The organism is Bradyrhizobium sp. BRP20 (assembly GCF_020194215.1).
GTDB lineage: Bacteria > Pseudomonadota > Alphaproteobacteria > Rhizobiales > Xanthobacteraceae > Bradyrhizobium > Bradyrhizobium yuanmingense.
In genome coordinates this window covers 331,986-441,201 of sequence record NZ_JADYVY010000004.1, presented here as the reverse complement: position 1 = coordinate 441,201, position 109,216 = coordinate 331,986, and the positions used below count along the sequence as shown (strand labels likewise).

General features: G+C 64.3%; 120 protein-coding genes, 2 tRNA genes and 2 pseudogenes (2 of these 124 only partly in view). 33 read left to right on the top strand and 91 right to left on the bottom strand.

Annotation, left to right across the window (positions count from 1 at the left end):
* Positions 1–135: the final stretch of an ABC transporter substrate-binding protein gene (locus tag I6F33_RS13575; RefSeq protein WP_225142853.1), read on the top strand. 1,077 nt of this gene lie to the left of the window's left edge; only the last 135 of its 1,212 coding nucleotides appear in the window; its start codon lies off the left edge, out of view; it ends in the stop codon at positions 133–135.
* A 63-nt stretch (positions 136–198) separates the two neighbouring features.
* On the opposite strand, the gene I6F33_RS13570 is transcribed toward I6F33_RS13575, so the two are convergent.
* Entirely contained in the window at positions 199–1,041 is an 843-nt protein-coding gene (locus I6F33_RS13570; RefSeq protein ID WP_225142851.1) for a hypothetical protein, read from the bottom strand.
* Positions 1,042–1,257: 216 nt separating this feature from the next.
* Between I6F33_RS13570 and I6F33_RS13565 the strand changes: the two genes are divergently transcribed.
* From I6F33_RS13565 to I6F33_RS13550, 4 genes and pseudogenes are all read left to right on the top strand, one after another.
* Positions 1,258–2,145: an IclR family transcriptional regulator gene (locus I6F33_RS13565; protein ID WP_036029094.1), complete on the top strand. Its 888-nt coding sequence runs from the start codon at positions 1,258–1,260 to the stop codon at positions 2,143–2,145.
* A gap of 1 nt (position 2,146) precedes the next feature.
* Positions 2,147–3,343 (top strand): CaiB/BaiF CoA-transferase family protein, encoded by a 1,197-nt coding sequence (locus I6F33_RS13560; protein ID WP_225142849.1) that lies wholly within the window; start codon positions 2,147–2,149, stop codon positions 3,341–3,343.
* 52 nt (positions 3,344–3,395) lie between these two features.
* On the top strand, positions 3,396–4,382 hold the full coding sequence (locus tag I6F33_RS13555; RefSeq protein ID WP_225142847.1) for a tripartite tricarboxylate transporter substrate binding protein: 987 nt from the start codon (positions 3,396–3,398) through the stop codon (positions 4,380–4,382).
* A 21-nt stretch (positions 4,383–4,403) separates the two neighbouring features.
* Positions 4,404–5,533 (top strand): annotated as a pseudogene (locus I6F33_RS13550) (ABC transporter substrate-binding protein).
* 17 nt (positions 5,534–5,550) lie between these two features.
* On the opposite strand, the gene I6F33_RS13545 reads toward I6F33_RS13550, so the two are convergent.
* Both I6F33_RS13545 and I6F33_RS13540 read right to left on the bottom strand, forming a co-directional pair.
* On the bottom strand, positions 5,551–5,817 hold the full coding sequence (locus tag I6F33_RS13545; protein WP_081493004.1) for a hypothetical protein: 267 nt from the start codon (positions 5,815–5,817) through the stop codon (positions 5,551–5,553).
* A gap of 129 nt (positions 5,818–5,946) precedes the next feature.
* A complete protein-coding gene (locus I6F33_RS13540; RefSeq protein ID WP_036013491.1) occupies positions 5,947–6,444 on the bottom strand; it encodes a ferritin-like domain-containing protein in 498 nt (165 codons plus the stop codon).
* A 260-nt stretch (positions 6,445–6,704) separates the two neighbouring features.
* Here I6F33_RS13540 and I6F33_RS13535 point away from each other — a divergent pair, with 260 nt between their 5' ends.
* The 3 genes from I6F33_RS13535 (at position 6,705) to I6F33_RS13525 (ending at position 9,177) form a co-directional block, all read left to right on the top strand.
* Positions 6,705–7,271, top strand: coding sequence for an NADH-quinone oxidoreductase subunit B family protein (locus I6F33_RS13535; RefSeq protein ID WP_225124950.1), 567 nt, complete (start codon positions 6,705–6,707; stop codon positions 7,269–7,271).
* Between the two features lie 29 nt (positions 7,272–7,300).
* Positions 7,301–8,149 carry an MBL fold metallo-hydrolase gene (locus tag I6F33_RS13530; RefSeq protein ID WP_057029681.1) on the top strand — a complete coding sequence of 283 codons (849 nt, stop codon included), beginning with the start codon at positions 7,301–7,303 and terminating at the stop codon, positions 8,147–8,149.
* 140 nt (positions 8,150–8,289) lie between these two features.
* On the top strand, positions 8,290–9,177 hold the full coding sequence (locus I6F33_RS13525; protein WP_036013489.1) for a manganese catalase family protein: 888 nt from the start codon (positions 8,290–8,292) through the stop codon (positions 9,175–9,177).
* Positions 9,178–9,285: 108 nt separating this feature from the next.
* On the opposite strand, the gene I6F33_RS13520 is transcribed toward I6F33_RS13525, so the two are convergent.
* Positions 9,286–9,777: an SRPBCC family protein gene (locus tag I6F33_RS13520; protein WP_036013486.1), complete on the bottom strand. Its 492-nt coding sequence runs from the start codon at positions 9,775–9,777 to the stop codon at positions 9,286–9,288.
* Between the two features lie 2 nt (positions 9,778–9,779).
* Positions 9,780–10,166: a helix-turn-helix transcriptional regulator gene (locus I6F33_RS13515; protein ID WP_225142844.1), complete on the bottom strand. Its 387-nt coding sequence runs from the start codon at positions 10,164–10,166 to the stop codon at positions 9,780–9,782.
* A gap of 279 nt (positions 10,167–10,445) precedes the next feature.
* Between I6F33_RS13515 and I6F33_RS13510 the strand changes: the two genes are divergently transcribed.
* Complete coding sequence (locus I6F33_RS13510; RefSeq protein ID WP_225142894.1) at positions 10,446–11,501, top strand: serine hydrolase; 1,056 nt, start codon at positions 10,446–10,448, stop codon at positions 11,499–11,501.
* A gap of 9 nt (positions 11,502–11,510) precedes the next feature.
* Here I6F33_RS13510 and I6F33_RS13505 read toward each other — a convergent pair whose 3' ends face one another.
* Positions 11,511–12,215, bottom strand: coding sequence for an SDR family oxidoreductase (locus I6F33_RS13505; RefSeq protein ID WP_225142842.1), 705 nt, complete (start codon positions 12,213–12,215; stop codon positions 11,511–11,513).
* Between the two features lie 116 nt (positions 12,216–12,331).
* On the opposite strand from I6F33_RS13505, the gene I6F33_RS13500 reads away from it, so the two are divergent.
* Complete coding sequence (locus tag I6F33_RS13500) at positions 12,332–13,174, top strand: GNAT family N-acetyltransferase (protein ID WP_225142840.1); 843 nt, start codon at positions 12,332–12,334, stop codon at positions 13,172–13,174.
* 1 nt (position 13,175) lies between these two features.
* Here I6F33_RS13500 and I6F33_RS13495 read toward each other — a convergent pair whose 3' ends face one another.
* Positions 13,176–13,625, bottom strand: a complete 450-nt coding sequence (locus I6F33_RS13495) for a hypothetical protein (protein ID WP_225142838.1) — start codon at positions 13,623–13,625, stop codon at positions 13,176–13,178.
* A gap of 174 nt (positions 13,626–13,799) precedes the next feature.
* Positions 13,800–14,021, bottom strand: coding sequence for a hypothetical protein (locus tag I6F33_RS13490; protein WP_346657204.1), 222 nt, complete (start codon positions 14,019–14,021; stop codon positions 13,800–13,802).
* Between I6F33_RS13490 and I6F33_RS13485 the strand changes: the two genes are divergently transcribed.
* Both I6F33_RS13485 and I6F33_RS13480 read left to right on the top strand, forming a co-directional pair.
* Complete coding sequence (locus I6F33_RS13485) at positions 14,011–14,262, top strand: ABC transporter permease (RefSeq protein ID WP_225142834.1); 252 nt, start codon at positions 14,011–14,013, stop codon at positions 14,260–14,262. The genes I6F33_RS13490 and I6F33_RS13485 overlap by 11 nt on opposite strands.
* A 42-nt stretch (positions 14,263–14,304) precedes the next feature.
* The gene (locus I6F33_RS13480) at positions 14,305–14,625 is read left to right on the top strand and encodes a response regulator transcription factor (protein ID WP_036029207.1); all 321 of its coding nucleotides are present in this window, start codon (positions 14,305–14,307) and stop codon (positions 14,623–14,625) included.
* Between the two features lie 828 nt (positions 14,626–15,453).
* Here I6F33_RS13480 and I6F33_RS13475 read toward each other — a convergent pair.
* Positions 15,454–16,026 (bottom strand): hypothetical protein, encoded by a 573-nt coding sequence (locus I6F33_RS13475; protein WP_036011195.1) that lies wholly within the window; start codon positions 16,024–16,026, stop codon positions 15,454–15,456.
* Positions 16,027–16,419: 393 nt separating this feature from the next.
* Here I6F33_RS13475 and I6F33_RS13470 point away from each other — a divergent pair, with 393 nt between their 5' ends.
* Entirely contained in the window at positions 16,420–17,079 is a 660-nt protein-coding gene (locus I6F33_RS13470; protein ID WP_036011192.1) for a peroxiredoxin, read from the top strand.
* A 122-nt stretch (positions 17,080–17,201) separates the two neighbouring features.
* Here the strand turns inward: I6F33_RS13470 and I6F33_RS13465 are convergent, their stop codons facing one another.
* Complete coding sequence (locus I6F33_RS13465; protein WP_057029674.1) at positions 17,202–18,932, bottom strand: methyl-accepting chemotaxis protein; 1,731 nt, start codon at positions 18,930–18,932, stop codon at positions 17,202–17,204.
* 158 nt (positions 18,933–19,090) lie between these two features.
* On the opposite strand from I6F33_RS13465, the gene I6F33_RS13460 reads away from it, so the two are divergent.
* Positions 19,091–20,482: a deoxyribodipyrimidine photo-lyase gene (locus I6F33_RS13460; protein ID WP_249789890.1), complete on the top strand. Its 1,392-nt coding sequence runs from the start codon at positions 19,091–19,093 to the stop codon at positions 20,480–20,482.
* Between the two features lie 66 nt (positions 20,483–20,548).
* A complete protein-coding gene (locus I6F33_RS13455) occupies positions 20,549–20,833 on the top strand; it encodes a histone (protein ID WP_225142832.1) in 285 nt (94 codons plus the stop codon).
* Positions 20,834–20,947: 114 nt separating this feature from the next.
* Here the strand turns inward: I6F33_RS13455 and I6F33_RS13450 are convergent, their stop codons facing one another.
* Both I6F33_RS13450 and I6F33_RS13445 read right to left on the bottom strand, forming a co-directional pair.
* On the bottom strand, positions 20,948–21,820 hold the full coding sequence (locus tag I6F33_RS13450) for a DMT family transporter (RefSeq protein ID WP_225142830.1): 873 nt from the start codon (positions 21,818–21,820) through the stop codon (positions 20,948–20,950).
* A gap of 99 nt (positions 21,821–21,919) precedes the next feature.
* Positions 21,920–22,366, bottom strand: coding sequence for a hypothetical protein (locus I6F33_RS13445; RefSeq protein ID WP_036011182.1), 447 nt, complete (start codon positions 22,364–22,366; stop codon positions 21,920–21,922).
* A gap of 298 nt (positions 22,367–22,664) precedes the next feature.
* On the opposite strand from I6F33_RS13445, the gene I6F33_RS13440 reads away from it, so the two are divergent.
* The gene (locus I6F33_RS13440) at positions 22,665–22,928 is read left to right on the top strand and encodes a hypothetical protein (protein WP_225113203.1); all 264 of its coding nucleotides are present in this window, start codon (positions 22,665–22,667) and stop codon (positions 22,926–22,928) included.
* A 24-nt stretch (positions 22,929–22,952) separates the two neighbouring features.
* Here the strand turns inward: I6F33_RS13440 and I6F33_RS13435 are convergent, their stop codons facing one another.
* Both I6F33_RS13435 and I6F33_RS13430 read right to left on the bottom strand, forming a co-directional pair.
* Entirely contained in the window at positions 22,953–23,414 is a 462-nt protein-coding gene (locus I6F33_RS13435) for a host attachment protein (protein ID WP_225142828.1), read from the bottom strand.
* 40 nt (positions 23,415–23,454) lie between these two features.
* Positions 23,455–23,865 carry a DUF3775 domain-containing protein gene (locus I6F33_RS13430; protein ID WP_225142826.1) on the bottom strand — a complete coding sequence of 137 codons (411 nt, stop codon included), beginning with the start codon at positions 23,863–23,865 and terminating at the stop codon, positions 23,455–23,457.
* 247 nt (positions 23,866–24,112) lie between these two features.
* Here I6F33_RS13430 and I6F33_RS13425 point away from each other — a divergent pair, with 247 nt between their 5' ends.
* Positions 24,113–24,397 carry a hypothetical protein gene (locus I6F33_RS13425; RefSeq protein ID WP_036031624.1) on the top strand — a complete coding sequence of 95 codons (285 nt, stop codon included), beginning with the start codon at positions 24,113–24,115 and terminating at the stop codon, positions 24,395–24,397.
* Positions 24,398–24,722: 325 nt separating this feature from the next.
* Entirely contained in the window at positions 24,723–25,685 is a 963-nt protein-coding gene (locus tag I6F33_RS13420) for an AraC family transcriptional regulator (RefSeq protein WP_225142824.1), read from the top strand.
* Positions 25,686–25,759: 74 nt separating this feature from the next.
* Here I6F33_RS13420 and I6F33_RS13415 read toward each other — a convergent pair.
* From I6F33_RS13415 to I6F33_RS13405, 3 genes are all read right to left on the bottom strand, one after another.
* Positions 25,760–25,836: transfer RNA gene (locus I6F33_RS13415), tRNA-Arg, on the bottom strand.
* 149 nt (positions 25,837–25,985) lie between these two features.
* Positions 25,986–26,504, bottom strand: a complete 519-nt coding sequence (locus I6F33_RS13410) for a hypothetical protein (protein WP_225142822.1) — start codon at positions 26,502–26,504, stop codon at positions 25,986–25,988.
* Between the two features lie 161 nt (positions 26,505–26,665).
* A complete protein-coding gene (locus I6F33_RS13405; protein WP_036011161.1) occupies positions 26,666–27,238 on the bottom strand; it encodes a hypothetical protein in 573 nt (190 codons plus the stop codon).
* A 182-nt stretch (positions 27,239–27,420) separates the two neighbouring features.
* Between I6F33_RS13405 and I6F33_RS13400 the strand changes: the two genes are divergently transcribed.
* On the top strand, positions 27,421–27,807 hold the full coding sequence (locus tag I6F33_RS13400; RefSeq protein ID WP_036011159.1) for a VOC family protein: 387 nt from the start codon (positions 27,421–27,423) through the stop codon (positions 27,805–27,807).
* Between the two features lie 59 nt (positions 27,808–27,866).
* On the opposite strand, the gene I6F33_RS13395 is transcribed toward I6F33_RS13400, so the two are convergent.
* Positions 27,867–28,364: a hypothetical protein gene (locus I6F33_RS13395; RefSeq protein ID WP_225142820.1), complete on the bottom strand. Its 498-nt coding sequence runs from the start codon at positions 28,362–28,364 to the stop codon at positions 27,867–27,869.
* Between the two features lie 254 nt (positions 28,365–28,618).
* Here I6F33_RS13395 and I6F33_RS13390 point away from each other — a divergent pair, with 254 nt between their 5' ends.
* Positions 28,619–28,972 (top strand): GrlR family regulatory protein, encoded by a 354-nt coding sequence (locus I6F33_RS13390; RefSeq protein WP_036011154.1) that lies wholly within the window; start codon positions 28,619–28,621, stop codon positions 28,970–28,972.
* Here the strand turns inward: I6F33_RS13390 and I6F33_RS13385 are convergent, their stop codons facing one another.
* The 8 genes from I6F33_RS13385 to I6F33_RS13350 form a co-directional block, all read right to left on the bottom strand.
* A complete protein-coding gene (locus tag I6F33_RS13385) occupies positions 28,973–31,660 on the bottom strand; it encodes a PAS domain S-box protein (RefSeq protein WP_225142818.1) in 2,688 nt (895 codons plus the stop codon). It abuts the gene before it with no gap.
* A gap of 187 nt (positions 31,661–31,847) precedes the next feature.
* Positions 31,848–32,642: an NUDIX domain-containing protein gene (locus I6F33_RS13380; RefSeq protein WP_225142817.1), complete on the bottom strand. Its 795-nt coding sequence runs from the start codon at positions 32,640–32,642 to the stop codon at positions 31,848–31,850.
* Positions 32,643–32,646: 4 nt separating this feature from the next.
* Positions 32,647–33,600: a dihydrodipicolinate synthase family protein gene (locus tag I6F33_RS13375; RefSeq protein ID WP_036027535.1), complete on the bottom strand. Its 954-nt coding sequence runs from the start codon at positions 33,598–33,600 to the stop codon at positions 32,647–32,649.
* Between the two features lie 125 nt (positions 33,601–33,725).
* Positions 33,726–34,604: an SDR family oxidoreductase gene (locus I6F33_RS13370; protein WP_057029663.1), complete on the bottom strand. Its 879-nt coding sequence runs from the start codon at positions 34,602–34,604 to the stop codon at positions 33,726–33,728.
* Between the two features lie 175 nt (positions 34,605–34,779).
* Positions 34,780–35,640: a MaoC family dehydratase gene (locus I6F33_RS13365; RefSeq protein ID WP_036011141.1), complete on the bottom strand. Its 861-nt coding sequence runs from the start codon at positions 35,638–35,640 to the stop codon at positions 34,780–34,782.
* A gap of 197 nt (positions 35,641–35,837) precedes the next feature.
* Entirely contained in the window at positions 35,838–36,227 is a 390-nt protein-coding gene (locus I6F33_RS13360) for a Zn-ribbon domain-containing OB-fold protein (RefSeq protein ID WP_036011139.1), read from the bottom strand.
* On the bottom strand, positions 36,227–37,384 hold the full coding sequence (locus tag I6F33_RS13355) for a thiolase domain-containing protein (RefSeq protein WP_225142816.1): 1,158 nt from the start codon (positions 37,382–37,384) through the stop codon (positions 36,227–36,229). The genes I6F33_RS13360 and I6F33_RS13355 overlap by 1 nt, the downstream gene beginning before the upstream one ends.
* A 976-nt stretch (positions 37,385–38,360) precedes the next feature.
* The gene (locus tag I6F33_RS13350) at positions 38,361–41,852 is read right to left on the bottom strand and encodes an indolepyruvate ferredoxin oxidoreductase family protein (RefSeq protein WP_225142815.1); all 3,492 of its coding nucleotides are present in this window, start codon (positions 41,850–41,852) and stop codon (positions 38,361–38,363) included.
* 284 nt (positions 41,853–42,136) lie between these two features.
* On the opposite strand from I6F33_RS13350, the gene I6F33_RS13345 reads away from it, so the two are divergent.
* Complete coding sequence (locus I6F33_RS13345) at positions 42,137–43,384, top strand: cytochrome c (protein WP_225142814.1); 1,248 nt, start codon at positions 42,137–42,139, stop codon at positions 43,382–43,384.
* 55 nt (positions 43,385–43,439) lie between these two features.
* Here I6F33_RS13345 and I6F33_RS13340 read toward each other — a convergent pair whose 3' ends face one another.
* Positions 43,440–44,084, bottom strand: coding sequence for a trimeric intracellular cation channel family protein (locus I6F33_RS13340; protein ID WP_225142813.1), 645 nt, complete (start codon positions 44,082–44,084; stop codon positions 43,440–43,442).
* A gap of 163 nt (positions 44,085–44,247) precedes the next feature.
* Between I6F33_RS13340 and I6F33_RS13335 the strand changes: the two genes are divergently transcribed.
* Positions 44,248–44,637 (top strand): hypothetical protein, encoded by a 390-nt coding sequence (locus I6F33_RS13335; protein WP_225142812.1) that lies wholly within the window; start codon positions 44,248–44,250, stop codon positions 44,635–44,637.
* Positions 44,638–44,694: 57 nt separating this feature from the next.
* On the opposite strand, the gene I6F33_RS13330 is transcribed toward I6F33_RS13335, so the two are convergent.
* The 3 genes from I6F33_RS13330 to I6F33_RS13320 are packed head-to-tail and all read right to left on the bottom strand — an operon-like array spanning position 44,695 to position 46,239.
* On the bottom strand, positions 44,695–45,504 hold the full coding sequence (locus tag I6F33_RS13330) for an oxaloacetate decarboxylase (RefSeq protein ID WP_225142811.1): 810 nt from the start codon (positions 45,502–45,504) through the stop codon (positions 44,695–44,697).
* Between the two features lie 51 nt (positions 45,505–45,555).
* Entirely contained in the window at positions 45,556–45,906 is a 351-nt protein-coding gene (locus I6F33_RS13325) for an antibiotic biosynthesis monooxygenase (RefSeq protein WP_225142810.1), read from the bottom strand.
* Between the two features lie 24 nt (positions 45,907–45,930).
* A complete protein-coding gene (locus I6F33_RS13320) occupies positions 45,931–46,239 on the bottom strand; it encodes an NIPSNAP family protein (RefSeq protein WP_036011128.1) in 309 nt (102 codons plus the stop codon).
* 158 nt (positions 46,240–46,397) lie between these two features.
* On the opposite strand from I6F33_RS13320, the gene I6F33_RS13315 reads away from it, so the two are divergent.
* From I6F33_RS13315 to I6F33_RS13305, 3 genes are all read left to right on the top strand, one after another.
* On the top strand, positions 46,398–47,096 hold the full coding sequence (locus I6F33_RS13315) for a winged helix-turn-helix domain-containing protein (RefSeq protein WP_192893176.1): 699 nt from the start codon (positions 46,398–46,400) through the stop codon (positions 47,094–47,096).
* A 139-nt stretch (positions 47,097–47,235) separates the two neighbouring features.
* On the top strand, positions 47,236–48,246 hold the full coding sequence (locus I6F33_RS13310; RefSeq protein ID WP_225142809.1) for an alpha/beta fold hydrolase: 1,011 nt from the start codon (positions 47,236–47,238) through the stop codon (positions 48,244–48,246).
* A 195-nt stretch (positions 48,247–48,441) separates the two neighbouring features.
* A complete protein-coding gene (locus tag I6F33_RS13305; protein WP_036011098.1) occupies positions 48,442–48,693 on the top strand; it encodes a GCG_CRPN prefix-to-repeats domain-containing protein in 252 nt (83 codons plus the stop codon).
* A 150-nt stretch (positions 48,694–48,843) separates the two neighbouring features.
* Here the strand turns inward: I6F33_RS13305 and I6F33_RS13300 are convergent, their stop codons facing one another.
* Both I6F33_RS13300 and I6F33_RS13295 read right to left on the bottom strand, forming a co-directional pair.
* The gene (locus I6F33_RS13300) at positions 48,844–49,131 is read right to left on the bottom strand and encodes a twin-arginine translocation signal domain-containing protein (RefSeq protein ID WP_225142807.1); all 288 of its coding nucleotides are present in this window, start codon (positions 49,129–49,131) and stop codon (positions 48,844–48,846) included.
* A 142-nt stretch (positions 49,132–49,273) separates the two neighbouring features.
* Positions 49,274–49,588, bottom strand: a complete 315-nt coding sequence (locus I6F33_RS13295; protein ID WP_036027558.1) for a hypothetical protein — start codon at positions 49,586–49,588, stop codon at positions 49,274–49,276.
* 130 nt (positions 49,589–49,718) lie between these two features.
* On the opposite strand from I6F33_RS13295, the gene I6F33_RS13290 reads away from it, so the two are divergent.
* A complete protein-coding gene (locus I6F33_RS13290) occupies positions 49,719–50,372 on the top strand; it encodes a glutathione S-transferase family protein (protein WP_225142805.1) in 654 nt (217 codons plus the stop codon).
* Positions 50,373–50,447: 75 nt separating this feature from the next.
* Complete coding sequence (locus I6F33_RS13285) at positions 50,448–50,600, top strand: hypothetical protein (RefSeq protein WP_172783222.1); 153 nt, start codon at positions 50,448–50,450, stop codon at positions 50,598–50,600.
* A 111-nt stretch (positions 50,601–50,711) separates the two neighbouring features.
* Here I6F33_RS13285 and I6F33_RS13280 read toward each other — a convergent pair whose 3' ends face one another.
* Both I6F33_RS13280 and I6F33_RS13275 read right to left on the bottom strand, forming a co-directional pair.
* Positions 50,712–51,059: a hypothetical protein gene (locus I6F33_RS13280; protein ID WP_225142803.1), complete on the bottom strand. Its 348-nt coding sequence runs from the start codon at positions 51,057–51,059 to the stop codon at positions 50,712–50,714.
* A gap of 110 nt (positions 51,060–51,169) precedes the next feature.
* On the bottom strand, positions 51,170–52,702 hold the full coding sequence (locus I6F33_RS13275; RefSeq protein WP_025036964.1) for an acyl-CoA carboxylase subunit beta: 1,533 nt from the start codon (positions 52,700–52,702) through the stop codon (positions 51,170–51,172).
* A 140-nt stretch (positions 52,703–52,842) separates the two neighbouring features.
* On the opposite strand from I6F33_RS13275, the gene I6F33_RS13270 reads away from it, so the two are divergent.
* The 3 genes and pseudogenes from I6F33_RS13270 to I6F33_RS13260 all read left to right on the top strand — a co-directional run bounded on the left by I6F33_RS13270 (position 52,843) and on the right by I6F33_RS13260 (position 54,615).
* Positions 52,843–53,247: a DUF4260 domain-containing protein gene (locus I6F33_RS13270; protein WP_109143370.1), complete on the top strand. Its 405-nt coding sequence runs from the start codon at positions 52,843–52,845 to the stop codon at positions 53,245–53,247.
* A gap of 149 nt (positions 53,248–53,396) precedes the next feature.
* Positions 53,397–53,986 (top strand): annotated as a pseudogene (locus tag I6F33_RS13265) (hypothetical protein).
* Between the two features lie 191 nt (positions 53,987–54,177).
* The gene (locus tag I6F33_RS13260) at positions 54,178–54,615 is read left to right on the top strand and encodes a hypothetical protein (protein ID WP_225113217.1); all 438 of its coding nucleotides are present in this window, start codon (positions 54,178–54,180) and stop codon (positions 54,613–54,615) included.
* 48 nt (positions 54,616–54,663) lie between these two features.
* Here the strand turns inward: I6F33_RS13260 and blaOXA are convergent, their stop codons facing one another.
* From blaOXA to I6F33_RS13215, 9 genes are all read right to left on the bottom strand, one after another.
* Positions 54,664–55,482, bottom strand: a complete 819-nt coding sequence (gene blaOXA, locus I6F33_RS13255) for a class D beta-lactamase (RefSeq protein ID WP_225142802.1) — start codon at positions 55,480–55,482, stop codon at positions 54,664–54,666.
* Positions 55,483–55,556: 74 nt separating this feature from the next.
* Entirely contained in the window at positions 55,557–55,820 is a 264-nt protein-coding gene (locus I6F33_RS13250) for an EscU/YscU/HrcU family type III secretion system export apparatus switch protein (protein ID WP_036027569.1), read from the bottom strand.
* Positions 55,817–57,418 (bottom strand): flagellar hook-length control protein FliK, encoded by a 1,602-nt coding sequence (locus tag I6F33_RS13245; protein WP_036027571.1) that lies wholly within the window; start codon positions 57,416–57,418, stop codon positions 55,817–55,819. Before I6F33_RS13245 ends, I6F33_RS13250 begins: the two co-directional genes overlap by 4 nt.
* Before the next feature lie 56 nt (positions 57,419–57,474).
* On the bottom strand, positions 57,475–58,266 hold the full coding sequence (locus I6F33_RS13240; RefSeq protein WP_225142800.1) for an ATP12 family chaperone protein: 792 nt from the start codon (positions 58,264–58,266) through the stop codon (positions 57,475–57,477).
* Between the two features lie 74 nt (positions 58,267–58,340).
* A complete protein-coding gene (locus I6F33_RS13235) occupies positions 58,341–58,598 on the bottom strand; it encodes a hypothetical protein (RefSeq protein WP_346657203.1) in 258 nt (85 codons plus the stop codon).
* An 83-nt stretch (positions 58,599–58,681) separates the two neighbouring features.
* Positions 58,682–59,896, bottom strand: a complete 1,215-nt coding sequence (locus I6F33_RS13230; protein ID WP_225142796.1) for an RluA family pseudouridine synthase — start codon at positions 59,894–59,896, stop codon at positions 58,682–58,684.
* On the bottom strand, positions 59,893–60,210 hold the full coding sequence (locus tag I6F33_RS13225; protein ID WP_057029643.1) for a HigA family addiction module antitoxin: 318 nt from the start codon (positions 60,208–60,210) through the stop codon (positions 59,893–59,895). Before I6F33_RS13225 ends, I6F33_RS13230 begins: the two co-directional genes overlap by 4 nt.
* A 66-nt stretch (positions 60,211–60,276) precedes the next feature.
* A complete protein-coding gene (locus tag I6F33_RS13220; RefSeq protein WP_057029642.1) occupies positions 60,277–61,611 on the bottom strand; it encodes a replication-associated recombination protein A in 1,335 nt (444 codons plus the stop codon).
* A complete protein-coding gene (locus I6F33_RS13215) occupies positions 61,608–63,014 on the bottom strand; it encodes a DegQ family serine endoprotease (protein ID WP_036011123.1) in 1,407 nt (468 codons plus the stop codon). Before I6F33_RS13215 ends, I6F33_RS13220 begins: the two co-directional genes overlap by 4 nt.
* 312 nt (positions 63,015–63,326) lie before the next feature.
* On the opposite strand from I6F33_RS13215, the gene I6F33_RS13210 reads away from it, so the two are divergent.
* The gene (locus I6F33_RS13210) at positions 63,327–64,940 is read left to right on the top strand and encodes an OprO/OprP family phosphate-selective porin (protein WP_225139877.1); all 1,614 of its coding nucleotides are present in this window, start codon (positions 63,327–63,329) and stop codon (positions 64,938–64,940) included.
* Positions 64,941–65,061: 121 nt separating this feature from the next.
* Here the strand turns inward: I6F33_RS13210 and I6F33_RS13205 are convergent, their stop codons facing one another.
* On the bottom strand, positions 65,062–65,436 hold the full coding sequence (locus I6F33_RS13205; protein WP_057029641.1) for a helix-turn-helix domain-containing protein: 375 nt from the start codon (positions 65,434–65,436) through the stop codon (positions 65,062–65,064).
* Between the two features lie 123 nt (positions 65,437–65,559).
* Here I6F33_RS13205 and I6F33_RS13200 point away from each other — a divergent pair, with 123 nt between their 5' ends.
* Complete coding sequence (locus tag I6F33_RS13200; protein ID WP_225142794.1) at positions 65,560–66,573, top strand: zinc-binding alcohol dehydrogenase family protein; 1,014 nt, start codon at positions 65,560–65,562, stop codon at positions 66,571–66,573.
* Between the two features lie 89 nt (positions 66,574–66,662).
* On the opposite strand, the gene I6F33_RS13195 is transcribed toward I6F33_RS13200, so the two are convergent.
* From I6F33_RS13195 to I6F33_RS12965, 47 genes are all read right to left on the bottom strand, one after another.
* Entirely contained in the window at positions 66,663–66,959 is a 297-nt protein-coding gene (locus I6F33_RS13195; RefSeq protein WP_225142792.1) for a DUF1330 domain-containing protein, read from the bottom strand.
* A 10-nt stretch (positions 66,960–66,969) separates the two neighbouring features.
* The gene (locus I6F33_RS13190; protein ID WP_225142790.1) at positions 66,970–67,758 is read right to left on the bottom strand and encodes an SDR family NAD(P)-dependent oxidoreductase; all 789 of its coding nucleotides are present in this window, start codon (positions 67,756–67,758) and stop codon (positions 66,970–66,972) included.
* Positions 67,759–67,948: 190 nt separating this feature from the next.
* Entirely contained in the window at positions 67,949–68,365 is a 417-nt protein-coding gene (gene rplQ / locus I6F33_RS13185) for a 50S ribosomal protein L17 (RefSeq protein WP_025036979.1), read from the bottom strand.
* 148 nt (positions 68,366–68,513) lie between these two features.
* Positions 68,514–69,545, bottom strand: a complete 1,032-nt coding sequence (locus I6F33_RS13180) for a DNA-directed RNA polymerase subunit alpha (protein ID WP_036011050.1) — start codon at positions 69,543–69,545, stop codon at positions 68,514–68,516.
* Between the two features lie 114 nt (positions 69,546–69,659).
* Positions 69,660–70,049, bottom strand: coding sequence for a 30S ribosomal protein S11 (gene rpsK, locus I6F33_RS13175; protein ID WP_007603045.1), 390 nt, complete (start codon positions 70,047–70,049; stop codon positions 69,660–69,662).
* Between the two features lie 131 nt (positions 70,050–70,180).
* Entirely contained in the window at positions 70,181–70,549 is a 369-nt protein-coding gene (gene rpsM, locus I6F33_RS13170; RefSeq protein WP_008549231.1) for a 30S ribosomal protein S13, read from the bottom strand.
* 187 nt (positions 70,550–70,736) lie between these two features.
* Positions 70,737–71,606, bottom strand: coding sequence for an adenylate kinase (locus I6F33_RS13165; protein WP_057029636.1), 870 nt, complete (start codon positions 71,604–71,606; stop codon positions 70,737–70,739).
* A complete protein-coding gene (locus I6F33_RS13160; protein ID WP_225142788.1) occupies positions 71,603–72,814 on the bottom strand; it encodes a preprotein translocase subunit SecY in 1,212 nt (403 codons plus the stop codon). Before I6F33_RS13160 ends, I6F33_RS13165 begins: the two co-directional genes overlap by 4 nt.
* Positions 72,811–74,142 carry a preprotein translocase subunit SecY gene (secY, locus tag I6F33_RS13155; protein ID WP_036011045.1) on the bottom strand — a complete coding sequence of 444 codons (1,332 nt, stop codon included), beginning with the start codon at positions 74,140–74,142 and terminating at the stop codon, positions 72,811–72,813. Before secY ends, I6F33_RS13160 begins: the two co-directional genes overlap by 4 nt.
* A 149-nt stretch (positions 74,143–74,291) precedes the next feature.
* On the bottom strand, positions 74,292–74,777 hold the full coding sequence (gene rplO, locus I6F33_RS13150) for a 50S ribosomal protein L15 (protein WP_036011044.1): 486 nt from the start codon (positions 74,775–74,777) through the stop codon (positions 74,292–74,294).
* Positions 74,778–74,852: 75 nt separating this feature from the next.
* A complete protein-coding gene (gene rpmD / locus I6F33_RS13145; protein WP_025036984.1) occupies positions 74,853–75,047 on the bottom strand; it encodes a 50S ribosomal protein L30 in 195 nt (64 codons plus the stop codon).
* Positions 75,048–75,072: 25 nt separating this feature from the next.
* The gene (gene rpsE, locus I6F33_RS13140; protein WP_025036985.1) at positions 75,073–75,666 is read right to left on the bottom strand and encodes a 30S ribosomal protein S5; all 594 of its coding nucleotides are present in this window, start codon (positions 75,664–75,666) and stop codon (positions 75,073–75,075) included.
* A gap of 44 nt (positions 75,667–75,710) precedes the next feature.
* Positions 75,711–76,073: a 50S ribosomal protein L18 gene (gene rplR, locus I6F33_RS13135; protein ID WP_024342458.1), complete on the bottom strand. Its 363-nt coding sequence runs from the start codon at positions 76,071–76,073 to the stop codon at positions 75,711–75,713.
* An 11-nt stretch (positions 76,074–76,084) separates the two neighbouring features.
* Positions 76,085–76,618, bottom strand: coding sequence for a 50S ribosomal protein L6 (gene rplF, locus I6F33_RS13130; protein ID WP_036011036.1), 534 nt, complete (start codon positions 76,616–76,618; stop codon positions 76,085–76,087).
* A gap of 16 nt (positions 76,619–76,634) precedes the next feature.
* On the bottom strand, positions 76,635–77,033 hold the full coding sequence (gene rpsH / locus I6F33_RS13125; protein WP_024342456.1) for a 30S ribosomal protein S8: 399 nt from the start codon (positions 77,031–77,033) through the stop codon (positions 76,635–76,637).
* A gap of 14 nt (positions 77,034–77,047) precedes the next feature.
* A complete protein-coding gene (gene rpsN / locus I6F33_RS13120) occupies positions 77,048–77,353 on the bottom strand; it encodes a 30S ribosomal protein S14 (RefSeq protein WP_028137018.1) in 306 nt (101 codons plus the stop codon).
* A 46-nt stretch (positions 77,354–77,399) separates the two neighbouring features.
* Positions 77,400–77,957: a 50S ribosomal protein L5 gene (gene rplE, locus I6F33_RS13115; RefSeq protein ID WP_025036988.1), complete on the bottom strand. Its 558-nt coding sequence runs from the start codon at positions 77,955–77,957 to the stop codon at positions 77,400–77,402.
* Positions 77,950–78,264, bottom strand: a complete 315-nt coding sequence (gene rplX, locus I6F33_RS13110) for a 50S ribosomal protein L24 (protein WP_011088142.1) — start codon at positions 78,262–78,264, stop codon at positions 77,950–77,952. Before rplX ends, rplE begins: the two co-directional genes overlap by 8 nt.
* The gene (gene rplN / locus I6F33_RS13105; protein WP_007603030.1) at positions 78,264–78,632 is read right to left on the bottom strand and encodes a 50S ribosomal protein L14; all 369 of its coding nucleotides are present in this window, start codon (positions 78,630–78,632) and stop codon (positions 78,264–78,266) included. The genes rplX and rplN overlap by 1 nt, the downstream gene beginning before the upstream one ends.
* Positions 78,633–78,716: 84 nt before the next feature.
* A complete protein-coding gene (gene rpsQ / locus I6F33_RS13100; RefSeq protein ID WP_024342452.1) occupies positions 78,717–78,965 on the bottom strand; it encodes a 30S ribosomal protein S17 in 249 nt (82 codons plus the stop codon).
* A 13-nt stretch (positions 78,966–78,978) separates the two neighbouring features.
* Positions 78,979–79,185 carry a 50S ribosomal protein L29 gene (gene rpmC / locus I6F33_RS13095; RefSeq protein ID WP_025036989.1) on the bottom strand — a complete coding sequence of 69 codons (207 nt, stop codon included), beginning with the start codon at positions 79,183–79,185 and terminating at the stop codon, positions 78,979–78,981.
* A gap of 5 nt (positions 79,186–79,190) precedes the next feature.
* Positions 79,191–79,604 carry a 50S ribosomal protein L16 gene (gene rplP / locus I6F33_RS13090; protein ID WP_008136349.1) on the bottom strand — a complete coding sequence of 138 codons (414 nt, stop codon included), beginning with the start codon at positions 79,602–79,604 and terminating at the stop codon, positions 79,191–79,193.
* Positions 79,605–79,634: 30 nt separating this feature from the next.
* On the bottom strand, positions 79,635–80,360 hold the full coding sequence (gene rpsC / locus I6F33_RS13085) for a 30S ribosomal protein S3 (RefSeq protein WP_036011029.1): 726 nt from the start codon (positions 80,358–80,360) through the stop codon (positions 79,635–79,637).
* A 17-nt stretch (positions 80,361–80,377) separates the two neighbouring features.
* Positions 80,378–80,764: a 50S ribosomal protein L22 gene (gene rplV, locus I6F33_RS13080; RefSeq protein ID WP_008549264.1), complete on the bottom strand. Its 387-nt coding sequence runs from the start codon at positions 80,762–80,764 to the stop codon at positions 80,378–80,380.
* A gap of 10 nt (positions 80,765–80,774) precedes the next feature.
* Complete coding sequence (rpsS, locus tag I6F33_RS13075) at positions 80,775–81,053, bottom strand: 30S ribosomal protein S19 (protein WP_008136357.1); 279 nt, start codon at positions 81,051–81,053, stop codon at positions 80,775–80,777.
* A 12-nt stretch (positions 81,054–81,065) separates the two neighbouring features.
* Positions 81,066–81,899 carry a 50S ribosomal protein L2 gene (gene rplB / locus I6F33_RS13070; RefSeq protein ID WP_024342450.1) on the bottom strand — a complete coding sequence of 278 codons (834 nt, stop codon included), beginning with the start codon at positions 81,897–81,899 and terminating at the stop codon, positions 81,066–81,068.
* Positions 81,900–81,911: 12 nt separating this feature from the next.
* A complete protein-coding gene (locus tag I6F33_RS13065; RefSeq protein WP_225142786.1) occupies positions 81,912–82,214 on the bottom strand; it encodes a 50S ribosomal protein L23 in 303 nt (100 codons plus the stop codon).
* Entirely contained in the window at positions 82,211–82,831 is a 621-nt protein-coding gene (gene rplD / locus I6F33_RS13060; protein ID WP_018647243.1) for a 50S ribosomal protein L4, read from the bottom strand. The genes I6F33_RS13065 and rplD overlap by 4 nt, the downstream gene beginning before the upstream one ends.
* 1 nt (position 82,832) lies before the next feature.
* Positions 82,833–83,546, bottom strand: coding sequence for a 50S ribosomal protein L3 (rplC, locus tag I6F33_RS13055; RefSeq protein WP_025036993.1), 714 nt, complete (start codon positions 83,544–83,546; stop codon positions 82,833–82,835).
* Between the two features lie 52 nt (positions 83,547–83,598).
* Complete coding sequence (rpsJ, locus tag I6F33_RS13050; protein ID WP_002712302.1) at positions 83,599–83,907, bottom strand: 30S ribosomal protein S10; 309 nt, start codon at positions 83,905–83,907, stop codon at positions 83,599–83,601.
* An 81-nt stretch (positions 83,908–83,988) separates the two neighbouring features.
* Positions 83,989–85,179, bottom strand: a complete 1,191-nt coding sequence (tuf, locus tag I6F33_RS13045) for an elongation factor Tu (protein ID WP_025036994.1) — start codon at positions 85,177–85,179, stop codon at positions 83,989–83,991.
* A gap of 40 nt (positions 85,180–85,219) precedes the next feature.
* Positions 85,220–87,292 (bottom strand): elongation factor G, encoded by a 2,073-nt coding sequence (gene fusA, locus I6F33_RS13040; protein WP_036027596.1) that lies wholly within the window; start codon positions 87,290–87,292, stop codon positions 85,220–85,222.
* 33 nt (positions 87,293–87,325) lie between these two features.
* Entirely contained in the window at positions 87,326–87,796 is a 471-nt protein-coding gene (gene rpsG / locus I6F33_RS13035) for a 30S ribosomal protein S7 (RefSeq protein WP_018647239.1), read from the bottom strand.
* A 15-nt stretch (positions 87,797–87,811) separates the two neighbouring features.
* On the bottom strand, positions 87,812–88,183 hold the full coding sequence (gene rpsL, locus I6F33_RS13030; protein ID WP_007603006.1) for a 30S ribosomal protein S12: 372 nt from the start codon (positions 88,181–88,183) through the stop codon (positions 87,812–87,814).
* 898 nt (positions 88,184–89,081) lie between these two features.
* Entirely contained in the window at positions 89,082–91,127 is a 2,046-nt protein-coding gene (locus I6F33_RS13025; RefSeq protein ID WP_225142784.1) for an ABC transporter ATP-binding protein, read from the bottom strand.
* A 134-nt stretch (positions 91,128–91,261) separates the two neighbouring features.
* Positions 91,262–93,316, bottom strand: a complete 2,055-nt coding sequence (locus tag I6F33_RS13020; protein ID WP_225142782.1) for an FAD-dependent oxidoreductase — start codon at positions 93,314–93,316, stop codon at positions 91,262–91,264.
* Between the two features lie 185 nt (positions 93,317–93,501).
* Positions 93,502–97,698 carry a DNA-directed RNA polymerase subunit beta' gene (rpoC, locus tag I6F33_RS13015; protein ID WP_036011015.1) on the bottom strand — a complete coding sequence of 1,399 codons (4,197 nt, stop codon included), beginning with the start codon at positions 97,696–97,698 and terminating at the stop codon, positions 93,502–93,504.
* Positions 97,699–97,827: 129 nt separating this feature from the next.
* Positions 97,828–101,952, bottom strand: a complete 4,125-nt coding sequence (rpoB, locus tag I6F33_RS13010; protein ID WP_036011012.1) for a DNA-directed RNA polymerase subunit beta — start codon at positions 101,950–101,952, stop codon at positions 97,828–97,830.
* 483 nt (positions 101,953–102,435) lie between these two features.
* Positions 102,436–102,816 (bottom strand): 50S ribosomal protein L7/L12, encoded by a 381-nt coding sequence (rplL, locus tag I6F33_RS13005; protein WP_036027614.1) that lies wholly within the window; start codon positions 102,814–102,816, stop codon positions 102,436–102,438.
* A gap of 54 nt (positions 102,817–102,870) precedes the next feature.
* Complete coding sequence (gene rplJ, locus I6F33_RS13000) at positions 102,871–103,389, bottom strand: 50S ribosomal protein L10 (RefSeq protein ID WP_036010998.1); 519 nt, start codon at positions 103,387–103,389, stop codon at positions 102,871–102,873.
* A 583-nt stretch (positions 103,390–103,972) separates the two neighbouring features.
* Positions 103,973–104,926, bottom strand: a complete 954-nt coding sequence (locus I6F33_RS12995) for a 2-hydroxyacid dehydrogenase (protein WP_225142780.1) — start codon at positions 104,924–104,926, stop codon at positions 103,973–103,975.
* 90 nt (positions 104,927–105,016) lie between these two features.
* Positions 105,017–105,709 (bottom strand): 50S ribosomal protein L1, encoded by a 693-nt coding sequence (gene rplA / locus I6F33_RS12990; protein WP_025037003.1) that lies wholly within the window; start codon positions 105,707–105,709, stop codon positions 105,017–105,019.
* A gap of 6 nt (positions 105,710–105,715) precedes the next feature.
* Complete coding sequence (rplK, locus tag I6F33_RS12985; protein WP_011088164.1) at positions 105,716–106,144, bottom strand: 50S ribosomal protein L11; 429 nt, start codon at positions 106,142–106,144, stop codon at positions 105,716–105,718.
* A 129-nt stretch (positions 106,145–106,273) separates the two neighbouring features.
* Positions 106,274–106,828, bottom strand: a complete 555-nt coding sequence (nusG, locus tag I6F33_RS12980) for a transcription termination/antitermination protein NusG (RefSeq protein WP_018647229.1) — start codon at positions 106,826–106,828, stop codon at positions 106,274–106,276.
* A complete protein-coding gene (gene secE, locus I6F33_RS12975) occupies positions 106,828–107,019 on the bottom strand; it encodes a preprotein translocase subunit SecE (protein WP_036010992.1) in 192 nt (63 codons plus the stop codon). Before secE ends, nusG begins: the two co-directional genes overlap by 1 nt.
* 327 nt (positions 107,020–107,346) lie before the next feature.
* On the bottom strand, positions 107,347–108,495 hold the full coding sequence (locus tag I6F33_RS12970; RefSeq protein WP_225142778.1) for a class I SAM-dependent methyltransferase: 1,149 nt from the start codon (positions 108,493–108,495) through the stop codon (positions 107,347–107,349).
* A gap of 303 nt (positions 108,496–108,798) precedes the next feature.
* Positions 108,799–108,874, bottom strand: a tRNA-Trp gene (locus I6F33_RS12965).
* A 148-nt stretch (positions 108,875–109,022) separates the two neighbouring features.
* On the opposite strand from I6F33_RS12965, the gene I6F33_RS12960 reads away from it, so the two are divergent.
* Positions 109,023–109,216, top strand: partial view of a serine hydrolase gene (locus I6F33_RS12960; RefSeq protein ID WP_225142776.1) — the beginning only. Its footprint extends 1,042 nt past the window's final position; only the first 194 of its 1,236 coding nucleotides appear in the window; its start codon is at positions 109,023–109,025; its stop codon lies beyond the right edge, outside the window.

Below are 109,216 nucleotides of genomic sequence, written 5' to 3'. Positions count from 1 at the left end.
CTCTATCTGGTGCAGGTCAAGACGCCGGAGGAATCCAAGCGCCCGTGGGACTTCGTCAAGCTCGTCGCGACGATCCCGCCCGACCAGGCCTTCCGCCCGCTCGATCGCAGCAAATGCAGCCTGGTCGGCAAGTAAGCGCTTTGAAGCGAAGTGGATACCGCTTCGCTTCAGAGAACGCGTCAAGTTGGAATCTGACCGTCAGGCGAGATAGCGCGTCAGATAGCCTTCCATCGCGTAGAGCGCGCAGAGCGCGAGGCTCGACCACACCGCCGCGCTGAAATACAGGAACATCCAGGTCAGCTCGCCCTTCCAGTGCGCGATGTCGTGGGTCACCACCCAGCGCGTCGAGACGTCATGCAGCCCTTCGAGGAAGCCGAGGAATGTGTTGCCCTCTTCATGCCCTGCTCGCCAGCGGCTGAGATACATCGGCACGTCGACTGTGATGAGGAAGGCAAGGAAGCAGGCGATGCCGACGATGCCTGACATCAGCGCCCAGCGCACTACGCCCTGGAATTCCGGCATCAGACGGCATAGCGCGATGCCGGCCAGGAAGAAGGTCACAGCCCACAGCGAATTCTCGATCGCGTTGTAGAGGAAGTTGGTCGTCACCACCGCGTACCAGGAGAAGCATTCCGCGATGAGGATGATCGGCACGATCACGAGCGCGATGTTCACCGCGGTCTCCGCGCCCGTCATCTTGCCGAGCTGATGCAGGATGATGGCCCATTGCGCGGCGAAGCAGAGCTCGGCCACCGTCGCCACCGTCCGGCCGACGGCGACGCTGGAGAGCCAGGTGTCGAACAGGCAGATGCGCTGCACGTCGGCGCGCGGCAGCACCGAACGGAAGGCGCAGCCGAACACATAGCCGGCGCACAGCAGGAACATCAGCCCGATGTCCGAGCCGCCACCGAGGCTGGCCGAAGGCGTCGGATAGAACTCACGATAGAGCATGAACCAGACGAGGATATTGGCGCTGCTCACAAGCGTGAGGGATCCCCACCACCACGCCAGGGGATTTGACCGCGCCTGCCACTGCAACATGAACCGCTCCGCAAAAATTATCGATCTGACACGTCGTCGTAATAATCCTGTCACAGAACGACAGGCAATCACGACAAAAATCTGTGTGCCCGGTCGTTCCAGCGGTGCTCGGAAGGCGCAAGAAGCGCTGCGAGCCGAGTGTCCACATATCGGACAATCTTCTCATGGATGGCGAATCTATTGGACATTCGAAATCCGTCCGTCTGATATTCCGGGATGGCTCCGACTGACTCACCGAAGCCGCAGCGCCCGCTCTCCTCTGCCGCAGCCGTGCTGGCCGAGAGCGCCGATGACGCCGCTTTCGCCACCACTCTGGCCAAGGGGCTCGTCGTGCTCGAGGCGTTCAAGGCCGGGAGCACGCTGCTGGGCAACATGGAGCTGTCGACGCTGACCGGCATCCCGCGCCCGACGGTGGCGAGGCTGACCCATACCTTGGCCGAGCTCGGCTATCTCCGCTACGACGCCGAGCGGTCGAAGTACCGCGTCGGTGCACGGGCGCTGCGGATGGCGCATCCCCTGCTCGCCGGAATGCAATTCCGCCAGGTGGCGCGGCCCATGATGCAGGAGCTGGCGCACAGCGTCCGCGGCACGGTGTCGATCGGTCTGCTCGATGCGACGTCGATGATCTATGTCGAGACCGCGCGCTCCGGCGATGTCGGCCCGCACGTGCCCGACATCGGCATGCCCATTCCCGTCGTGATGACCGCCATGGGCCGCGCCGCGGCGGCGACCTTGCCGCCGGCCGATGCAGACCGGCTGGAACGCAATCTCGCCGCCGAGGATGCCGGATTGTGGTCGGCGCTCCGCGACAAATACCGCGCCGGCATCGCGCAATGCAAAAGCCGCGGCTTCTGCACCTGCTGGGGCGAGTACATGGCCTCGATCCATGCCGTCGCCGCGCCGCTGTTTCATATCGGCGAAGCGAAACAATCATTCTCGATCAATTGCGGCATCCCCGCCTTCCGGCTGCAGCCCGGGCAGCTCGAGGGCGAAATCGGTCCGCGCATCGCGGCGCTCGCCGATAGCATCCGGGCCATGGTCGGTCAGGCCGAGCTCAAGCCGCCGCCGCGCAAAACCAAGAAAATCACAAGCGCCGGAACATGATATGGCTGGACCGCTCGAAGGATTGAAGGTTCTCGACATCGCGACGATCATCGCCGCGCCGTTCGCCGCCACGCTGCTGGCCGACTACGGCGCGGACGTGCTCAAGATCGAGATGCCCGGGCACGGCGACGGCGTGCGGTCGTTTCCGCCGTTCAAGAACGGCAAGCCGCTGTGGTGGAAGGCCGCCAACCGCAACAAGAAGTTTGCCACGCTCGATCTGCGCACGCCGGAAGGGCTTGCGCTGTTCAAGCAGCTGCTTCCACGCTTCGACGTGCTGATCGAGAATTTTCGTCCGGGAACGCTGGATCGCTGGGGGCTTCCCAAGGAGGTGCTGTGGTCGATCCAGCCGCGTCTCGTGATTCTGCGCGCCACCGCCTTCGGGCAGGATGGTCCCTATCGCGAGCGCCCCGGCTTCGCCCGCATCTTCGAGGCCATGGGCGGACTGACTTACATCACCGGCGAGAGCGGCGGCGAACCGACCCATCCCGGATACCCGATCGGGGATTCGATCGGCGGCCTGTTCGGCGCCGTCGGCGTGCTGGCAGCGCTGTGGAAGCCGGCGCGCGACACAGATGCGCCGGGCGAGGAGATCGATCTCGCGCTGACCGAAGCCACCTTCCGCCTGCTCGACGTCCTCGCCATCGAGCACGACCAGCTCGGCACCGTTCGCAGCCGCATCGGCAACGCCAATGGTTATTCAGCACCGGCCGCGGTGTTTCGCACCCGCGACGGTCACTGGGTCACGCTCGCAGGTTCGACCAACGCGCTCTTTGCAGCGAACTGCCGGGCGATCGGCCGCCCCGATCTGATCGCGGATCCGCGCTTTGCCGGCAATGAGCAGCGCGTCAAGCACGCCGTCGAACTCAACGACATCTTCGCGGCCTGGTGCGCCGCGCATCTCCTCGACGAGGTCCTCGCGAGATTCAATGCCGCGCAGGGAACGCTCGCCCCGATCTATTCGATCGACCAGATCGCCGACGACCCGCAGGTGAAGGCGCGCGAGGTGATCACGCGCGTTGCCGACCGGGATTTCGGCACGGTCGCCATGACCAATGTCGTGCCGCGTTTCACCGTCGATCCCGCGCGCCTGCGCCATGCCGCGGGCGACGTCGGCCAGGACAATGACGAGGTCTACCGGGATTGGCTCGGGCTCTCGGACGCCAGGATCGAGCAGCTCACCCAACGAAAGGTGATCTGAGGTCGTAAGAGCGGTAGATAAAAGAGAAACAAATACAGGGAGGAAGACAACAGTGGCATCGTTCAAGGTGACGCGGCGAGCTCTGCTGGGCACGATCGCGGGCGGGCTCGCGGCCGGCTCAGGCATGAGGGCACATGCCGAGGACGCCTGGCCCTCGCGCATGGTCCGTCTGATCTCGCCTTACGGGCCCGGCGGGTCCAACGACATCTCGCTGCGTCTGCTCGCCGAAGAGTTCGGCCGCAGCCTGCGTCAGCAGTTTATTGTCGAGAACAAGCCGGGCGCCGGCACGCGCATCGCCAACGACATGGTCGCCGATGCGCCGGGCGACGGCTACACCATCCTCTATGTCGCGGCGCCCTACGCCACCGCCGAGGCGCTGTTCGGCAAGCTGACCTATGAGCGCAAGGATCTGGCGCCGGTGGCGAGGGTGGTGATCGCGCCGCTGTTCCTCATCATCAGCGCCGACGCGCCGTTCAAGACGCTTCCCGACCTGATCGCCTACGGCAAATCCAGGCCCGACGGCCTCACCTTCGCCTCCCCAGGCGCCGGCTCGCAGCCGCATCTTGCCGGAGAGCTCCTGTTCCGCGACGCCGGCGTCAAGGGTTTGAACATCCCGTTCCGGGGCGATGCGGCCTCCTACACCGAGCTGCTCGCCGGACGCGTCGACGCCACACTGACCGCGCTGCCGACGGCCTTGCCCTACATCCAGAGCGGCAAGTTCACCGTGCTCGGCGTCGCCTCGGCCGAGCGCAGCGCGCTGTATCCGCAGGCACCGACGCTGCGCGAGCAGGGCTTTCCCAATGTGGCTGCGGCCGGCTGGTACGGCTTCATGGTGCCGTCCACGACGCCGCGCGCCATCGTGGACAAATTCCAGGCCGAGGTTCTGCGGGCGCTCGCCGAGCCTGCGATCAAGGACAAGCTGACCGCGCAGGGCCTCGAAGTGCGCCCAGGCACCGCCGCCGAGTTCAGCAAGTTCATCGACGCCGAAACGCAGAAATGGACCAAGCTGATCCGCGACGCCGGCCTCAAGGGCGAATGAGGATTGCTGGAGGAAACCGACATGAAAAACGTCGTCACCAAATTCATCGCAGCCTCCGCCCTTCTCCTCTCGGTCGCGGCAGCGCAGGCACAAAAGAAATACGATCCCGGCGCGTCCGACACCGCGATCAAGGTGGGCCAGACCGTGCCGCTCAGCGGCCCGGCCTCGGCCTACGCGGTGATCGGCAAGACCCAGGCCGCCTATCTGAGGATGATCAACGACCAGGGCGGCGTGAACGGCCGCAAGGTCGAGCTGATCCAGTATGACGATGCCTATTCGCCGCCGAAGACGGTGGAGCAGGTCCGCAAGCTCGTCGAAAGCGACGAAGTGCTTTTGACCTTCCAGATCATCGGCACCGCGCCGAACGTCGCCGTGCAGAAATATCTCAACGCCAAGAAGATCCCGCAGCTCTTCGCCGCCACCGGCGCCGCACGCTTCACCGATCCAAAGAACTTCCCCTGGACCATGGGCTTCAACCCCTCTTACCTCGTCGAGGGTATCTCGCCGGCCTCAAGGCGGGCCTCGGCAACAAGGCGAGCATGGTCGTCGCCGAGACCTCCTACGAGATCAACGAGCCGACGATCGACTCGCAGATCCTGCGGTTGAAGGATGCGGGCGCCGACGTGCTGTTCAGCGCGACCACGCCGAAGCAGGCCGCGCAGGCCATCAAGAAGGTCGCCGAGATCGGCTGGAAGGCGCTGCACATCATCGACATCAACGCCTCCTCGCTCAGCGCCGTGCTCAAGCCCGCCGGGCTCGACAATTCCAAGGGCATCATCAGCGTCGGATACGTCAAGGATGCCGCGGATCCCGAATGGAAGGACGACCCGGGCATGAAGCGCTACCTCGCCTTCATGGCCAAGTACTATCCTGAGGGCGACAAGGATTCGAACCTGAACGTCTACGGCTACATCACCGCGCAGCTCCTGGTGCAAGTGCTGAAGCAATGCGGCGACGATCTGACCCGCGAGAACGTGATGCGACAGGCGGCCAACCTCAAGAACGTCGAGCTCGACCTGACGCTCCCGGGGATCTCGGTCACGACCACGCCGACGGACTATCGCGTCAACAAGCAGTTCCAGATGGTGCAGTTCGACGGCCAGCGCTGGCAGAAGCTCGGCGACATCGTCACGGACGAAGCCAGGGAGTGAACCCGCTTCGCCGGCGCTCAACGCCTTTCGGCGTAACGGCCGCCGCCACGGATGAGATCGTCGCGTTCCGCGGCATGGCGCTGGTATTCGGAGATCGCGCGGTTGGCCATGCGGATCCGATTCGTGTGTCCCTCCTCGACCATCACGGTGATGCGCTGCGCCAGGAACACGCAGGCGTCGAATTCGTCGCTGATGGCGCCCGTTCGCGTAAGAAAGTCCCAGGCGATCTCGTAGGCCTGCTCCGCCGCGGGATTGCGGTAATCGCTGAAGATGATGTGCGTCATCACTGCCAAAGCCTGATCGCAGCGATCGTTCCTAGGCTCACGCGCAGATGGCAGGGAACCCGGCGGCGCGAAAAAACCACCGGCCGCGGGGCGCGCCGGTGGTTCGCTGTCAGCGAGGAACGCGAAGAACTACGCGGCCTGGCGCTGATGCGTGAGGTACTCCATGGTGACCTTCTCGACATTGGAATCGATCCAGGCCGCCATGCGCTGCTCCTCCTTCAATGACGTCTCGAGCGGCTCCTTCGCCTCCGGCATGCCGGCCGCGCCGCACAGCGCGAGCAGCGACTTGTAGGCGGCGATCTCGAAATTCTCGAAGGCGTTGTTCGCGAAAGTGTTCTTCAGAATCTCGTCGCCGGCAACCGAATGCGCCATGGCCATCATGTTGGCCATCACCGACTGCGCCGTATCCTTCAGGCTCGACGTGCTCTCGCCACAGGCTTCCAGGCACTTTTCGAGGCGACGCAGTTGCTCATTGGTCTCCTGAAGGTGCGCCGTGATCTTCGCCTTGACCTCGGGATATTCGTCCAGCCGCTCCGACTGGCGCTCCATCAACTCTCGCGCCTGCACTTCCATCGCATGCGCATTGCGTAGTCCCACCACGAACGTATCGCGGGCTGCATTGGCCATTTTCCTGTTCTCCATTTGACTGGCGTCGTTCGCGCAACCGGGAAGCACGGGCGATTGTTCCTAACACGGCCGCGCTGATTGCCGCAGGAGAGACCATGTCTTCGTTGCCTGTTCCGGCCGAAGGACCCAGCGCTAACCTGCGATAGCCAAACGCAAACGTGGTCTTCGACCGCGGGAACGCCGGCTGCGCCCCGCCGTTCACAGCAGCGCGTGGTCACAGCGCGACGTTGCGCCCTCACCCCAGCGACAATGATGATCTAATGACCGACAGTCCTTCACCCGCCAGCAATTTCCCGGTGCCGCGTCCGGGCCAGGGGCAGCCGGACAACGCCTCAGATCCCTATTTCATGCAGATCCGCGATGACCTCGCGGACAAGGGCTTCTTCACCGCCACCGCCGAGGATTTGATCACCTGGGCGCGGACGGGATCGCTGATGTGGATGACGTTTGGACTCGCCTGCTGCGCCGTCGAGATGATGCAGATGTCGATGCCGCGCTATGACGCCGAGCGGTTCGGCTTTGCGCCGCGGGCCTCACCGCGTCAATCCGACGTGATCATCGTGGCAGGCACCTTGACCAACAAGATGGCCCCGGCCTTCCGCAAGGTCTACGACCAGATGCCCGAGCCGCGTTACGTGATCTCGATGGGATCCTGCGCCAACGGCGGCGGCTATTACCATTACTCCTATTCCGTCGTGCGCGGCTGCGACCGCGTGGTGCCGGTCGACATCTACGTCCCCGGCTGCCCGCCGACCGCGGAAGCGCTGCTCTACGGCGTGATGCTGCTCCAGAAGAAAATCCGGCGGATGGGCACGATAGAACGATGACACATCAGACTGGGTCGACACGGACCGGCATGACGCAAATTCCTCTTTCCCCGGCGGCCGAGGCGGAAAACCCCGAATTCGACCTCGAGCGAAACGACAACACACGACAGATCGTGGCCGACGTTGCTTACCGGCAGCTTGCCATCGTCAACGTGATCTTTGTCGGCCGCGAAGGTGCTGGCGACGGCAACTGGGTACTGGTCGACGCCGGCATCCCCGGAGCGGCACCGGCGATTCGCTCCGCCGCCAAGGCTCGGTTCGGCGGCCACGGCCGCCCGGCCTGCATCATCATGACACACGCTCATTTCGATCACGTCGGTGTGCTCGAGACGCTGGCGAACGAGTGGGACGTCCCGGTTTATGCGCATCACGCCGAGCATCCCTATCTCGACGGCACGCAATCCTATCCGCCAGCCGATCCGAGTGTCGGTGGCGGCTTGCTCGCCCTGCTCTCTCCGCTGTTTCCGACAAGACCCGTCAACGTCGCATCCCGCCTTTATGATCTGCCCTCGGACCACAGCGTGCCCTTCATGCAAGACTGGCGGTGGATCCCGACGCCCGGCCACACGCCCGGTCATGTCTCGCTCTGGCGTGAGCGCGACCGCGTCCTGATCGCCGGCGACGCCTTCATCACCACCCGGCAGGAGTCAGTTTACGCGGCAATGACGCAAACGCCAGAGATGCACGGGCCGCCGATGTATTTCACGCCGGATTGGGCCAGCGCAAAAACCTCGGTGCGCGAACTTGCCGCGCTTGCTCCCGAGATCGTCGTGACCGGCCATGGCGCGGCGATGCAAGGACCGGCGATGCGCGTTGCGCTCGATGCTCTGGCCGAGTTGTTCGACGAGGTCGCCGTACCTTCCCATCGACGCGCATAGAAGTGGTGGTGGGGGACCGCGTCAATTTCGGCTTTGCGGTCCGCGAATTTCAAAGCGATCTGAACTGCGATTGCAGATGATTAGGAACGCAACCCCACTGGCTTCATTGCGCCAATACGACAGAACAAAAGGAGTTGCGCATGTACTATTTCGACAAGCGACTGCAATACCCGGTCAGGGTCGAGAAGCCCGATCCGATCTTCGCCCGCCAGCTGCAGCAGGCGATCGGCGGCGTGGAGGGCGAGATCCGCGTCTGCCTGCAATATTTCTTCCAGGCCTGGGGCGCGCGCGGTCCGGCCAAATATCGCGACGTGTTGCTCAACACCGCAACCGAGGAGATCAGCCACATCGAGATGCTTTCGACCGCGGTCGCCCTGAACCTGGAAAATGCACCGGCGACGATGCAGGAGAGCAGCATGCAGGGCAATCCGATCGTCGGCGCGGTGATGTCCGGCGGCGAGCGGCCGCGGCACGTGATCGAGGGCATGCTGCATCGGCATATCCTGTCGACGGGCATGGCGGCCTTCCCGGCCAACGCCGACGGCGTCCCGTTCGATTGTTCGCACATCTACGCCAGCGGCAATCTCGCCGCCGATATGTATTGCAACGTGGCCGCCGAAGCCACCGGCCGAACGCTGGCGGTGCGCCTCTTCAACTCCACGAGCGATCCGGGCATGCAGGACATGCTCAGCTACCTGATCGCGCGCGACACCATGCATCAACAGCAATGGCTCGCCGTGATCGAGGAGCTGGGCGGAGATGCCGCGCTGCCGATTCCGAACAGCTTCGACCGGAGCAAGGAAGCGACCGAGTTCAGCTACATGTTCATGGGTACCGAGCGCAGCGGAGCGCCGCTCGAGCCAGGCCGCTACAACCAAGGTCCGTCGCTCGACGGCCGCGGCGAATTCAGCTTCCGCCCCGCCTTCGAGCCGCTCGGCGACGAGCCCGTGCTTGGACCCGCACGTCCCGACAGCGCCGCGCAAGTGGAGCAGATGCAGGAGCCGCCGGTCACCAACGCGCTGACCTGACCTGTACAAGGCAAGCCGCCATTTCGACGGCGGCTTGATCAGAATGCGTTCGCGCACGCCGTCATTCCCGGCTCGCCATCTCAGGGCCCGGGAATGGCGGGACTGCCTTCACCGCTTCATGCCCGCCACATAGGCCGCGAGCTTGTCGAGCGTCTGGTAGCCGTATTCGACGGCGCCGAAGCCGATCATGCCATCGCGCTGCTCGGTGCTCGAGGCCAGCTGCCGCATCATCAGCACGGTCTTGCCGTTGCTCTGCTCGGCAAAGGTGACGGTGAAGCGGAACATGCGGGGATCGTCATCCTGGTCGGTACCGTGATCCATCTCCATCAGCGACGGCCGCTCGATGCGGCGGAAGCGCATCCGGTTCGGATAGACCGTGCCGTCGGGCCCGATCATGTTGAAGCGCCAGACGCCGCCGACGCGCACGTCGATCTCGAAGGTCTCGACCTTGAATCCCTTCGGGCCGAACCATTGCGGCAGATGCTTCGGGTCGGACCATGCCTCGAACACCAGATCGCGCGGCGCGTCGATCACGCGCGACATCACGATCTCGCGGTCGAGCGACCATTGCGACAGAGCGGGATTTGCAAAACCAGTCATTGTCAGGAACCTTTCCGTTCGGTTGTGCGGGACGGCCGCTTGGCGGCCGCCCTTTCCTTCTCTTTCTTGAGCTTCATCACATAGGCCTCGAACTGGTCGAGCCGCGCTTCCCAGACCGCGCGCTGCTGCTGGAACCAATCCTCGGCGCCGACCAGCGCATCCGCGCTGAGACGGCAGGTGCGCACGCGTCCCGATTTCTCGGACTGAACGAGCCCGCTCGTCTCCAGCACATGGATGTGCTTCATGAAGCTCGGCAGCGCCATGTCGAAGGGACCGGCGAGCTCGCCGACCGACGCCTCGCCCGCGCACAGCCGCATCACGATCGCCCGCCGCGTCGGATCGGCGAGCGCGGCGAAGATCTGGTCGAGGTTGGATAATTGGTTAGCCATGAAGCTAACTATACACGCAGGATCGCGGACGTCAACAATTGTTAGCCGAACGGCTCAGTTTTGTAATCTCGATTGGCGGGAACCCACAACGCGCAATCGTGAGTTGGGACCTCGCGCCCTCCTCACTAAAACATCCCGGGGGCGCATCAGCATGATCGATCAGAGCACGTGGCGCCCGTTGTCATCTCATCCCCGATCACCCGGCGAGTCTTCGCCCAGGCCGCGTCCATTGCGATGGCGATGGCGCTTTGCCAGCGCCGCGCCTCGGCCGATTCCGACATGATTGCGCAAATGCGCGACATCGTCGCCGGCGCGCTGGCGCCGACCGCGACGGCGGACCATGCGGGCGGCCTCGCCGCAGCGCTCTATGCCGGCCGCCATGTCGAGTTCTTCAGCTACGGGTTCGCCGACGATGCGACCGGACGGAAGGTGACGCCCGACACGCTGTTCAACCTCGCCTCGTTGCGAAAGCCGTTCGAGGCCACGCTCGTGGCGCTCGGCGTGCTGCGCGGCGAGCTGCGGCTCGACGATCGTCTGCCGAAATACCTGCCCGAGCTGAGCGGCAACTACATCCGCAACGTCACTGTGGGCCAGTTGGCGACGCACACGTCGGGCCTGCTGCTGCCGACCGACCATCCGCCCTGGCCGAACGAAGAGTTTACGCGCGAGCAGTTCATCGCCCTGCTGAACGCCTTCACGCCGGCACCCGGCATCGCACCTGGCCGGCAACGCGTCTACACCCATGCCGGCTATGTGCTGCTTCAGCTCGTGCTCGAGCGTTGCTACGGCAAGCCGATCCATGCGCTGATCCAGCACCGCATTCTCCGCCCCCTCGCCATGGGCTCCACCTTCCTCCCCGAGCGCGGTCCGGACCATCGCGCCGTCATGGACGCGGCGGCGATGCAGCGCGTGGTCCAGGGCTATTCCGACCAGGGCATGGCGATCGGGCCGATCGGCAACCAGCAGAGCTACTTCGATTTTCCCGGCACGGGCCAGATGTTCGCCTCCGCCCGCGACCTTGCCGCCTTCGCGGCCGCCTGCGTCGACGGCCGCGCGATCGACCCGCATTTGCGCGAGGCGTTGCGGCTGACGCAGCGCGAGGCCTTCCGCGTCGACGAAAGATTCGGACAGGGCCTGGCCTGGGAGACCGTGCGCCTTCCAGGCGTCACCATCGTCGACAAGCCGGGCGGACTCAACAACGCCTCCGGCTATATCGGCCTGGTGCCGGCGCGGCGGATCGGCATCGTCCTGCTGGCCAATCGCGGCGAGTATCCGCACGAGATCGCCCGCTACAAGATCCTGCCGGAGCTGGCGCGGCTCATCGCCTCACATTGAGGCCGCCGCTCAGACCGAGCGCATCAGCCCGCCGTCGACGCGGATGTTCTGGCCGGTGATGTAGGCGGCGCCGTCGGAGGCCAGGAACGAGATTGTCGCCGCGACCTCTTCGACCTTGCCGTAGCGCTTCATCGGCACGCTATCGCGCCGCGCGTCCTGTTGCGGCAGGCTGTCGATCCAGCCCGGCAGCACGTTGTTCATGCGGACATTGTCGGCCGCGTAAGTGTCGGTGAAGATCTTGGTGAAGGCGGCGAGCCCTGCGCGGAACACGGCCGAGGTCGGGAACATCGCGCTGGGCTCGAACGCCCAGGCGGTCGAGATGTTGATGATGGCGCCGCCCTTCTGCGCCCGCATCAGCGGCGTCACCAGCCGGGTCGGACGGATCACGTTCAAGAGATAAGTGTCGAGGCCGGTGTGCCACTGCTCGTCGGTGATCTCGGTGATAGGGGCACGCGGCCCGTGCCCGGCGCTGTTGACGAGCACGTCGATCCGTCCCCACTTCGCCATCGCAGCCTCGACGAGGCGCTTCAGGTCGTCGTTCGACTGGTTTGAGCCGGTAACGCCGAGCCCGCCGAGCTCGGCCGCCAGCGCCTCGCCCTTGCCCGAGGACGACAGGATCGCGACGCGAAACCCGTCTGCCGCCAGCCGCCGCGCAGCCCCCGCCCCCATGCCGCTGCCGCCGGCGGTGACGAGCGCAACCTTCTCTACTGCCATGATCCGATGATCCCTTCAGTTGAGGCGAGCCGCAGGCTCGGCCTATCATGAGGCCTTCTACAGCCAGACCCGTCGGCAGGTCCATGGCCGAAGGCATCCATCATGAGTGGCTTGAAATGAGTGATTTGCAGATCCGCAATTTGCGTCCCGACGAAATCGCCCTCGCCGTTGACTGGGCCGCGGCGGAGGGCTGGAATCCGGGGCTGGCGGATGCCGCCTGCTTCGCGATCCCCGATGCCCGAGGCTTCTTCGTCGGCGAGATCGACGGCGAGCCGGTCGCGACCGTCTCCTGCGTCAATTACGACGACCACTTCGCCTTCCTGGGGTTCTACATCGTGCGCGAGCGCTTTCGCGGCGCGGGCCATGGCCTGCGCATCTGGAATGCCGCGATTGCGCATGCAGGCGCGCGCGTGATCGGCCTCGACGGCGTCGTGGCGCAGCAGGAGAATTACAAGAAGTCGGGTTTCCAGCTCGCTTACGCCAATATCCGCTATGGCGGCACCGTTGCGGGATCGGTGAAGCCGCCCGCCGATGTCGTTGCGCTCGACAAGCTCCCGTTTGCGCTGGTGGACGCCGATGACGCCCGTGTATTCCCCGCCGCGCGCAGCGCCTTCCTGCGCGCCTGGATCAACACACGAGGCCACGTCGGCCGCGCGTTGCTGCGCGAGGGCAGGCTCGCTGCATGGGGTGTGATCCGGCCCTGCCGGACGGGCTACAAGATCGGCCCGCTCGTCGCCGACGATCGCGCCGCCGCGGATCAAGTCGTGCAGGCGCTGCTCGGAAGCGCGGGCGCCGGCGAGGTCTTCCTCGACGTCCCCGCCGTCAATCCCGTCGCCATCGCGCTCGCCGAGGAGCTCGGCCTCGAGCCGGTGTTCGAGACGGCGCGGATGTATACGGGGCAGATCCCGCCGCTGCGGCTCGACCGCGTCTTCGGCGTCACCAGCTTCGAGTTGGGTTAACTCAGTAGCAGCGCATGATGTTGACGGTGTGCTCGCTGCCGCCACGGCCGGGCACCGTCACCTGCTCCGTCGGGCAGCTCGGCACGTAGGGCCGATTGGACGGCACGACGTTCGGCGGATAGCGATGCGTCCAGTCCCAGGGCACATCATAGGTGTAGGTGTAGCGCACATCGGCGGAGAGCGACTGGTTCACATCGGCGAAGGGCTGGCTGTAGCCGGCGCCGTCGTAGAAGTAGCTGCCGCCGCCCGGCCAATAGACCCAGGGAGCGCTGCGGCGGTGGAACCTTGCGCCCGGCCCGATCGGCGGACGTGCCGCAGCCGGCGGCGCGGCGGCAGTTGCGACGCCTGACGCAGTGGCGCCGGCGGGTCCGGCAAGGCTGTCACTGGAGCTGAACAGCAGCGCAGCTGCGCTGAGCGAGGCGAACAACGCCCCATATGATCTGGCAATCATGATACGCACCACACTCGTTTGGCTTCGCGATAGCGGCTCCCCGAAAGGAGGCTAGGCCGGGCTGTCGCCCACCCGCAAACGTATAATTAATTATTGGTTAAGGCACGCGAATAACCGGGAACAAGGTGCGGCAGAACGCCCGGAATTCCTCTCTCATTTCAATGGCTTCGTGCGTCAGCGGCCCTGCAGCTTGCGCAACCAGTCGAGCATGTCCTGCGGGCTTGCGCTGCCCTGTGTCACGATCGCGGTGTTGCCGCCGCTGCGGCGAGTGACCGTCGTGCGCCCGGGCTCCTTCTGCCGATCGCCGCTCTGCGTGATCACCGACGTGCCGTTCTCGTCCTGGACCATTGTGGTGTGACCGTCGCCCGGGGCGCTCGGTGGGCGAATGCGCGACATCCGTCTGCAGTTTCTCTCCGAAGCGCTCGTCCTCTGCCTGCTCGGCGGCGCCATCGGCGTCGCCGGCGGCATCACGCTCTCGATGACGGTCGCCCGCATGGCCGGTTGGGTCACCTCGATCGACGGCCAGGCGATCGGCCTGTCTCTCGTCTTCTCGATCGCGACCGGCCTCGTCTTTGGTTTCTATCCAGCCCACAAGGCGTCCAAGCTGAGCCCGATCGAGGCGCTCAAGACGGAGTGAGAGCATGCCGGGATGTTCGCAAAGGCCAGGGAGGCATCAGCCATGAGCTCGGATCCGAAGGACTTGATCGCACCGACGCCGCGCGAACGGGAGCTGATGACGCTGATCGCGCGGGGAATGCAGAACAAGAACATCGCCTACGAGCTCAACATCTCGGAGAACACGGTGCGGGCGCATATCGGCAACATCATGCGCAAGTACCGGCTTCAGAACAGAACGCAGATCGCGATCGCCTTTGCCCTGCACGCGGCGCCATCGTCGCTCCGGCGCGATCTCGCCAAGACCGAGCTCTATCCGGCCGCGACGAAGCCGGCGCAGGCGCTTGCACCGAATCCACCGACGGCGCAGACCGCGCCGGATTGAATGGTTGCAGCCACCATCCCTTGCGTTGCCCGACGGGCAAAACATCCAATCTATGGGTCAACGCACGCGGCCCAAAATATTCCGCTTTACCGAAATTCGGAAATCGCCTATGTGTCGCGCAACCCGGCCCAAGGAAGAGGGGCGTATCGCGATCGTCACGAACGCGGGCCGGGGGGCGGTGGACGCTGATGGCGTTGGCGCGAAAGGGTTTGCAGGGCGGAGAGCCGTGAGCAAAGACCTCGCGCATACGACCGGTGTCATCGGCGTACGGCAAAATCGTGTGGTCCTGGCGCCCGGGGTCTGTGCGTCAAGTCTTGCGGTGATGTTGCGGCCCAACCGGGCAAGCGCATCAGCCATCCGCAAGGCGACGGGGGCAATAGTGCATCGCTCCCCGGGGAGAGCACGACATAAGCCGTAAAGCCACTGCGCAGGGAAGGCCGGATGTTTGGCTTCACCTGTATGCCGCTGTGCAAATTCTTCGTTGCCACCTTTCGCACAGTGGACCGTGGGTGCCCGGCCGGCACCCGGTCTTCCCTGCGCCCTCTTTCAATTGAGGGTCGGACGACAGGCAAAGCTCGGGCGAAATGCGCCGCGAGGATGCGGCAGCGTGCCTGCGAGTCATGCGAATTGGAGAGACGCGGTGTCGCAACTTGCTCCGTCATTGCGAGCGCAGCGAAGCAATCCAGAAATGTATCCGCGGAGGGATTCTGGATTGCTTCGCTGCGCTCGCAATGACGCTGTTGAGACAGCGGTGTCACAATGCGGTAGTCTCGCGCCCCGGACACGAGCGTGACACGATCTGCGAGCCGCGACCGCGGCCCATTTGCCTTACATCCCGATGTCGAACACGTTCGGCAATTGGCCCGCCAGAGGCAGTGCGGTGGCGCCGAGGAAGGTCGCCACCATCGCCATCAGGCGACGGTTGTTCTGGCGCTTGCCACGCATCTGGCCGGCGATCCACTCCAGCATCTCGCTGTTGACCTTGGAGGCATAGGACGGCGCCCAGCTCTCGATCTCGGTGTCGGCCGACAGCGCGACGCTGCGCGGCGGCACCTTCAGGCCCGAGGCGCTCGCGGCATAATGGGCGACCGCCTTGGCAAGCAGGTCGTCGAACCGGCCGCCATCGGTGCGCTCCGTCGCGGCCTCGTTGATCTCGAACAGAACTTCGGCCTCGGCGCGGCTGACCGGCTGGTCGTTGACGGCGGTGGCGGTGAGGATGCGCACGCACCAGGCGGTGTCATCGGCGTCGAGCGAGCGGGAGAAATGCACCCGTCCCTTGGTGGTCGGGCCTTCGCCCGTGATCACGCCGTCCCGCACGACGGAAAGGGCATGAGCTGCAGTATCGCGGCAGGACGGCACGAGGGACGACGGCTCGGTGGGCTTAGGCGCAGCGGCGGACATAGTTCACTTCCAGACTTCTTCTGATCGACCAGCATTTCCATGCCGGCGTAAAGGGGTGGTTAACGATTCGATACGGGGATCGCGACTTTTCTAGATGGTTGCCAATTGGTCGCTATCAGGACCAATCTGGTTCTAGAACGCGCCGGGCGAGCGTGATGAAAGTCATAAAAGGCATTATCGGGGCGAGCGAGACCGTGTGACCCCGGGTGGAGCTGTTTCGCCGCAGCTGCCGCTGTAACAATAAGTTGCTAGAAAATCGGCTCTTCAAAGAAGGAATTCACATTTTACTTGAGCCGGTTCAGTTGGCGTTCACTTAGGCCGGCGAAGCCCTTATAATGGATGTGACGGCCGGAGACGAATTCTCGATTAGATTCAATGAGATGAGGTAAGATCATGACACTTCCGATCGGCGCCACCGCCCCTGACTTCGAAGCCGAAACCACCGAAGGGAAGATCAAATTCCACGACTGGATCGGCAACAGCTGGGCCCTCTTGTTCTCACACCCGAAGGATTTCACGCCGGTTTGCACCACCGAACTCGGCGCCCTCGCCAAGCTGAAGCCGGAATTCGACAAGCGCGGGGTCAAGCTGATGGGCCTCTCGGTCGATCCGGTCGACCGTCATGCCAAATGGTCGGAAGACATCATGGAGACCCAAGGCGCCGCGCCGAACTACCCGATGATCGGCGACACCGATTTCAACGTCTCCAAGCTCTACGGCATGCTGCCAGCCTCGACCTCTGGCGATCCCCTCACCCGCACGCCGGCCGACAACCAAACCGTCCGCAACGTCTTCATCATCGGCCCGGACAAGAAGATCAAGCTGGTGCTGGTCTATCCGATGACGACGGGCCGGAACTTCCAGGAGATCCTGCGCGTCATCGACTCGCTCCAGCTCACCGCCAAGCATCGCGTCGCCACCCCGGCCGACTGGTCGCAGGGCGACGACGTCATCATCGCGGGCTCGGTCTCCAACGACGAGGCCAAGACGATCTATCCGCAGGGCTGGAAGGAGCCGAAGCCCTACATCCGCATCGTCCCGCAGCCCAGATGACTTTTGGCGGTCGCGGATAGCGGCCCCAAAAAGTCATCCCGGGGCGATGCGTCAGCATCGAACCCGAGATCTCGAGATCCCGGGGCTGGTCCTTCGGACCATCCCGGGATGATGACCCAGAATCACGCCGCGTGCACGCGGTCGAGGAAGCTCTCGACCTCGGCCTTCAGATGCAGGCTCTCGCCCGACAGCGCCTGGGCGGAAGCAAACATGCGGCTCGACGTTTCGCCCGTCTCGCTGGCGCCCTTGGCGGCGTGACGGACATTGACCGCGACATCGGCCGTGCCTGACACCGCGGCGCGCACGCTGGCCACGATGTTGTGCGTCGCGCTTTTCTGTTGCTCGACCGCCGCCGAGATCGAGCCTGCGATGCCGCTGATGCGCTCGATGGTCTGGCTGATCGCCTTGATGGCTGCGACCGATTCCTCGGTCGCAAGCTGCATGCTCTCGATCTGGTTCGAGATTTCGTCGGTCGCCTTCGCGGTCTGGCCGGCGAGCGTCTTGACCTCCTGAGCCACCACCGCGAAGCCGCGGCCGGCATCGCCCGCGCGTGCAGCCTCGATGGTCGCATTCAGCGCCAGCAGATTGGTCTGCTCGGCGATCGAGGTGATCAGCTTGACGACGTCGCCGATGCGCGAGCCGGCCTCCGAGAGCTGCGCGATGCGCTGGTCCGTCGCTTCGGCCTGCCGCACCGCCTCGGCGGAGATCTCGTTCGATTCCTGCACCCGGCGGGTGATCTCGGAGATGGATTGAGACAGCTCGTCGGAAGCGGACGCCGCCGAACGCACATGCTCGGAGGCGCTTTCGGAAGCTCCCGCCGACTGCGCCGACAGATCTGCCGTGGAGCGCGCGGCGTCGGTGAGTTGTCGCGCGGCGCGCTCGAACTCGCCGGACGATGCCAGCACTTTGTCGAGAATGCCGCCGACGCTGCCGCGGAACCCCTCGACGAAGTTGCGCAGCTCGGCCTTGCGCTGCTCGGCTGCGGCAGCGGTTGCCGCTGCCTGCTCAGTGCGCAGGCGCGCCCGCTCCTGCGAGTTGCTCTTGAACACCGCGACCGTGCGGGCGATTTCGCCGATCTCGTCGGCACGGTCCTCGCATTCGATCGCGACGTCGCTCTGACCGTTGGCAAGCGCGGTGAGCGAATGCGTCACCGAGGTCAGGGGCCGGGTGATGCGCCGGACGACCAGCAGGGTCAGGACCAGCACCAGAAGCGCGGCAAGCCCGGCAGCGGCCGCCATGCTCTCCATCGCCTGGGACAGCATGCCCTCGAACTGCACCATGGGGATGCCGACATAGAGAATGCCGGCGACCTTGCCGGTGCCATCGGCGATCGGGAAATAGGCGGTCATGAACGTCTTGCCGAACAGCGTGGCCGGCCCCTTATAGGCCTCGCCACGGCGCAGCGGGGCCTGCCCCGGATGATCGGCGGCCAGCTGGGTCCCGACGGCGCGGTCGCCGTTTTCCTTTTTCACGTTGGTCGAGCGGCGGATGAACTGTCCGCTCGCCGCGTCGAACACGAACAGGGTCGCGTTGCCGCCGACATAGGACACCGCCCGGTCGACGATGGCGTGATCCCTGAAGTCGGGCATTTTGGGGATCTCGGCGCGGACCACCGCGCCGTCTCGGATCGTGATCTTGGCTTCGGGAACGGTCTCCGCAAAGGCCAGCCCCAGCGTGCGCAGATTGACCTCGATGTCGCGCAGGGCGCGGTCATTGAAGGCGGATGTCAGTGACCAATAGCCGGCGCCGACCACGAGCGCCGTGTTCATTGCGATCAGCAGCACCGCGCACAGGACCGCTTTGGTGCCGAGCTTGAACCGCGGCAGGAACTTCGCCGTTAGAAGATTGGACATGGATGGAATGACCCCCGTAATTCCTGCATATTGGTGCAATTGACTTACAGCCGCATTAACGACGGGTTCCCACCGCCGCACGCCGTACGGTTTCCAATTGGTAAACGAGGCCTTCCCTGACCCCGCCCGTCATCGTCTGGTTTCGCGACGATCTCCGCCTGTCCGACCACCCCGCCCTCCACGCCGCCGCCAAGTCCGGAGCGCCGGTGCTTTGCCTCTACGTACTGGACGAGGCGGCGGGGCGAGCGCCGGGCGGCGCGGCACGCTGGTGGCTGGCGCAGTCGCTGCGGGCGCTCGGAGCCGAGATCGCCGCGCGCGGCGGCTCGCTCGTCCTGCGCAGAGGACCGGCGGCCAAGGTGATCCCTGAGGTGGTGCGACAGAGCGGTGCCCGCGCCGTCTACTGGAACGAGATCACGCAGGCGCCGCATCAGGCGGTTGAGCGACAGCTCCAAGCGGCCCTGACAAAGCTGGGCATGCACGCGCAGAGCTTTCCCGGCGACCTGCTGGTCCCGCCCGCGGCGATACGCACCAAGGACGGCCGGGGTCTGCGCGTGTTCACCCCGTTCTGGCGCCGCGTACTTTCGCTCGGCGACCCGCCAAAGCCCCTGCCCGCGCCGAAGGAGCTGCGCCCTGCACCGAGCATCGCAAGCGATCGACTGGAGAGCTGGACGCTCGAGCCTACCACGCCCGATTGGGCGGGCGGCCTGCGCGAGGCATGGACCCCCGGTGCCGCGTCCGCCCATCTGCGCCTGCGCGACTTCCTCGAGCACAATGTTCGAAAGTATCTCGGCGACCGCGACCGTCCGGACCGAGAGGGCACCTCACGGCTGTCGCCGCATCTGCGCTTCGGCGAGCTCAGCCCGCGTCAGTTCTGGCACGCCGCCCGGTTTGCCGCGGCGGAAGATCCAGCACTCGGGCAGGGTGTGGATAAATTCCTGAGCGAGCTCGGCTGGCGCGAATTCTGCCGCCACCTGCTCCACGATCATCCCCAGCTCGCCACCCAAAACCTGCAGACGAACTTCGATGGCTTCCCTTGGCAGCCCGACAAAGAAGCGCTCACCGCCTGGCAGCGCGGGCGCACCGGATATCCCATCGTCGATGCCGGCCTGCGCGAGCTCTGGCACACCGGCGTGATGCACAACCGGGTGCGGATGGTGGTGGCCTCCTTCCTGGTCAAGCACCTCCTGATCGACTGGCGCGAGGGGGAGGCCTGGTTCTGGGACACGCTGGTCGACGCGGACGCCGGCAGCAATCCTGCCAACTGGCAATGGGTCGCCGGCTGCGGCGCGGACGCTGCGCCCTATTTCCGCGTGTTCAATCCGCAGCTCCAGGGCGAGAAGTTCGATCCTGATGGAGCCTATGTTCGACGCTGGGTTCCGGAGCTGAAGGCCCTGCCCGCCAAGCTGATCCACCGGCCCTGGCAGGCAACGCCGATCGAGCTTGCGAGCGCGGGCATCACGATCGGCAAGACCTATCCGCGGCCGATCGTCGATCATGCCAGGGCACGCGAACGCGCGCTCGCCGCCTACGCAAAGATCCGCAAAGGTTGAGCGTCGCTTTGACACGATTTCGAAACCCGCTATCGTCATCGCTCCATGCAAACCGCGGGGGACGATATGGACGACGAGAAGCCGATCACCGAACAGGCGATGGAGACGATCACCACTGCCGTGGAAACGACCAAGGACGCGGCAGTCACCGCAGTCAAGCAGGTGAAGAAAGCCGCCAAGAAGGTCGCGAAGAAAGTAGCGCCGAAGAAGGCGGCCAAGAAGAAAGCCAAGAAGGCTGCGAAGAAGACGACGAAGAAGACCGCAAAGAAGTCGTCCAAGAAGGCCGCGAAAAAATCTGCGAAAAAGGCGACCAAGAAAGCCGGCAAGTCGAAGAAGAAGGCCAAGCGCTGATCGCACCGGAAGACGTCTCCGGGTGCGGGCGCGCCCGGAGACAGCCCGCATCTATCCTCGCCGCTTGCTGCGTTGAAGCACTTCCGCGTTTCCGGCGAGCCGAACTGCGTGCCGTCAGGACCGCCAATTGACCACAAAGACCGCCGCGGCGCAGAGCGCCATGCCAGCAATGGCAATCGCATCCAGCTTTTCTCCGAACAGCAGATAGGCCATCAGGGCCGTGACGGCCGGAACCAAATAGAACAGGCTCGCGACCGAGGTCGCCGCGGCGTGGCGGATCAGCCAGTACAACAGCCCGATCGATCCGATCGAGAGCGCGACCGCGAGCCAGGCGAGCGCAAGCACAAACTCCCGCGTCCAGTGCACCACGCGATCCTCGAACAGGAAGGCGCCGACCGCGAAGAAGATGGTGACCGCCACGTACTGCACGAGATTGCCGGCGCGCCAGTCGATGTGATTGCAATAGCGGCGCTGATAGAGCGTGCCGAGCGTGATGCTGACCAGCGAGACCACCGAGGCGAGCCAGCCGAGCCCGGCTTCGCCGGTCATCGGACGGTTGTGCAGGATCAGCACCACCCCACCGAGGCCGAGCACGAGCCCGGCCCATTGTAGCGGCGTCACCTTCTCACCGAGCCAACGGTTGGCGATGGTCGAGGTCAGGATCGGCTGCAGGCCCGGAATCAGCGCGGAAAGGCCGGCCGGAATCGAATGCGCGATCGCGATCGCGGTGCCGCCGAGATAGAAGCCGTGGACGAGGATGCCGGCGACCGCGCTGTGCGCGATGCCGGCCCTATCAGGCCATTTCGGCCGGGCGATTCCTGCGATGATTGCCATCAGCCCGACCACGATCGCCATGCGGATGGCGAGATAGGTCAGGGGATCGGCATTGTTGACGACGTATTTGGTCCCAATGAATCCGGTGCTCCAGAGCAGCACGAACAGGATCGGCGCGGCGCGGGCGGCCAGGGTTTCTTGATTATGGTTCATTACCGCCCTCATTGCCCGACCCTCGGCCATGCGGCAATGCGAATTTCGTGGTGACGATATGCTGCGCTGCGACGGAGGATCGCGGTCCGTCTCAGCCGCTCACCATTCGTCCGGGCAGGGATTGACGATCTTCCAGAGCTCGACCCCGTTCTTGATCTTCTTCATGTCCGTGGTGAGCCCGCCATTGCGGCGAATCCAGTCCTTCACCGTGTCGGGGTAGTAGGACATGAGATCGGAGGTACCCTCAGCGCTGGTGACCTTGATGCCGAAGGTGAACGCCTTGTCGTAATAGGCCTGGTGGAAGCCGAGGCTCGCGCGCGGCGTCACGCAGATCTTGTTCATCGGCACGATGCCGAGCACGAGCGTGCAGGCCGAATTGCAGATGCCGTCGATGATGACCCGCTCGCCCTTTTCACGCACCCGCTTGTACTTGGCCTTGTACTCCTCGACATAGCCGCCGTGGTCGCGCGTGATGTGCAGCTCGGCGCGCGCGGGCGTGGCGGCGGCGAGGCAGAGCAACAGCAGACTCGGAAGCGTGATGCGCATGGCGAGATGACGGCGAAGGCCTTCAGGAATGTACCGGACTCGAGGGGCCGGCAAATGCCCCCCGGGCCGGCGGCAGAATTCTTAACCGAATAGTCTTTGGTCATACTTGTGTGGGGAATTCGTTAAGCATCCCGAAAAGGCCAAAAATGGGCAGCTTTGGCCGCATGTCCGGCAATTCTGTCACACCCACCCGGAAATCTGCGGGATTGGCCTTGATTTCTGGCCTCCGGAGCGATGCTTGGCCGCTCGAAATTGCTATAACAGGCTGACCCATTCGAGCGGGTTCCGGAGAATCGAGATGAGCAAGTTGACGCGTGTCGCCGCGGTTGCGGCCTTGACGGCTGCGGTCCTGGCCCCCGCCCTCGCGGAGGCGAACGGCCGCCACCGGTACCACCGCTCCTACGCGAGCCCGCTGCCCTACCCGATCAGCTACCTGCACAATTACGGCCCGGGTATCACCCCCGGCACCTTCGCCTACTATGACGGCCCGGCGACCAACCACTGCTACCGCAGCGCGGCCGCTTATATTGGTCAGGACGGCCGGCGGCACCCCTGCTACTGAGGCGCCGCGGCCGCTGCGGCTCCTCTATTTGGGGGCGCCCGACAGCAGCAACTGCTTCTCGATCTCGTAGACCGGCAGCTTGACGAGGTCCTTGCCGACCTCCCCCTGAAGCGCCTTGCGCAGCCCGTCCGAATAGTCGGCGCGGATCATGCCGAGCGCACGTGGCGAGGCCACCATGGTCAGGGCCGTCGTCTCACCGGAGCTGACGGCGGCATCGAGCCGGCCGGCCAGGCTCCGCAGAAAGGCGCGCTCGGCCTCGTCGTGCCAATCAGTCTGCTCGACCGAGCTGCGTGCGCTGCCGACCGCGCCATGTAACCGGCCCGGCGCGTCGGCCCCCTGAGCGGCGGTCGCGGGATTGGGCTGCTCGTGCACCTCCCTGGTGTGGAGGTTCGGAAACATCTCGTCGCCGAGGTTTTCCAGAATGAGCGCCTTGCGCCCGTCGCACACGACCAGCCAGTCACCCTTGTCCATTCTCATCTTGTCCATCGCAACTTCTCCTTGACACTTGCAGACGCCGCATCCGGCATCAGAGCTGTTCTTCGAATTCCTCGGAGGACTTGCCGAATTGCGTCATCGCCTCCTCCAGATAGTCGGCGAGCATTGGCGTACCGATCAGATAGGAGGCGGTACGCTGGTTGTGCGCCTGGGCGGCCTGGGCGCGCAGTTGACGCCAATCGGAGGGATCACTGTCGCCGCGGCCAAGCCAGGTCAGCGCCACGAGATCGATCTGCTCGTCAACATTGAGAGCGCGGATGAAGCCCGCGAGCTCGGCACGGTCGGTGCTTTCGCCGCGCCCACCGCGGCCGTAGCTCATGTCGTCGTCGCCGAAGTCCAGGATGACGCCACCCCCGCCCGCTTCGCTGTCGGACCGGCGCGATTTCGAGATGACGAAGAACACCTTCTCCGGCGAGATCGACAGATCTGGAATGACTCGCATTCAGCTCACCTTGCCCGGCAGCAGGCACCACGCCGCTGCCATGACGGCGACAGTAAGAGCCAAGGCAAACTTGCGAATTGCGCAGGATCAAGCTCAAGTCACGACACGGCCTGCCCGGCCTACGACCCGCTGCCGAGCCGTGAAGTAAGGGTCAGCTCGCCTGTTCATCTGTATTACATTTCGGTTCGGCCACAATTTGATCAGAACAACCTCGATATCCTGCATCGCGTAAGCGAAGGAAGACATCATGAACCTCACGACTGGCCGATTGGCCGCGTTCCTGTTCGGCGCCCTCGTTGCATCGTCGACGGCATCCGCCATGCCCATCGCGCCTGCACCTGCGACACCGCAGGTCTCCGGCGTCGAGCAGGTCCGCATGGTCTGCGACGCCTGGGGACGGTGCTGGTGGCGGCCGAACTATTATGGCTACTACTACAGGCCGCGGCCATATTATTACGGCCCGCGGTACTATGGGCCGCCGCGCTATTACGGGCCGCGCCATTATGGGTACTACGGCTATCGCCGCTGGTGACGTTTGAAGGGGCCTTCGGGCCCCTTCGCTTTTGCGAGATCATGTCTTGCGCAGTGGATCACTGGCCCCAAGCCGTTCATGTTTGATCTAGATCAAAGATGAGATCAGCCGAAAAGGTCACTTATGACGATTTAACCGATCGTGTTTCGGTGCTGTCAACATGAAGGTGCAGAGCGTTGAGAAACGGCGATGATCCAACGTACCTCATGGCATGATGTCCGCAATACTACGGCCCTGAAATTCGGTTTACTGAAACTCGATGCTTCGCCATTGATGATGCAGCGATGTTCCTTTGATTGTCTCATTTCAGCGGCCGGCCAGAATCATGTTGTTCGACGACCTCGCTCCCTCCTCTGCGCTTCAACTGATCGGCTTCTCCGATGTCGATGCGTTTCGGCCGATTGAGACGATGGAGGATGCGAGGAGCATTCCGCTCGACATCCCGAACTTCGCGGCGGCCCGAGCCATCGTCTCCCTGCCGGCGTGCCGCATCATCGTGATGAGATCGTTCGCGCGGATCCTAGATACCGCTTATCGCATGCCGAGCGGGATGGTGATCCTGTCGATGAGCGACGATCTTCAGGTCAACTTCAAAGGTGTGGATCTCGACGCCCGCTTCTTCGCTGCCCTCCACGGCAACGATGAGTGCCATTTCGTCGAGCCCCGGACCAATCATCACGCCATGATCATCTTCTCCCCCGAGCTGAGAGACCGGGGCTGGTTCGACCGCGCCGACCATTTGCGCGCCCATGTCGCGAACCGGCCCGCCCTGCTCCACACCCGACAGCTCCTGCTCGATATCCTGCGCACCGCGTCAGTGCAGCCAGGCCTGTTCGAGACGACCGAGGTTGCGGCCCATCTGCAAGAAGGCCTGCTGCTCGCGCTCGACGATTTGTTTCGAATCGATTCGACGTCGGATCGGAGCACCTCGGTCCACAGCGAGCGGGCGATCAAGCTCGCGCAGCGCATCGACGACTACGTCGCTACCTATCCGACCGCGCCGATCTATACAGCCGATCTCGCCCGCGAGTTCGACGTCTCGATCCGTACGCTCGGCGGCGCCGTCAGCAAGGTGCGGGGCATGAGCCTGCACCAGTACATTCGCCTGAAGAGGCTGTGGGCGACCAGCGCCCGCCTCCTCAAGGGCGGCGTCACCGTGGCCACCTGCGCACGTGCCCAAGGCTTCCATCATCTCGGCGAATTTGCCGCAGCCTACCGCGCGATCTTCCACGAGGCGCCCTCCGACACGCTGGCACGCGGCCGGCAAAGCGGTGTCCCGGCAGGCTGATGGACGCCGCAAGCCCTCGCGGCGGTGACCCGGCATCCTCGCCGCTTTAGAACATATATGGAACAAAAGAGGACTGGCGCGCTCGGAAGGATTCGAACCTCCGACCCTCGGAATCGAAATCCGATGCTCTATCCAGCTGAGCTACGAGCGCCCTGGCCCGAGTAGCGGGCCACCGAAATCCGCCGGCCGGCACTGGCGAGGAGCCAGTACACCCGACGGCGGTCGGATTGGTTCGAATTAGCAGAGAGGCCGGCCAATAAAAAGCCCTTCCCACCTCGATCGAGGCAGCCGAAGGCGCTGTTACCAGGTCGTGTTGAAGAGGCCGAAATGCGGCTGCTGAGCGACCAGCATCATGGGGCGGCCCGGCTGATGCGCCGGTTGCGTCCTGACGATCTTACGCTTGGGCTGAGCCTGGACAGGAGACGCTTGGGCCTGGAACGTCTGGGGCTGGCCCGCGTCGGACTTCCTCGCTGCGGCAGTCCCGGCCCTCGGCTCTGGCGTGAACTGGGCGAAGGTCTCGCGCACCCGCGTCTTGGCAGACATCTCGGCCAAAGCCGGCGACAGGCTCTCCTGTAACGGTGGCTGGGGAGCCGCAACTGCGGCAGTCTGAACCGCGGGTGCGACAATCGTCGGCTGGCTCGTGTCGAGGACGACGCGCTCAGGCAGATGGCGGTCGGACCGGATTCGGATCAGCGGCTGGTCGTTGCTTGCGGTCGCGACGGCCTGCGCTACGGGCGCCGCCGGGAGAACGAAATCCGCCGCGAACAGCAGTGTGAGCAAAGCTCCACCGACAAAGATGAAATACCTAAAGATGGGCATTGGCCGCGCTCCGCCCCCCGCATCCCCGCGTGGGCTCTGCTCGCCTCAACAGGCGATCTTCCAATTGGTTCCTGGCCCAGCCGTTCGGTTCAAATGGTGATGCATAGTTTTCGGCCAAGGACTGCAGAAGGTAACTTTTCAGCTACCGGGACAAGTCGCCTTCAAGCACGGCGTGCTGCAACCGGGGAACATTTTGCCTGATCGGCATTCACGTTAACGAAGCCGATCGGGATACGCACAAAGGTCTTGCGGCTCTTCATGCTGACCGGATCCGCCAGCACGCGGCTGCGGTCGGTCAGATGACTTCCATCGCGCCGCGTGAAGGCGCAGACGATCTCGACATCCTTTACGGCATAGTCGTTGTCGTTTCGCAGCGTGAACGTCACCAGGGCTTTGGAGCCGAGGCCGCCGCGACGCCAGGTCTGTGATGAAATCCTGAGACGACCAAGTTCTGCTGTCGCCGGCACCTGAGCTTCGGACACAGGCGAGGCTACTTTGGACGCATCGCCGGAGGGAGGCGCTTCAACAGCCGCCAGCTCAGGCCTCACCGGCTCAGCACTGTTGCCCTTGGAGAGAGGTAGCAGCATCCAGATGCCGCAACCGACGATGATTGCCGCCAGCAGCCATAGAAGGCTTCGGCCAAATGAGACGCTCGCAATCGTCACCGCCCGCGCCAGTCGTTCGCCGGTGCCGGCCAAGCGCCCCAATCCGAGTCGGTCGAGCCTCGCATTCATGGTTGCACACCGATCGCGACCGCAGCACCAATCGAACATGGGTTTAGTGACAGCTTACCTTAATTCGGGCGACGAACTAAGGTTCCCCCAACGTCATGCGAGTCGGCAACGGCGGTGGTGGCCACCGGCGATACTGCTAGCATGCGCCGTAGCATCGAATAGACCCGTTGGGAGAGTATGAAATGCCGTTCGCCGTCGCTTGGGATCACGTCCATCTGCGCAGCCCCGATCCGGAGGCCACCGCGGCCTGGCTGCAGGACATCCTTGGTGGCGAGATCGTGCGCGCGCCGGGACGAATCGACGTGAACCTCGGCGGAGCCAGGATCTTCATCGCGCCGCTCGAGGGCGACAGCGCCGTCAGCCCGCCACCTCCGCACCCGCATCAGGGCCTCGACCATTTCGGCTTGACGGTGAAGGACATCGACGCGGTCGCCGCCGAGATCAAGGCCAAGGGTGTCACGTTCACGCGCGAGCCGACGACCATTCGTCCCGGCGTACGCATCTGCTTCATCCGCGGGCCTGAAGGCATCTCGATCGAGCTGCTCGAGCGCGACAAGAAATATACCTGACGCGACGGAGCGCCCCGCCGTCCAGGCATCCGAGCCGGCGACAACGTCACGCCAGAAGGCTAAGTCATGCTACCGGGCATAAAGCAGCGGATGGTAACACCCATGTAGCCGTAGATCGGCCAGACCATGGTGCGTCCCACCCGGTTCGGCTCCGAGATCACGGCCTCCGCGGGCACGTCGACCCAGACGAGCTCCTGCTGCTGGCCATCGAGCGCATAGCCATAGCGCGGGACGCGAACGCGATAATGCCCGTCCTTGCTGTCCCAGTCGGAGTCCGAGAGCGCCGAACCGTCGGCATCGGAACAGCAAGGCCCCTTGCCGCTGCGCAGACTGTCGAACCAAGCCTTCAATTCGGGATTGGTGTTGGCGAACTGCCCGCGGTCGCGCGCGTGCCCCGAGGGGGCTGCGAGCGCGATCAAAGCCAACGCGGGCGCCAGCCTCGTCAGGTTTGCCCGGCGTATCGCATCGCCAATCCGCCGTTGTTCGCTTTTGCAATTCGTGGGACGCGCACCGTACAGACGCGGCTCATCGCCGCCGGAATCGATCCAGTTGGTCACGTTCGTCTTGCTCCAGCACCCCGCGGCCAGTGCAACAATGGTTATGCATTTCGCGGGCCAACTCTGATTGGCAACGTCGGGCCTCGCCTCACCATCAGAGCGTCACGACGGTGTCATGGACAAACCGGAACAACTACGGCTCGCAGCCGCCGCGACCGGCCGGCAAACTGCCTCGTTGCGCGCAGGGATGGGCTTTGGCATAAAAGCGGGACCGGTTGCGCCATTGGGCGATGGCGGCCGGCCTACGGGACGTTATGAAAAACGGCCTCTATTCAATTCACGTCACCCTGCTCGATGGTCGAGTCGGCAAGGGCAGCGGCGTGATTCTCTTCCGCGACGGCAAGATTCTCGGCGGCGATGCCTACCTGTATTACACCGGCAGCTACACGGTGAAGGACAACAACAGCTTCAAGGGCGAGGTGCTGGTGCAACGGCACACCTCGCCTCGGGGCGATGACAATCCGCTGTTCGGCGGCCCTGCCCCGGTCGGCATCGGCGTCACCGGCACGTTCACGGACACGCGCGGACAGATGACCGGCACCGCGCTGGTCGGCAAGGCCAGCCAGATCTTCGGCGCGACGCTGCACAAGCTTGCAGACGTCGATTAGCTATTCCGCGGCCTGTTCGAGCGGCGCCACACGTGGCAGGATCATCTGGATGCGCGTACCGCCACCCGGTTCGGAATCGAGATCGAGCCGGCCACCGAGCCGGTTGGTGACGATGCTGTAGACGATGTGCAGCCCGAGGCCGGTGCCGCCTTGGTCGCGCCGCGTGGTGAAAAACGGATCGAAGGCGCGGCGACGGACGTCGAGCGACATCCCGCAGCCATTGTCGGAGAAGATGATCTCGACGTTGTCCTTGCCGGACTCGCGCACCTGAATCTCGATCGTCCCGGGCCGGCCGTCCGGGAAGGCGTGCGCCACCGAGTTCAGAAACAGATTGGTCAGCACCTGGCCGTACGGGCCGGGATAGCTGTTCATGGTCAGGTCCGGCTGACACTCGACGTTGAGCGTCAGATTGTGCTTACGCAGGCCCGGCCGCAGGCTCATCACCACCTGCTCGGTGAGATCACCGAGATCGAAAGTACGCTGATCCGAATAATTGCGGTCGGCGGCGACCTGCTTGAACGACTGGATCAGCTCGGCGGCGCGGTTGAGATTGGAGACGAGCTGCGAGGACGCATCGCGGCTGGTGCTGAGGAAGTCGTTGAGCGTGGAGCGGCGCAGCTCGCCGCGCTCGACTTCGGCGGTGAACATGGCGGTCTTGCGCTCCAGCGCGGAGGCGACGGTGAGGCTGATGCCGACGGGATTGTTGACCTCGTGGGCGACGCCGGCGACGAGGCGCCCGAGCGCGGCCAGCTTCTCGGCCTCGATCAGGGAGGCCTGGGTCTCGCGGAGATTGCGCAGCGCGGTTTCGGCGGCTTCCTTGGCCTTGCGCATCTCCTGCTCGCCCCGCTTGCGCTCGCCGATATCGAGCGCAACGGTCACGATCCGCTCGATCTCGCCCTCGGCGTCGAGCAGCGGCAACTTGTTGACCAGCCATTGCCGCATGTTGCCGGAGGCGTCCTGATACTCCTCCTCGTAGAAACCGAGACCTTTTCGAAGCTTGAGCACCCGCTTGTCGCTCTCGTCCGACTTGGATGCGCCGTAGCGCGACATCAGGTCGGCCGTGGTGCGGCCGAGCGCCTCGCCGGGCTCGATGCCGAAGATGCCGGCCATGTAGCGGTTCATCAGCACGTAGCGCAGATTGCGATCCTTGACGTTGATCACCGCCGGCACGGTGTCGATGACCTGCTGGAGCAGGCGCCGGCCTTCGGCGATGGCTTCCTCCGCCCGCTTCTGGTCGGTGATGTCGCGCAGCGTGCCCTCGTAGCGGATGATGTTGCCCGCTTCGTCCCGCACGCCCGTGGCGCTGTCGGAGAGCCAGAGGATGTCGCCGCTGCGCTGGCGCACCTGATACTCGAACTCGCGCACCATGCCGTCGCGCGCCATCAACCGCTGGTATTCGGCGCGCGCCTCGGGGTGGACGTAGATCGTGTGGGCGATATCGCTGATGCTGTCGATCAGCTGCTGCGGGCTGTCATAGCCCATCATGCGCGCCAGCGCGGGATTGGCGTTGAGGAGGTCACCGGCCGGCGTCGTCACGTAGATGCCGTCGATGGAGCCTTCGAACAGTTTTCGATAGCTCTCCTCGGCGAGCCGCTGCTCGGTGAGCGCGCGCACTGCCGCCTCGCGCGCGGTGTCGGCCTCCTCCAGCGCGCGGCGAAACACTTCGGCCGCCCGCGCAATGTCGCCGATCTCATTGCCGAGGTCGGCGGACGGAATTGAGACATCTTTCCGGCCGGCGGCAAGCGCGCGAATGGATCGCGCGATCTGGGCGAGCGGACGCACCGTCCTGCGCACCACGAACCAAGCAGCGCCGATGCCGATGAGCACGCCGACCGTGCCGAGCACGATGCTCTGCCATCGCGCCTCGGTCAGCGTGCGGGCAAAATCGCGCGACAGCACGTGGCCGCGTCGGGAGCTGACCTCGCGCAGCAATTCGGTGACGCGGCCGATCAGCCGTCCTTCCGTTCCCAGCACCTCGCGATCGATGTCGGCGATCTGCCGCTCGCGGACGGCGACGGCGATGATCGCCTCGGCATAGTCGTTCACCGCCGACTTCAGCTTGGCATCGGCAATATCGAGCCCCCGCATTCCCTGTGCAGCCTGCTCGGCTGCGGACGGGTTGCGCGCGAGCAGCCCGATCGCGATCCGGCCCTGTGCCTCGGACAGGCGGGACGCCAGCTCGCGGTCCGCGGTGCCTTCGACCGCTGCGTCGAATTGCTCGCGCAGCGGCGGCAGTCCGGCGAGCAGCTGGGCGCGGCGGTCGATCAGAGTGGAGATCCGCTCCAGGCCTGTGCGATAAGTCGCGAGCCGTTCGCTGACCCCGTCGATCATGTCCTGCTGTTCGGGCGCGAGCTCGATGCGGGTCTTCTTCAGGATGTCGCTGAGCGTCGAGGCCGCCTCGCCGACCTGCTGGAACTGGATGCCGGCACCGGGATCTGTGACGAAGTCGCGCGCGGCAAGACGCAGTTCGTTCATGCGGCGATCGATGTCCTCGGCGAGGTCGCCGACGCTCTGCAGCCGCTGCAGCTCGGCGAATGTCGTATCGATGTGCCGGATCGCGATCACGCTCGCAGTCGAGGTGACGATGATCACCGCCAGCACCAACAGGAAGCTACCGAAGGTGAGCTGGCCGATGGAGAGCGAGAAAGTTCGCCTTTTCTCAGGGGACGGCTTCAATTCGGCGGACATTGGTGGTTTGAGGACCGGACTGCTGGAGGTCCAATATACGACGTAATGCTGCCCGGGGGGAACATGCCTCGGGACGCGGAATATCGTTAATATCGGGACCTGCCGCCCGCTTCAGCTTTACGACAGTTTGACGCTGGCTGCCCCGCGCGCCGGGATTCATCGATACTTCGCCGCCTGTCGAAGTGTGCTAGCCGACGGGGCCGACCTCGAACACCTCGCCGTCATAGCCGGCCTCGCGGGGGATGCGGAGCTGACGGCCGGTTTCGGTTTTGGTCATCACCGGCATCACCGTAACGATCGAGAGGCCGCGGGCGTGCTCCAGCGCCGCGCTCACGCTTCCCTGCTTGGCGAGCCGGATCAGATTGCGCGTGGTCGGGAACGGCAGCTTGAAGCGGCCGCTTTCGCCGCCCTCCACCGCCTCGCGCGCTGACAGCCAGATCGAATCGGTGGACTCCCGCCCGTCGTGGGCGCCGAGCTGGTCGGGCGGCGCGGCCGCGAGGAAGAACCAGGTATCGAAGCGCTTCGGCATGCCCTCCGGCGTGATCCAGTGTGCGTAAGGCACCAGCGTGTCGAGCGCGAGCTGGAGGCGATTGTCGTCGAGGATCTTCAGGAAGCTGATCTTGTGCTCGTTGAGGGCAACGCGGTGCGCGTCAGCGATCTCGCCGGCGCGGTTGGCATCGACCGCCAGGCCAGTCTGCCTCGATCGCGCCAGCAGGATCCCGCTCTCCTCGAAGGTCTCGCGGATCGCGGCGATCCGGAAGCCGCGGTCCGCTTCGCTGAGGCTTTCGCCGCCCGAATAGAGGTCGGCGCGGGCGACGATCTCGTTGTCGCCGGCATCGACGCTGCCACCGGGAAACACCAGCGCGCCCGAGTTGAACTCGATCTGATGATGGCGGACCATCATGAAGACTTCGATTTCCTTAGTGCCGTCGCGCAGCAGGAGGATCGTCGAGGCCGGGCGTGATGCTGATGTCTCGGCCATGCAACTAGCCTGCGGCGCTGGATTGCGGGCCGAGATTGGCGCGCTTGTCGAAACGGGCGACCCGCGACAAGAGATAGTCGACCTCGGCCTTCGCCGTCGCCGTCATCGTCGCACCGGGCTTGCGCTGCGCGCTGGAGGCGATGATGCCGCGCTTCTGCAGCACGTATTTGCGCACGGTGAGGCCGACGCCAGGCTGTTGCTCGTAGCGGATCAGCGGCAGATGCGCGTCGAAGATGTCATGTGCCGCGTCGCGCTTGCCGGCCTTGGAGAGGTTCACGACGTCGATCAGGAGCTCCGGGAAGGCATAGCCGGTCATGGCGCCGTCGGCGCCGCGCTCCATCTCGAAGTCCAGGAAGGTGCCGCCATTGCCGCAGAGGATCGAGAGCGGACGGAGCGAGCCGTCCTTCTGGAAGCCACGCAGCGTCGAGATCTTCTCCAGGCCCGGCCAGTCCTCGTGCTTGAGCATCACGCAATTCGGATTGTCCATGACGATCTTGCGGATCACGGCGGGGGTGAACACGACCTGCAAGGTCAGCGGATAGTCCTGGAGCACCCAGGGCACATCAGGGCCGATGGCTTCCGCCGCCTGCTTGAAATAGCCGATGATCTGGTCGTCGGTGCGAAGCGAGGGCGGCGGCGCGATCATGACGCCGGCCGCGCCCGCATCCATCGAGGCCTTGGCCAGCGAGCGCATGGTGGCAAAGCCCGGCGCGGAGACGCCGACGATCACCTGCATCTTCTTGGCACGCTTGACGTAGCGCACCGCTACCTGCTCGGCCTCGACGGCATCAAGCTTGGGGGCTTCACCAAGAATGCCCAGCACCGTGACGCCGTCGCAGCCGACCTCCTCGTAGAAATCGGTCAGGCGGTCGATCGAGCGCTCGTCGATCCGGCCGTCGTCGTGGAACGGCGTCGGCGCGATTGCGAAGGTGCCCTTGGCGTCGGCGGTGAGTTTCATCGGTCCTCGTCTTTCTCTAATCTGTCATTCCGGGGCGCGACGCAGTCGCGAGCCCGGAGTCCATAACCACGATCCGGAGCATGGATCCCGGGCTCACGCTTCGCGTGCCCCGAGATGACGGCCTTCTAAAACCGCCGTGCCCCCATCTTGATCTGCTCCTCGGAGAAGAAGATCTCCTTGGCATGATCGACAATGTCCTGGGCGTTCCAGCCCGAGTGCGGCGGCTTCCAGCCTTCCATTTCCATCATCCGCATCTCGCGCACGCCGCGGGGCCCGGACACGCCCAGCACCTTGCCGGTCTGGTCGCCCGACAAATCGCTGACCATGTATAGCACGGCCGGCGCGATGCCGTCCGGCCCGAGCGCGGCGCCGGGGTTCTCCTTATAGCGGGGCAGGTCTGCGGTCATGCGGGTCAGGGCGCCCGGGGCTAGCGTCCAGATCCGGATGTTGTACTTGCGGCCCTCGATCGCGAGCACGTTGGACAGGCCCCAGATGCCGCCCTTCGCGGCGCCGTAGTTGGTCTGGCCGAAATTGCCGATCAACCCTGATGTCGAGGAGGTGTTGACGATGACGCCGCCGCCGTTTTCCCGCATCCAGCGAAACACCGGCATGGTGCAACAAAAGGTACCCTTCAGATGGACCTTGATGACCTTGTCCCAGTCGGCCTCGCTGGCCTTGTGAAAGGTCTGGTCGCGCAAAATGCCGGCATTGTTGACCAGGATGTCGGCCCGGCCGAAATGCTTGATGGCGTCGTCGAACACCGACTGGCCGCCTTCCATGGTGGAGATGTCGGCACCGTTCGCGACCGCCTTGCCGCCCTGGGCCCTGATCGCGTCCACGACCTGCTGCGCCATGGACTTGTCGGCGCCGGAGCCGTCGCGGGGACCGCCGAGATCGTTGACCACGACCGAGGCCCCTTCCCGCGCGAACAGCTTTGCGTAGGCCTCACCGAGCCCGCCGCCCGCGCCGGTGATCAGCGCGACCTTGCCGTCGAGTAGTCCCATGGTGGCGTCTCCCTGTTTGTTTTTCTTCCACCTCTCCCCGCTTGCGGGGAGAGGTCGATCGCGTAGCGATCGGGTGAGGGGGTACAGGTCTCAATACCGTCCCGACTCGTGGTGAGAGCCCCTCACCCCACCCTCTCCCCGCAAGCGGGGCGAGGGAGTGAAACGCCGGTGCGCACTAACCCAGCACCGTCTTGCCGTTCTTGATCACCGTCACCCCGCGCGACTTCACCTTGGCTTCGAACGAGATCACGTTGCCGTCCTTCCAGAGGTCCATGGTCACGGTCTCGCCGGGATAGACCGGCGAGGAGAACCGCGCGACGTGCTGACGGAAGGCGCTCGCATCGTAGTCGGCATAGGTCTGGAGCACGCCGCGGCAGGTGATGCCGTAGGTGCACATGCCGTGCAGGATCGGACGCGGGAAGCCGGCTTTCTTGGCGAACTCGGGATCGGAGTGCAGCGGGTTGCGGTCGCCGCAGAGGCGATAGACCAGCGCCTGGTCGGGGCGCGTGGTGATGTCGATGGTCTTGTCCGGCTCGCGCGATGGGATCTTGTGCGGATCGGGCTGGGTCAGGTTCGGCCCGCCGAAGCCGCCATCGCCGCGGGCAAAGCGCGAGGCGACCAGCGTTGCCAGCTTCTCGCCCTTCTCGTTCTTCAGCACGGTCTGGTGAACGATGACCACGCCCTTGTCCTTGCCCTTGTCGTAGACTTCGAGCACCGAGGAGTCGGCGGTGATGTTGGCGGCGACCGGCAGCGGCTGGTGGAAGGTGATGTCCCGTTCGCCGTCGACCACCATGACGCGGTTGAGATTCATCTCGCCCGGGCCCGAGCCCCAGGCCGCGACAGAGGCGAAGGTCGGCACCACCTTCAGCGGCCGCGGCGTGAACGTGCCCTCGTTGACGAAGGCGAGTTCGTTCTCGTCCATGGGATCGGCACCGAGGCCGATGCCGTAGGCGTAGAGCATGACTTCGCGATCGGTGTAGGCGTATTTCTGGCCGAGATTTTTCAGGCCTTTGAGCTCTTCGTATCTGGCGGACATTCTTCTGGTTTCTCCCGGGATTTCACCGGCGCTTACTGATGCGCCCTCTCCCCTTGCGGGAGAGGGCTCCGAGGTGCCGGCCACATACGCGTTTGGGTGAGGGGTTGCTTCCACGTTGAAGATTCTCTCCGTGGAGAGAACCCCTCATCCGGCGCTTCGCGCCACCTTCCCCCGCAAGGGGGGAAGGAAGAAAGCAATCAAGCCACCGTGAAGAACGGCAGCGGGGCGCCGTCGGTCGGCTTGAACACCACCTTCACCTTCTGACCGATCTTGAGCTTCTCCAGATCGCAGTCGACGAAATTGGTCTGCACCGATGGCCCCTCCTTCAGCGTGACGTAGCCGATGGCGTAAGGACCGGTCGGCGATTTCCGCATCAAACTGTAGGTGTAGATCGTGCCCTCGCCAGAGGCCTGTTCCCACACCGTCTTGTCGGAGTAGCAGAACGGGCAGATCGAGCGCGGGAAGTAATGCGCTTCGCCGCAGGCGGTGCAGCGCTTGATCATGAACTTGCCCTCTTTCGCCGCGTCCCAGAACGCTGATGTCTCGGGATTCGTCACCGGGGCCGGATACTTTTTCACTTCGCTCATCACACGCGCTCCAGAATGGCGGTCGAGGCGGCGTGGCGGACGCCGAGCAGGCCGCCGGTGCCGTGGGCGATGGCGAGATCGCAGTTCTTGACCTGCACCTTCGGATGCGCCTCGCCGCGCAGCTGCCTGACGGCTTCGAGGATCTTGGTCATGCCGCCGCGGTTGACGGGGTGGTTGCTGCAGAGGCCGCCACCATCGGTGTTGAACGGCAGCTTGCCGACGCCCGAGATCAGGTTGCCGTCGGCGACGAACTTGCCGCCCTCGCCCTTCTTGCAGAAACCGAGGTCTTCGAGCTGCATCAGCACGGTGATGGTGAAGCTGTCATAGATCGAGGCGTATTTGATGTCCTTCGGCGTGATGCCGGCTTCCTCGAACGCACGCGGACCGGACCAGACGCCGGCGGAGTAAGTGAGGTCGAGATCTTTGCCGCCGCGCGGGCCCTTCATCGCCTCGCCATGGCCGATCAGGCGCACCAGCGGCTTCTTCAGGCTCTTGGCAATCTCCGGCGTCGTCACGATCAGCGCGCCGCCGCCGTCGGAGACGACGCAGCAATCCATGCGATGCAGGGGATCGGAGATCATCGGCGAGTTCAGGACGTCCTCGACAGTGACCACGTCCTTGAGCATCGCATGCGGATTGTACTGCGCGTGATGCGAGGTCGCGACCTTGATCCAGGCGAGCTGCTCGGAGGTGGTGCCATAGTCGTGCATGTGGCGCATGGCACACATGCCATAGGCATTGTGCGTGGTCGCCCCGTAAGCGGTTTCGAAATCGACCTCGGCGCCGGAAGCGCGCGGCGGCATCGCGCCGGTGCGCGGCTTGCCGGCGAGCGTCACGAGCGCGATCGAGCATTTGCCCGCGGCGATCGCCTCGGCGGCATGGCCGAGATGGATGATGTAGGAGCAGCCACCGGTCTCGGTGGAATCAATGTGGCGAAGCTTCTTGGTGTTCAGGCCGAGATAATCGACCATCGGCCAGGCGCCGCCGGGCGCGTCGCCCGCACAGAAATAGCCGTCGATATCATCCTTGCTGATCCCGGCATCCTCGATCGCGCCCTTGGCGACCTCGGCGTGGAGCTGGGCGGTGGATTTGTCCGGCGCATGCCGGGTCGGGTGTTCGTAGATCCCGGCAATGTAGGCCTTGCCCTTGATGGTCAAAACTTCAGTCTCCGCTCGCGTCTCGTTCGTGGCTCTTTTTTTGGCTCTTTTTTCTGAACCGCACCGGGCTGATTGGCAAGCGCGGAAATATTCCGCCCCGCGAGAGGGTAGCGGATTGGCGCAAGGGGAGCACATCCGAAAATCCGCCCCAGATAGCAAGCGAACCTGCCCGCCGCGTCGTCATTGCGAGGAGCCCTTGCGACGAAGCAATCCAGAGCCCCTCCATTGAGGAATTCTGGATTGCTTCGCTACGCTCGCAATGACGGAGTTTGTTGCCACTGATGGCGCTGCTTCAACTCAAGACTCGCTCGCAGACACACGCCCGCATCCTCGCGGCACATCTCGCCCGAGTTTTGCTCCCGTCTTGCTCCCTCCGAAGACAGAGGGCGCAGGGAAGACCGGGTGCCGGCTGGGCACCCACGGTCCGCTGTGCGCGAATTGCGCGAAAAACAGATGCACAGCGGGATACAGGTGAAGCCCAACATCCGGCCTTCCCTGCGCAGTGGCTTTACGGCTTATGTCGCGCTCTCCCCGGGGAGCGATGCACTATTGCCCCCGTCGCCTTGCGAGAGAGACCCGCACGACTTGACGCACAGACCCCGGGCGTCAGGACCACACGATTTTGCCGTACGCGAGACCGCGCCCGTCGTGCGCGCGAAAGACTCGCGCGACGCAGCCCGCGTCCACCGCCGCTCACCCCGCGTTTCGTGGCGATCGCGATACGCCCCTCTGAGAGGGATGAGGTGGCGGAGAGATACGATAATCCGAATTTCGGTAAAGCGGAATGTTTTTGCGCGCGCGGATTGACCATGGCTTGGGTGTTTTGCCCGACGCGTAGTGCTAGGGGTGGTGTCGTAGGGTGGGTTAGCCGAAGGCGTAACCCACCGCTTCGCTCTCAGCGGCGGCAGAAGCGGTGGGTTACGCCCCGCGAACGCGCTTCGCGCATTCACAAGGCTAACCCACCCTACGGGAGCGCCTACTCCGCCGCGATCTGCCGGGGCGCCGGCGGCGGGTTGGCCAAATCCGCGGCGAGCTGGGCGTAGCGGGCCTTGGCGTCGTGTACGGCCTTCTCCTTCACGGGGCCGTAGCCGCGGATGCGGTCGGGCAGTGAGAGCAGCTCGACCGCGGTGTCAATCGTGAGCGGCGACAACAGGCCGAGCACGGTGGCGACGTCCTTCTCGTAGCTGGCGATGAGATCGCGCTCGAGCTTGCGGTCGGCGCTGCGGCCGAAGATGTCGAACGGCGTGCCGCGCAGGAACTTGAACTTGGCCAGCACTCGGAAGACCTTCAGCATCCACGGGCCGAAGGCGCGCTTCTTCGGGCGCCCCAGCGCATCGACACCGCTGCTGAGGATCGGCGGCGCGAGATTGAAGTTGAACTTGAAGTCGCCCTCGAACTGGTCGCGAAGCTGCTGCTCGAAGGCGCCGTCGGTGTAGAGGCGCGCGACTTCGTACTCGTCCTTGTAGGCGAGGAGCTTTGCATAATTCACGGCAACCGCGCGCGGCAGCGCATCGCCATAGCCGCCCTTCGCGGCGGCATCGCGGACCTGGTCGACCAGCTTGCGATAGCGCCTGGCGAGACGGGCGTTCTGGTAGGCGGTCAGATGCTTGGCACGGTGCTCGATGACCTCGTCGAGCGTCATGGCATCGAGCGCCTTCGGCGCGGCCACTTCGTCCCCGCCCTTCAGCATATCCGCAAGGCGCTTGGGGTCGGCGACCGCGAGACGGCCAAGGCGGAAAGCTTCCTTGTTCATCTTGATCGAGACGCCATTGACCTCGATCGCCTGCTCGATCGCTTCCGCGGAGAGCGGCAACAGACCCTTCTGATAGGCATAGCCCATCATCATCATGTTGGTGGCGATGGCATCGCCGAGCAGCTGCTCAGCCGGCTTGGTGAAGTCGAAGAACACCGAATCCTTGTGCAGCGCCGTTTCCAGGAGCCCGTTCAGCTTGCGGGTCTGGAAATTGAAATCGCGATTGAGGATGAAATCGGCGGTGGGAATGACGTGGCTGTTGATGATGCCGTGGGTGCGGCTGGTGTCACAAAGGGTGATCGTGTCCTTGGCGACTGCGACGACTTCGTCGGCGGCGAGCACGAGATCGGCCGTGCCGGTGACGATGCGCGAGCAGGTCACCTCGGCCGGATGATCTGATAGCCGCACATGGCTGAGCACCGCCCCGCCCTTTTGCGCGAGGCCCGACATATCCAGGATCATCGAGGCCTTGCCCTCGATGTGGGCGGCCATGCCGAGCAGCGCGCCGATGGTGAGCACGCCGGTGCCGCCGACGCCGCCGACGGCGATGTTATAGGGCTTGTCGAGCGTCGGGCGCGAGGCCGGCTCGGGCAGCGTGCCGATCTCAGCGAGCTCGGCTGGCGCGCGGTGGCGCGGCGCGCCGCCGTCGATGGTGACGAAGGACGGACAGAATCCTTTCAGGCAGGAATAGTCCTTGTTGCAGGATGACTGGTTGATAGCGCGCTTGCGGCCGAACTCGGTCTCCAGCGGCTCGACCGAGATGCAGTTCGACTGCACCGAGCAATCGCCGCAGCCTTCGCAGACGGCCGGATTGATCATGACGCGGCGCGCCGGGTCCTCCATCAGGCCGCGCTTGCGGCGACGGCGCTTCTCGGCGGCGCAGGTCTGCACGAACACGATCGCCGAGGTGCCCTTGAACTCGCGGCACATCTTCATGACGTTGTCGAGCTCGTCGCGGTGATATTTCTTCACGCCGGGCGCGATGGTATCGGCCGGGTAAGCGTCTGGGTTTTCCGAGACCAGATAGAGCTCGCGGATGCCTTCGGCGTAAAGCTGCTGGGTGATCTGCTGCGGCGAGAGATCGCCGTCATGACGCTGGCCGCCGGTCATGGCTACCGCATCGTTGTAGAGGATCTTGTAGGTGATGTTGGCCTTGGAGGCGATCGCCTGGCGGATGGCGAGAATGCCGGAGTGGAAGTAGGTGCCGTCGCCGAGATTTGCGAAGATGTGGTTCTCGTTGGTGAAGGGCGCGATGCCGACCCAGGGCACGCCCTCGCCGCCCATATGCGTGAACGTCTCGGTCGAGCGGTCCATCCACAGCGCCATGAAGTGGCAGCCGATGCCGGCAAGCGCGCGGCTGCCTTCGGGGACTTTCGTCGACGTGTTGTGGGGGCAGCCGGAGCAAAAATACGGGGTTCGGGAGACAGGGGCGACCGCCTGCATCTGGGTCGCCTGGCGGCCGTTGAACCAGTCGGCCTTGGCGCGGAGCATCTCCGCGATTTCGGGGTTGAGATCAAGTCGAAGCAGGCGTTCAGTCAGCGAGGTCGCGAGCGAGGCGACGCTGAGCTCGGCGGCGAAGGTCAGGAAGCGCTTGTCGTGCTCGTCCATCTTGCCGACGATGCGCGGGCGCACATCGTCGCGCCAGTTGAACAACACCTGCTTGACCTGGTTCTCGACGATCTCGCGCCGCTCCTCGACGATGAAGATCTCCTCCAGGCCGACGGCGAATTCGTGCACGCCTTCCGGCTCGAGCGGCCAGGGCATGCCGATCTTGTAGAGACGAAGGCCGATTTTGGCGGCGACCTCCTCGGTGATGCCGAGCTCGCGTAGCGCCTGACGAACGTCCTCGTAGCTCTTGCCAGAGGCCATGATGCCGAAACGGGCGTTCGGCGAATCCATGGTGACGCGGTTGACCTTGTTAGCGCGGGCAAAGGCGATGGCGGCAAAGCCCTTGTAGTCCTGCAGGCGCCGGTCCTGCTCGAAGCGGTCGTCGGGCCAGCGCAGGTTGAGGCCGCCGGGTGGCAGCTCGAAATCGGTGGGAATGATGAACGGCTTCATCTCGTCGGTGAGGTCGATCTCGGCGGTGGTCTCCACCGTCTCCGTGATCACCTTCATGCCGACCCAGCAGCCGGAATAGCGCGACATCGCGATGCCGAGCAGGCCCATCTCGATCATCTCGTGGATGCTCGAGGGATAGAGATACGGCATCAGCGCCGACATGAAGGCATGGTCGGACTGATGCGGGACGGTGGAGGATTTCGCACCGTGGTCGTCGCCGGCAAGGCACAGCACGCCGCCGTTCTTGGCCGAGCCCGCGGCATTGCCGTGACGGAACACGTCGCCGCAGCGGTCGACGCCCGGGCCCTTGCCGTACCAGATGCCGACCACGCCATCGTATTTGGCGCCGGGCGAGAGGTTGAGCTGCTGCGAGCCCCACACCGCGGTCGCGGCGAGGTCCTCGTTCACGCCGGGTTGGAACTTGATGTTGTACTGCTCGAGATGCTTGCGGGCGGCGAACAGCTGCTGGTCGTAGCCGCCGAGCGGCGAGCCGCGATAACCGGAGATGAAGCCCGCGGTGTTGAGGCCATTGGCGCGGTCGCGCCGGATCTGGGCCATCGGCAAGCGGACCAGGGCCTGGATGCCCGTGGTGAAGACGTGTCCGGTCTGCTGGGTGTACTTTTGATCGAGACTGATCGGACCCTGGTTGATGCCCATGCTGTCCTCGCTTCGCGCCCTGTTCAGGTCTTGCTGACTTAAGTCGTTGCCTGCCCGTTGGTTTTAGCTAGGGCGCGCCGACCACCTCCGCCACTCTATGTCGGATATTTCATGCTCCGCATCACAATTCTGGACCAAAGGAGGCCTCGGGTAAAAATCGCAATTTCGTGGCCTGAAACACGTTGGCGATTTTCAGTTTGTGTCACCATACCCCCATCGTTGCGAAATGAATCGACGCTTCCCTTCACGCAGGTAGGGTCGATGGGTCGCAGGGGAGGCTGTCGATGCGGACGATTCTGACGGGCCTGGCGCTTGTGGGCCTGGCGTTGTGCAGTGCGGTTGCAAGTACGGTCACAAGCGCGGCCGGCGCCGCCGGACCATCGCCCGAGCTGATCGCCTATGGCAAGGCGCTGGTCGAGGCCGGCGACTGCGCGGGCTGCCACACTGCCGATCCGGCCAAACCGTTCGCGGGCGGCAAGCGCATCGACACGCCCTTTGGCGCGATCTATGCGCCGAACCTGACGCCGGACCGTGACACTGGCATCGGCGGCTGGACGGATGCCGATTTCACCCGCGCCTTGCGCACCGGCGTCGCGCCCGACGGCTCGAACTATTACCCGGCGTTCCCCTACCCCTACTTCACGAAGATGACGAAGGACGACACGCTGGCGATCCGCGCCTATCTCGCCACGCTGGCGCCCGTCACCAGCCGCAACAAGCCGCCGGAGCTGCGCTGGCCATTCGGCTATCGCGGCCTGATGCGGCTTTGGAACACGATGTATTTCAAGCCCGGCCTGTTCGAGCCGGACCAGACCAAGAGCGCGGCCTGGAACAGAGGCGGCTACCTGGTCACCGGGCTCGGCCATTGCGGCGCCTGCCACACGCCCAAGAATTATTTCGGCGCCGACCGGGATGCGCAGGCGCTGTCCGGCAACGCGGTCGGCGGCTGGTTCGCACCGCGGCTCGATGGCGCCGCCCGCACCGGGCTGAAATCCTGGAGCGAGGCCGATATCACGGAGTACCTGCAAAGCGGGCGCAACGCCAAAAGCCACGCCGGCGGGCCGATGGCGGAGGTCGTCGTCAACTCGACCTCGAAGATGAGCGATGCCGACGTGCGCGCGATCGCGACCTATCTGAAGAGCCTGCCGCCGGCCCGGCGCGAGACCATCGTGACGCCGCCGGACGCTGCCGAGATGAAGGCCGGCCAGGCGGTCTACGCAAAGCTCTGTATCGCCTGCCACGAGGCCGACGGCACAGGCAGCCCGCGCATCTACCCGCCGCTGCCGGGCAATGCGCTGCTGCAATCGATCAATCCGTCCTCGACCTTGCGCATCATCCTCGACGGTGCCCACACCGTGACGACGCCGCGCGCGCCGAACACCGGCGAGATGCCGGCTTACGCCAAGCAGCTGTCCGACGCCGAGATCGCCGCGGTGACGAACTACATCCGCAATTCCTGGGGCAATGCAGGCCCGCTGGTGACACCGGCACAGGTGGCAAAAGCAAGGAAGCGAGAGGCGAATGGGGAATAGCGAGTGGCGAATGGCCCAGAACCATTCGCTATTCGCCACTCGCGCGCGACAGCGCTCACCGCTCTTCATCCCCCGTGAACACGAATTTCGGCATCTCCCATTTGTAGCGCACCGCAAGCAGGCGGAAGCTGATGCCGAGGACAAATGTCAAAATGGTCCAGAGCTCCGCGTTGAGCTTGAGACCGAACGCGGTCGCATAGAACAACCCCGTCACCACCGAGACGCTGGCATAGAGCTCGGAGCGAAACAGCAGCGGCACGTCGTTGCAGAGCACGTCGCGCAGCACGCCGCCGGCGCAACCCGTCACCATGCCCGAGACGATGACGATCGGCAGCGAAGCATCCAACTGCCAGGCTACGTCGCAGCCGGCCATGGTGAAGACGACGAGACCGATGGCATCGAGCACGATGAAGGCGACCTTCAGCCGGTGCACGAGGCGCGCAAACAGGATGGTGAGGAAGGCGGCGCCGCCGGCGAGCGCGAGATAGATCGGGTTCTGCACCCAGGCCAGCGGATAATGTCCGAGGAAGAGATCGCGCAACGTGCCACCGCCGAGCGCGGTGATGCAGCCGAGGAAGCAGACGCCCAGCCAATCCATGCTGCGGCGTCCGGCAGCGAGCGCAGCCGTCATGCCCTGCGCGGCCACCGCAGCCAGGGAGAGGAAATGCAGCACGCTATCGGTAGGCGGCAGGCTCCACATCGCGTGTTCCCTCTCCGTGGCCCGCGAACTCAGGCGCGGGTTCCCATGGAACAGGTTCCCGATTCCCCACACCGAGGCAACATGCGACGAAAGCATCAAGGCGGCGGAACAGAATCTCGCAGCTGAGGGTTGTCCCCGGGTCATAACCGAGGAGACCAAATCGATGGCAGACGACCGTTTTCCCAACGATCCGTACCGCCCGAACCTCGCCGACGATGAGTACTCTCGCGCGGCGCGCCGGGATGCCGACCTGCAGGCCGATCCCGAGCTCGGGGAAGGCCCCGCCTCCAGCGGCAAGATCGCGCTGTTTGCGGTCGCTGTCGCCCTGGTGCTGGGCGCAGTGTTCTACGGCTTGAACAATTCCAGCACCACCAACGAGGCCAGCAACACACCGGCCTCGCAGACTGCGCAGACGCAGCCGACCAATCCGGCCGCACCTCCCGGCATCCGTGACGTGACGCCGCGCAGCAACACCGAGCCGGGCGTGACCACGGGTGCAGCGCCGAACAGGCCGGCCCCGAATACGCCAGCTCCGTCCGACGGCGCGAAGTAACATTTCGTAATGATGCGCGAGAGCGGCGGGATGCAACATCCCGCCGCTTTCGTTTGCCTACCCGAACATCTTGTTGAGCTCGCCGCCGGGATAGCCGCCGCCGAGCTCGGTGAAGGTCCCCTTCTCCGCCATCTCCTTGGCCGCGCGCATGAAGCCGCCCCAGGCGGCGCGGGCGAGCGAGCCGCCGACGCTGATGCGGCGCACGCCGAGATCCTGGGCTTCCTGCAGCGACAGGCCGGAGCCGCCGATCAGAAGATTGAACGGCTTCGGTGCGACCGCCTTGACCACCGCGGCGATGTCCTCGCGGCTCTTCAGACCCGGCGCATAGAGGCAGTCGGCGCCAGCATCGGCATAGGCGGTGAGCCGGTCGATGACGAGCTTGAGATCGGTCACGCCCCACAGATAGGCCTCGCAGCGGCCGACCAGCAGCGTGCCGCTGTCGCCGATCGCCTTGCGCGAGGCCTTGATGCGCTCGACGGCCAGCGCGCGATCGTAGAGCGGCTTGTCCTTGTCGCCGGTGGAATCCTCGATCGAGAGGCCCGCAACGCCGGTGCGCACACCGCGCTCGACATTGTCCGCGACCTTGTCCGGCTCGACCGCAAAGCCACCCTCGAAATCGGCGTTCACGGGGATGTCGACAGCCGAGCTCAATGCTGCCAGATGCTGACAGACGTCCTCGACGGTGACGTGGTTGTCGGCCTTGCCGATGGTCCAGGCAAAGCCCGCGCTCGATGACGCGATCGCGTTGAAGCCGAGATGCTGCAAGGCTTTCGCGCTGCCGACATCGACCGGATTGGGCAAGATGAAGCAGCCGCTCTCGTGCATCTTCCTGAACGTCGCGCGCTTGTCAGCGGTCGTCACGTGCATGTTTCTCTCCCTTGTTAGCCGCGCAGAGATAAGGCTGCGTTCTCGAGTCCGCTAGTGCGCGTCATGCACGGAGCGGCTGTCCTTCGGCGCCTCGTCGCGGTCGTTCATGCCGTAGTCGCGGATGACGCTGGCGATGCGTAAGTGATAATCGGCGAAGATCTGCGCCCTGCCCCTGGCCTGGGTGCGGCGGTGCTCCATCGTGTTGCGCCAGGCCTGGACGGCCGCTTCATCCCGCCAGAACGACACCGACAGGATCTTGCCCTTCTCGGTCAGGCTCTCGAATCGCTCGACCGAGATGAAGCCGTCGATGGTCTGCAGCAGCGGCTTCAGATCGGCTGCAAGGTCGAAATAGGTCTGGCGGTGTTCCGGCTTGGGCCAGACCTCGAAGATCACGGCGATCATGGGCGTCTCCTGCTGTTGGTGGGCCTACAATACCACCTTGCGCAGGAAGGTGCGTTCTTCGGCGAGGATGAATTTCTCCGCCTCGGCAAAGTTGAAGTTTGCCATACCGTCGAGATCGGCGCGCAGCCGTTTGCGATAGGCTTCATAGGCGGCCAGGCTCTCGAACGAGATCAGGGCGGACGCAATGTTGTTGGTGCCCTCATGCGGCATGAAGTAGCCAATCAACTCGCCGCCACATCTCGGGATGATGGTGAGCCAGCGCTTCGAATATTCCTCGAACTGCGCGCGCTTGAACGGATCGAGCTGGTAGCGGATGAAGACGGTGACGGACATGATGGGCTCCTTTGTTTTCGCCGTCATTGCGAGCGTAGCGAAGCAATCCAGGAGACCCTCGGCGGACGCAGTCTGGATTGCTTCGCTACGCTCGCAATGACGACGTGGTGACACGATACGCCCTTGCCCGACGCCAACGCTTCGGTTACCATCGAAGCATGAAATCAGGACCTGACATCGCCATGGTCGCCTCGCTGGTCGGCGACCCCGCCCGCGCCAATATGCTCACGGCGCTGATGAACGGCCGTGCGCTCACGGCGAGCGAGCTGGCTCAGGAGGCCGGCATCACGCCGCAGACTGCAAGCTCGCATCTGTCGAAGCTCGAGGCCGGCGGCCTGATCGAGCCGGAGAAACAGGGCCGCCACCGCTATTACCGCCTCACCGACGACGACGTCGCCGGCGTGCTCGAGGGGCTCGCCGGCCTTGCCGCGCGGACCGGCCATATGCGCGTGCGCACCGGGCCGAAGGACCCTGCGCTGCGGCGCGCGCGGATCTGCTACGACCATCTCGCCGGCGACCTCGGCGTGCAGATGCTGGACTCCTTGCGCGAGCGGCATCTGGTCAGGCAGAAGAAGCAGGAGATCGAGCTGACCGCCGAGGGCGAGCGCTTTCTTGTGAAGCACCTGCAGATCTCGCCCGACATGCTCAGCCATCCGCGCCGCCCGGTCTGCAAGGCCTGCCTCGACTGGAGCGAGCGGCGGCACCATCTCGCCGGCACGTTGGGCGCGGCCATGATGCAACGCTTCGCCGAGTTGAAATGGGCCGCGCGCGATCCCACGCCCGGCAGCCGTATCGTGAATTTCACCCGTACCGGCGAGAAGCAGTTCGCTGCGCTGTTCGCGAATGGGAAGGACTGATCACACAAGCTCTGTGAGATCGCACGTTTGCGTGTGAATGTGCACTCTCGTCATGGCCGGGCTTGACCCGGCCATCCACGTCTTTATTGCGGCTGGCACGTGAATGCCCTGGACAAGCCCGGGCATGACGGAGACTGTGATGAACCGCATCTTCCTGGCCGCGCTCGCCGCCGCCCTTCTTACTTTCCAACTCACATCGACCTACGCCGCCGATGCCACGCCCCGCGAGCCCTATGGCATCGCGCTCGAAGGCTTTGCCTATCCTTACCCCGTGCACTTGCTCCCCGTCGTCAACGACGGCGAGCAGCTCAGCATGGCCTATATGGATGTCGCCGCGGCACGGCCGAACGGCCGCACCGTCGTGCTGCTGCACGGGCGCAATTTTCCGTCGAGCTATTGGGCGCCCGTGATCAAGATGCTGAGCGAGGCCGGCTTTCGTGTCGTGGTGCCGGACCAGGTCGGTTTCGGCAAGTCTTCCAAGCCGGCGGGCGAGCTGCATTTCGACAATCTGGCGCGCAACACCATTGCGCTGCTCGATCACCTCAAAATCGACAAGGCCGAGATCGTCGCGCATTCGCTCGGCGGCATGCTCGGCGTGCGCATCGCTCACGCCTATCCGGACCGCCTCGCCCATCTGGTGCTGACCGCGCCGATCGGGCTCGAGGACTACCGCCTCTACGTGCCGCCGACGCCGACCGAGAAGATGATCGAGACCGAGGACAAGCTCACCGCCGACGGCTATCGCAAGCAGCTCCAGACCAATTACGCAATCAAGCTGCCGGCCGAGGCGATCACGCCGTTCATCGAGGCCCGCTTCAATATCAAGGGCAGCCCGGACTATCCGCGCTGGCTGCGCGCCTTCGTCTCTTCCGGCCAGATGATCTATCGTGAACCGGTGGCGCACGAGATCCCGCTGATCGCGACACCGACTCTGTTCATCATGGGCGCGGACGACCACAACGCGCCGGGCCGGCCGCTCGCGCCGGAGGCGCTGCGGGCCAAGATGGGGCAGAACGCAGAGCTTGCGAAGCAGCTCGCCGCGAAGATGCCGAACGCGTGGGCCGAGGTGATCCCCGGCACCGGCCATCTCGTGTTCCTGGAGGCGCCGGAGACGTACAAGGAACTGGTGCTGGGCTTTCTCGGCCGCTAGCGACACCAGCGTGTCGTCCGGGACCAGATGCGGGGAACGTTCATGCCGCATTCAGGTCATGATTGGCAGGTTTGGATCGCGACGTGCCGGCACGTTTCTCCAATTTTAACGTGTCGAATCGTGTCTGTTGATTCATTGTGCGCCACAAGCGCCATCCCCCTAAGCCTGCCCCCAGGACGAGAAGGAAGATCAAAAATGAAATACCTGTTAGCCGCCGTCATGCTCGCCAGCGCGGCCGTCGTCGGTTTCAGCGAGGCGGCCAGCGCCGCCGAGGGCTGCGGCCGAGGGTTTTATCGCGGCCCCTATGGTCAGTGCCGCCCGATGCGTGGCGCAGTCGTCGTGCGCCCCGCCCCCGTGGTGGTCGCCCCGCCGGTCGTCGTGGTGCCCCGCGCGCGCGTCTGCCCTTACGGCTTCCGCTGGTACGCCGGCCGCTGCCGTCCTTACTGATCTTCTTCGCACTCCAGAATGGCCGCGCGGCATCCGCTGCGGCCATTTTCTTTTGGGGCTCTGACTTTCGCCCACGGAGCCGGGCGTCTCCAGAATCGAAACGGGGACCGCCAGCGGCGATCCCCGTCGAGTCCGCGAATGGTCGCGAGCTTACCAATAATGGCGGCGGCGCCAGCGCCGGTGACGCCGGCGCCAATGACGGCGGTGCCAGCCCCAGTGGCGGCCACGCCCACGCCAGTGAACCTGCTCAGGAGCGAGTTGCGCAGCTTCCTCACTGGTCGTGACAGCGGGATGAGCGTCGGGATTGCCTTGCGGCGCGTGAGTGGGATCAGCGAGCGGCTGCGGTGACAGCGGCGCGGCCTGTGCCGCGGTCGCGGCGAAGGCAGCGGCGCCCGCCATCAATCCCAAGGCAAGTTTCAAAAAGTTCCGGCGCTCCATCGTTTCTTCCTTCTTGGATCATCGTACCCGTGATGCAGAAGGAATGTCGCCGCAACGCCATGAACCGAAGCTGAAGCCGGCGTTCAGATTCATGCGAGCCGAGATGAAGAATTCGTAACTCCGTCCGGGTTACAGGACCTCGCTACGTCGCAAACTCCTGCGCCAGCACCAGCGTCTCGCGCGAGCGCTTCACGTCGGGCCAGTCGCGGTTGAAATCGGCGACGAGCTTTTTCAGCGCGTCGCCTTTCAGCATTGCGTTCAGCTTGGCCTCGTCGTCGAACTGATACATCGCCTGGTGCAGCGAGGGATCGTCGAGACTCCAGAACCGCCACGCCTTGCTCACGCCGAAGACCTTCACTGCGTCGGGCAGGTGTTCCGTCTCGTACCACCGGTCGAACGCAGCGCGCTTTTCGGCGTCGGACACGACGGCGCGAACGACGAAGAAGGCTGCTGGCATCGGATTTCCTCCTGTTGTTTGGGGCGAGCCTAGCCGGTTAAGCCGCCGGCAACAAAAGGAGTCGCCGCCGGTGTCGGAATGGGCGCCCTTCGTTCGTCCTTTGCGTTGAACCGGCACACGGAGACAGCAAATGGCCGACCTCACCCTGACCACCTTCGATTGGGTTCCCGCAGCGCCGCGAGGCTTCGTGCGCGACTTCCGCGTGCGCTGGGCCCTCGAAGAAGCCGCCTTGCCCTATCGCGTCGCCAGCGTGCCATTCGACGACCGCGGGCCCGCGCACTTCGCCCACCAGCCGTTCGGCCAGGTTCCGTGGCTGACCGACGGCGACCTCTCGATCTTCGAGACCGGCGCGATCCTGCTGCATCTCGGCGGCCTCAGCGAGAGGCTGATGCCAAAGGACCCGCGCGGCCGCACTGAAGCGGCGGAGTGGGTGTTCGCGGCGCTCAATTCGGTGGAGATGGCCAGCCTGCCCTGGGGCATGTCCAAATTCATGGGACATCCTACCGACACGGCAGCATGGAAGTTCGTGGATGACTTCCTCAAGCTTCGGCTCAAGCATCTCGAGCCGGTGCTGGGCAGCCGCGAATGGCTGGCGGGCTCCTTCTCCGTCGCCGACATCCTGATGGCGGACGTGCTGCGCGTCATCGATGGATTCAACGGGCTGACGGACAGTCCTGCCTGCCGCGCCTACGTCGCGCGCGCCACCGGACGTCCGGCGTTTGCCAAAGCCCACGCCGACCAGCTGGCGCATTTCGCCGCGGCGGATAAGGCGCGCGGGGCGTGATGCACCTCACATAATCGATGCTGTGCTTGGCATAGAGTCGCCGGCATCGGAACGATTCAATTCGACAGGTGACCCATGGTCCGCATCGAATATCTCAAGCGACAGATCGCCCGCGCCGAGCGGTTGGCCAAGGCCATCCTCGACCGGCAGACCGCCGACCGGCTCCAGGCCTACGCCGCCGAATGCCGCGCCGAATTGTCGGAGCTGACGCTCAAGACCGCCGCGTGAAGCGCACCGGAGAGGATACGTAGGGCGGATTAGCGCTAGCGTAATCCGCCACTTCTCGATCCCGGTGACGCAAACCTTGGTGGATTAGCTGTCGCTAATCCACCCTACGCGTCACACCAGCTTCAGCGGCGCATCGGCAACGACCCTGAGGTCAATGCTGCCGATCAACGCCGCACGCCGCGCCTCCGCAGCACTGATGGCCTCGTCCGTCTGCCGCAACGTCGAGACATTCGAGCCGAGCGAGACGATCCCGCCGAGCACCAGCGCAATCGATCCGAGCGCGGCAGTCTGACCAAATCCGAACAGACCGAGGATCGTCACCAGCAGCAGCGCCGCCCCGCCACCGATCGCGATCTTGGACGCCAGGATGTACTTGCGGCACCGCTCAGCGATCTCGGCGAGCGCCTCGATGCGATCTTCGATGTCGGAGATTTCGTCGGAAGGATCGTCTTCGGTCATTGGATCGAGCGTGCCAAATCAGAAGGAGCCTGTCGCCCGCATGAGCAAAGCGACATGCGGGACCTCGGCAAAGGGCCGGATTTCGCTGCGCTCATCCGGGCTAGCTCCTATTACAACGGCAAATTGTCGTGCTTCTTCGCCGGCATTTCCGTCTTCTTGTCCTTCAGCATCGCCAGCGCCCGCGCGATGCGCTTTCTTGTCGAGTGCGGCATGATGACGTCGTCGATATAGCCGCGCTCGGCGGCGATGAATGGCGACAGGAAGCGGTCCTCGTATTCCTTGGTCCGGGCGGCGATCTTGTCGGGGTCGCCGATATCGCTGCGGAAGATGATCTCGACCGCGCCCTTGGCGCCCATCACCGCGATCTGGGCGGTCGGCCAGGCGTAGTTCATGTCGGCGCCGATCTCCTTGGAGGCCATGACGTCGAAGGCGCCGCCATAGGCCTTGCGGGTGATGATGGTGACGAGCGGCACGGTGCACTGCGAATAGGCGAACAGGAGCTTCGCGCCGTGCTTGATCAGGCCGCCATATTCCTGCGCGGTGCCGGGCAGGAAGCCCGGCACGTCGACGAAGGTGACGATCGGGATGTTGAAGGCGTCGCAGAAGCGGACGAAGCGTGCCGCCTTGCGCGATGCGTCGCTGTCGAGCACGCCGGCCAGCACCATCGGCTGGTTGGCGACGAAGCCGACCGTGCGCCCGGCAATGCGACCAAAGCCGGTGACGATGTTCTTGGCGAAGGCTTCCGCGATCTCGAAGAAGTCGCCCTCGTCCACGACCTTCAGGATCAGCTCCTTCATGTCATAGGGCTTGTTCGGATTGTCGGGGATCAGCGTGTCGAGCGACATGTCGACCCGCTCGATGTCATCGAAGCTCGGCCATTCCGGCACGCCGTCGGTGTTGTTGGAGGGCAGGAAGTCGATCAGGCGACGCATCTGCAAGAGGGTCTCGACGTCGTTCTCGAAGGCGCCGTCGGCGATTGAGGAGCGCGTGGCGTGCACCGAGGCGCCGCCGAGCTCTTCGGCGGTGACGACCTCGTTGGTCACGGTCTTCACGACGTCCGGGCCGGTGACGAACATGTAGCTGGTGTTCTTCACCATGAAGATGAAGTCGGTCATCGCAGGCGAATAGACGTCGCCGCCGGCGCAGGGGCCCATGATGACGGAGATCTGCGGGATCACGCCCGAGGCAAGCACGTTGCGGCGGAAGACGTAGGAATAGCCGGCGAGCGCGGCGACGCCTTCCTGGATGCGGGCGCCGCCGGCGTCATAGAGGCCGATGATGGGCGCCCTCGCCTTCATCGCCATGTCCTGGAGTTTTGTAATTTTCAGCGCGTGCGTTTCGGACAACGAGCCGCCGAACACCGTAAAGTCTTTGGCAAAGACAAAAGTCTTGCGACCGTTGACGGTGCCCCAGCCGGTGACGACGCCGTCGCCCGGCACCTTGGTCTTCTCCATGCCGAACTCGGTGGAGCGGTGCTCGACGAACATGTCGAACTCCTCGAACGATCCCTTGTCGAGCAGAAGCTCGATGCGCTCGCGGGCCGTCAGCTTGCCGCGGGCGTGCTGCGCCTCGATGCGCTTCTCCCCGCCGCCGAGCTTTGCGCCGGCACGACGATCTTCAAGGGCGTCCAGGATGTGTTTCATTTGCTCCCGCCAGTTCTTAAGTGATGGGCGGGTTCTAACACGGCATTTTGCGGCCCGGAAAGCCGCTTTCGCGGTCGCAGGGCTGCCCTGCCGCAGCGGGAAAGCGCAAGGAATTACAAAGTTTTGCCCAGGAGGCGAGCGTGAGCGAAGGAACGGCCGAGACGGGCGCTGCAACAGGCGGCGTCAACATCCTGCTGCGGCTGGAGGGCCTCACCCTGTTTGCAGGGATGGTGACGCTCTATGCGGCCTGGGACGGGTCGTGGCTGGTGTTTGCGCTGCTGTTCTTCGTACCCGATCTGAGCTTCCTGGCCTACCTGTCCGACGCCAGGTTCGGGGCGATGGTCTACAACGCCGCCCACAGCTACTTGGTGCCGGTGGCGCTGCTGACGCTGGGCTTCGCCCTCGCCTCGCCCCTCACCCTCTCCATCGCCTTGATCTGGCTTGCCCATATCGGCATCGACCGGGCGCTCGGCTACGGCCTGAAATATTCCGCCGGGTTCGGCTTCACCCACCTGGGGCGGATTGGGCGGCAGAAGGATTCCTGACCTCACATTTGGCAGCCCGGCAGGTTGACCGGGCCGACCGATTCAGGCTTGCTCCGAGTCAGATCAGGCGCCGAATGTTGCGTGAGCCCAGTCGGTACGGCGGTGAGCATCTGCCCTGGCTCCAGCGTCTACCTACTGGCATCACCGAGATGTCCGCGACGGTCGTCCCCTTGCCGCCGAACCCAGCGTCCGAAACGATCGACTTCCTGCGCCGCATGGCCGGCATGGTGTCGGGGCGTACGGCGAGATGCTGCTGCGCGCAGCCAGCATGATCGAGACGCTGAGCCAGCGGGCGATGTCGGCCGAGCGGCTCTATCATCAGGCGCAGGAAGAGAGCACGCGCAGCGCCGTGCTGCGCGAGTCCGCCGAACTCGCCTCCGACGCCATGGTCGGCCAGATCGCGGCGCTGCGGGCACAGCTCGCCGAGCTCACCGCCGCGACCGCAGCCGAGCGCGCCGCCTTCGATGCCGAGCGCGGCAAGCTGCTCGAGCTGATGCAGCATGCCGAGAGACATATCGGCAAGCTCACGACGGAGCTCGACAGCTTGCGCGCCTCCGTCGACAGCCTCAACGAGACCGCGGTCTCGGTGCCGATCGAAGTGCTGCGGCTGGCGCGGACGCAGTTCGATTATCTCTCTAGCGGCTTTGCCCGGCGCGGTGATCCGATCTCGCAGGCCATGAGCGAGATCGGCGGCTTTGCGATTGACCGGGCGCTCACGGCAAAACCCGACAACGCCTGAACTCCGTCCCCGAAATCGTCGACTTTCAGCTCGAGCTGGACCGCCGGGTTGGCGCTCAGAATTGCCGAGGAGTTGCTGATGGCCGCTTGGTGTTGCCATGACGTCATCATAGCGGTGACACCGAAACCACTACAAGGCCGGGCGTTCGAAGGCGATATCAGCGCAGCAAGACCCCGCGACCGGAGAGAACAATGTTCGTCGATATCGATCATGCATCACTCGACATGGCAGCCTCGAGCCTGCCCGGATATCAACCCATCTTCATGCTCAATCTTCTGCGCTATCGGGATGAGGCCTTGTACCCGGACAAATCCGAGCTACCGGCCTGTAGCGGCCGCGAAGCCTATTTCACGCGCTATGTCCCCGCATTTCGCAAGATCGCGACTCCGCAAGGGGTCAGGCCAACTTGGCTTGGATCTGTCGGAGCTCTGCTGGTGGCCGCGCAAGGCGAAGCCTGGCACGACGCCGCAATCGTCCGTTACCCTGACTTCGCGACCTTTCGAGCGATCGTCTTGAGCTCCGATTACCGGCGTGAGGCCGAGCCCCACCGTTTGGCCGCGCTCGCCGATTGGCGCCTGATTGCGACGACCGAGGTTCAGGTGCCGGCTGATCTGCAACCGCGCGCTTAAGCTGACCGTGTGGGATCGGGTTGCTTCTCCATCAACCACACGGTCGCGCTAGATCGCGCCGATCTCGGCAAGGCAGGCTTGCGTCAGCGTCATGCGAGCCTCGATGTGCCGTGGCTCTTTGCAATCCATGTTGAGCGCGAACACGGTATGTGCCTCGCCCTTCTCGGCCCAGCCGACCATCCAGCCGAGCGACGGCTCGCCGCGCTCGGCGCCCAGGAGACCGGATTTGGTGCGGATGACGGCGTCGCCGACCTTCGTCGCCGGCAGGATATCGGCAACGAGATCCTGGCTGCGCTTTGAGATCGGCAGCGCGCGGCGGCGCAGCCGGTCGACGAAATCGACCTGCTCGACCGGATCGATGCGCAAGGCCCCGGTGAGCCAGAACTGGTCGATGCCGCCGCCGATGTCGCGATTGCCGTAGTCGAACGCGTCGACATATTGCTGCATGCGCGCCTCGCCGATGCGGCGCGCGATCTCCTGATAGACCGGCACCGCGCTCACCGCGATCGCGCTGCGCAGCGTGTGATCCTTGTTCCAGGCCTCGATCGGGCGCTTGACGCCGTCCCAGGCAAACACGTCCTTGTCGGGGTCAGTGACGACACCGGCCTCGAGCGCAATCAGCGAGTTGGGAATCTTGAAGGTCGAGGCCGGCAACTTGCCCTCGCCCGAGCGCTCCTTGTCGCTGGCGACGATCAGATAGTCCTCGACCTTGTAGCCGACGAAGGTGCCCGACGTGCCGAGGTCGGTGAAGCGCTTTGCAAGAGCGTCGCGGATTTCATTGCGCGGCGGCGCGACATGGGCGCGCGCGCGTCGAGGCAGGATCGCGGTTGCGGCGAGGAGGCCGAGGGTGGAACGGCGGGTCAGCAAAAGCGATATCCGTGAGCAGCGAAAACCAGCGCGACCATGCAGCCGCTAAGTGTTGAAACGATGACAGGTTGTGTTTACCGCCCCCGGCCCGACAGCCGCAGCACGAACACCAGCACCTCGGCGACGGCCTTGTAGAGATCTGGCGGGATCTCGTCGCCGAGCTCGACCTTCGACAGCGCGCCGGCCAGAACCTCGTTCTCCTCGATCGGAATGTCGTGGGCCTTGGCGATCTCGACGATCTTCTCGCCGATCGTGCCCTTGCCCTTGGCGACGACGACGGGCGCGCCAGATCCCTTCTCGTAATGCAGCGCGATCGCGAGCTTGGAGGGATTGCTCATGTGGCGCGATCCAGGAAGTGGCCGGCGCGAGCGGGCGCCGGAGCCGGCGGCGTGCCGTCGCGGACCACGATATCGCCGGGCTTGAGCTCGGCCTTCGTCAATGCCTGGCTGAGCTCACCGATGCCGGCGCGGAGCTGCTGCGCCGTGACCGGCCGCTCCGCCCACATCCGAACGAAGGTCTTGTCGCCGTTCAGCGTGATCAGCGCATGCACGGGTCCGGCCGGCTCGACATCGAGCGAGAAGCGCGCGCGCCAGGCGCGCTTGGCGGGATCGTCCGACTCATTGCCGCCGTCGCGCGAGATCTCGAACTGCGCCATCGCGGTACCTTGCGGGGTCGCGAACGGAATCTCGAAATTCCACTGCGGCACGGCCGGATCGATGCGGTGGCCGCTGGCGTCGGTGCGATCGGGAAGCGAGGCAATTTGCAACAGCGTCTGCCGCGCGATCGCGGCATCGGTGTCATCGAGCAGACGATGCACGGTCGCAGCCAGCGGCGTATCCGGTGCGAGCGACGGCGCGGCGATGGACTGAGGCGCCGGCAGCGCACCGCGGACCGGTGGAGGTGTCGGGTGTGCGGCCGCCTCGAAGATATGGGCGTCCGGCACGGACTTGTTGGAGCCCGGCACGTTGCCGGTCAGGCGCGGCAGGTTTTCGGTGACCTCCTGCAGCAAGCTCGCGGCAAGGCCCCCGGACATGGTGCGCGACACCAAGGCTTGCGGATTGTTCCCCGCCGCATGGGCCAGCACGGCGACAGCGAGCGCGCCGCGCGACGCTTGCGCCGGTTGAGCGAGTTCCGGCGACGCCGCTTGGGCCGTTTCGCCCGCCAGCGCGGAGGCTGCGGTCTGCGTCGTGGCCGCAGCACTCGCCGGCAACGGCACAGCTGACGCAGTTGCCTGCGCCGCGCCGGAGGTCGATGCCAGGGTCTGGCGCAACACCAGCAGTGCGGCCTTCAAGTCCGGGATCGCGCCGGAGGACGGTGTCGTGCCTGCGGCCAATGACGACTCGAGAAACAATCCGGATTTCTGGAAGGCGGATTCGATATCACCGCCGTCGAGGGCGGTGTTGAGCGGCGTCTGCTGCGCCAGCACGTCGAGCACCGCCTGCTTCAGCCCGGCGGGCAGATTGCTGCTCGTCACGACGGAGGCCAGGTTGGCAAACAGCGGCGCCTGGCTGCCCTGTTTGGTCACGGCCCCGGCAGAGGCCGTTTGGACGGCGACCTGCTCGGACGGAGTGAGGGTGTTCCGTGCCGTCGCCACCGACGGCGCCAGCGGCGGGCTGTCCACCAGCGAGGCCGCGCGCGGGGTCAGCGTGACCTGATCTCCCGCCGCCTCGCCCGCCCCGGCCATGACTGCAAGGCGAATGGTGCCGTTGCTCTGCGAGACCGCGAGCTGGAGATTCTGCCCCGGCGTCAGCGCCACCTCCGACATCACGTCCATCGCCAGGTTGGCGATCGCGATCCGCACCAGATTGTCGGCGAGCACGCTGACCACCCTGGCATCGACGACACTGCCGGCTTGCAGCACGAGATCCGGCGTCGCCGCATCAGCCGGGCGGCTGGCAGCGTTGACGGGAGCGATGGGGGTGACCGGCGTCGGCATCTCGGCAGCCCTAGGGGAATGCTGGCTACCGTAACCGCTGCCTCGTAAACCTCTCGTTAACCTGGCACGGCCGGCGGCTTCACCGCCGCCAGAACCGTCGCAGCGGCCTGGAAATCCTTCAGGCGGGCGGCGCGGCGGGCGGCCGCCTCCTCGTCCAAGCCCCATTGCTCGACGTTCCAGTCCTCGTCGACATGGGCGGCGGCCCAGACCTGGTCGGCATCGCGCACGTCCTGGTCCAGCGCCAGCGCGAGCAGCGCCGATCCGGTCAGGGTGGTCACCATGTGGAGCGCGGCGACCGACCAGGGGTCGCCGGGCAGCGCGGCCCGTGCGGCCTTCACCGCCTCGTCCGGCTGCTTCACGTGCATGACGCCTTCGGACAGGATGAAATGCGCACCCAGCGTCTGCGCCGCCCAGGACAGCACAGGATCCCAATGCGCGGCCTCCCGGGCGACCAGTCCCTCAGGATGGCCGGCACGATAGAACAGCAGGTCAGACTCGAAATATTTGGCGAGGTCGTCGCTGACGAGCTCGACGCGATCGATAACGCCCTCGACCACGCTGTTGGCGATGCGCGTCAACGGCATGGTAACGGGATCGATCGCCTCGCCCTGGGCGGCCCATTCCGCGGCGACGCTATCTGCGAGCGCGCGGGTCGGGATCACCAATTGGCGGCCGGAGGGCGTACGGATCGGCTTGCCGTCGAGAGTGATGGCGAAGCCGCCCTCGGCATCGACGACGCCGGCCTCCTTGTAGAAGCGCTTGCGCAGCGGCGTGCGCGCGGACGCGCGCGCCGATTCCCGGGGATCAGGCGGGAGCTGCCCCGCAGCTTCTTCGAACAATTCGCGCATGTCGTTTTCTTGTTCCTGTCGTCAGTCGAATTACCAGTGTCGTCACGACCTCGCCAGTAGGACCAGGAGTGCTGCTAGTTCGCACACATGCGCGCGTACGTGCCGCGATCGGCCGGCCCCAGTCCTGCGGCTGCGCCGTCGTGAAGACATTTCGTGACGCGATCGCTGAACGAATTGCGCGGGAGCGGCTGGTAATTGTAGCGCGGCGGCGCGTCAAACTGCGGAACCTTGGGCACCTCGATCTTCGGCGGCGGTGGCGGCCCAGGCAGCGGTGGAGCGAGCCGCGCGGCGTCCGGCGAGACATATTGCGCGCGGGCGGCAGGCTCTACCAACAGAGTAGCCAAGAGCGCAAAGCAGATCGACAATCGTCTCATGGGGGAACATGTCGTGCGCCAGCCGCCCCTATTCAACCTCACTATTCTTCAGGCGCGTTCTCGATCGGATCAAATCTGGTTGCGTCCAGACCCAGCAGGTTCCACGACTGCTGCATGTGCGGCGGCAACGGCGCGGTGGCGTCGATCACGCCGCCGCGCGGATGCGGGATGACGATCCGGCGTGCGAGCAGATGCAGCCGGTTCTGCAAGCCGCCCGGCAGCTGCCAGTTCTCGATGTTGAAATATTTGGGATCGCCGACGATGGGATGGCCGATATGGGCCATGTGGGCGCGCAGCTGGTGGGTGCGGCCCGTCACCGGCTTCAGCGACACCCAGGTCAGCTTGTTGCCGGCGGTCTCGACCACGGCGTAGTACGTCACCGCGTGACTGGCGCCCTCATCGCCATGCTGGGCGATGCGCATGATGGTGTCGTCCTCGCCCTCCTCCTTTGCAAGGAAGGTCGAGATGCGGCCCTGCTTCGGCTTCGGCAGGCCCGGCACCAAGGCCCAATAGACCTTTCGCGCCGAGCGCGAGCGGAACGCGCCGGTCAGGTGTGAGGCAGCGAAGCGCGTCTTGGCGATCAGGAGACAGCCCGAGGTCTCGCGATCGATACGGTGGACGAGACGCGGCTTCTGGCCTTTGGCATCGCGCATCACCTCAAGCATCTGGTCGATGTGCCGCGTCATGCCCGAGCCACCCTGCACGGCAAGGCCGGCCGGCTTGTTCAGGACGAGGACGTCGTCGTCCTCCCAGATCGTCATCTCCTTCAGCGCCTTCAGCGTCTTCTGCGCGGCCTCCGAGAGCTCGCCGACGACCTTCGGCGCATCGAGCTTGAGCGGCGGGATACGGACGCTCTGTCCCTCCTCCAGCCGGTCTTTGCTGTCGACGCGCTTGCCGTCGACGCGCAGCTCGCCTTTGCGCACGACGCGCTGGATGTGGGAGAACGACAGGCCGGGAAAGCGCGCTTCCAGGAAACGGTCAACGCGCATGTTGTTCTCGTCGGCCGTGACCGTGACGGTCTGCACCTTGGTCGGCAGCAGCGCCTCGATGGACTTTGCAGGCGCAGGCCTCTCCTGGACTGCTTTTGGCCGACGCCGCTCGGCGCGATCGCCGACAAAGCGCGGCGGCTTCCCGCCGGGCTTGCCGCCCGGACGCGGCCCGGCCTTCTTCGCGCTACGCGCCTGATGCGCCCGCGAGTCGTCGCGCTCGTCACGCGAACGCGGCTTTGGGTTCATTCTCTTGATGCGGCGACTCATGCGGTTTTTCCAAGCTTTCGCGTCGACTGCGCATTGGCGCGGCGGGGCAGCGACGCAACCTGCGCGCCCACCTCCTTCTCCGCCAGCCGCAGCTCATATTGCTGTTGCAGGTTCATCCAGAATTGCGGGCTGGTGCCGAACCAGTGACCCAGGCGCAACGCCGTGTCGGCGGTGATGCCGCGCTGCCCGTTGATGATGCCGGTGATGCGATTCACAGGTACGTCGATCTGACGCGACAGCTCTGCGGCCGAAATGCCGAGTTCGCGCAGTTCTTCGGCGAGATGCTCACCGGGATGTGTTGGTGTATGAGCCATGGGAGTTTCCCCGGCGAGTAGCAAGATTTACGCGTTACGTAAACCGTAAATATACGCCCTGTAGCCCTAAGTCCCGCCCCGCTCCTTGCGCAGCTTGGCCCAGTAATCCAGCCGCTTCCTGATCTCGCGTTCAAAACCGCGCTCGGGCGGGTCGTAGAAGGTCTGACGTCCTAGGGCCTCCGGGAAGTAGTCCTGGCCGGAGAAGGCGTCCGGCGCGTCGTGGTCGTATGCGTAGCCGGAGCCGTAGCCTTCCGACTTCATCAGCTTGGTCGGGGAATTGAGGATGTGCTTTGGCGGTAGCAGCGAGCCGGCCTGCTTGGCGACCTGCATCGCGCTGCCAAAGGCGGTGTAGACCGCGTTCGATTTCGGCGCGGTGGCGAGATAGACCACGGCCTGGGCGATGGCGAGCTCGCCCTCGGGATGGCCGAGGAAGTCGAAGGCGTCCTTGGCGGCATTGGCGATGACGAGCGCCTGCGGATCGGCCAGCCCGATGTCCTCGACCGCCATGCGCACGACGCGGCGGGCCAGGAACAGCGGGTCCTCGCCAGCGTCCAGCATGCGCGCGAGGTAATACAGCGCGGCATCGGGATCGGAGCCGCGCACCGATTTATGCAGCGCCGAGATGAGATTGTAGTGGCCGTCGGCCGATTTGTCGTAGATCGGCGCGCGGCGCTGCAGAATCTCCTGCAGCTGCGCGGCATTGAAAATCTCGTCCGCCCGCGCCGAACGCCAGACTTCTTCGGCGAGCGTCAACGACGCACGGCCATCGCCGTCGGCCATGCGCACCAGCACCGCGCGCGCCTCCGCATCGAGTGGCAGCTTCCTGCCCTCGACGGCTTCGGCATGCACGAACAGCTTTTCGATCGCGGCGGCATCGAGCGAGCGAAACACCAGCACGCGCGCACGCGAGAGCAACGCCGCATTGAGCTCAAAGGACGGGTTCTCGGTGGTGGCGCCGACCATGACGACAGTGCCGTCTTCCATCACCGGCAGAAAGGAGTCCTGCTGGGCGCGGTTGAATCTGTGCACCTCATCGACGAACAGCAGCGTGCCCTTGCCCATCTCGCGCCGGGCGCGCGCGGCATCGAACGCTTTCTTGAGGTCGGCGACGCCAGAGAACACCGCGGAGATCTGCTCGAAATGCAGATCCGTCGCGTCAGCCAGGAGCCGCGCCACCGTGGTCTTGCCGGTGCCGGGCGGGCCCCAAAACACCAGCGAGCCGAGCGTGCGCGTTTCCAGCATGCGCGTCAGCGCACCGTCCGGGCCGAGGATGTGATCCTGGCCGACGACCTCCGACAGCGCACGCGGGCGCAGCCGGTCCGGCAGCGGATGCGGAGCATCGTGATCGAGCCCCGCCGCAGCAAAGAGAGTCGGTGTCTCCGTTGGTCGCTTCGGACTCATCCGCCCAGCGTGACGTTGATCTGCTGGCCACCACGCACCAGCGTGATGCGCCAGATCCGTGCCCGTTCACCTGCAGCCTTCTCGAGGTCGCCGGTCTTGCTGATCTTCTGATTGTTGACGGCCAGGATGATGTCGCCCTTCTGGAAGCCGACACTCGCAGCCGCGGTATCGCCGCCGATATCGGTGATCACGACGCCTTCGGTGTCGGCATCCAGACGCAGCTCATCGGCGACGGCCGGCGTGATGGTCGAAACCTTCGCGCCCTGGAACGGCGAACGCGCGGTGACGACGAGCTCGTTGCGCCCGGTGTCGGGCGCGGTCTCCAGCGCTACCGTGAGCTTCACCGACTTGCCGCCGCGCTGCACGTCGAGCTGCGCGGTGCCGCCGAGCGGACGGGTTGCGAAGCGATAGTCGAAGGCGTTGGGATCATCCACGATCTGGCCGTCGATCCCGGTGATGAGGTCGGAGGATTTCAGGCCGGCTTTCGCCGCCGGACCGTTCGACACCACGCTCGCGACCAGCGCACCGGTCGGCGAGCGCAAGCCGAGGCTCTCGGCGATGTCGGGCGTCACCGCCTGCAATTTCGCACCGAGCCAGGGCCGCTTCACCGCCTTGCCGCCGCTCTTGGCGGAGGCGACGACGACGCGCACCATGTTGGCGGGAATCGCAAAGCCGATGCCTTGCGAGCCGCCGGAGCGCGAATAGATCGCGGTATTGATGCCGGCGAGCTTGCCACCCATGTCGACCAGCGCGCCGCCGGAATTGCCCGGGTTGATCGCCGCATCGGTCTGAATGAAGAACTGATAGTCGGTGATGCCCACTTGCGTGCGCGCCAGCGCCGAAATGATACCCTGGGTCACGGTCTGGCCGACGCCGAACGGATTGCCGATCGCGAGCACGACGTCGCCGACCAAGAGCTCATCGGAATTGGTGAAGTCCAGCGTCGGGAACTTCTCCTTGCTGTCCTTCAGGCGCAGTACGGCGAGATCGGTCCGGGAATCCTTGAGCAGGATCTCGGCCTCGAACTCGCGCTTGTCCGACAGCGACACCTTCACCTGGTCGGCGCCCTCGATGACGTGGACGTTGGTGACGACGAGGCCGGAGGCATCGACGATGACGCCGGAGCCGAGCGAGCGCTGCATCTGCTCGGGCTGCTGGCCCGGCACACCGAAGAAGCGGCGGAAGATCGGATCGTCCAGTAGCGGATTGCGGTTCTGCACCACCTTTGCGGCATAGACGTTGACGACCGCCGGCTGCACCCGCTGCACGATCGGCGCATAGGACATCCGCAGCTCGGCCGGCGACGAGGGGACCCGACGGTCCTGCGCAGCAGTCGGATTGAAGGTGGCCGAAAAGGCTACGCACAGCGCCGTAAGGGCGGCAGTCCAGGTCGCTCGAAACATTCCTACCTCTTGGAAATGACGCCGGAATATAGGCGCGTTCGCCCCCCAATAGAAGAGCGCCGGAGGGCAATATTCGGCCGCCTCGAAGCCGTGTCCGGGATGCAAGGGTGCCGTGCGAATCGGCAATTTGCCCAGCGGCGGATTGGCATGATGTGCGTCATCTTGCATGGTGGCGTGAGGCGGATTCGGTTGCGGCGAATTTGCATCAGTAGGAACCGACGCAACCGCTCGCAGCGTCGCGGGGCAGTCATCGATCACACCTAGGCTCTCCGTTCGCGACTTGGGGAAAACAGTCAGATGATGGAGCGTAACGTGAGCAGAACAAGAATTGCGGCCACCGCGATTGGTCTCGCCGGCGCGCTGGCGGCCTCGCAGGCCCAGGCCCAGTCGGCAAGCAGCAGCGAGCAGGAGATCGCGCTGTTGAAGCAGCAGTTGAAGATGCTCGAGCAGAAGCTCGACAAGCTGCAGAGCCAGACCGCGGCGAACACGGCAGCCGCAGCAAAGGCGAAAGTCGAAGCCAAGGCAGAGGCAAAGGCCGAGGCGCGCGCGGAGGCAAAGGCCGCGGTGGCCAATGCCAACGCGGCAATCCCCGTCAAGGGGCCGGCGCCGGCGTCCGGCGTCGTCGTGACGATGCCGAACAACCGGCCGACGATCTGCACCGCCGACCAGGCCAACTGCGTCGCCATCACCAGCCGCCTGCATTGGGATGTCGGCGGCTATGACTATCGTCCCAACACCGCGGCCACCGTGCCGCAAAAGCTCGATAGCGGCCAGAACGTCCGCCGCGCGCGCATCGGTGTCACCGGCAAGTTCTTCCACGATTGGAATTTCGCGCTGGTCTACGATTTCGGCGGCTCGTCCGACGGATTTGGCGGCGCCGCGCCGGGATCGCTGCCCGGCGGCGGCGTCTCCGGCGTCGAGAACGCCTATATCAGTTATACCGGCTTGAAGCCGTTCGGCGGCAAGATGGCGATCGAGGCCGGCATCATGGATCTGCCATACACGCTCGACGAAGCGACGAGCTCGAACGACATCATGTTCATGGAGCGCGCCTCGCCCGGCGTGATCGCGACCAACATCGCTGCCGGTGACTTCCGTTCCGCAGCCGGTGCGCGCTGGTTCAACGACCAGCTCTGGATCGGCGGCTATGTCACGGGACCGACGACCGGTGCGATCCATTCCGCCTCGAGCGCGGCGCCGCCCGGCACCAGCGAGCAATATGGTGCCGTGGCGCGCGTCGCCGGCAATCCGATCAGCACGAAGGACTACTCGGTGCATATCGGCGCCAATGCGCAATGGCTGATCCAGCCGCCGCGCAATCTCATCGCCAACACCCAGACGGTCACGCTCAGCGATCGTCCGGAATTGCGTCTCGACCCGACCACGCTGATCTCGACCGGCGCTATCGCCAATGCCTCGGGCGCGCAGGTCTACAGCGTCGAGGCGGCGGCGACCTACGGTCCGTTCATCGTCCAGGGCGAGTATTTCTGGTACAATGTCGATCGTACCGCCAACACGGCCGTGCCGCTGACGGGTGCACCGAGCCTGAAATTCCAAGGCGGCTACGCGCAGGCCGGCTATGTGCTGACCGGCGAAGGCCGCTCATACAATGCGGCGAACGCGGCCTATAGCGGCGTCAAGCCGGCGCATCCGTTCTCGCTCGACGGCGGCGGCTGGGGCGCGTGGGAGATCGCAGGACGGTTCTCGACGATCGACCTCAACGATCAGCTCGCGACCGCGAGCGGCGTCGCAGGCGGCCGGCAGACCGTCTATACGCTCGCGCTCAACTGGTACGTCAACGGCAACGTGCGCTTCATGCTCGACTATCTGCACGGCACGGTGTCGCGACAGGCCTCGCCGATCTCGACCGCCGACGTCGGCTCGAAGTTCGACGCGGTCGCGATGCGCACGCAGTTCGCGTTCTAGAGCATGATCCGGAAAAGTGTGAAGCGGTTTTCCGAAAAGATCATGCTCAAACAAAAACCTAAAGCGCGATCGCGCTTTAGAACGCGCTCGTTCGGGAGCGGCAGCGTCCGCTCCCGAACGATCACGCCGCGCGCTTCTTCTTCACGACCACGGGCGGCGGCGCGCAGGACAACCGCTCCTGGTGGCTCTCGCCCCAGGCCTTCAGGATGTCGATCACGGGCCTCAGGCTCTCGCCCAGTTCGGACAGGCAATACTCCACCCGCGGCGGCACCTCGGCATAGACCTTGCGGATGACGAGCTTGTCTTCCTCCAGCGCGCGCAGCTGCTTCGTCAGCATGCGCTGGGTGATGCCAGGCATCCGGCGGCGCAATTCGCCGAAGCGCTGGGTGCCGCTCTGCAGGTGGTAGAGGATCACGCCCTTCCACTTGCCGTCGATCAGGTCCAGCGTCGCCTCGACCGAGCAGCCTGGACGGCGGGCGAAGTTACGGCGTTTCATGCGGCTTTTTCCCAATAGTATCCAAACAGGGACTATATCCCCAAATTTACAGTACTTGCCAAATCGGAGCCAGAGCGACAGTTAGGGCAGCGGGCGAACAAAGCCATCTGATGGAGACACGCCATGAAAGCCGTCGGCTACAAGAAATCGCTTCCGATCGAGGACGCGGAATCACTGTTCGATTTCGAGACCGCTAAACCCGACCCCAAAGGGCGCGACATCCGCGTCGCGGTGAAAGCGATCTCGGCCAATCCGGTCGACTACAAAGTGCGCAAGCGCGCCGCCCCGCCCGAGGGCGAGACCAAGATCCTCGGCTATGACGCGGCCGGCGTGGTCGATGCGGTCGGGTCTGAGGTCACGCTGTTCAAGCCAGGGGACGAGGTGTTCTACGCGGGCTCGATCCTGCGCCAGGGCACCAACGCCGAATTCCATCTGGTCGACGAGCGCATCGTCGGCGCCAAACCGAAGAGCCTGTCGTTCGCCCAAGCCGCCGCTCTTCCCCTCACCTCGATCACCGCCTGGGAGCTGCTGTTCGACCGGCTCGGTGCGGTGCCGGGCAAGAGCGTCGATCCGCGCACGCTGTTGATCACGGGCGGCGCCGGCGGCGTCGGCTCGATCCTGATCCAGCTCGCCCGCCGCCTCACCGGGCTGACGGTGCTCGCCACCGCGACACGGCCGGAGTCGCAGAAATGGTGCCTCGATCTCGGCGCGCATGCGGTGATCGACCATGGCAAGCCGATGAAGGAGCAGATCGAGAAACTGAACCTGCCGCCGATCGCACTCGTGGCCAGCCTCACCTTTACCGACCAGCACTACAAGGCGATTGCGGAATTCATGGCACCGCAGGGCAAGTTCGGCCTGATCGATGATCCTCCGGAGTTCACGATTGCCGCATTCAAGGGCAAGGCAATCTCGGTGCACTGGGAATCGATGTTCACGCGCTCCTCGTTCCAGACCCCTGACATGATCGCGCAGCATCATCTGCTCAATGATGTCGCCGACCTCATCGACAAGGGCGTGTTGCGCACCACGCTGGACCAGACCTTCGGCACAATCAACGCAGCCAACCTCAAGCGCGCGCACGCGCTGTTGGAGAGCGGCAAGTCGCGCGGCAAGATCGTGCTGGAGGGATGGTAGCTTTCGTCGGGTGGGCAACGCGCACTTGCGCAGTGCCCACCATCTCTCTCTAGTCGCGACAATGGTGGGCACGCTTCGCTTTGCCCACCCTACGGCACCGGCGTCCCTTCAACGAACAACAGCCGCCGCTCCAGCGCCGTCTGCCGCACCTTGAGCGCTTCGGCATATTCCCGCGAGGCGTACCATTCCTTCAGCCGCGCCATCGACGCGAACTCGACGATGATAATGGCCTTTGGCGGCAAATTGCCTTCGGCAAGCTCGGCCTTGCCGCCGCGGACGAGATAACGCCTGTCGTACTGCGCGATCGTCTTGGCAGCCAGGGCGCGATAGGCCTCGAATGCGGCGGGATCGCGCACCTCGACCTCCGAGATCACATAGGCCGCCATGCGCATCTCCTCAGGCGATCGTGTTGACGATGCCACCTTCTGCGCGCAGCGCTGCGCCGTTGGTGGCGGATGCCTCCTTCGAGGCGACATAGACCACCATGTTGGCGATCTCGTCGACGCTGGCGAAACGCTGCAGCAGCGAGCTCGGGCGATGCTGCTTGACGAAGTTGGCGGCGGCCTCGTCCACGGACTGGCCGTTCTGCTTCGCGAGATCCTTGACGAACGTCTCGACGCCCTCCGACATGGTCGGGCCCGGCAGCACGGAATTGACGGTGACGCCGGTGCCGCTGGTGAGCTGCGCCAGGCCGCGCGCCACCGAAAGCTGGGCCGTCTTGGTCATGCCGTAGTGGATCATCTCGACGGGAATGTTGAGCCCGGATTCCGAGGAGATGAAGACGATGCGGCCCCAATTGCGTGCGAGCATGCCCTTCATGTAGGCGCGCGACAACCGCACGCCGCTCATCACGTTGACCTCAAAGAAACGGCTCCAGTCCTCGTCGGAGATGGCGAAGAAATCCTTGGGCTCGAAGATGCCGGCATTGTTGATGAGGATGTCGACCTCGGGCAGCGCCGCAACGAGTGCCTTGCAGCCTGCCGCGGTCGAGACGTCGGCCGCGATGCCGCGGACCTTGGCGCCCGTCCCTTCCAACCTGCGCACCGCCGCATCGACCTTGTCCTGGCCGCGGCCGTTGATCACGACGCTGGCGCCGGAGCCGGCGAGCCCCCTGGCGATGGCGTGGCCGATGCCGGCGGTCGAGCCGGTGACGAGGGCGGTTTTTCCGGAAAGGTCGATCTTCATGCGATATCTCCATGGATGCGGATGGAGATATCGGAAGCGGCTCCCTCAGCTGCAATCAGGGCTCACCGACGCGTGAGGAGCGTGAATGGTGGGCACGGCGCGCCAAGAGCGCGCCCTTTGTCCACCCGACCGTTCCAACAAAAAAGCGGCGCCGAAGGCGCCGCTTTTGAAACGTCATGCCGGTCGGGCTTTACGCCGCCTCGGCTTCCTTCTCCTGCACCGGGCCGGAATCCTGGCCCTTGGCGTCGACGTCGCGATCGACGAACTCGATCACGGCCATCGCGGCGTTGTCGCCGTAGCGGAAGCCCGCCTTGATGATGCGGGTGTAGCCACCCTGGCGGTCCTTGTAGCGGGTCGCGAGCGTATCGAAGAGCTTCTTGACCATATCGACGTCGCGCAGCTCGGAGATGGCCTGACGGCGCAGCGACAGGCCGCCCTTCTTGCCGAGGGTGACGAGCTTCTCGACGATCGGGCGAAGCTCCTTGGCCTTGGGCAGCGTGGTGACGATCTGCTCGTGCTTGATCAGCGCGGCCGCCATGTTGGCGAACATCGCCTTGCGGTGCTCGGCCGTGCGGTTGAGCTTCCGATGAACCTTGCCGTGACGCATGTGTGTAGTCCTTCTTCGATTGTGTCGCGGTGGTTCAGCGACTGGTTTTCAGGTGGGCTTCCTGCGTTCGCCCTAGGCCGCGAGTGGCGAATGGTGAGTAGCGAATAGATCTTCTTCCCCTACTCGCCACTCCCTACTCGCCATTCGCTCAGTAATGATCCTCGAAGCGCTTGGCGAGCTCGTCGATGTTCTCCGGCGGCCAGCCCGGCACTTCCATGCCGAGGTGCAGACCCATCTGGGCCAGCACTTCCTTGATCTCGTTCAGCGACTTGCGGCCGAAGTTCGGGGTGCGGAGCATTTCCGCCTCGCTCTTCTGCACGAGGTCGCCGATGTAGACGATGTTGTCGTTCTTCAGGCAGTTGGCCGAACGCACCGACAGCTCGAGCTCGTCCACCTTCTTGAGGAAGGCCGGGTTGAAGGCGAGGTCCGGGATGATCTCCTGGGCGACTTCCTTGCGCGGCTCTTCGAAGTTGACGAACACATTGAGCTGATCCTGCAGGATGCGGGCGGCGTAGGCCACCGAGTCATCCGGCGTGATCGCGCCGTTGGTCTCGATCGTCATGGTCAGCTTGTCGTAGTCGAGGATCTGGCCCTCGCGGGTGTTCTCGACCTTGTAGGAGACCTTGCGGACCGGCGAGTACAGGCTGTCGACCGGGATCAGGCCGATCGGCGCATCCTCGGGACGGTTGCGCTCGGCGGGCACGTAGCCCTTGCCGGTCGAGACCGTGAACTCCATGCGGATCTCGGCGCCCTCGTCGAGCGTGCAGATCTGCAGATCGGGGTTGAGCACGACCACATCGCCGACCGTCTGAATGTCGCCCGCGGTGACGACACCCGGGCCCTGCTTCTTCACGACCATGCGCTTGGGGCCCTCGCCCTGCATCTTGATCGAGATGTCCTTGATGTTGAGCACGATGTCGGTGACGTCCTCACGGACGCCCGCGATCGAAGAGAACTCGTGCAGCACGCCGTCGATGTGCACCGACTGCACCGCCGCGCCCTGGAGCGAGGAGAGCAGGATGCGGCGCAGCGCATTGCCGAGGGTCTGGCCGAAGCCACGCTCAAGCGGCTCGGCGACGATGGTCGCGAAACGCGAGGAATCGCTGCCGGGCGTGACCTGGAGCTTGTTCGGCCGAATCAGTTCTTGCCAATTTTTCTGGATCGTCACTGTTTCACCCATACAGGCCAGTCAATTTGACGGTGCAAATACTGGCGTTGGAGAAAGGCCGCAGATCATTCCCGCGGCTTCTTGCAAAGTCGCCGCGGGCGCCGACGCGCCCGCAGCTCGTCAAAATCAAACGCGCCGACGCTTGCGGGGACGGCAGCCGTTGTGCGGGATCGTGGTCACGTCGCGGATCGAGGTGACGGTGAAGCCGGCAGCCTGGAGCGCGCGGAGCGCCGATTCGCGGCCCGAACCGGGACCGGCGACCTCGACTTCTAGCGTGCGCATGCCGTGCTCCTGCGCCTTCTTGGACACGTCCTCGGCGGCAACCTGCGCGGCATACGGGGTCGACTTGCGCGAGCCCTTGAAGCCCATCGTGCCGGCCGAGGACCAGGCGATCGTATTGCCCTGCGCGTCGGTGATGGTGATGGTCGTGTTGTTGAACGACGAGTTCACATGCGCGACGCCGGAGGCGATGTTCTTGCGCTCACGACGACGAACGCGGGTGGCTTCCTTGCCCATTGAGTCCCTTTCCTGAAGATCTCAAACGCCGCCGTAATGCCAGCGGCTACACCTATGGAAGCGAATAGCGAGTAGCGAGTGGCGAATAGGGAAGCCCCCTACTCGCCACTCGCCACGTCCAATTCGCCAGTTTACTTCTTCTTGCCGGCGATGGCCTTGGCCGGGCCCTTGCGCGTGCGCGCATTGGTGTGGGTCCGCTGACCGCGCACCGGCAGACCGCGACGATGACGCAGGCCGCGATAGCAGCCGAGGTCCATCAGACGCTTGATGTTGATGCCGACCTCACGACGCAGGTCGCCCTCGACGAGATAGTCGCGGTCGATCACTTCGCGGATCTGGAGCACTTCGGCGTCGCTGAGCTGATTGACGCGACGATCCACGGGGATCTTCACCTTCTCGAGGATCTCACCAGCGATCTTCTGGCCGATGCCATGGATGTACTGGAGCGCGATCAGCACGCGCTTGTTGGTGGGAATGTTCACGCCGGCAATACGGGCCACGGCCTTCTCTCCTGTTGCCGATCCCTCGTCAGGGATCGGGCTTTAAGTGCTTGCTTTCTCGGGCAGGTGTTCACAAACGCGAACACGACGCCCACCCCCGGTCTTCCTGGGGCCCGGCATCGTCTGAAACTATCCGACTTGGATGCCGGGCTTATTAAGGGATTCCGGGGGCTTTCGTCAACCGCTGCTAGCGCTTGGCTCGCTTTTTCGTGACCTTTTTTGCGGCCTTTTTGGCACCCTTTTTGACCGACTTCTTGGCTGCTTTCTTGACGGTTTTCTTGGTGGCTTTCTTGGAGGCTTTCTTGGCCGCCTTCTTTGGGCCTTTCACCGCCGATTTGGCGGCCTTTTTAGCCGATTTGACGCCCTTTTTGGCCGTTTTTGCCGGCCTTGCCGCCGCCTTCTTCCCCGCTTGGGCCTTTTTAGCCGGCGCCGCCTTGGCGGCGCTCCGGGCATGCGTCTTGGGCTCGACCGCCCCCAGAGCCAGCAGCTGGCGATGGATGGCGCGGGTGACCTCGTCGATGGTCATCATGCCGTCGATGGTCGAGAGCTTCCGCCGCTCGGAATAGTAGTGAATCAGCGGTTCCGTCTGGCTGCGATAGCTGGCCAGCCGCTTGGTCAGGACCTCCGGGGTATCGTCGAGCCGGACCTCCTCGCCGCGCTCCCGCATTTGGGCGACGCGGGTCTCGACGCGGCTCAGAAGCGCACTCTCATTGACCCGGAGCTCGATCACGGCGTCCAGCTTGAGGTGCTTGCGCTTGAGCAGCTCGTCCAGCGCCTCGGCCTGCGGCACGGTGCGGGGGAAACCGTCGAGGATGAAACCGCTCTTGGCGTCCGGCTGCTCGATGCGGTCGGAAATGATTCCCACCACGACGTCATCGGGCACGAGGCCGCCGCTCGCCATGATCTCCTTGGCCTTCAACCCGACCGGGGTGCCGGCCGCAACCGCGGCACGCAGCATCTCGCCAGTCGAGAGCTGGACGATGCCATAGCGCTGCACCAGGAGCTGGGCCTGGGTCCCCTTGCCCGACCCCGGCGGTCCCAGAAGTATAATTCTCATCGGCGTACGCCCCCCGGATTGGTGAGCGACACCTCGCGCACCTGCGTTTTGATATCAAGAACGGTGCAAACCACAACCAGCACTGCACCACCATTGACGACCATACTATAAGGCAGCCCGATCCCGTAAAGCTCGAACACCTCCGGAATCAACTGCAACGCCGTCAGGTAGACGGCTCCGACGACTGTCGTCAATGACACGACGCGATCGAGATAGTCCGCGGTGGCCTCGCCGGGAGCGACACCGGGAATTGCGCCATCGTGGCGGGTCAGGGATTTGGCGGTGTATTCGGGATCAATCACATAAGCAGTGTAGACGAAGGCGAGCACGAACACGGCGATCGACACGAGAATGAGGTGCGCCGGCTGCCCCAGCTGGAGATGCCGGTAGGTTGCGGCAACCAGGGGATGATCGCCTCCCAGGATGAAGCCCGCAAAGGCAAGCGGCAGATAGAATATCCACGGCGCCACGGTGACGGGAATCACGAACCCGGCGCTATTGAGCTTAATCGGCAGTACTGCATCGCGCACAGGCAGTTGCCGCGTACCGACGCTTTGTGCTGCGAACTGGACCCGGATATTTCGCCGCGCACCTTCGACAAGCACGATCACGACGACGATCGCGATCCAAAACACGACATGGCCGAGCACAAGATTGCCCGAGATCGTCCCGCTCCGCACGAGATCCGCGATACCGGCAATGTTTTGCGGAACGGCGACGATGAAGCCGGCACTCAAGATCAGCGCCAAGCCATTGCCGATGCCGTAGCGGGTCATCTGTTCGCTGAGCCACACCAGCACGACGACGCCGCCGACCATCGAGGCCGTAGCCGTCGTCACGAACCAGCCGTCGGGATTTTTGACGAGGCCCGGGATCGACGTCAGTGCCGAGGCGATGCCGTAGGCCTGAAAGGCCGCAATTCCGAGTGTGAGCCCGAGCGTGGCACGTGCGATCTTACGCCGTCCGCCCTCACCGGATCGTTCGAGCGAACTCAGGCCGCGCCACACCATGGACAGCAGCCGGATCAAGATTGCCGCAGTCAGATAGGGAATGAGGCCGAGCGCAAAGATCGAAAGCCGGGAGACGAGATCCAGCGCCGGCGAGACGTCGGAGAGATTCAGTCCCGCAATCGGGATCTGCGTGCCGAGCCTGAAAAGGAGCAGCGCGCCGATCGTGAAAGCGATTCGGCGCGCGAGCTCCCTGCTCATCTACGGCGGCCCCGCAGCTTGGACTTGCGGATCAGACCTTCATACTGGTGCGCCAGCAGATAGCCCTGGACCTGCGCCACCGTGTCCATGGTGACGCTGACGACGATCAGCAGCGAGGTGCCGCCGAAATAGAACGGCACCGAAGCGTAGGAGATCAGGATTTCCGGGATCAAGCAGACGATGGCGAGATAAATCGCACCCAGCACGGTGATGCGCGACAGCACATAGTCGATGTATTCCGCGGTGCGTTCGCCCGGGCGAATGCCGGGAATGAAACCGCCGTGCTTCTTCAGATTGTCCGCGGTCTCGGTCGGGTTGAACACGATCGCGGTGTAAAAGAAGGCGAAGAACACGATCAGCGCCAGATACATGATCAGGAACAGCGGACGGCCATGGCCGAGCTGTGTGGTGATCCACTGGAACCATTCCGGCCCGCTGCCCGTGTTGAAGTTCGCAACCGTCGTCGGCAAGAGGAGCAGCGAGGATGCGAAGATCGGCGGGATCACGCCGGAGGTGTTGAGCTTGAGCGGCAGATGCGAGGACTGGCCCTCGAACATCTTGTTGCCGACCTGGCGCTTCGGATACTGGATCAAGAGGCGGCGCTGGGCGCGCTCCATGAAGACGATGAAGGCGATCACGACGACGGCCATGATGATGACGACCAGGATCAGGCCGGTCGACATCGCGCCCTGACGGCCGAGCTCGAGCATGCCGGCGAGTGCCGCGGGCAACTCGGCGACGATGCCGGCCAGAATGATCAGCGAAATGCCGTTGCCGATGCCGCGCGAGGTGATCTGCTCGCCGAGCCACATCAGGAACATGGTGCCGCCGGTCAGCGTGATAGAGGTCGAGAGCAGGAAAAACAGTCCAGGTTCGCTGACGACATTGCCGGCGCCCTGAAGTCCTACCGCGATGCCGTAGGACTGGAACGCGGCCAGGATCACCGTGAGATAGCGGGTATACTGATTCAGCGTCTTGCGGCCGGCTTCGCCTTCCTTTTTCAGCGCTTCGAGCTGCGGCGACACCGTGGTCAACAGCTGGATGATGATGGAGGCCGAGATATACGGCATGATGTTCAGCGCGAAGATCGCCATGCGGTTGATGCCGCCGCCGGCGAACATGTTGAACATGCCGAGGATGCCGCCGGCCTGCGAGCGGAACACCTGTTCCCAGGCGCTCGGGTCGATGCCGGGCAGCGGAATGTAGGTCCCGAGCCGATAAACGAGCAGCGCACCCAGGGTGAACCAGATGCGCTTCTTCAGTTCGTCGGCCTTGGCAAACGCGCCGAAATTGAGATTGGCTGCCAGTTGTTCCGCTGCAGAGACCATCTTGGACTTTCTCCCGCCGCCTATTGCGCCGTTGATGCCCGCGGCCGGGCTGAATTAGCGGACGCCGGACATTATCTGGGGCTCGGCTTCGATAAGTCCACGTCCCGCATGCGTAAAGGCCCGCGCGCCGCGGGCCAATGACGCAGTTGTTACGCCGCCTCGCCTTCTTCCTTGGGCTGGGCGAGGATCTTCACCGAACCGCCGGCCTTCTCGACCGCGGCGATCGCGGTCTTGCTGGCGCCGTGCACTTCGATGTTGAGCTTGGACTTGAGCTCGCCTCGGCCGAGCAGCCGCAGGCCGCCCTTGGCGCGGCGCAGCACGCCGCCTTTCACCAGGGCCTCGACGTTGACGACGCTGCCGGCGTCGATCTTCTTGGCGTCGACCGCTTCCTGGAGCCGGTCGAGATTGATCTCGGCGAACTCGACGCGGAAGATGTTGTTGAAGCCGCGCTTGGGCAGACGGCGATGCATCGGCATCTGGCCGCCTTCGAAACCCTTGATGCGCACGCCCGAACGCGCGGTCTGGCCCTTGCCGCCGCGGCCGGACTGCTTGCCCTTGCCGGAACCGATGCCGCGGCCGACGCGCATACGCTTCTTGCGCGAGCCGGCGTTGTCGGCGATATCGCTGAGCTTCATCGCCCTTCTCCTTGTGTCTTGCGCACGATCTTCACCGAAAACCGCTTCCCGCTCTCCGGGACCGTGCGCCTTTGCTTACTTCTCGTCGATGATCCGGACGAGATGGTGAACCTTCTCGATCATGCCGCGGACCGCCGGGGTATCCGGCAGTTCGCTGGTGCGGCCGATCTTGTTGAGCTTGAGCCCGATCAGGGTCGAACGCTGCGAGTGATGGCGGCGGATCGCGCTGCCGGTCTGCTCGACCTTGATCGTCTTTGCGGCCTTGGCCATGGGAGTCTACTCCGAAAAGCTTCCGTTAGTCGGCGGCCGCCTCGGCATCACCGCCGATACGACGGGACTGGAGGGTGGACACCTTGATGTTGCGGCGGGCTGCGACCGAACGCGGCGAATCCTGGTGCTTGAGCGCGTCGAAGGTCGCGCGCACCATGTTGTACGGGTTCGACGAGCCGATCGACTTCGCCACCACGTCCTGGACGCCGAGCGTCTCGAACACGGCGCGCATCGGGCCACCGGCGATGATGCCGGTACCGGCCGGAGCTGCACGCAGATAGACACGGCCCGCGCCATGACGGCCGGCGATATCGTGATGGAGCGTGCGGCCCTCGCGCAGCGACACCCGCGTCAGGTTGCGCTTGGCGGACTCGGTCGCCTTGCGGATCGCCTCGGGCACTTCGCGCGCCTTGCCGTGACCGAAGCCGGCGCGGCCCTTCTGGTCGCCGATCACGACCAGCGCTGCGAAACCGAAGCGCTTGCCGCCCTTGACGACCTTGGCCACGCGGTTGATGTGGACGAGCTTGTCGACGAACTCGCTGTCGCGCTCCTCGCGCTCCCTGCGTTCACGTCCGCCGCCGCGTTGATCGCGTCCACCACGTTGTTCGCGTTCTGCCATTTTTCTAATCCTTCAGAGACTTACGCCTCAATCCTCAAATTCTGTTAGAAGCTCAGCCCACTCTCACGCGCTGCATCGGCAAGAGCCTTGACGCGCCCGTGATAGAGATAGCTGCCGCGATCGAACACGACTTCCTTGACACCCTTCTCTGCAGCGCGCTCGGCCAGCAGCTTGCCGACCGCCTTCGCCGCATCGATGTCGGCGCCGGTCTTGCCGCCGTCGCGCATCGACTTCTCGAGCGACGAAGCAGAGGCCAGCGTCTCGCCCTTCAGGTCGTCGATGACCTGGGCGTAGATGTGCTTGGACGAGCGGAACACCGACAGGCGCGGACGGCCGCCGGCGGAACGGCGCAGCTTCAGCCGCACACTCCGCTTGCGCCGGGCATTCGTAACCTTGGCTTTCGACATGACCGGCTCCGTTACTTCTTCTTGCCTTCCTTGCGGAAGATGAATTCGCCCACATACTTCACGCCCTTGCCCTTGTAGGGCTCCGGCGGACGATAGGAGCGGATCTCGGCGGCGACCTGGCCGACGCGCTGGACGTCGCTGCCCGCCACCGTGATCTCGGTCGGCTTCGGCACGGTGATCGTGATCCCCTCGGGGATCGGGTAGATCACGTCATGGCTGTAGCCGAGCGCGAGCTGCAGGTTCTTGCCCTGCATCGCGGCGCGATAGCCGACGCCGGTGATCTCGAGCTTCTTCTCGAAACCCTTGGTGACGCCTTCGACCAGATTCGCGACCTGGGCGCGAGCGGTGCCGTAGAGGGCCCGCGCGCGGTTGGTCTCGGTCCGCGGCTTGACCTTGACCTGGCCGTTCTCGAGCTTCACCTCGACGTCGTCGTGGACGACGAACTGAAGCTGGCCCTTCGGCCCCTTCATCTTGACGGTTTGCCCATCGACGGTCGCGGTCACACCCGACGGAACCGCCACAGGCCTTTTGCCAACTCGTGACATGGATGAAAAATCCTTCTCAGAACACCGTGAAGAGGACTTCACCGCCCACATTCGCGTCGCGCGCGCTGTGGTCGGCCATGATCCCCTTCGGCGTCGACAACACCGAAATGCCGAGACCGTTGTTCACCCGCGGCAGGTTCTTCACCGAGGCGTAGACTCTGCGCCCGGGCTTGGAAACGCGCTCAATCTCGCGGATGACGGGCTCGCCGTCGAAATACTTCAGCTCGATCTCGATCTCGCTGCGGCCCGAGGAGTGCTCGAGCGTGGCGTAACCGCGGATGTAGCCCTCGGCCTTCAGAACCTCGAGCACGTTCTCGCGCATCTTCGAGCCAGGCGTGGAGACCTTGGTCTTCGAACGCATCTGCGCGTTGCGGATACGGGTGATCAGATCGCTGATTGGATCGTGCGTAGACATCTAAACGACCCTCCTTACCAGCTGGACTTCACGAGGCCCGGGACCATGCCCTTGGAGCCAAGTTCGCGCAGCGCGATACGGGACAGCTTGTTCTTGCGATAGTTCGAGCGCGGACGGCCCGACAGCTCGCAACGCAGGCGGATGCGGGTCGCCGACGAGTTGCGCGGCATTTCCGCCAGCTTCAGGGTCGCGGCGAACCGCTCCTCCATCGGCAGCGTCTTGTCGGCGATGATCGCCTTCAACCGCTCGCGCTTGGCGGCGGCGTTCTTCACCATCCGCTTGCGCCGGTTGTTCTTCTCGACTGAACTCTTCTTTGCCATGCTTGGCTCCTGGGTATCCGCGTTTGAGAGGCTCTAAGTCAGCGTCTCACTGCCGGAACGGGAAATTGAAAGCGGTCAACAAGGCCCTCGCTTCTTCGTCGGTCTTGGCCGTGGTGCAGACGGTGATGTCCATACCGCGGGCTTCCGTGACCTTGTCGAAGTCGATCTCGGGGAAAATGATGTGCTCCTTGATGCCGAGCGAGTAGTTGCCGCGGCCGTCGAAGCTCTTCGGGTTCAGGCCGCGGAAGTCGCGCACGCGCGGCAGCGCGACGTTCACCAGGCGATCGATGAACTCGTACATGCGGGCCTTGCGCAGCGTAACCTTGCAGCCGATCGGCTGGTTCTCACGCAGCTTGAAGGTCGCGATCGCGATGCGCGAATAGGTGACGATCGCCTTCTGGCCAGCGATCTGGGTCAATTCGGCAGCGGCGGTCTCGGCCTTCTTGCGGTCGTTGACGGAATCGCCAACGCCCATGTTCAGCACAACCTTGTCCAGGCGCGGAACCTGCATGACGTTCTCGTAACCGAACTTCTCGGTCAGAGCCGTGCGGATCTTCGCGTCATATTCCGCGCGCAGGCGCGGCGTGTAAGCGGCCTCAGCCATCGATCTCAGCTCCCGAGCTCTTGGCGATGCGGACCTTCTTGCCGTCCGCCAGAATCTTGAATCCGACGCGGGTCGGCTTTCCGTCCTTGCCGACATACGCGATGTTGGACAGTTGGATCGGCGCCTCTTTCGAGATGATGCCGCCCTCCTGGGCCTGCGTCTGCTTCTGGTGACGCTTGACCATGTTGATGCCGCGCACCAGCGCGGTGCCGGCGTCGGGGCGAACCTCGAACACTTCGCCGGTGCGGCCCTTGTCGCGGCCGGTCAGCACGACGACCTTGTCGCCCTTGCGGATCTTCGCAGCCATCACAGCACCTCCGGCGCAAGCGAGATGATCTTCATGTGGTTCTTGGCGCGCAGCTCGCGCGGCACGGGCCCGAAGATACGGGTGCCGACCGGCTCGGACTGGTTGTTGATCAGCACGGCGGCGTTGCGGTCGAAACGGATGACCGAGCCGTCGGCGCGGCGGATGTCCTTGCGGACGCGCACCACGACGGCCTTCATCACGTCGCCCTTCTTCACCTTGCCACGCGGAATGGCTTCCTTGATCGACACGACGATGATGTCGCCGATCGTGGCGTAGCGGCGCTTGGAGCCTCCGAGCACCTTGATACACATGACACGGCGTGCGCCAGAATTGTCGGCCACGTCGAGGTTGGTCTGCATCTGAATCATTGATGCACCTCGTCCTCTTTCTCTTTGCGCCAGCCCAGCCGGCGCTCAACATTTCCCTGAAGTCAGTCGGCTAAAGCCAACAGATCAGGCGCTTTTCTTGTGTTCGCCCCGGATCACGACCCAGCGCTTCAACTTCGAAATCGGCTTCGTTTCCTCGATCCACACCATGTCGCCCGGCTTGAACTGGTTGCTCTCGTCGTGCGCGTGGTAGTTCTTCGAACGGCGGATCGTCTTCTTGTAGATCGGGTGCGTGAAGCGGCGGTCGACGCGCACCACGATGGTCTTGGCTTGCTTGTCGCTGACGACCACGCCCTGCAAAGTACGTTTCGGCATCTTCGTAAGCCTCTTACTTCTTCTTCGCGCGCGTCTGCGCGGCGATGGTCTTGATCCGGGCGATGTCGCGGCGGGCCTCGCGCAGGCGCGAGGTGTTCTCGAGCTGCCCGGTGGCGCGCTGGAAGCGCAGGTTGAAGCGCTCCTTCTTCAGGTTCAGGATGGCCTCATCCTGCTGGTCGGGGCTCATCGCGCGGATGTCTTCGATCTTCATCTGTGCCATGGCCATTACTCCGCAATGCGCTCGACGAAGCGCGTCTTGATCGGCAGCTTGGCGGCCGCCAGGGTCAGCGCCTCACGCGCCGTCTGGGTATTGACGCCGTCGATCTCGAACAGCACCCGGCCCGGCTTGACGCGCGCGACCCACAATTCCGGCGAACCCTTGCCGGAGCCCATGCGGACTTCGGCCGGCTTCTTCGACACCGGAACGTCGGGGAACACGCGGATCCAGACGCGGCCGGCGCGCTTCATGTGGCGGGTCAGCGCGCGGCGGGCGGCTTCGATCTGGCGCGCGGTGACGCGCTCAGGCTCGGTCGCCTTCAGGCCGAACTGGCCGAACGCCAACGTCGCGCCCGAAGACGCAACGCCGTGGATGCGGCCCTTATGCGCCTTCCGGAACTTCGTTTTCTTAGGTTGCATCATGGCTTTAAGCCCTCAAATTCCTGTCTGGCCTTAGGCAGCGGCCGTCTCGCGGCGCTGACGGCCACCGCGATCGCCACTGCCGCCGGTCTCGCCTTCGGCCATTCTCTTGTCCTGGGCCATCGGATCGTGCTCGAGGATCTCGCCCTTGAAGATCCAGACCTTGACGCCGCAGGTGCCGAAGGTCGTGAACGCGGTCGCAACGCCGTAGTCGATGTCGGCACGCAGCGTGTGCAGCGGCACGCGGCCTTCGCGGTACCACTCCATGCGCGCGATTTCCGCACCGCCCAGACGTCCCGAGCAGTTGATGCGGATGCCCTCCGCGCCGAGACGCATTGCCGACTGCACGGCGCGCTTCATGGCACGGCGGAACGCCACGCGGCGCTCGAGCTGCTGCGCGATCGATTCGGCCACCAGCGTCGCATCGAGCTCCGGCTTGCGGATCTCGACGATGTTGATGACGACGTCGGACGAGGTGATGTCCGCGACCCTCTTGCGCAGCTTGTCGATGTCGGCGCCCTTCTTGCCGATCACCACGCCCGGACGGGCCGAGTGGATGGTGACGCGGCACTTCTTGTGCGGACGCTCGATCACGATGCGGGCGACGGCCGCCTGCTTGAGCTCCTTGTGCAGGATCTCGCGGATCTTGACGTCCTCGTGCAGCAGCTTGCCGTATTCCTGCTTGCCGGCGAACCAGCGGGAATCCCAGGTCCGGTTGATGCCGAGACGCAGACCGATCGGATTGATCTTTTGACCCATCGTGTTCTCCTGCGCCCTTAAGCGGCGGCTTCAGCTTCGACCTGACGAACGATGATCGTCAGCTGCGAAAACGGTTTGTAGACACGGCCCGAGCGGCCGCGGCCGCGGGCGGCGAAGCGCTTCATCACGAGGCCATTGCCGACGAAGGCCTGCGCCACGACGAGATCGTCGACGTCGAGGTCGTGGTTGTTCTCGGCGTTGGCGATCGCCGATTCCAGGCACTTCTTCACGTCGACCGCGATCCGCTTGCGCGAAAACTGCAGGTCGGCGAGCGCGGCAGACGCCTTCCGGCCGCGAATGAGCTGGGCGACCAGGTTGAGCTTCTGCGGGCTCACCCGCAGCATCCGGGCGACCGCCTTGGCCTCGTTGTCGGCGAGGCTCCGTTCGCGCTTAGGTTTGCTCATCGTTTAATCCTCAAGCCTTCTTGGCTTTCTTGTCGCCGGAGTGGCCATGGAAGGTCCGGGTCGGCGAGAACTCGCCGAACTTGTGACCGACCATTTCCTCGTTCACGGCCACCGGCACGTGCTTCTGACCGTTGTAGACGCCGAAGGTCAGGCCGACGAATTGCGGCAGGATCGTCGAGCGACGGCTCCAGATCTTGATGACGTCGTGACGGCCGGACGCGCGCGCGGCATCTGCCTTCTTGAGCAGAGAACCCTCGACGAACGGGCCTTTCCAGACTGAACGAACCATGTCCGGCGTTCCTTACTTCTTCCGCTTGTGGCGGCTTAGGAGAATGAATTTGTTGGTCGACTTGTTGGTGCGGGTCTTCTTGCCCTTGGTCGGCTTGCCCCACGGGGTGACCGGGTGGCGGCCGCCCGAGGTACGACCTTCACCACCGCCGTGCGGATGGTCGATCGGGTTCATCGCGACACCGCGGTTGTGCGGCCTGCGGCCCATCCAACGCTTGCGACCGGCCTTGCCGATCGAGGTGTTCATGTGATCCGGGTTTGACACCGCGCCGATCGTGCCGCGGCAACGACCGTGCACCAGGCGCTGCTCGCCCGAATTCAGGCGGATGATGACGTAGTCCTGGTCGCGGCCGACGAGCTGGGCGTAGGTGCCGGCGGAACGCGCCAGCTGGCCGCCCTTGCCGATCTTGACCTCGATATTGTGGATGATCGTGCCGACCGGCATGTTGCCGAGCGGCATGACGTTGCCCGGCTTCACGTCGACGTAATTGCCGGCGATGATCGTGTCACCCACCGCCAGGCGCTGCGGCGCCAGGATGTAGGCCTGCTCGCCGTCCTGATACTTGATCAGGGCGATGAAACCGGTGCGATTGGGATCATACTCGAGACGCTCGACGGTCGCGGGCACGTCGATCTTCTCACGCTTGAAGTCGACGGTACGCAGCGTCTGCTTGTGACCACCGCCGCGAAAGCGCACGGTGATGCGGCCGGTGTTGTTGCGGCCGCCCGAGGACTTCTTGCCTTCGGTGAGCGCCTTGACCGGCTTGCCCTTGTAGAGGGCCGAACGATCGACCATGACCAGCTGGCGCTGGCCCGGCGTCGTGGGATTGAATGTCTTCAGTGCCATCGTCGTACGACCTTACAGACCGGTGGTGACGTCGATCCGGTGACCCTCTTCGAGGGTCACGATCGCGCGTTTGCTGTTCGACTGCGAGCCGATGGTGCCGCGGAAGGCCTTGACCTTGCCCTTGCGGACCAGCGTGTTGACGCTCTTGACCTTGACGTCGAACAGCTTCTCGATCGCTTCCTTGATCTGCGGCTTGGTCGCCTTGGTGGCCACCTTGAACAGCACCTTGTTGTGCTCCGAGGCGATCGTCGCCTTTTCGGTCACGACCGGCGACAGGATCACGTCGTAGTGGCGAGGCTCGATGTTCTTGCTCATTTGAAGCGCGCCTCCAGCGCATCGATGGCGGCCTTGGTCAGAACGAGCTTCTGACGGCGCAGGATGTCATAGACGTTGATGCCCTGGATCGGCAGCACGTCCATGTTCGGGATGTTGCGAGCCGCAGCGGCGAAGCCGTTGTTGAGCTCGGCACCGTCGATGATCAGCGCGTTGGTGAGGCCGAGGCCCGAAAAGTGGCCGAGCAGCGCCTTGGTCTTGGCGGCTTCCAGCGCGGCCTTCTCGATCACGACGAGATCGCCGTCCTTGGCCTTGGCCGAGAGCGCATGCTTCAGAGCGAGCGCACGGACCTTCTTCGGCAGGTCGGTGGCGTGCGAACGCACCACCGGACCGAAGGCACGACCGCCGCCGCGGAACTGCGGCACGCGGGCCGAGCCGTGACGAGCACCGCCGGTGCCCTTCTGCTTGTACATCTTCTTGCCGGTGCGCCAGATCTCGGCGCGGCCCTTGGCCTTGTGCGTGCCGGCCTGGCGCTTGTTGAGCTGCCACTGCACGCAGCGCGCGATGATGTCCTCGCGCGGCTCGAGGCCGAAAATGGCGTCGGACAGCTGGACGGAGCCGGCTTCCTTACCTTCGAGGGTGGTGACCTTCAATTCCATCTCACGCCTCCTGCGCAGCCGGAGCGGCTTCCGCGTCGCCAGCAACCTTGAACTTGCCGGGCTTCGGGGCTTCCTTCGGCAGCGGCTTCTTGACGGCGTCGCGCACGCGGATCCAGCCGCCCTTGGAGCCGGGAACGGCGCCTTCGACGAGGATCAGGCCGCGCTCGACATCGGTCTGGACGACGCGAAGGTTGAGCGTGGTGATGCGGTCGACACCCATGTGGCCGGGCATCTTCTTGTTCTTCCAGGTCTTGCCGGGGTCCTGACGGCCACCGGTCGAACCGATCGAGCGGTGCGAGATCGACACACCGTGCGTGGCGCGCAGACCGCCGAAGTTCCAGCGCTTCATGCCGCCGGCGAAGCCCTTACCGACCGAGGTGCCGGTGACGTCGACGAACTGGCCGACGACGAAGTGGTCGGCCTGGATCTCGGCGCCGACCGGGATCATGGCGTCCGCGGTGACGCGGAATTCCTCGACCCGGCGCTTCGGCTCGACCTTGGCGACCGCGAACTGGCCGCGCTCGGCCTTCGGCATGTAGACGGTCTTGCGGCTGCCCGAACCGAGCTGGAGCGCGACGTAACCGTTCTTCTCTTCGGTGCGGTGGCCTACGACCTGGCAATTGCCGAGCTTCAGCACGGTCACGGGGATATGTTCGCCGGCCTCCGTGAAGACCCGCGTCATCCCGACCTTTTGTGCGATCACTCCGGAGCGCATCGGCTTGCTTCCTGTTCTCTTTGTCCGCTTTTGGCGAACGGGATCCAAAATCTTAGAGCTTGATCTCGACGTCGACACCGGCGGCCAGGTCGAGCTTCATCAAAGCATCGACGGTCTGCGGGGTCGGATCGACGATGTCGAGCAGGCGCTTGTGAGTGCGCATCTCGAACTGTTCGCGGCTCTTCTTGTCGACGTGGGGCGAACGGTTGACGGTGAACTTCTCGATGCGGGTGGGCAGCGGAATGGGTCCGCGGACCTGCGCGCCGGTGCGCTTCGCCGTGTTCACGATCTCACGGGTCGACGTATCGAGGATACGATGGTCGAACGCCTTGAGACGGATACGAATGTTTTGGCCGTTCATTGCCGAATCTTTCTTAGTGAGTGGCAAGTAGCGAATAGCGAATAGAAACTATTCGCCACTCGCCATTCCCTATTCGCGTTGTTACTCGATGATCGAGGCGACGACGCCGGCGCCGACGGTGCGGCCGCCTTCGCGGATCGCAAAGCGGAGCTTCTCTTCCATCGCGATCGGCACGATCAGGTGCACTTCCATCGCGATGTTGTCGCCCGGCATCACCATCTCGGTGCCTTCCGGCAGGTGCACGACACCGGTCACGTCGGTGGTGCGGAAGTAGAACTGCGGACGGTAGTTGGTGAAGAACGGGGTGTGGCGACCGCCCTCTTCCTTGGTGAGGATGTAGGCCTCAGCCTTGAACTTGGTGTGCGGCTTGACCGAACCGGGCTTGGCCAGAACCTGGCCGCGCTCGACGTCCTCGCGCTTGGTGCCGCGGAGCAGCGCGCCGATGTTGTCGCCGGCCTGGCCCTGATCGAGCAGTTTGCGGAACATTTCGACGCCGGTGACGGTGGTCTTCTGGGTGGCGCGGAGACCGACGATCTCGATTTCCTCGCCGACCTTGACGACGCCGCGCTCGACACGGCCGGTCACGACGGTGCCGCGGCCCGAGATCGAGAACACGTCTTCAACCGGCATCAGGAACGGCTGGTCGATCGGACGCTCCGGCTGCGGGATGTACTCGTCGACGTTCTTCATCAGCTCGAGGATGGCGTCGTGGCCGAGCTTCTTGTCGGAGTCTTCGAGAGCGGCGAGCGCCGAACCCTTGATGATCGGAATCTTGTCGCCGGGGAATTCGTACTTGGAGAGCAGCTCGCGGACTTCGAGCTCGACGAGTTCGAGCAGCTCCGGATCGTCGACCATGTCGCACTTGTTGAGGAACACGACGAGCGCGGGCACGCCGACCTGGCGGGCGAGCAGGATGTGCTCGCGGGTCTGCGGCATCGGGCCGTCAGCGGCCGACACGACCAGGATCGCGCCGTCCATCTGGGCAGCGCCGGTGATCATGTTCTTGACGTAGTCGGCGTGGCCGGGGCAGTCGACGTGGGCGTAGTGGCGGTTCGGCGTCTCGTACTCGACGTGAGCGGTCGAGATGGTGATGCCGCGGGCCTTCTCTTCCGGCGCCTTGTCGATCTGGTCGTACGCGGTGAACGTCGCACCGCCGGCTTCGGCGAGAACCTTGGTGATCGCCGCGGTCAGCGACGTCTTGCCATGGTCGACGTGACCGATGGTGCCGATGTTGCAGTGCGGCTTGGTACGTTCAAACTTTGCTTTGGCCATTTGACTCTCCGTTCAATCGTCAGCTTTCAACCGACGACAATCAGGCAAACTTCTTCTGGACTTCTGCCGACACGTTGGCCGGCGCTTCTGCGTAGTGATCGAACTGCATGGTGAAGGTCGCGCGACCCTGGCTCATCGAGCGCAGGTTATTCACGTAACCGAACATGTTCATGAGCGGCACCATCGCGTTGATGACGTTGGCGTTGCCGCGCATGTCCTGACCCTGGATCTGACCGCGCCGGGAATTCAGGTCGCCGATGACCGAGCCGGTGTAGTCTTCCGGGGTCACCACCTCGACCTTCATGATCGGCTCGAGCAGGACCGACTTGCCCATCTGCAGCGCTTCGCGGAAGCAGGCGCGCGAGGCGATTTCGAAGGCGAGCGCCGACGAGTCGACGTCGTGATACTTGCCGTCGACGAGCTGCACCTTGACGTCGACCACGGGGAAGCCCGCGACCACGCCGGACGACAGCACGCTCTCCAGGCCCTTCTCGACGCCGGGGATGTATTCCTTCGGCACCGCGCCGCCGACGATCTTCGATTCGAACTCGAAGCCCTTGCCGGCTTCGTTCGGCTCGACGATGAACGACACGGCCGCGAACTGGCCGGTACCGCCTGTCTGCTTCTTGTGGGTGTAGCTGTGCTCCACCCGCTTGGTGATGCGCTCACGGAACGCCACCTGCGGCGCGCCGATATTGGCGTCGACCTTGTAGGTGCGCTTGAGGATGTCGACCTTGATGTCGAGATGGAGCTCGCCCATGCCCTTGAGGATGGTCTGGCCGGACTCATGGTCGGTCGACACGCGGAAAGACGGATCCTCCGCGGCGAGCTTGGCCAGCGCCACGCCCAGCTTCTCCTGGTCGGCCTTCGACTTCGGCTCGATCGCGATCTCGATGACCGGCTCGGGGAATTCCATCTTCTCCAGGATCACCTGCTTGTCGGGATCGCACAGCGTGTCACCGGTGCGCGCTTCCTTCAGACCGGCCAGCGCGACGATGTCGCCGGCATAGGCTTCCTTGATGTCCTCGCGGTTGTTCGCATGCATCAACAGCATGCGCCCGATCCGCTCCTTCTTCTCGCGGGTCGAGTTCACGACGCCGGTGCCGCTCTGCAGGATGCCGGAATAGATGCGGCAGAAGGTGATGGTGCCGACGAACGGGTCGTCCATGATCTTGAACGCGAGCAGCGCCAGCGGCTCCTTGTCGTCCGCCTTGCGCACGACCTCGTTGCCCTTGTCGTCGGTGCCCTTGATCGCGGGCACGTCGAGCGGCGACGGCAGATAGTCGACCACGGCGTCGAGCAGCGGCTGCACGCCCTTGTTCTTGAAGGCCGAGCCGCACAGCACGGGATAAAACGCGCCGGTCAGCACCGCCTTGCGGATCAGGCGCTTCAGGGTCGCCTCGTCCGGCTCCTTGCCATCGAGATAGGCGGCCATGGCATCGTCGTCGAGCTCGACGGCGGCTTCCACCATCTTCTCGCGGTATTCCTTGGCCTGGTCGGCAAGGTCTTCCGGAATATCGACATAATCGAACTTGGCACCGAGCGATTCATCGTTCCAGACGACGCCCTTCATCTTCACGAGGTCGACGAGACCCTTGAAGTTGTTCTCGGCACCGATCGGAAGCTGGATCGCGACGGGCTTGGCGCCCAGACGGTCGACGATGTCCGCCAGACACTTGAAGAAGTCGGCACCGATCTTGTCCATCTTGTTGGCGAAGACGATGCGCGGAACCTTGTACTTGTCGCCCTGGCGCCAGACGGTCTCGGTCTGAGGCTCGACGCCCTGGTTGGAGTCGAGCACGCAGACGGCACCGTCGAGCACGCGGAGCGAACGCTCGACTTCGATGGTGAAGTCGACGTGACCGGGAGTGTCGATGATGTTCAGGCGCTTGCCGTTCCAGAACGCGGTGGTCGCAGCCGAGGTGATCGTGATGCCACGCTCCTGCTCCTGCTCCATCCAGTCCATCGTCGCGGCACCTTCGTGCACTTCGCCGATCTTGTGGCTCTTGCCGGTGTAATAGAGGATGCGCTCGGTCGTCGTGGTCTTGCCGGCGTCGATATGCGCCATGATACCGAAGTTACGGTAGTCCTCGATGGCATGTTGGCGGGGCATAGGGTGTTCCTTGCGAATCCGTTTGTTTCGCCGTTACCAGCGATAGTGCGAGAAGGCGCGGTTGGCTTCCGCCATCCGGTGCACGTCTTCGCGCTTCTTGACGGCGTTCCCCCGGTTGTTCGATGCGTCCAAAAGCTCCGCCGAGAGCCGCTCGGTCATGGTCTTCTCGTTGCGCTCGCGCGCAGCCGCGATCAGCCAGCGAATGCCGAGCGCCTGCCGGCGGGTCGAGCGGACCTCGACCGGAACCTGGTAGGTCGCGCCGCCGACGCGGCGGGAGCGGACCTCGATGGTCGGCATGACGTTCTCGAGCGCCTGCTCGAACACGCCGAGCGGGTTCTGCTTGGTCTTAGATTCGATGATGCCGAACGCACCATAGACGATGCCTTCCGCAACCGACTTCTTGCCGGCGTACATCACCGAGTTCATGAACTTCGTGACGATGATGTTCCCGAATTTCGGATCCGGAAGAACTTCGCGCTTTTCCGCAGAGTGGCGACGAGACATAGGCTTGGTTCCCGCTTACTTCGGACGCTTGGCGCCGTACTTCGAACGACGCTGCTTACGGTTCTTGACGCCCTGGGTGTCCAGAACGCCGCGGAGGATGTGATAGCGCACGCCCGGCAAGTCCTTGACGCGGCCGCCGCGGATCATGACCACCGAGTGCTCCTGGAGGTTATGGCCCTCGCCAGGGATGTAGCCGATCACCTCGAAGCCGTTGGTCAGGCGCACCTTGGCAACCTTACGAAGCGCCGAGTTCGGCTTCTTCGGGGTCGTGGTGTAGACGCGCGTGCAAACACCACGCTTCTGCGGCGACTGCTGCAGCGCCGGCACCTTCTTGCGCGACTTCTGCACTTCCCGCGGTTGAGCGATCAGCTGGTTGATCGTCGGCATTCTGGCCTTCACCCTTTTTCTGCTGCGGCCCCTCTCGGGTCCGCTGTCTTGCCGCGGCCCGTCACCGGGTCCGCAAATTCTGCTCGAGCTACCCGCCCGAACGGGCCGCCTGGCGCGAAAGACCCGCGCAAAGCGAAATTGCGCCAACCGCTCCATCAACGAGCGGAAAGCGCTTCGACGCCACAGAGGACCGCAGTCTCGAAGCCGTTCAGCGTAACGCCGCGGCCCGCGCACTGAGGTCATGCATCCGAATTCGATCTCAAGAGAACGTGCTCGAGAGAACTAAAGTCGCACTGGCATTGCCTAGCTATGATCGACAGCGTTTGAGCGGCATTCGTCGAGGTTGGTGCCCGTCTTTGCGACCCCTGGCAGATCTAGTCTTTGGGGATCAACGGGTGGCCCGTTCCGACGCTGGCGATGCTCACCGCCTGTCGTTAAGTGAGGCGCTTTCTATAAGTGGGAATCGGTCAAGTCAAGGTGAAACGACAGTCACAAAGCGCTTCATGCGCCTGCAAAAAATCGCCTCTTCGCCGCCTCCCCGCGCCTGCCTGATATAGGAGCGAGGCGACTGACCTGCCAGATCTGAAACAATTATACCCGGGTCTAATGTAGTTTTATTACCAAGCTGAGGGGCTTTTCTCCTGCCTGCGCTCGGTTTGCTGGCTGGTGGCCGGTCTACCAGCTTTTCCCGGCCCGCCGCGATGCCCGGTGTGACGGGGCTTCAGCCCGGACTGGTCGATCCGCGAATGGCGCTTGCCCCAAACCATGCGTGCGAAAAAAAGCGGCGTCGCGGCGGCCGAACGCCTTGCATCAGAGAATCGACGAGTCGGCGCTGAACCGCGTGTTGCCTGTGAGACGAGACGACCAGACGCGGCCGCTCGAAGCTGACTGCCCGCGGTTACTCCTCCTCGTCGTCCTCATCGTCATCGAGGGCTTGGTCCTCGTCGTCATCATCGCGGTCGGCGTCGGCGTGAGCTGCCGCGCCATGGGGCTGGTGGATCTGGTCGCTCCACAGCTTGCGATAGGTGCCATTCTTGGCGAGCAACTCGGCATGGGAACCGCGCTCGATCGCCCTGCCCCCTGAAATCACGATGATCTCGTCCATCTCGACCACCGAGGTCAGGCGGTGGGTCGACCAGATCATGGTGCGGCCCTTGGCGACCTTGAGCAGCGTGCGGTTGATCGCGGCCTCAGTGGTCTGGTCCAGCGCCGAAGTGGCTTCGTCTAGCAGCAGCACGGAGGGGTTGCGAATGATCGCGCGCGCGATCGCGATGCGCTGGCGCTGGCCGCCCGACAGTGAGTCACCGCGCTCGCCGACCGGCGTGTCGTAGCGCTGCGGCAGGCTCATGATGTAGCGGTGGATCTCGGCCTTCTTGGCCGCCTCCTCCACCTCCTCGTCGGTTGCGCCCTCCTTGCCGAGCCGGATGTTCTCGCGGATCGACATGTTGAACAGCATGTTCTCCTGGAACACCACCGCCATGCTCCGGCGCAGCGAGTCCAGCGTCACCTTGCGGACGTCGACGCCGTCGATGGTGACGCGGCCTTCGTCGGGCACGTAGAGCCGCAGGATCAAATTGAGCAGCGTGCTCTTGCCGGAGCCGCTCGGACCGACGATCGCGATGCGCTTGCCGGCATCGAGCTTGAGGCTGAGATTGTCCAGCACCGGCGTCTGACTGCCCTCGTACTGGAAGGTGACGTGATCGAATGTAATGTCGTGGGTGATGCGCGGCAGATCGGGTGCGCCCGGGCGATCGGCGCTGCGGGTCGGCTCGTCGAGCAATTCCTGAATGTGGCGGATCGCGGCGGCCGAGGAGATCGACACCGGGATGAAATGCATCACATGGGCGATGTTGTAGGAGACCTCCCAGAACGCGCTCTCGAAGGTGACGAAGGTGCCGATGGTGATATGGCCCTTGGTCGCCAGATACGCGCCGATCGCGAGCACCACAAGGTGCAGGAGGAGCACCGAGATGGTGACTGTCCGCTCCACCATGGTCGAGAGGAATGTGGCCGAGGCCATCTTGTTGCGGGTCTCGTCGTTGCGCAACCGGAAGAAGCCGAACATCTTGCGTTGCAGGCTGAACGCCTTGATGACCGCCTGGGCGGCCACGTTCTCCTGGACTTGGCCCAGCAACGCCGATTCATTGAGCTTCTGTTCGTAATTGGCCTGCACCGCCTTCGGCGTCAGGATCCGCGGGCCGATCAGCGTGATCGGGAACACCAGCAGCGCGACGACGGCGAGCTGCCAGTTGAGGAACAGCATCAGGATGATGCCGGCGATCAGCTCCAGGAACGGCAGCGCGGCACTGTTGGCGAACGTCTTGACCGAGCCTTCGAAGGCCGAGAGATCGACTGAGAAGCGCGATAGGATCTCGCCGCGCCTGGTGCGGCCGAAATAGGCGGCGGGCAGGTCCTGGACGTGCTCGAACAGGCGTTTGCGGACATCGGAGATGATGCAAGCGGCAAGTCGGGCGTCCCAGCGTTCGTACCAGACTGCAACGATCGAGGTGAAAATGCCGGCGACGGCGAGCACGCCGAGGATCTTGTAGAGCGCCTGAAAATCCTCCTCGCCGAGTGCATCGTCGATCAGGAACTTGAGGCTGAGCGGCATGATGACGTTGAACAACGTCTCGACCACGACGCCGAATGCCACGAATGACAGCATCCGCTTGTAGTTGGAGAGATAGGGCCTGACGAACCCGACAATGGTCGCAAGGGCCCCGGCGGCTTCGCGCGCGGTAAAGACGACGAGGTCCTCGTCCTCATCGTCCTCGTCGAGCTCCAGCTCGTCATCCCCCTCGTCTTCGGCGTCCTCGTCGTCCTCGAGATCCGGCTTGGCAGCGTCGGCGAGCTTGCCATCGAGCCCGGCCGCCTCCTCCGCGGCGAGCTTCTGTTGATCGGGAGATAGAGGCTTGTCGCCAGGCAAGAAAGGCTTGGATGCCATGAAACCAACCGATGCTGACGGCCGGCATGACCGCAGAGAACGCAGGAAATAGCGGCAACCGCTATTGCACCGATTCTATGCGATCAAGGTGAATTCGGCAAAACAATTGGCGAATTCGGTTGGCGTCCCCCAGGCTAGTCCTCGTCCTCGACCTTGTCGAAGAAGGAATAGCGCAAGCTGTCCGCGTCGGCGTACCACTGCCCCGGCCCCTTGTTGGCGGCGAGCGTCGCCTCCCACAGCGCATCGGTGCAATCCTTGCGGTGCATCGACAGGTCGAAGCCGTTGCCGAAGAACAGTTCGGACCATTCCCACCAGGTGCCGAGCTTCTTGACTCCGCGCAGGAGGTCGTAGCGGTCGATCAATGCCGGCGCCATGTCCGAGGTGATGGAGCCGAACACGAGGCCGGTCTTGACCACGCGGTTGAGCTCGCGGATCGCGCGGACCACTTGCTTGGGGGAAACGTGGCAGAGGCTGGTCTCGAACACGAAGTCGAACGTGCCGTCCTTGAACGGCATGTCGGTGATCGTGCCGAGCTTGTTGTACTTCTTCAGCGATTTCGGCGTCCTGGCGTGGATCGCGCGGTTGTTCTCGATTCCCCATGCATCGATGCCGCGATCGCGCAGGGCGCCGACCAGTTCGCCGCTGGCGGAGCCCGCGACCAGCAGCTTGGCGCCCGCCGCCCCGCCCCAGACGATGCCGATCAGCTTCGTCAGGTAGTCGGGATCGGTGAAGTGCCGCCATGCCTGATGATAGGGGCCGAGACCGCGATAATTCTCGAAATATTTGCGATCGATCTTGTCCGAGAGCGGCTTGTCGTCCTGCGCGCGCTGGCGGCGCAGCCGCATCATCTCGGTCAGGATGATGTCGGTCGCCGCGTCCGAGGAATCCAGTAGGCCGTTCAGCGTCGAATCGAACAGATAGTCGCCGACCACCACGATGCCGGGGTGCTCCTTCGGCTCGGGCCGGTGATTGGTCATGACGTCGCGCGCGGGCAAACCACCAGGCAGCGCGTTCACCGAGGACAGCCAGCGGTGGATCTTGCCTTCCATAAAGTGCAGACGCGCATCGCCGAGAGAAGCCGGCAGCGATTTCAGGGCGGCCTCGATCAGCTCCTGGTCCGACAGATTGGCAAAAGCCAGCGCATCGGAGCCGGGAATGAGCCAATTCAGAACACCATGCTTGCCGACGTCGTGACGTGCGCCCTCGTTGTAGACGCAGCAGCCGCCGAAGGCTTCCGACATGAACCAGGCGCCCGGAATCTTGTCGCCCCAGAACGGCTCGTCGAACAGGATCGAGACGCGCAGATAGTGCGCGGGCCGGTCGAAATAGGCCACGTGCTTGACCATCGACCTGCGCAGCTGCTCGCCCTCCCAGCCGAGAGTGGCGAGCCAGGAATGCGGCAGGCAGACTAGCACGAGATCGAAGTCACGGGTCTCCGGCCCCTTGCCGTTCATCATCTTGAGCTGATACCGGCCGGTCGGCGCCTTGCCGACGGTGAGCACGCGGTGATTGAGCTGGATGTCGGCATTGACCTCCGACTGCAGGCATTCGATCAGCTGCTCGTTGCCGTTCTGGATGGAATAGAGGCCGATATAGCCGTCGACGTCCATCAGATAGTTCTTGAGCGCGTTGAGCCCGTTGGTGTTGTGGCTCTCGGTCGCGATGTCGGAACGCGCCATCACCTTGAAGAAGCGCTTTGCGGTGACGTCCTCGACCTCCTCGTCGAGCACCTGCTCGGCGGTCTTGTAGGCCCAGGGATGTTCGTTGTCGTGCGCGCCGACGCCCTCGTAATATTCCACCGGCGACATCACCTCGGCGCAGCGCTTGCGGAAGGCTTCGATCGCGGCGGCAGTCCTGGCGCCGTATTTGCGGCGCATGCCGGGAACGTCGTTGAGCAGCTCACCGCCGAACTGCACCTGCTCGGCATCCATCGGAATGGTCTGAAGGCCGAAATGCTGGATCAGCTCGCGCAGCGGGTCCGGGCCCGTCATCGAGTAGTCGTAGATCTCGGCAACGCCGGCCTCGTACATCGCGGGCGCCGAGTCGAACTTGCGGGTGGCGATCTTTCCGCCAAGCCTGTCGGAGGCCTCGTAGATGGTGACGCGGCAGAGGTCGCCGAGCTTGCGCTTCAGGTACCAGGCGCTCATCAGCCCGCCGGGGCCGCCGCCTACGATTGCGAGATCAAGCATGAGAGTTCCGTGGTCTTCCGGCCCTGCCCCCTTGGCGGGACCACCGGTCTAAGGCGCCATAGCACAAGCGCTTTTGCGGCTGAAGGAAAGATGAACAAAGGTTGATCCCGCATCGCAACAAAGCAGCAAAAAGGCCGGCAAAAGCCGGCCTTTTCATTGTCCTCGGTATTCCTACGGATGAACGATCATTCCGCGGGCGGCAGCGCAGGAAGCTCGGCTTCCGGCGCCGGCGACACGACGGCGGCCTGCTTCTCGCGCTCGTCCAGGATCAGCTTGTCGCGCTTCATGGCGACTTCGCGGATCTTGGCCATGGAGGCGCCGGTGCCCGCCGGGATCAGCCGGCCGACGATGACGTTCTCCTTGAGGCCTTCGAGCGGATCGATCTTGCCGTTGACCGCCGCCTCGGTGAGGACGCGGGTGGTCTCCTGGAACGATGCCGCCGAGAAGAAGGAGCGGGTCTGGAGGCTCGCCTTGGTGATGCCGAGCAGAACCGGCGTTCCCGTGGCGGGCTTCTTGCCCTCTTCCTTGGCCTTCACGTTCAGCGCGTCGAACTCGATCTTGTCGACCTGCTCGCCGGAGATCATGTCCGTGTCGCCCTGGTCGGTGATTTCCACCTTCTGGAGCATCTGACGGACAATCACCTCGATGTGCTTGTCGTTGATGAGCACGCCCTGCAGCCGGTAGACCTCCTGGATCTCGTTGACCAGATAGGCAGCGAGCTCCTCGATGCCCTTGACCGCGAGGATGTCGTGCGGCGCCGGGTTGCCTTCCACGATGAAGTCGCCCTTTTCGACGACGTCGCCGTCCTGAAGGTGGATGTGCTTGCCCTTCGGGATCAGGTACTCGCGCGGCTCGTCGGTCTTGTCCATCGGCTCGATCGAGATGCGACGCTTGTTCTTGTAGTCGCGCCCGAACCGGATGGTGCCCGCGATTTCGGCGATGATCGCCGCATCCTTCGGGCGCCGAGCCTCGAACAGTTCCGCCACCCGCGGCAGACCGCCGGTGATGTCACGCGTCTTGGCGCTTTCGGTCGAGACACGGGCGAGGATGTCGCCCGGCTGGACCTTGGCTCCGATGTCGACCGAGAGAATGGCGTCGACCGACAGCATGTAGCGGGCATCGCCGCCACGGGCGAGCTTGAGCACTTTGCCGTCCTTGCCCTTCACCACGATGGCCGGACGCAGGTCCGAGCCGCCGCGCGTCGAACGCCAGTCGATGACCACGCGCTTGGCGATACCGGTGGCCTCGTCGAGCGTTTCCGAGATCGACTGCCCCTCGACCAGATCCTCGAAGCCGATGGTTCCTTCGACCTCGGTGAGCAGCGGACGGGTGTAGGGATCCCATTCGACGATGCGCTGGCCGCGCTTGACCATGTCGCCCTCGTCGACGTGCAGACGCGAACCGTACTGGATACGGTGCGTCGCACGCTCGGTGCCGTCGGCATCGACGATCGCGACAACCATGTTGCGCACCATCGCGATAAGGTGACCTTCGCTGTTGCGGGCGATGGCCTTGTTCCTGATCACGATCTTGCCGTCGAAGTTGGCTTCGACGAAGGACTGCTCGTTGAGCTGCGCCGCACCGCCGATGTGGAAGGTGCGCATGGTGAGCTGGGTGCCCGGCTCGCCGATCGACTGCGCCGCGATGACGCCGACCGCTTCGCCGTGGTTGACCGGCGTGCCGCGGGCGAGGTCGCGGCCGTAGCACTTGCCGCAGATGCCGTTGACGAGCTCGCAGGTCAGCGCCGAGCGGATCTTCACCTCCTGGATGCCGGCCTGGTGGATGGCATCCACGTGGCTCTCTTCCATCAGCGTATCGCGCTTGACGATCACCTGGCCCGAGCTGTCACGCACGTCTTCGCAGGCCGTGCGTCCGAGGATGCGCGAGCCGAGCGAGGCGACCACGGTACCGGCGTCGACGATGGCGCGCATCTTGATGCCGAGCTTGGTGCCGCAGTCGCTCTGCGTGATGATGCAGTCCTGCGCCACGTCGACGAGACGACGGGTCAGGTAGCCGGAGTTCGCGGTCTTCAACGCGGTGTCCGCGAGGCCCTTGCGGGCGCCGTGGGTCGAGTTGAAGTACTCGAGCACCGAGAGGCCTTCCTTGAAGTTCGAGATGATCGGCGTCTCGATGATCTCGCCCGACGGCTTGGCCATCAGGCCGCGCATGCCGGCGAGCTGGCGCATCTGGGCCGGCGAACCGCGGGCACCGGAGTGAGCCATCATGTAGATCGAGTTGATGTCGGCGTCGGCTCCGCTCGCCGTCTTCTTGGTGGCGGAGATCTCCTTCATCATCGCCTTGGCGATTTCTTCCGTGGCCTTCGACCAGGCGTCGACGACCTTGTTGTACTTCTCGCCATGGGTGATCAGGCCGTCGTTGTACTGCTGCTCGAAATCCTTCGCCAGCGTACGGGTGGTGTCGACAATCTTCCACTTGCCGTGCGGCACGACCATGTCGTCCTTGCCGAACGAGATGCCGGCCTTGAACGCGTTGTAGAAGCCGAGCGCCATGATGCGGTCGCAGAAGATCACCGTCTCCTTCTGGCCGCAGTGGCGGTAGACCTGGTCGATGACGCCGGAGATCTCGCGCTTGGTCATCAGCTTGTTGATGATCTCGTAGGAGATGCGCGGGTTCTTCGGCAGCAGATTGCCGAGCATGACGCGGCCGGCGGTGGTCTCGATCCAGCGCTTGGAGACCTTGCCGGTCTCGTCCATGCCTTCCCACCGGTACTTGATCTTGGTGTGGAGGTGGATGACCTTCGCGTGCAGCGCATGCTCGAGCTCGGCCATGTCGCCGAACACCTTGCCCTCGCCGGGCAGGCCTTCGCGCATGATCGAGACGTAGTACAGACCGAGCACGATGTCCTGCGACGGCACGATGATCGGCTGGCCGTTCGCGGGATGCAGGATGTTGTTGGTCGACATCATCAGGACGCGCGCTTCCAGCTGCGCTTCGAGCGACAGCGGAACGTGCACGGCCATCTGGTCGCCGTCGAAGTCGGCGTTGAACGCGGAGCAGACCAGCGGGTGAAGCTGGATCGCCTTGCCCTCGATCAGCACGGGCTCGAATGCCTGAATGCCGAGGCGGTGCAGCGTCGGGGCGCGGTTGAGCAGCACCGGATGCTCGCGGATCACCTCGTCCAGGATGTCCCAGACCTCGGGCCGTTCCTTCTCGACCAGCTTCTTGGCCTGCTTCACGGTGGTGGACAGGCCCTTGGCGTCGAGCCGCGAATAGATGAACGGCTTGAACAGCTCGAGCGCCATCTTCTTCGGCAGGCCGCACTGATGCAGGCGCAGCTCGGGACCGACCACGATCACCGAACGGCCCGAATAGTCGACGCGCTTGCCGAGCAGGTTCTGGCGGAAGCGGCCCTGCTTGCCCTTGAGCATGTCGGCGAGCGACTTCAGCGGACGCTTGTTGGCGCCGGTGATGACGCGGCCGCGGCGGCCGTTGTCGAACAGCGCATCGACCGCTTCCTGAAGCATGCGCTTCTCGTTGCGGATGATGATGTCGGGCGCGCGCAGCTCCATCAGCCGCTTCAAGCGGTTGTTGCGGTTGATGACGCGGCGATAGAGGTCGTTGAGATCAGAGGTCGCGAAACGGCCGCCGTCCAGCGGCACCAGCGGACGCAGGTCCGGCGGAATCACCGGGATCACGGTCATGATCATCCATTCCGGCTTGTTGCCGGAATGGCGGAACGCTTCCACGATCTTCAGACGCTTGGCGAGCTTCTTGTGCTTGATGTCGGAGTCGGTCTCCTGCATCTCGGCACGCAGCGAAGCCTCGAGCTTCTCGAGGTCCATGCCCTTGAGCAGCTCGCGGATCGCCTCGGCGCCGATCATGGCCGTGAAGCTGTCCTGGCCGTACTCGTCCTGCGCCTTCAGATACTCGTCTTCCGACAGCAGCTGACGGTCCTTCAGCGCGGTGAGGCCCGGCTCGAGCACGACGTAATATTCGAAGTAGAGGATCCGCTCGAGATCCTTCAGCGTCATGTCGAGCAGGAGGCCGATGCGCGAGGGCAGCGACTTCAGGAACCAGATGTGCGCGACGGGGGCTGCGAGCTCGATATGACCCATGCGCTCGCGCCGGACGCGCGACAGCGTGACCTCGACCGAGCACTTCTCGCAGATGATGCCCTTGTACTTCATGCGCTTGTACTTGCCGCACAAGCACTCGTAGTCCTTGATCGGCCCGAAGATGCGGGCGCAGAACAGGCCGTCGCGCTCGGGTTTGAAGGTACGATAGTTGATGGTCTCCGGCTTCTTGATCTCGCCGTAGGACCAGGACAGAATCTTCTCTGGAGACGCGATCGAGATCCGGATCTGGTCGAAGACCTGAGCCGGCGTCGTCGGGTTGAAGAGATTCATAATTTCTTGGTTCATCGTCTTCTCCTCGCGTGCCGGTCGCCTCCGGCCGCAAATTCGAAAATCACTTCTGCATGGCGCCCTGCCCTCAAGGCCTCGGGCGGGGCGCCGATGCCCGGCCGCGAAGGCCGGGCATGACAGGTCGAATTACTCGGCCGCTTCCGACGTCGGCGCCGGTCCCATCTTGGAGTTGTGCAGGTCGACGTTGAGGCCGAGCGAGCGCATTTCCTTGACCAGCACGTTGAACGATTCCGGAATACCGGCCTCGAACGTGTCGTCGCCGCGCACGATCGCCTCGTACACCTTGGTACGGCCGGCGACGTCGTCCGACTTCACCGTCAGCATCTCCTGGAGCGTGTACGCCGCGCCGTAAGCCTCGAGCGCCCACACCTCCATTTCGCCGAAGCGCTGGCCGCCGAACTGCGCCTTGCCGCCCAGCGGCTGCTGGGTGACGAGCGAGTACGGACCGATCGAACGCGCATGGATCTTGTCGTCGACCAGATGGTGCAGCTTGAGCATGTAGATGTAGCCCACCGTCACCTTGCGATCGAACGGATCGCCGGTGCGGCCGTCATAGACGGTCGACTGACCCGAAGCGTCGAGACCGGCGAGCTTCAGCATCTCCTCGATATCGGCTTCCTTGGCACCGTCGAACACCGGGGTTGCGATCGGCACGCCGCGGCTGAGGTTATGGCCGAGTTCGAGCAGCTCGTTGTCGTTGAGCGACTTGATCGTCTCGTCCTCGCCGTAGACCTTCTTCAAGGTCTCCTTCAGCGGCTTGATGTCCTGCCTCGACAGGTACGCATCGACGGTCTGGCCGATACGCTTGCCGAGGCCGGCGCAGGCCCAGCCGAGATGGGTCTCGAGGATCTGTCCGACGTTCATGCGCGAAGGCACGCCGAGCGGATTGAGCACGATGTCGGCATGCGTGCCGTCTTCGAGGAACGGCATGTCCTCGATCGGCACGATCTTCGACACCACGCCCTTGTTGCCGTGGCGGCCGGCCATCTTGTCGCCGGGCTGGATCTTGCGCTTCACCGCGACGAAGACCTTGACCATCTTCATCACGCCGGGCGGCAATTCGTCACCGCGCTGAAGCTTCTCGACCTTGTCGAGGAAGCGCTGTTCCAGTCCCTTCTTCGACTCGTCGTACTGCTTCCGCATGGCCTCGATCTCGGCCATCAGCTTGTCGTTCGGCGAAGCGAACAGCCACCATTGCGACTTCGGATACTCCTCGAGCACCGCACGGGTGATCTTGGTGTCCTTCTTGAAGCCCTTGGGACCTGCAATGCCCTGCCGCCCCTCGAGCAGCTCGGCAAGACGGTTGTAGACGTTGCGGTCCAGGATCGCCTGCTCGTCGTCGCGGTCCTTGGCGAGGCGCTCGATCTCCTCCCGCTCGATCGCCAGCGCACGCTCGTCCTTGTCGACGCCGTGGCGGTTGAACACGCGCACTTCGACGATGGTGCCCTGCACGCCCGGGGGAACGCGCAGCGAGGTGTCGCGGACGTCGGAGGCCTTCTCGCCGAAGATGGCGCGCAGCAGCTTCTCTTCCGGCGTCATCGGGCTTTCGCCCTTCGGCGTGATCTTGCCGACCAGGATGTCGCCGGCGCGCACTTCCGCGCCGATGTAGACGATACCGGCTTCGTCGAGGTTCTTCAGCGCTTCTTCCGAGACGTTCGGAATGTCGCGGGTGATTTCCTCAGGTCCGAGCTTGGTGTCGCGGGCCATCACCTCGAACTCCTCGATGTGGATCGAGGTGAAGACGTCCTCCTTCACGATCCGCTCGGAGAGCAGGATCGAGTCTTCGAAGTTGTAGCCGTTCCACGGCATGAACGCGACCAGCACGTTGCGGCCGAGCGCGAGCTCGCCGAGATCGGTCGAAGGACCGTCGGCGATGATGTCGCCCTTCCTGACGACGTCGCCGACCTTCACCAGCGGACGCTGGTTGATGCAGGTCGACTGGTTCGAGCGCTGGTACTTCATGAGGCGGTAGATATCGACGCCCGACTTGGTCGGATCGAGATCTTCCGTGGCGCGGATGACGACGCGGGTCGCATCGATCTGGTCGATCACGCCCGAACGGCGCGCCGCGATCGCAGCGCCCGAGTCACGGGCAACCACGCCCTCCATGCCGGTGCCGACGAACGGCGCCTCGGCGCGAACCAGCGGCACCGCCTGGCGCTGCATGTTCGAGCCCATCAGCGCGCGGTTGGCGTCGTCGTTCTCGAGGAACGGGATCAGCGCCGCGGCGACCGAAACGAGCTGCTTCGGCGACACGTCCATGTAGTCGACCTTGTCGGGCGTCATCGGCACGACGTCGCGGGTGCCGCTCGAACGGCAGACCACGAGGTCTTCGGTGAAGCGACCCTTGGCGTCGACCGGCACGTTGGCCTGGGCCACGGAATAGCGCCCTTCCTCCATCGCCGACAGGTACACGACCTCGTCGGTGACACGGCCATCCTTGACCTTGCGATACGGCGTCTCGACGAAGCCGTACTTGTTCACGCGCGCGAAGGTCGCGAGCGAGTTGATCAGGCCGATGTTCGGACCTTCCGGCGTCTCGATCGGGCAGATGCGGCCGTAATGCGTCGGGTGCACGTCGCGCACCTCGAAGCCAGCGCGCTCGCGGGTGAGACCGCCCGGTCCGAGCGCCGAGAGGCGGCGCTTGTGGGTGATCTCGCTGAGCGGGTTGGTCTGGTCCATGAACTGCGAGAGCTGCGAGGAGCCGAAGAACTCGCGCACCGCGGCGGCGGCCGGCTTGGCGTTGATCAGGTCCTGCGGCATGACCGTGTCGATGTCGACCGAGGACATGCGCTCCTTGATCGCGCGCTCCATGCGCAACAGGCCGATGCGGTACTGGTTCTCCATGAGCTCGCCGACCGAACGCACGCGGCGGTTGCCGAGATGGTCGATGTCGTCGATCTCGCCCTTGCCGTCGCGCAGATCCACCAGCGTCTTGATGACGGAGAGGATGTCCTCCTTGCGCAGCGTGCGCTGGGTGTCGGGCGCATCGAGGTCGAGGCGCATGTTCATCTTGACGCGGCCGACCGCGGAGAGGTCGTAGCGCTCGGCGTCGAAGAACAGCGACTGGAACATGGCCTGCGCCGATTCCAGCGTCGGCGGCTCGCCCGGACGCATCACGCGGTAGATGTCGAACAGCGCGTCCTCGCGCGTCATGTTCTTGTCGGCCGAGAGCGTGTTGCGGATGTAGGGGCCGACATTGACGTGATCGATGTCGAGCAGCGGCAGCTCTTTGTAGCCCTGCTCGTTGAGCGCCTTCATCAGCTTGTCGGTGATCTCCTCACCGGCCTCGGCGTGGATCTCACCGGTCTTGGGGTTGACGAGATCCTCGGCGACGTAGTTGCCGACCAGCTCCTCGTCGGCCATGCGCAGCGCCTTCAGCCCCTTCTCCTGGAGCTGGCGGGCGGCGCGGACGGTGAGCTTCTTGCCGGCCTCGAGCACAACCTTGCCGGTGTCGGCATCGATCAGGTCGTTGACCGTGGAGTAGCCGCGGAAGCGGTTGGCGTCGAACGGAACGCGCCAGCCTTCCTTGGTCCGCTTGTAGAGAATCTTCTTGTAAAACGTTGAGAGGATCGCCTCGCCGTCGAGGCCGAGGGCGAACATCAGCGACGTCACCGGAATCTTGCGGCGACGGTCGATACGCGCATAGACGATGTCCTTGGCGTCGAACTCGATGTCGAGCCAGGAGCCGCGATACGGGATGACGCGGGCGGCGAACAGCAGCTTGCCCGAGGAATGGGTCTTGCCCTTGTCGTGGTCGAAGAACACGCCGGGCGAACGGTGCATCTGCGAGACGATGACGCGCTCGGTGCCGTTGACGATGAAGGTGCCGTTCATCGTCATGAGCGGGATGTCGCCCATGTAGACGTCTTGCTCCTTGATGTCCTTCACCGACTTCGCGCCGGTTTCCTCGTCGATATCGAACACGATGAGGCGCAGCGTCACCTTGAGGGGCGCAGCGAAGGTCATGCCGCGCTGGCGGCACTCGTCGACGTCGTATTTCGGCTGCTCGAACTCGTAGCGGACGAATTCCAGCATCGAGGTGCCGGAGAAGTCGGAGATCGGAAACACCGAGCGGAACACCGCCTGCAGACCCTCGTCGAGACGTCCGCCCTGGGGTTCGTCCACCATCAGGAACTGGTCATAGGACGCCTTCTGAACCTCGATGAGGTTCGGCATCTCGGCGACTTCCTTGATGTGTCCGAAGAACTTGCGAACGCGTTTGCGACCGGTGAATGTCTGCTGCGCCATCGTGGCCTCTCATTTTCGTCGCCCGCCCTGGGCGCACCGTCCGGACCGCGGCTGCCACCGCTTTCCGGGTTGAATTTTCGAACCCGTCTTGGGGGGCCGGAGACGCAGTTTCAGGCGCCGATGTCCTGAATCTGTTCTTCAGACCTTCAAAACGCAAAACGACGCGCGGGGCGCAGATGCGCGCCCGCCCGTCACAACGATCATCTTCACGGACTGCAAAAGCCCGAAATAGCCTGCTCTCCCAACGGCTTACAGGGAAATCCGGCATCCCTGCCCACCGCGCTTTCGTGCTGCCGACCCGATATGGGGCGACAATAGTGCAGATTCGAGGGTCAAACCCTCAAATCCCCACACTTTTTCGTGTTTGGCCTGCGTCGGATCGTTCCGTCGCACGCCTTTTGCATTCCGGTCCACCCTCTCGAAGGGGGACCAGGATCCCGGGCAGAGCCGTTGCCCGCCCGGAATCCCGCCAGTAAGCAGTGCTTACTTGAGCTCGACCTTGGCGCCAGCCTTCTCGAGCTGGGCCTTGATCTTGTCGGCTTCGTCCTTGTTCACGCCTTCCTTCAGCGGCTTCGGAGCACCCTCGACGAGGTCCTTTGCTTCCTTCAGGCCGAGACCGGTGATGGCGCGGACTTCCTTGATGACCTCGATCTTCTTGTCGCCGGCGCTGGCGAGAACGACCGTGAACTCGGTCTTCTCTTCCGCCGGAGCGGCAGCACCGCCGCCGCCAGCGGCCGGGCCGGCCACGGCGACAGCCGCGGCAGCCGAAACGCCCCACTTCTCTTCGAGGAGCTTCGCGAGTTCGGCAGCTTCGAGCACGGTCAGGCTCGAGAGGTCGTCAACGATCTTCTGCAGGTCAGCCATTGTTCAGTTTCCTTAACTGTAAGTCTGGTTCGGGTTTGAGTTTTGCGAAGGGCGTCAGGCCGCTTCGCCCTTTGAGGCATGAGCCTGGATGACGCGCGCGAGCTTGCCCGCGGGCGCGTTGGCGAGCTGGGCCAGCTTGGTCGCCGGGGCCACGATGAGGCCGACGATCTTGCCGCGCAGTTCGTCAAGCGACGGCAGCGAGGCAAGCGCCTTCACGCCATCGACATTCAGGACGGTCTTCCCCATCGATCCGCCGACGATGACGAACTTTTCGTTCGCCTTGGCGAATTCGATGGCGACCTTTGGCGCCGCTACCGGATCGTTCGAAGTCGCGATCACGGTCGGCCCCTTCAGCATGGGGCCGATGGCAACGACGTCAGTGCCTTCAAGAGCAATTTTGGCGAGACGGTTCTTCGAGACCTTCACCGCGGCACCCGCCTGCTTCATCTGCTGGCGCAGCTTCTGCATCTGGGCGACGGTGAGGCCGGAATATTGAGCAACGATCGCGACGCTCGTGGTCTTGAAGACCTCGTTGAGCTGTTCGACCGCTTCTTTTTTTGCCGCTCGTTCCACAGCAAGCTCTCTCCGGTTGGCGGTCATCGCGAGAAGCGGGACCGCCGGGTTGCACCCATCGTCCCGCCCAAGCCTGAACCTCCGGGTCAAAAACCCATCGGACACGCCGGGCAAGACGACAATTCAAAGCCTGCCCTCCGGGAGCCCAAGGGCCCACGGCGTGTCGAGGTCCGAACCAGACCCGTTTCGCAAAACCAGCCCTTAAAGCTGGATGCGAAGTGAAATCCGGTCTTCACCCGTCTATGCAGGCCATGCGATTAAGCCGTTGAGGAATCGAGATTCCCCGCGGGCGCCTGCAGTCTTGGACAGGACGAGGTCAGCCGGCGAACCGCCCGACCTCTGCCCGCATCCCTGCCAAAAGACGGATCTTCCTTCCTTTTCGGGCAAATCCTCACGGACGTCCTGAAAAGGAATGATCTCCTGTCGTGTCGGGTTTTCGGAATGCGTGCACGAACGCGCCAGCCGAGGCAGGCACGTCCGGAGGCGGTTCTTTAACCGCTCGGAGCCTGCTTGCCAAGAGCAAAATTCACACCAGTTCCAATCGATTGGCGGTTGGCCTTGAGATGGCCCAACAAGGGCCGATTCAGGCCGATTTGATCCGGTACGGCAGCGTTTTGCCCTCGAAGAATGCGGTCAGGTTGGCCGGCACGCAGTTCTGCATGGCGACGTGCGAATCCAGGGTGTGGCCGCCGATATGCGGGGCGAACACCACGTTGGGGAGTTCGGTCAGGGCGTCAGGCGCGTGCGGTTCCTTCCCGAAGACGTCGAGGCCCGCCCCCGCGATGGCCTTGTCGGTGAGCGCCGCGACCAGCGCCTTCTCGTCGATGACGGAGCCGCGGGAGATGTTGACGACATAGCCGTCCGGCCCGAGGCGCCTGAGGATATCGGCGTTGACGACATGTTGGGTCTCGGCCCCTGCCCGCACCGCGATCATCAGGACGCTGCACCAATCGGCGAGCGCCTCCAGAGTCGGAAAGTACTGATAGGGCAGATCGTACCGGGTGCGGCTGAAATAGCCGACCTCGCTCTCGAAAGCAGCACAACGCGCGGCGATCTTGCGGCCGATCTCACCCATGCCGTAGATGCCGATGCGGCGGCCCGGCATGCCGGCCTGGGGACGCATCATTGGCGACTGTTTCGAGGCCGCCCAATCGCCGCTGCGGACATATTGGTCGGCCACCAAAATCCGCCGCGTCGTCGCCAGCATCAAGGTCATCGCGATGTCGGCGACAGAAGCCGCATTGGCACCTGGGCTGTGACCGACCGCGATGTTCCGGCTGGCCGCCGCCTTCAAGTCGACGCCATCATAGCCAGTCCCATAGCAGACGATGGCGCCGAGCTTCGGAAACAGGTCCATCGCCTCCGCACCGAGTGGCGAGCCGCCAGCAGTCAGCAGTGCGCGGATGCCGCCCAGCTCCTCCGCCGGAAACACCTCCCGCACGGGCTTGCCGCCGGTGTCGAGCAGCTCGAACCGCTCGGCGAAGCGCGCCATCATCGACTTGGGAAAGCGCGAGTAGATCAGGACCTTGTCAGCCATTGTTGTGGTTTCCGGTAAGCGCCGCCACAAACGACGAGGGGCGGAATCGGTCGCCCGATCCCGCCCCTCGCCTCATGCAATTTCCAAACCTCAGCCGAGAATGGTGCCCGGCTCGACCTTCACGCCGGGGCCCATCGTCGAGGACACCGCAACGCGCTGGATGTAGGTGCCCTTGGAACCGGCCGGCTTCGCCTTGGAGACCGCGTCAGCCAGAGCCTTGATGTTCTCGACCAGCTTCTCCTCGGAGAACGAGGCCTTGCCGACGCCGGCCTGCAGGATGCCGGCCTTCTCGACGCGGAACTCGACCGAGCCGCCCTTGGCGCCCTTCACCGCACCGGTGACGTCCATGGTCACGGTACCGATCTTCGGGTTCGGCATCAGGCCGCGCGGGCCGAGCACCTTACCGAGGCGGCCGACCAGCGGCATCATGTCGGGGGTGGCGATACAGCGGTCGAAATCGATCGTGCCGTTCTGCACCTTCTCGACCAGGTCCTCGGCGCCGACCACGTCGGCACCGGCGGCCTTGGCTTCATCGGCCTTGGCGCCGCGGGCGAACACGCCCACGCGGAGCGTACGGCCGGTGCCGTTTGGCAGGGTCACGACACCGCGGACCATCTGGTCGGCGTGACGCGGATCGACGCCGAGATTGATCGCGACCTCGATGGTCTCGTCGAACTTCGCTTTCGCGCGTTCCTTGACCATCTTGATGGCGTCCGCGAGCGGGTAAAGCTTTTCGCGGTCAATGCCTTCGCGGGCTTTGTTCAAACGCTTTCCGATTGCCATGGCCGCTTACCCCGCAACTTCCAGACCCATCGAACGGGCCGAGCCCTCGACCATCTTCATGGCCGATTCGATGGTGTCGCAATTCAAGTCCTTCATCTTCTTCTCGGCGATCTCGCGCACCTGCGCCTTGGTCACCTTGCCGGCCTTGTCGCGGCCCGGCGCCTTCGAGCCGGACTGGATTTTTGCAGCCTGCTTGAGGAAGTAGGACATCGGCGGCGTCTTCATCTCGAAGGTGAAGGAACGGTCCGCATAGATGGTGATGATCACCGGGATCGGGGTGTTCTTCTCTTCCTTCTGGGTCTGGGCGTTGAACGCCTTGCAGAACTCCATGATGTTGAGACCGCGCTGACCGAGCGCGGGACCGATCGGGGGCGAGGGATTCGCCGCGCCGGCCGGGACCTGAAGCTTCAGGTATCCGGTCACTTTCTTTGCCATGTATCACTCCTGTTGTGCCGGCAGGACCGGCGGTTTCAGGTTCGTGGTCTGGGTCGGATGCGGCTGGCAACCGCCCCTCCCTCCCACGGCCTCTTGTTGCGCGAGACCGAAGCCTCCCGCGTTACCCGATCAGACCTTCTCGACCTGACCGAATTCCAGCTCGACCGGCGTCGCGCGGCCGAAGATCGACACGGCGACCTTCACGCGCGAGCGCGCCTCATCGATCTCCTCGACCACACCCGAGAACGAGGCGAACGGGCCGTCGGCCACGCGCACGTTCTCGCCGATCTCGAACGACACCGAAGCTTTCGGCCGTTCCACGCCTTCCTGCACCTGGTGCAGGATGCGCATGGCCTCGGCTTCCGAGATCGGCATCGGCTTGTTCTCGGCGCCGAGGAAGCCCGTGACCTTCGGCGTGTTCTTGATCAGATGGAACGCCTCGTCGGTCAGCTTCATCTTCACCAGCACGTAGCCGGGGAAGAACTTGCGCTCGGCGTCGATCTTGCGGCCGCGGCGCACTTCCGTGACCTTCTCGGTCGGAACCAGCACCAGCTCGAACAGCTCCTCGAGCCCGCGCTGCTTGGCCTGCTCGCGGATCGATTCGGCGACCTTCTTCTCGAAGTTCGAATAGGCGTGGACGATGTACCAGCGCTTGTCGGACACTTGAGCGGTTGCTGTTGCCATCATTGAATGCCCAGGAGGAAGGTGACGAGGTAGCGAATGATCAGGTCGGCGGCGAAGAAGAAGATCGAAGCCACCGCGACCATGACGAACACCATGATGGTGGTGATCGTGGTCTCACGGCGGGTCGGCCAGGTGACCTTGGCAGTCTCCGAGCGCACTTCCTGCAAGAACTTGAACGGGCTGACTGCCATCGCTTGAGGTCCAGCGTCCGTCGACAGACGCAAATGAATTTCAGGGATCCGAACAGCCGCCGTTGGCCCAGCCCTCTGTCTCGAAGGATGAGCCGGAAACCGGGCTCGATTGTTCGGGGATTTCAAGGCCGCGCCGGAAATCCGCGTCTAACGGGCCGGCTGCGAGTGCCGGGTATCTACTGCGGATGCGGCCAAAGGTCAAGGTAGAGAGAGTTCGCCCGGGCAGGCCGCCCTCCCCCCGAGGGTCGTGCAGAGGCCATGTGGATCAAGGACTTGTCGACCGCCCGGAACGCGCCATCCCATCCCCGGCAAGGCTATCGGGAGCCGTCAGTCGGGCCGGTCGACCATGGAAATCCCCGGCAGCGGCACCACGAACTTCCCGCCTTCGGCGAAATAGCGGGCGTGCTTGGCCCGGATCGGGTCGACATAGCGCCAGGCGAAGACCACGACGAACGCGGGTTTGCGCTCGTAGAGAGCGGCAGGCGGCAGGATCGGGATGTCATAGCCGGGACCGGCCATCACCTTCCCCTTGTTGGGATCATCGTCCACTAGGAAGTCGATCTTGTTCTCCAGGCCGCACTGCGGCAGCAGCGTCGTGGTGCCCACGAAGACGCCATAGCCGGCGACCAGCTGACCGCGCGCATGGGCAGCATCGGCCATCGCAACCAGTTCGTCACGAATGGCGGCGATCCTCTTCACATACGGCGCATAATAGGCCGGCTGATCGACACCGAGCCGCTCTTCCTCGGCAACAAAACGCGCGACCTCGGCCGACGGCTTCTTGGCGCCGCCGGCGCGCTGCACGGTCACGCGGATCGAGCCGCCCTTGGTCCAGATGTGCTGGACGTCGATCAGCTCCATGCCGAGCCGGGCGAAGAAACGGATCAGCGGCTTGATGTTAAAATACGACAGATGCTCGTGATAGACGGTATCGAGCAGGTTCTTCTCGGTGACGTCGACGCCGTATTGCGTTTCGAAGACGAACAATCCGTCCGGCGCGAGCACGTCGCGAACGCCGATCACCAGCGGATCGAGATTGTCGACATTGGCAATCATGTTGTTGGCGATCACGACGCTCGCCGCGCCATGGTTCTGGAGGATGCGGCGACCGATGGCATCGGTGAAGAAATCGCCGATGGTCTCGATGCCCGCCTCCGTGGCGCGCCGCGCAATCTCGACGGCGGGATCGACGCCCAGCACCCGCATGCCGCGCTCCTTGAAGAAGCCGAGCAGCGATCCGTCATTGCTGCCGAGCTCGACCACCAGCGAACCCGGCGCGATGCCGAAACGGCTCACGACGTCGTTGGCATAGCCGGCGAAATGCTCGCGCAGGCCGAGCGAGAGCGAGGTGATATAGACGTAGTTTCGGTACTGGATCTCCGGATTGCCGACATGGAGAATCTGGAGATGGCCGCAATCCCGGCACAGATGCAGCGCCATCGGCACCGCAGCGCGGAATCTGTGCGCTGATCTCACTGCTCCAGCTCGGCCTCACCTACGCCCAGGTTCCGGTGAGCCTGAACGCAGAGCTGAAGGGTTCATCGCGCGCGCTGCGGCTGTGCACCTATCTCGAGCTGGGACCGTCCTTTCCCTGCTGCGCCGCGTTCCCATCCGGAACGTCGATCTCAGCCAGGTTCCCGGCGACCGCGAGCGGATCCCGGCGCGCTAGGGCGGGCCTGGCATTAGGACGTCGAAGATCAGGACCCGCTGCTGGCGATTCGTCCGCGGGACGCTACCGTCCCTATCCCGCCAGCATCGAACGTAAGTGATTGATTTGGCTGGCAGGAGTGGCAGGGCTCGAACCTGCGACCCCCGGTTTTGGAGACCGGTGCTCTACCAATTGAGCTACACTCCTACGAACCCGCGTCGCCGCGGATCAGGGGCGCTTTCAAGCACAGAGAGCGGCCGATTTGCAAGGGTGAACCGCGCCGGCTTCGCTTGTTTGTGCCGGGGGTTCTGGGCCACAGTCCATCGGCCATAACGAAAAACAATCGGGAGTGCCCATGACCGCACTAGCGACCGCCACTGCCGCCTCACAGGCTCCAGGCGCGCCCCACACCCCAGCTTTGCCAGAGGCCCGCCCGGAGACGCTCGGGCTGTCGCGACCGCGGCTCCAGGCCATGTCGGACGCCTTCAAGCGCGAGATCGACAAGGGAACCGTGCCCGGGGTCACGGTGCTGGTGGCGAGGGGCGGCCA

Coding starts and splice junctions, on each gene's coding strand:
- I6F33_RS13570 (WP_225142851.1), bottom strand. CDS start 1,041: ATGTTGCAGTGGCAGGCGCGGTCAAATCCCCTGGCGTGGTGGTGGGGA.
- I6F33_RS13565 (WP_036029094.1), top strand. CDS start 1,258: ATGGCTCCGACTGACTCACCGAAGCCGCAGCGCCCGCTCTCCTCTGCC.
- I6F33_RS13560 (WP_225142849.1), top strand. CDS start 2,147: ATGGCTGGACCGCTCGAAGGATTGAAGGTTCTCGACATCGCGACGATC.
- I6F33_RS13545 (WP_081493004.1), bottom strand. CDS start 5,817: ATGACGCACATCATCTTCAGCGATTACCGCAATCCCGCGGCGGAGCAG.
- I6F33_RS13540 (WP_036013491.1), bottom strand. CDS start 6,444: ATGGCCAATGCAGCCCGCGATACGTTCGTGGTGGGACTACGCAATGCG.
- I6F33_RS13535 (WP_225124950.1), top strand. CDS start 6,705: ATGACCGACAGTCCTTCACCCGCCAGCAATTTCCCGGTGCCGCGTCCG.
- I6F33_RS13530 (WP_057029681.1), top strand. CDS start 7,301: ATGACGCAAATTCCTCTTTCCCCGGCGGCCGAGGCGGAAAACCCCGAA.
- I6F33_RS13525 (WP_036013489.1), top strand. CDS start 8,290: ATGTACTATTTCGACAAGCGACTGCAATACCCGGTCAGGGTCGAGAAG.
- I6F33_RS13520 (WP_036013486.1), bottom strand. CDS start 9,777: ATGACTGGTTTTGCAAATCCCGCTCTGTCGCAATGGTCGCTCGACCGC.
- I6F33_RS13515 (WP_225142844.1), bottom strand. CDS start 10,166: ATGGCTAACCAATTATCCAACCTCGACCAGATCTTCGCCGCGCTCGCC.
- I6F33_RS13510 (WP_225142894.1), top strand. CDS start 10,446: ATGATTGCGCAAATGCGCGACATCGTCGCCGGCGCGCTGGCGCCGACC.
- I6F33_RS13505 (WP_225142842.1), bottom strand. CDS start 12,215: ATGGCAGTAGAGAAGGTTGCGCTCGTCACCGCCGGCGGCAGCGGCATG.
- I6F33_RS13500 (WP_225142840.1), top strand. CDS start 12,332: ATGAGTGATTTGCAGATCCGCAATTTGCGTCCCGACGAAATCGCCCTC.
- I6F33_RS13495 (WP_225142838.1), bottom strand. CDS start 13,625: ATGATTGCCAGATCATATGGGGCGTTGTTCGCCTCGCTCAGCGCAGCT.
- I6F33_RS13485 (WP_225142834.1), top strand. CDS start 14,011: ATGCGCGACATCCGTCTGCAGTTTCTCTCCGAAGCGCTCGTCCTCTGC.
- I6F33_RS13490 (WP_346657204.1), bottom strand. CDS start 14,021: ATGTCGCGCATTCGCCCACCGAGCGCCCCGGGCGACGGTCACACCACA.
- I6F33_RS13480 (WP_036029207.1), top strand. CDS start 14,305: ATGAGCTCGGATCCGAAGGACTTGATCGCACCGACGCCGCGCGAACGG.
- I6F33_RS13475 (WP_036011195.1), bottom strand. CDS start 16,026: ATGTCCGCCGCTGCGCCTAAGCCCACCGAGCCGTCGTCCCTCGTGCCG.
- I6F33_RS13470 (WP_036011192.1), top strand. CDS start 16,420: ATGACACTTCCGATCGGCGCCACCGCCCCTGACTTCGAAGCCGAAACC.
- I6F33_RS13465 (WP_057029674.1), bottom strand. CDS start 18,932: ATGTCCAATCTTCTAACGGCGAAGTTCCTGCCGCGGTTCAAGCTCGGC.
- I6F33_RS13455 (WP_225142832.1), top strand. CDS start 20,549: ATGGACGACGAGAAGCCGATCACCGAACAGGCGATGGAGACGATCACC.
- I6F33_RS13450 (WP_225142830.1), bottom strand. CDS start 21,820: ATGAACCATAATCAAGAAACCCTGGCCGCCCGCGCCGCGCCGATCCTG.
- I6F33_RS13445 (WP_036011182.1), bottom strand. CDS start 22,366: ATGCGCATCACGCTTCCGAGTCTGCTGTTGCTCTGCCTCGCCGCCGCC.
- I6F33_RS13440 (WP_225113203.1), top strand. CDS start 22,665: ATGAGCAAGTTGACGCGTGTCGCCGCGGTTGCGGCCTTGACGGCTGCG.
- I6F33_RS13435 (WP_225142828.1), bottom strand. CDS start 23,414: ATGGACAAGATGAGAATGGACAAGGGTGACTGGCTGGTCGTGTGCGAC.
- I6F33_RS13430 (WP_225142826.1), bottom strand. CDS start 23,865: ATGCGAGTCATTCCAGATCTGTCGATCTCGCCGGAGAAGGTGTTCTTC.
- I6F33_RS13425 (WP_036031624.1), top strand. CDS start 24,113: ATGAACCTCACGACTGGCCGATTGGCCGCGTTCCTGTTCGGCGCCCTC.
- I6F33_RS13420 (WP_225142824.1), top strand. CDS start 24,723: ATGTTGTTCGACGACCTCGCTCCCTCCTCTGCGCTTCAACTGATCGGC.
- I6F33_RS13410 (WP_225142822.1), bottom strand. CDS start 26,504: ATGCCCATCTTTAGGTATTTCATCTTTGTCGGTGGAGCTTTGCTCACA.
- I6F33_RS13405 (WP_036011161.1), bottom strand. CDS start 27,238: ATGAATGCGAGGCTCGACCGACTCGGATTGGGGCGCTTGGCCGGCACC.
- I6F33_RS13400 (WP_036011159.1), top strand. CDS start 27,421: ATGCCGTTCGCCGTCGCTTGGGATCACGTCCATCTGCGCAGCCCCGAT.
- I6F33_RS13390 (WP_036011154.1), top strand. CDS start 28,619: ATGAAAAACGGCCTCTATTCAATTCACGTCACCCTGCTCGATGGTCGA.
- I6F33_RS13385 (WP_225142818.1), bottom strand. CDS start 31,660: ATGTCCGCCGAATTGAAGCCGTCCCCTGAGAAAAGGCGAACTTTCTCG.
- I6F33_RS13380 (WP_225142817.1), bottom strand. CDS start 32,642: ATGGCCGAGACATCAGCATCACGCCCGGCCTCGACGATCCTCCTGCTG.
- I6F33_RS13375 (WP_036027535.1), bottom strand. CDS start 33,600: ATGAAACTCACCGCCGACGCCAAGGGCACCTTCGCAATCGCGCCGACG.
- I6F33_RS13370 (WP_057029663.1), bottom strand. CDS start 34,604: ATGGGACTACTCGACGGCAAGGTCGCGCTGATCACCGGCGCGGGCGGC.
- I6F33_RS13365 (WP_036011141.1), bottom strand. CDS start 35,640: ATGTCCGCCAGATACGAAGAGCTCAAAGGCCTGAAAAATCTCGGCCAG.
- I6F33_RS13360 (WP_036011139.1), bottom strand. CDS start 36,227: ATGAGCGAAGTGAAAAAGTATCCGGCCCCGGTGACGAATCCCGAGACA.
- I6F33_RS13350 (WP_225142815.1), bottom strand. CDS start 41,852: ATGGGCATCAACCAGGGTCCGATCAGTCTCGATCAAAAGTACACCCAG.
- I6F33_RS13345 (WP_225142814.1), top strand. CDS start 42,137: ATGCGGACGATTCTGACGGGCCTGGCGCTTGTGGGCCTGGCGTTGTGC.
- I6F33_RS13340 (WP_225142813.1), bottom strand. CDS start 44,084: ATGTGGAGCCTGCCGCCTACCGATAGCGTGCTGCATTTCCTCTCCCTG.
- I6F33_RS13335 (WP_225142812.1), top strand. CDS start 44,248: ATGGCAGACGACCGTTTTCCCAACGATCCGTACCGCCCGAACCTCGCC.
- I6F33_RS13330 (WP_225142811.1), bottom strand. CDS start 45,504: ATGCACGTGACGACCGCTGACAAGCGCGCGACGTTCAGGAAGATGCAC.
- I6F33_RS13325 (WP_225142810.1), bottom strand. CDS start 45,906: ATGATCGCCGTGATCTTCGAGGTCTGGCCCAAGCCGGAACACCGCCAG.
- I6F33_RS13320 (WP_036011128.1), bottom strand. CDS start 46,239: ATGTCCGTCACCGTCTTCATCCGCTACCAGCTCGATCCGTTCAAGCGC.
- I6F33_RS13315 (WP_192893176.1), top strand. CDS start 46,398: ATGAAATCAGGACCTGACATCGCCATGGTCGCCTCGCTGGTCGGCGAC.
- I6F33_RS13310 (WP_225142809.1), top strand. CDS start 47,236: ATGAACCGCATCTTCCTGGCCGCGCTCGCCGCCGCCCTTCTTACTTTC.
- I6F33_RS13305 (WP_036011098.1), top strand. CDS start 48,442: ATGAAATACCTGTTAGCCGCCGTCATGCTCGCCAGCGCGGCCGTCGTC.
- I6F33_RS13300 (WP_225142807.1), bottom strand. CDS start 49,131: ATGGAGCGCCGGAACTTTTTGAAACTTGCCTTGGGATTGATGGCGGGC.
- I6F33_RS13295 (WP_036027558.1), bottom strand. CDS start 49,588: ATGCCAGCAGCCTTCTTCGTCGTTCGCGCCGTCGTGTCCGACGCCGAA.
- I6F33_RS13290 (WP_225142805.1), top strand. CDS start 49,719: ATGGCCGACCTCACCCTGACCACCTTCGATTGGGTTCCCGCAGCGCCG.
- I6F33_RS13285 (WP_172783222.1), top strand. CDS start 50,448: ATGGTCCGCATCGAATATCTCAAGCGACAGATCGCCCGCGCCGAGCGG.
- I6F33_RS13280 (WP_225142803.1), bottom strand. CDS start 51,059: ATGACCGAAGACGATCCTTCCGACGAAATCTCCGACATCGAAGATCGC.
- I6F33_RS13275 (WP_025036964.1), bottom strand. CDS start 52,702: ATGAAACACATCCTGGACGCCCTTGAAGATCGTCGTGCCGGCGCAAAG.
- I6F33_RS13260 (WP_225113217.1), top strand. CDS start 54,178: ATGTTCGTCGATATCGATCATGCATCACTCGACATGGCAGCCTCGAGC.
- I6F33_RS13250 (WP_036027569.1), bottom strand. CDS start 55,820: ATGAGCAATCCCTCCAAGCTCGCGATCGCGCTGCATTACGAGAAGGGA.
- I6F33_RS13245 (WP_036027571.1), bottom strand. CDS start 57,418: ATGCCGACGCCGGTCACCCCCATCGCTCCCGTCAACGCTGCCAGCCGC.
- I6F33_RS13240 (WP_225142800.1), bottom strand. CDS start 58,266: ATGCGCGAATTGTTCGAAGAAGCTGCGGGGCAGCTCCCGCCTGATCCC.
- I6F33_RS13230 (WP_225142796.1), bottom strand. CDS start 59,896: ATGAGTCGCCGCATCAAGAGAATGAACCCAAAGCCGCGTTCGCGTGAC.
- I6F33_RS13225 (WP_057029643.1), bottom strand. CDS start 60,210: ATGGCTCATACACCAACACATCCCGGTGAGCATCTCGCCGAAGAACTG.
- I6F33_RS13220 (WP_057029642.1), bottom strand. CDS start 61,611: ATGAGTCCGAAGCGACCAACGGAGACACCGACTCTCTTTGCTGCGGCG.
- I6F33_RS13215 (WP_036011123.1), bottom strand. CDS start 63,014: ATGTTTCGAGCGACCTGGACTGCCGCCCTTACGGCGCTGTGCGTAGCC.
- I6F33_RS13205 (WP_057029641.1), bottom strand. CDS start 65,436: ATGAAACGCCGTAACTTCGCCCGCCGTCCAGGCTGCTCGGTCGAGGCG.
- I6F33_RS13200 (WP_225142794.1), top strand. CDS start 65,560: ATGAAAGCCGTCGGCTACAAGAAATCGCTTCCGATCGAGGACGCGGAA.
- I6F33_RS13195 (WP_225142792.1), bottom strand. CDS start 66,959: ATGGCGGCCTATGTGATCTCGGAGGTCGAGGTGCGCGATCCCGCCGCA.
- I6F33_RS13190 (WP_225142790.1), bottom strand. CDS start 67,758: ATGAAGATCGACCTTTCCGGAAAAACCGCCCTCGTCACCGGCTCGACC.
- rplQ (WP_025036979.1), bottom strand. CDS start 68,365: ATGCGTCACGGCAAGGTTCATCGGAAGCTCAACCGCACGGCCGAGCAC.
- I6F33_RS13180 (WP_036011050.1), bottom strand. CDS start 69,545: ATGGGTGAAACAGTGACGATCCAGAAAAATTGGCAAGAACTGATTCGG.
- rpsK (WP_007603045.1), bottom strand. CDS start 70,049: ATGGGCAAGGAAGCCACCCGCGTTCGTCGTCGTGAGCGCAAGAACATC.
- I6F33_RS13165 (WP_057029636.1), bottom strand. CDS start 71,606: ATGAGAATTATACTTCTGGGACCGCCGGGGTCGGGCAAGGGGACCCAG.
- I6F33_RS13160 (WP_225142788.1), bottom strand. CDS start 72,814: ATGAGCAGGGAGCTCGCGCGCCGAATCGCTTTCACGATCGGCGCGCTG.
- secY (WP_036011045.1), bottom strand. CDS start 74,142: ATGGTCTCTGCAGCGGAACAACTGGCAGCCAATCTCAATTTCGGCGCG.
- rplO (WP_036011044.1), bottom strand. CDS start 74,777: ATGAAGCTCAGCGATATCGCCGACAACGCCGGCTCGCGCAAGAAGCGT.
- rpmD (WP_025036984.1), bottom strand. CDS start 75,047: ATGGCCAAGGCCGCAAAGACGATCAAGGTCGAGCAGACCGGCAGCGCG.
- rpsE (WP_025036985.1), bottom strand. CDS start 75,666: ATGGCAGAACGCGAACAACGTGGTGGACGCGATCAACGCGGCGGCGGA.
- rplR (WP_024342458.1), bottom strand. CDS start 76,073: ATGTCGAAAGCCAAGGTTACGAATGCCCGGCGCAAGCGGAGTGTGCGG.
- rplF (WP_036011036.1), bottom strand. CDS start 76,618: ATGTCACGAGTTGGCAAAAGGCCTGTGGCGGTTCCGTCGGGTGTGACC.
- rpsH (WP_024342456.1), bottom strand. CDS start 77,033: ATGTCTACGCACGATCCAATCAGCGATCTGATCACCCGTATCCGCAAC.
- rpsN (WP_028137018.1), bottom strand. CDS start 77,353: ATGGCAAAGAAGAGTTCAGTCGAGAAGAACAACCGGCGCAAGCGGATG.
- rplE (WP_025036988.1), bottom strand. CDS start 77,957: ATGGCTGAGGCCGCTTACACGCCGCGCCTGCGCGCGGAATATGACGCG.
- rplX (WP_011088142.1), bottom strand. CDS start 78,264: ATGGCTGCGAAGATCCGCAAGGGCGACAAGGTCGTCGTGCTGACCGGC.
- rplN (WP_007603030.1), bottom strand. CDS start 78,632: ATGATTCAGATGCAGACCAACCTCGACGTGGCCGACAATTCTGGCGCA.
- rpsQ (WP_024342452.1), bottom strand. CDS start 78,965: ATGCCGAAACGTACTTTGCAGGGCGTGGTCGTCAGCGACAAGCAAGCC.
- rpmC (WP_025036989.1), bottom strand. CDS start 79,185: ATGGCACAGATGAAGATCGAAGACATCCGCGCGATGAGCCCCGACCAG.
- rplP (WP_008136349.1), bottom strand. CDS start 79,604: ATGATGCAACCTAAGAAAACGAAGTTCCGGAAGGCGCATAAGGGCCGC.
- rpsC (WP_036011029.1), bottom strand. CDS start 80,360: ATGGGTCAAAAGATCAATCCGATCGGTCTGCGTCTCGGCATCAACCGG.
- rplV (WP_008549264.1), bottom strand. CDS start 80,764: ATGAGCAAACCTAAGCGCGAACGGAGCCTCGCCGACAACGAGGCCAAG.
- rpsS (WP_008136357.1), bottom strand. CDS start 81,053: ATGGTTCGTTCAGTCTGGAAAGGCCCGTTCGTCGAGGGTTCTCTGCTC.
- rplB (WP_024342450.1), bottom strand. CDS start 81,899: ATGGCACTGAAGACATTCAATCCCACGACGCCGGGCCAGCGCCAGCTG.
- I6F33_RS13065 (WP_225142786.1), bottom strand. CDS start 82,214: ATGAGCAAGAACATCGAGCCTCGCCACTACGACGTGATCCTGTCGCCG.
- rplD (WP_018647243.1), bottom strand. CDS start 82,831: ATGGAATTGAAGGTCACCACCCTCGAAGGTAAGGAAGCCGGCTCCGTC.
- rplC (WP_025036993.1), bottom strand. CDS start 83,546: ATGCGCTCCGGAGTGATCGCACAAAAGGTCGGGATGACGCGGGTCTTC.
- rpsJ (WP_002712302.1), bottom strand. CDS start 83,907: ATGAACGGCCAAAACATTCGTATCCGTCTCAAGGCGTTCGACCATCGT.
- tuf (WP_025036994.1), bottom strand. CDS start 85,179: ATGGCCAAAGCAAAGTTTGAACGTACCAAGCCGCACTGCAACATCGGC.
- fusA (WP_036027596.1), bottom strand. CDS start 87,292: ATGCCCCGCCAACATGCCATCGAGGACTACCGTAACTTCGGTATCATG.
- rpsG (WP_018647239.1), bottom strand. CDS start 87,796: ATGTCTCGTCGCCACTCTGCGGAAAAGCGCGAAGTTCTTCCGGATCCG.
- rpsL (WP_007603006.1), bottom strand. CDS start 88,183: ATGCCGACGATCAACCAGCTGATCGCTCAACCGCGGGAAGTGCAGAAG.
- I6F33_RS13025 (WP_225142784.1), bottom strand. CDS start 91,127: ATGGCATCCAAGCCTTTCTTGCCTGGCGACAAGCCTCTATCTCCCGAT.
- I6F33_RS13020 (WP_225142782.1), bottom strand. CDS start 93,316: ATGCTTGATCTCGCAATCGTAGGCGGCGGCCCCGGCGGGCTGATGAGC.
- rpoC (WP_036011015.1), bottom strand. CDS start 97,698: ATGAACCAAGAAATTATGAATCTCTTCAACCCGACGACGCCGGCTCAG.
- rpoB (WP_036011012.1), bottom strand. CDS start 101,952: ATGGCGCAGCAGACATTCACCGGTCGCAAACGCGTTCGCAAGTTCTTC.
- rplL (WP_036027614.1), bottom strand. CDS start 102,816: ATGGCTGACCTGCAGAAGATCGTTGACGACCTCTCGAGCCTGACCGTG.
- I6F33_RS12995 (WP_225142780.1), bottom strand. CDS start 104,926: ATGGCTGACAAGGTCCTGATCTACTCGCGCTTTCCCAAGTCGATGATG.
- rplA (WP_025037003.1), bottom strand. CDS start 105,709: ATGGCAATCGGAAAGCGTTTGAACAAAGCCCGCGAAGGCATTGACCGC.
- rplK (WP_011088164.1), bottom strand. CDS start 106,144: ATGGCAAAGAAAGTGACCGGATACCTGAAGCTTCAGGTCCCGGCCGGC.
- nusG (WP_018647229.1), bottom strand. CDS start 106,828: ATGGCAACAGCAACCGCTCAAGTGTCCGACAAGCGCTGGTACATCGTC.
- secE (WP_036010992.1), bottom strand. CDS start 107,019: ATGGCAGTCAGCCCGTTCAAGTTCTTGCAGGAAGTGCGCTCGGAGACT.